The 96,412-nt window shown below is 39.3% G+C and carries 80 protein-coding genes (1 of these 80 cut by a window edge); 57 read left to right on the top strand and 23 right to left on the bottom strand.

The window, feature by feature from the left end:
- Positions 1 to 190 precede the first annotated feature (190 nt).
- From LRP83_RS02460 to LRP83_RS02450, 3 genes are read right to left on the bottom strand one after another with little or no spacing between them, the layout of a single operon-like run.
- Positions 191 to 1,201, bottom strand: coding sequence for an NAD-dependent epimerase (locus LRP83_RS02460; RefSeq protein WP_230495079.1), 1,011 nt, complete (start codon positions 1,199 to 1,201; stop codon positions 191 to 193).
- Positions 1,198 to 2,817 carry a hypothetical protein gene (locus tag LRP83_RS02455; RefSeq protein ID WP_230495078.1) on the bottom strand — a complete coding sequence of 540 codons (1,620 nt, stop codon included), beginning with the start codon at positions 2,815 to 2,817 and terminating at the stop codon, positions 1,198 to 1,200. Before LRP83_RS02455 ends, LRP83_RS02460 begins: the two co-directional genes overlap by 4 nt.
- Positions 2,817 to 3,881, bottom strand: a complete 1,065-nt coding sequence (locus LRP83_RS02450) for a glycosyltransferase (protein WP_230495077.1) — start codon at positions 3,879 to 3,881, stop codon at positions 2,817 to 2,819. The genes LRP83_RS02455 and LRP83_RS02450 overlap by 1 nt, the downstream gene beginning before the upstream one ends.
- A gap of 362 nt (positions 3,882 to 4,243) precedes the next feature.
- Here LRP83_RS02450 and galU point away from each other — a divergent pair, with 362 nt between their 5' ends.
- Together galU and LRP83_RS02440 are read left to right on the top strand one after the other, a co-directional pair.
- Entirely contained in the window at positions 4,244 to 5,131 is an 888-nt protein-coding gene (gene galU / locus LRP83_RS02445) for a UTP--glucose-1-phosphate uridylyltransferase GalU (RefSeq protein WP_230495076.1), read from the top strand.
- A 17-nt stretch (positions 5,132 to 5,148) separates the two neighbouring features.
- Complete coding sequence (locus LRP83_RS02440) at positions 5,149 to 6,453, top strand: UDP-glucose dehydrogenase family protein (protein ID WP_230495075.1); 1,305 nt, start codon at positions 5,149 to 5,151, stop codon at positions 6,451 to 6,453.
- A gap of 38 nt (positions 6,454 to 6,491) precedes the next feature.
- Here the strand turns inward: LRP83_RS02440 and LRP83_RS02435 are convergent, their stop codons facing one another.
- Together LRP83_RS02435 and LRP83_RS02430 are read right to left on the bottom strand one after the other, a co-directional pair.
- Positions 6,492 to 7,730 carry a GGDEF domain-containing protein gene (locus LRP83_RS02435; RefSeq protein WP_230495074.1) on the bottom strand — a complete coding sequence of 413 codons (1,239 nt, stop codon included), beginning with the start codon at positions 7,728 to 7,730 and terminating at the stop codon, positions 6,492 to 6,494.
- Between the two features lie 2 nt (positions 7,731 to 7,732).
- The gene (locus LRP83_RS02430) at positions 7,733 to 8,527 is read right to left on the bottom strand and encodes a formate/nitrite transporter family protein (protein ID WP_230495073.1); all 795 of its coding nucleotides are present in this window, start codon (positions 8,525 to 8,527) and stop codon (positions 7,733 to 7,735) included.
- A 135-nt stretch (positions 8,528 to 8,662) separates the two neighbouring features.
- Here LRP83_RS02430 and LRP83_RS02425 point away from each other — a divergent pair, with 135 nt between their 5' ends.
- The 3 genes from LRP83_RS02425 to LRP83_RS02415 are packed head-to-tail and all read left to right on the top strand — an operon-like array spanning position 8,663 to position 11,810.
- A complete protein-coding gene (locus LRP83_RS02425; protein ID WP_230495072.1) occupies positions 8,663 to 9,220 on the top strand; it encodes a DUF4358 domain-containing protein in 558 nt (185 codons plus the stop codon).
- Between the two features lie 54 nt (positions 9,221 to 9,274).
- Positions 9,275 to 10,687, top strand: a complete 1,413-nt coding sequence (locus LRP83_RS02420) for an MBOAT family O-acyltransferase (RefSeq protein WP_230495071.1) — start codon at positions 9,275 to 9,277, stop codon at positions 10,685 to 10,687.
- Between the two features lie 10 nt (positions 10,688 to 10,697).
- A complete protein-coding gene (locus LRP83_RS02415) occupies positions 10,698 to 11,810 on the top strand; it encodes a DHHW family protein (RefSeq protein ID WP_230495070.1) in 1,113 nt (370 codons plus the stop codon).
- A 51-nt stretch (positions 11,811 to 11,861) separates the two neighbouring features.
- Here LRP83_RS02415 and LRP83_RS02410 read toward each other — a convergent pair whose 3' ends face one another.
- The gene (locus LRP83_RS02410; RefSeq protein WP_230495069.1) at positions 11,862 to 12,230 is read right to left on the bottom strand and encodes a VOC family protein; all 369 of its coding nucleotides are present in this window, start codon (positions 12,228 to 12,230) and stop codon (positions 11,862 to 11,864) included.
- Positions 12,231 to 12,421: 191 nt separating this feature from the next.
- On the opposite strand from LRP83_RS02410, the gene LRP83_RS02405 reads away from it, so the two are divergent.
- The 11 genes from LRP83_RS02405 to LRP83_RS02355 all read left to right on the top strand — a co-directional run bounded on the left by LRP83_RS02405 (position 12,422) and on the right by LRP83_RS02355 (position 23,744).
- Positions 12,422 to 13,627: an MFS transporter gene (locus tag LRP83_RS02405; protein ID WP_230495068.1), complete on the top strand. Its 1,206-nt coding sequence runs from the start codon at positions 12,422 to 12,424 to the stop codon at positions 13,625 to 13,627.
- A 992-nt stretch (positions 13,628 to 14,619) separates the two neighbouring features.
- Positions 14,620 to 15,540, top strand: coding sequence for an AAA family ATPase (locus LRP83_RS02400; protein WP_230495091.1), 921 nt, complete (start codon positions 14,620 to 14,622; stop codon positions 15,538 to 15,540).
- A complete protein-coding gene (locus tag LRP83_RS02395) occupies positions 15,537 to 16,742 on the top strand; it encodes a DUF58 domain-containing protein (protein WP_230495067.1) in 1,206 nt (401 codons plus the stop codon). The genes LRP83_RS02400 and LRP83_RS02395 overlap by 4 nt, the downstream gene beginning before the upstream one ends.
- Positions 16,732 to 18,000 (top strand): DUF4129 domain-containing protein, encoded by a 1,269-nt coding sequence (locus LRP83_RS02390; protein WP_230495066.1) that lies wholly within the window; start codon positions 16,732 to 16,734, stop codon positions 17,998 to 18,000. The genes LRP83_RS02395 and LRP83_RS02390 overlap by 11 nt, the downstream gene beginning before the upstream one ends.
- 73 nt (positions 18,001 to 18,073) lie before the next feature.
- Positions 18,074 to 18,712: a pyridoxamine 5'-phosphate oxidase family protein gene (locus tag LRP83_RS02385; RefSeq protein ID WP_230495065.1), complete on the top strand. Its 639-nt coding sequence runs from the start codon at positions 18,074 to 18,076 to the stop codon at positions 18,710 to 18,712.
- Between the two features lie 366 nt (positions 18,713 to 19,078).
- Positions 19,079 to 19,399 (top strand): histidine phosphatase family protein, encoded by a 321-nt coding sequence (locus LRP83_RS02380; protein WP_290369479.1) that lies wholly within the window; start codon positions 19,079 to 19,081, stop codon positions 19,397 to 19,399.
- A gap of 155 nt (positions 19,400 to 19,554) precedes the next feature.
- A complete protein-coding gene (locus LRP83_RS02375) occupies positions 19,555 to 20,136 on the top strand; it encodes an AAA family ATPase (protein WP_230495063.1) in 582 nt (193 codons plus the stop codon).
- Positions 20,063 to 21,448 carry an HD domain-containing protein gene (locus LRP83_RS02370; RefSeq protein WP_230495062.1) on the top strand — a complete coding sequence of 462 codons (1,386 nt, stop codon included), beginning with the start codon at positions 20,063 to 20,065 and terminating at the stop codon, positions 21,446 to 21,448. The genes LRP83_RS02375 and LRP83_RS02370 overlap by 74 nt, the downstream gene beginning before the upstream one ends.
- Positions 21,449 to 21,460: 12 nt before the next feature.
- Positions 21,461 to 22,057 (top strand): nucleotidyltransferase family protein, encoded by a 597-nt coding sequence (locus LRP83_RS02365; protein ID WP_230495061.1) that lies wholly within the window; start codon positions 21,461 to 21,463, stop codon positions 22,055 to 22,057.
- Positions 22,054 to 22,704 carry an HAD family hydrolase gene (locus LRP83_RS02360; RefSeq protein ID WP_230495060.1) on the top strand — a complete coding sequence of 217 codons (651 nt, stop codon included), beginning with the start codon at positions 22,054 to 22,056 and terminating at the stop codon, positions 22,702 to 22,704. Before LRP83_RS02365 ends, LRP83_RS02360 begins: the two co-directional genes overlap by 4 nt.
- A gap of 26 nt (positions 22,705 to 22,730) precedes the next feature.
- Positions 22,731 to 23,744, top strand: a complete 1,014-nt coding sequence (locus LRP83_RS02355; protein ID WP_230495059.1) for a S66 family peptidase — start codon at positions 22,731 to 22,733, stop codon at positions 23,742 to 23,744.
- Positions 23,745 to 23,805: 61 nt separating this feature from the next.
- Here the strand turns inward: LRP83_RS02355 and LRP83_RS02350 are convergent, their stop codons facing one another.
- From LRP83_RS02350 to LRP83_RS02340, 3 genes are all read right to left on the bottom strand, one after another.
- On the bottom strand, positions 23,806 to 24,699 hold the full coding sequence (locus tag LRP83_RS02350; protein ID WP_230495058.1) for an AraC family transcriptional regulator: 894 nt from the start codon (positions 24,697 to 24,699) through the stop codon (positions 23,806 to 23,808).
- 387 nt (positions 24,700 to 25,086) lie between these two features.
- Positions 25,087 to 26,745 carry a glutamine--tRNA ligase/YqeY domain fusion protein gene (locus tag LRP83_RS02345; protein WP_230495057.1) on the bottom strand — a complete coding sequence of 553 codons (1,659 nt, stop codon included), beginning with the start codon at positions 26,743 to 26,745 and terminating at the stop codon, positions 25,087 to 25,089.
- Between the two features lie 194 nt (positions 26,746 to 26,939).
- Positions 26,940 to 28,727 carry a TIGR04190 family B12-binding domain/radical SAM domain protein gene (locus LRP83_RS02340; protein WP_230495056.1) on the bottom strand — a complete coding sequence of 596 codons (1,788 nt, stop codon included), beginning with the start codon at positions 28,725 to 28,727 and terminating at the stop codon, positions 26,940 to 26,942.
- A gap of 514 nt (positions 28,728 to 29,241) precedes the next feature.
- On the opposite strand from LRP83_RS02340, the gene LRP83_RS02335 reads away from it, so the two are divergent.
- The 20 genes from LRP83_RS02335 to LRP83_RS02245 all read left to right on the top strand — a co-directional run bounded on the left by LRP83_RS02335 (position 29,242) and on the right by LRP83_RS02245 (position 63,682).
- Positions 29,242 to 31,107 (top strand): GAF domain-containing sensor histidine kinase, encoded by a 1,866-nt coding sequence (locus LRP83_RS02335; RefSeq protein ID WP_230495055.1) that lies wholly within the window; start codon positions 29,242 to 29,244, stop codon positions 31,105 to 31,107.
- Complete coding sequence (locus tag LRP83_RS02330) at positions 31,082 to 31,741, top strand: response regulator (RefSeq protein WP_230495054.1); 660 nt, start codon at positions 31,082 to 31,084, stop codon at positions 31,739 to 31,741. Before LRP83_RS02335 ends, LRP83_RS02330 begins: the two co-directional genes overlap by 26 nt.
- A gap of 209 nt (positions 31,742 to 31,950) precedes the next feature.
- On the top strand, positions 31,951 to 34,419 hold the full coding sequence (locus tag LRP83_RS02325) for a S8 family serine peptidase (RefSeq protein ID WP_230495053.1): 2,469 nt from the start codon (positions 31,951 to 31,953) through the stop codon (positions 34,417 to 34,419).
- Between the two features lie 207 nt (positions 34,420 to 34,626).
- Positions 34,627 to 37,089 carry a S8 family serine peptidase gene (locus LRP83_RS02320; RefSeq protein ID WP_230495052.1) on the top strand — a complete coding sequence of 821 codons (2,463 nt, stop codon included), beginning with the start codon at positions 34,627 to 34,629 and terminating at the stop codon, positions 37,087 to 37,089.
- Positions 37,090 to 37,408: 319 nt separating this feature from the next.
- Complete coding sequence (locus LRP83_RS02315; protein WP_230495051.1) at positions 37,409 to 39,067, top strand: glycoside hydrolase family 13 protein; 1,659 nt, start codon at positions 37,409 to 37,411, stop codon at positions 39,065 to 39,067.
- 129 nt (positions 39,068 to 39,196) lie between these two features.
- Positions 39,197 to 40,294, top strand: a complete 1,098-nt coding sequence (locus LRP83_RS02310) for a PRK06851 family protein (protein ID WP_230495050.1) — start codon at positions 39,197 to 39,199, stop codon at positions 40,292 to 40,294.
- Between the two features lie 391 nt (positions 40,295 to 40,685).
- Positions 40,686 to 43,058 (top strand): DUF8725 domain-containing protein, encoded by a 2,373-nt coding sequence (locus tag LRP83_RS02305; protein ID WP_230495049.1) that lies wholly within the window; start codon positions 40,686 to 40,688, stop codon positions 43,056 to 43,058.
- Positions 43,055 to 43,990: an ABC transporter ATP-binding protein gene (locus tag LRP83_RS02300; RefSeq protein WP_230495048.1), complete on the top strand. Its 936-nt coding sequence runs from the start codon at positions 43,055 to 43,057 to the stop codon at positions 43,988 to 43,990. Before LRP83_RS02305 ends, LRP83_RS02300 begins: the two co-directional genes overlap by 4 nt.
- On the top strand, positions 43,987 to 44,829 hold the full coding sequence (locus LRP83_RS02295) for an ABC transporter permease (protein ID WP_230495047.1): 843 nt from the start codon (positions 43,987 to 43,989) through the stop codon (positions 44,827 to 44,829). Before LRP83_RS02300 ends, LRP83_RS02295 begins: the two co-directional genes overlap by 4 nt.
- 13 nt (positions 44,830 to 44,842) lie before the next feature.
- On the top strand, positions 44,843 to 46,432 hold the full coding sequence (locus tag LRP83_RS02290; protein ID WP_230495046.1) for a DUF8809 domain-containing protein: 1,590 nt from the start codon (positions 44,843 to 44,845) through the stop codon (positions 46,430 to 46,432).
- 5 nt (positions 46,433 to 46,437) lie between these two features.
- On the top strand, positions 46,438 to 47,448 hold the full coding sequence (locus LRP83_RS02285; RefSeq protein WP_230495045.1) for an AAA family ATPase: 1,011 nt from the start codon (positions 46,438 to 46,440) through the stop codon (positions 47,446 to 47,448).
- Positions 47,445 to 48,311: a DUF58 domain-containing protein gene (locus tag LRP83_RS02280; RefSeq protein WP_230495044.1), complete on the top strand. Its 867-nt coding sequence runs from the start codon at positions 47,445 to 47,447 to the stop codon at positions 48,309 to 48,311. Before LRP83_RS02285 ends, LRP83_RS02280 begins: the two co-directional genes overlap by 4 nt.
- 145 nt (positions 48,312 to 48,456) lie before the next feature.
- Positions 48,457 to 50,220, top strand: coding sequence for a vWA domain-containing protein (locus LRP83_RS02275; RefSeq protein WP_230495043.1), 1,764 nt, complete (start codon positions 48,457 to 48,459; stop codon positions 50,218 to 50,220).
- Complete coding sequence (locus LRP83_RS02270; RefSeq protein WP_230495042.1) at positions 50,204 to 52,969, top strand: VWA domain-containing protein; 2,766 nt, start codon at positions 50,204 to 50,206, stop codon at positions 52,967 to 52,969. The genes LRP83_RS02275 and LRP83_RS02270 overlap by 17 nt, the downstream gene beginning before the upstream one ends.
- Before the next feature lie 385 nt (positions 52,970 to 53,354).
- Positions 53,355 to 59,288 carry a S8 family serine peptidase gene (locus LRP83_RS02265; protein WP_230495041.1) on the top strand — a complete coding sequence of 1,978 codons (5,934 nt, stop codon included), beginning with the start codon at positions 53,355 to 53,357 and terminating at the stop codon, positions 59,286 to 59,288.
- 148 nt (positions 59,289 to 59,436) lie between these two features.
- Positions 59,437 to 60,240, top strand: coding sequence for an ABC transporter permease (locus tag LRP83_RS02260; RefSeq protein WP_230495040.1), 804 nt, complete (start codon positions 59,437 to 59,439; stop codon positions 60,238 to 60,240).
- A gap of 2 nt (positions 60,241 to 60,242) precedes the next feature.
- On the top strand, positions 60,243 to 61,052 hold the full coding sequence (locus tag LRP83_RS02255; protein ID WP_230495039.1) for an ABC transporter permease: 810 nt from the start codon (positions 60,243 to 60,245) through the stop codon (positions 61,050 to 61,052).
- A gap of 13 nt (positions 61,053 to 61,065) precedes the next feature.
- Positions 61,066 to 62,067, top strand: a complete 1,002-nt coding sequence (locus tag LRP83_RS02250) for an ABC transporter ATP-binding protein (protein ID WP_230495038.1) — start codon at positions 61,066 to 61,068, stop codon at positions 62,065 to 62,067.
- A 162-nt stretch (positions 62,068 to 62,229) separates the two neighbouring features.
- The gene (locus tag LRP83_RS23180; RefSeq protein WP_290369478.1) at positions 62,230 to 62,361 is read left to right on the top strand and encodes a hypothetical protein; all 132 of its coding nucleotides are present in this window, start codon (positions 62,230 to 62,232) and stop codon (positions 62,359 to 62,361) included.
- Between the two features lie 847 nt (positions 62,362 to 63,208).
- A complete protein-coding gene (locus LRP83_RS02245; RefSeq protein WP_230495037.1) occupies positions 63,209 to 63,682 on the top strand; it encodes a hypothetical protein in 474 nt (157 codons plus the stop codon).
- 68 nt (positions 63,683 to 63,750) lie between these two features.
- On the opposite strand, the gene LRP83_RS23175 is transcribed toward LRP83_RS02245, so the two are convergent.
- Positions 63,751 to 63,885, bottom strand: coding sequence for a hypothetical protein (locus LRP83_RS23175; RefSeq protein WP_290369477.1), 135 nt, complete (start codon positions 63,883 to 63,885; stop codon positions 63,751 to 63,753).
- Between the two features lie 134 nt (positions 63,886 to 64,019).
- Here LRP83_RS23175 and LRP83_RS02240 point away from each other — a divergent pair, with 134 nt between their 5' ends.
- Positions 64,020 to 64,517: a GNAT family N-acetyltransferase gene (locus LRP83_RS02240; protein WP_230495036.1), complete on the top strand. Its 498-nt coding sequence runs from the start codon at positions 64,020 to 64,022 to the stop codon at positions 64,515 to 64,517.
- A 27-nt stretch (positions 64,518 to 64,544) separates the two neighbouring features.
- Here LRP83_RS02240 and buk read toward each other — a convergent pair whose 3' ends face one another.
- Both buk and LRP83_RS02230 read right to left on the bottom strand, forming a co-directional pair.
- Positions 64,545 to 65,609: a butyrate kinase gene (buk, locus tag LRP83_RS02235; protein ID WP_230495035.1), complete on the bottom strand. Its 1,065-nt coding sequence runs from the start codon at positions 65,607 to 65,609 to the stop codon at positions 64,545 to 64,547.
- A gap of 21 nt (positions 65,610 to 65,630) precedes the next feature.
- Positions 65,631 to 66,569, bottom strand: a complete 939-nt coding sequence (locus LRP83_RS02230; protein WP_230495034.1) for a phosphate acyltransferase — start codon at positions 66,567 to 66,569, stop codon at positions 65,631 to 65,633.
- Between the two features lie 201 nt (positions 66,570 to 66,770).
- Here LRP83_RS02230 and LRP83_RS02225 point away from each other — a divergent pair, with 201 nt between their 5' ends.
- Together LRP83_RS02225 and LRP83_RS02220 are read left to right on the top strand one after the other, a co-directional pair.
- Positions 66,771 to 67,634, top strand: a complete 864-nt coding sequence (locus tag LRP83_RS02225) for an HAD family hydrolase (protein WP_230495033.1) — start codon at positions 66,771 to 66,773, stop codon at positions 67,632 to 67,634.
- Between the two features lie 3 nt (positions 67,635 to 67,637).
- Positions 67,638 to 68,702, top strand: a complete 1,065-nt coding sequence (locus LRP83_RS02220; RefSeq protein ID WP_230495032.1) for a PQQ-dependent sugar dehydrogenase — start codon at positions 67,638 to 67,640, stop codon at positions 68,700 to 68,702.
- Positions 68,703 to 68,980: 278 nt separating this feature from the next.
- Here the strand turns inward: LRP83_RS02220 and LRP83_RS02215 are convergent, their stop codons facing one another.
- The 7 genes from LRP83_RS02215 to LRP83_RS02185 all read right to left on the bottom strand — a co-directional run bounded on the left by LRP83_RS02215 (position 68,981) and on the right by LRP83_RS02185 (position 75,657).
- Positions 68,981 to 69,883 (bottom strand): FixH family protein, encoded by a 903-nt coding sequence (locus tag LRP83_RS02215; protein WP_230495031.1) that lies wholly within the window; start codon positions 69,881 to 69,883, stop codon positions 68,981 to 68,983.
- Entirely contained in the window at positions 69,880 to 70,557 is a 678-nt protein-coding gene (locus LRP83_RS02210) for an ABC transporter ATP-binding protein (protein ID WP_230495030.1), read from the bottom strand. Before LRP83_RS02210 ends, LRP83_RS02215 begins: the two co-directional genes overlap by 4 nt.
- The gene (locus tag LRP83_RS02205) at positions 70,557 to 71,354 is read right to left on the bottom strand and encodes an ABC transporter permease (protein WP_230495029.1); all 798 of its coding nucleotides are present in this window, start codon (positions 71,352 to 71,354) and stop codon (positions 70,557 to 70,559) included. The genes LRP83_RS02210 and LRP83_RS02205 overlap by 1 nt, the downstream gene beginning before the upstream one ends.
- On the bottom strand, positions 71,318 to 72,658 hold the full coding sequence (gene nosD, locus LRP83_RS02200; protein WP_230495028.1) for a nitrous oxide reductase family maturation protein NosD: 1,341 nt from the start codon (positions 72,656 to 72,658) through the stop codon (positions 71,318 to 71,320). Before nosD ends, LRP83_RS02205 begins: the two co-directional genes overlap by 37 nt.
- Positions 72,655 to 73,215, bottom strand: coding sequence for a hypothetical protein (locus LRP83_RS02195; protein WP_230495027.1), 561 nt, complete (start codon positions 73,213 to 73,215; stop codon positions 72,655 to 72,657). The genes nosD and LRP83_RS02195 overlap by 4 nt, the downstream gene beginning before the upstream one ends.
- 104 nt (positions 73,216 to 73,319) lie before the next feature.
- Positions 73,320 to 75,191 carry a Sec-dependent nitrous-oxide reductase gene (gene nosZ / locus LRP83_RS02190; protein ID WP_230495026.1) on the bottom strand — a complete coding sequence of 624 codons (1,872 nt, stop codon included), beginning with the start codon at positions 75,189 to 75,191 and terminating at the stop codon, positions 73,320 to 73,322.
- A 16-nt stretch (positions 75,192 to 75,207) separates the two neighbouring features.
- Positions 75,208 to 75,657, bottom strand: coding sequence for a c-type cytochrome (locus LRP83_RS02185; protein WP_230495025.1), 450 nt, complete (start codon positions 75,655 to 75,657; stop codon positions 75,208 to 75,210).
- A gap of 225 nt (positions 75,658 to 75,882) precedes the next feature.
- Here LRP83_RS02185 and LRP83_RS02180 point away from each other — a divergent pair, with 225 nt between their 5' ends.
- Both LRP83_RS02180 and LRP83_RS02175 read left to right on the top strand, forming a co-directional pair.
- Complete coding sequence (locus LRP83_RS02180; RefSeq protein WP_230495024.1) at positions 75,883 to 76,647, top strand: Crp/Fnr family transcriptional regulator; 765 nt, start codon at positions 75,883 to 75,885, stop codon at positions 76,645 to 76,647.
- Between the two features lie 390 nt (positions 76,648 to 77,037).
- Positions 77,038 to 78,006: an NERD domain-containing protein gene (locus LRP83_RS02175; RefSeq protein ID WP_230495023.1), complete on the top strand. Its 969-nt coding sequence runs from the start codon at positions 77,038 to 77,040 to the stop codon at positions 78,004 to 78,006.
- A gap of 447 nt (positions 78,007 to 78,453) precedes the next feature.
- On the opposite strand, the gene bshB2 is transcribed toward LRP83_RS02175, so the two are convergent.
- Positions 78,454 to 79,119 carry a bacillithiol biosynthesis deacetylase BshB2 gene (gene bshB2, locus LRP83_RS02170; RefSeq protein WP_230495022.1) on the bottom strand — a complete coding sequence of 222 codons (666 nt, stop codon included), beginning with the start codon at positions 79,117 to 79,119 and terminating at the stop codon, positions 78,454 to 78,456.
- Between the two features lie 13 nt (positions 79,120 to 79,132).
- The gene (locus tag LRP83_RS02165) at positions 79,133 to 79,480 is read right to left on the bottom strand and encodes a YojF family protein (protein WP_230495021.1); all 348 of its coding nucleotides are present in this window, start codon (positions 79,478 to 79,480) and stop codon (positions 79,133 to 79,135) included.
- A gap of 475 nt (positions 79,481 to 79,955) precedes the next feature.
- Here LRP83_RS02165 and fdhD point away from each other — a divergent pair, with 475 nt between their 5' ends.
- From fdhD to LRP83_RS02095, 14 genes are all read left to right on the top strand, one after another.
- Positions 79,956 to 80,717, top strand: coding sequence for a formate dehydrogenase accessory sulfurtransferase FdhD (gene fdhD, locus LRP83_RS02160; RefSeq protein WP_230495020.1), 762 nt, complete (start codon positions 79,956 to 79,958; stop codon positions 80,715 to 80,717).
- Between the two features lie 60 nt (positions 80,718 to 80,777).
- The gene (gene fdnG, locus LRP83_RS02155) at positions 80,778 to 83,756 is read left to right on the top strand and encodes a formate dehydrogenase-N subunit alpha (RefSeq protein WP_230495090.1); all 2,979 of its coding nucleotides are present in this window, start codon (positions 80,778 to 80,780) and stop codon (positions 83,754 to 83,756) included.
- A gap of 2 nt (positions 83,757 to 83,758) precedes the next feature.
- Complete coding sequence (locus LRP83_RS02150) at positions 83,759 to 84,595, top strand: 4Fe-4S dicluster domain-containing protein (RefSeq protein WP_230495019.1); 837 nt, start codon at positions 83,759 to 83,761, stop codon at positions 84,593 to 84,595.
- Complete coding sequence (locus LRP83_RS02145) at positions 84,588 to 85,295, top strand: formate dehydrogenase subunit gamma (protein WP_230495018.1); 708 nt, start codon at positions 84,588 to 84,590, stop codon at positions 85,293 to 85,295. The genes LRP83_RS02150 and LRP83_RS02145 overlap by 8 nt, the downstream gene beginning before the upstream one ends.
- A 106-nt stretch (positions 85,296 to 85,401) precedes the next feature.
- Entirely contained in the window at positions 85,402 to 86,205 is an 804-nt protein-coding gene (locus LRP83_RS02140; RefSeq protein ID WP_230495017.1) for a formate dehydrogenase accessory protein FdhE, read from the top strand.
- Between the two features lie 36 nt (positions 86,206 to 86,241).
- Positions 86,242 to 86,835, top strand: a complete 594-nt coding sequence (mobA, locus tag LRP83_RS02135; RefSeq protein ID WP_230495016.1) for a molybdenum cofactor guanylyltransferase — start codon at positions 86,242 to 86,244, stop codon at positions 86,833 to 86,835.
- Positions 86,836 to 86,874: 39 nt separating this feature from the next.
- The gene (locus LRP83_RS02130; RefSeq protein ID WP_230495015.1) at positions 86,875 to 88,110 is read left to right on the top strand and encodes a molybdopterin molybdotransferase MoeA; all 1,236 of its coding nucleotides are present in this window, start codon (positions 86,875 to 86,877) and stop codon (positions 88,108 to 88,110) included.
- Positions 88,111 to 88,115: 5 nt separating this feature from the next.
- A complete protein-coding gene (locus tag LRP83_RS02125; RefSeq protein WP_230495014.1) occupies positions 88,116 to 90,056 on the top strand; it encodes a molybdopterin biosynthesis protein in 1,941 nt (646 codons plus the stop codon).
- Entirely contained in the window at positions 90,057 to 90,524 is a 468-nt protein-coding gene (locus tag LRP83_RS02120) for a molybdenum cofactor biosynthesis protein MoaE (protein WP_230495013.1), read from the top strand.
- Positions 90,517 to 90,750: a molybdopterin converting factor subunit 1 gene (gene moaD, locus LRP83_RS02115; RefSeq protein WP_230495012.1), complete on the top strand. Its 234-nt coding sequence runs from the start codon at positions 90,517 to 90,519 to the stop codon at positions 90,748 to 90,750. Before LRP83_RS02120 ends, moaD begins: the two co-directional genes overlap by 8 nt.
- A gap of 20 nt (positions 90,751 to 90,770) precedes the next feature.
- Entirely contained in the window at positions 90,771 to 91,790 is a 1,020-nt protein-coding gene (locus tag LRP83_RS02110; protein WP_230495011.1) for a thiazole biosynthesis adenylyltransferase ThiF, read from the top strand.
- Positions 91,791 to 92,057: 267 nt separating this feature from the next.
- On the top strand, positions 92,058 to 92,330 hold the full coding sequence (locus tag LRP83_RS02105; protein ID WP_230495010.1) for a YwdI family protein: 273 nt from the start codon (positions 92,058 to 92,060) through the stop codon (positions 92,328 to 92,330).
- 16 nt (positions 92,331 to 92,346) lie between these two features.
- Positions 92,347 to 92,718, top strand: a complete 372-nt coding sequence (locus LRP83_RS02100) for a DUF423 domain-containing protein (protein ID WP_230495009.1) — start codon at positions 92,347 to 92,349, stop codon at positions 92,716 to 92,718.
- Between the two features lie 111 nt (positions 92,719 to 92,829).
- Positions 92,830 to 93,402 carry a hypothetical protein gene (locus LRP83_RS02095; protein WP_230495008.1) on the top strand — a complete coding sequence of 191 codons (573 nt, stop codon included), beginning with the start codon at positions 92,830 to 92,832 and terminating at the stop codon, positions 93,400 to 93,402.
- A 25-nt stretch (positions 93,403 to 93,427) separates the two neighbouring features.
- On the opposite strand, the gene gerQ is transcribed toward LRP83_RS02095, so the two are convergent.
- Both gerQ and hemQ read right to left on the bottom strand, forming a co-directional pair.
- Positions 93,428 to 93,919 carry a spore coat protein GerQ gene (gerQ, locus tag LRP83_RS02090; RefSeq protein WP_230495007.1) on the bottom strand — a complete coding sequence of 164 codons (492 nt, stop codon included), beginning with the start codon at positions 93,917 to 93,919 and terminating at the stop codon, positions 93,428 to 93,430.
- A gap of 185 nt (positions 93,920 to 94,104) precedes the next feature.
- A complete protein-coding gene (hemQ, locus tag LRP83_RS02085; RefSeq protein ID WP_230495006.1) occupies positions 94,105 to 94,848 on the bottom strand; it encodes a hydrogen peroxide-dependent heme synthase in 744 nt (247 codons plus the stop codon).
- Between the two features lie 240 nt (positions 94,849 to 95,088).
- Here hemQ and pta point away from each other — a divergent pair, with 240 nt between their 5' ends.
- Positions 95,089 to 96,060, top strand: a complete 972-nt coding sequence (gene pta / locus LRP83_RS02080) for a phosphate acetyltransferase (RefSeq protein WP_230495005.1) — start codon at positions 95,089 to 95,091, stop codon at positions 96,058 to 96,060.
- 222 nt (positions 96,061 to 96,282) lie between these two features.
- On the top strand, positions 96,283 to 96,412 hold the beginning of the coding sequence (gene lipL / locus LRP83_RS02075) for an octanoyl-[GcvH]:protein N-octanoyltransferase (RefSeq protein WP_230495004.1). It continues 713 nt past the right edge of the window; only the first 130 of its 843 coding nucleotides appear in the window; the start codon lies at positions 96,283 to 96,285; its stop codon lies beyond the right edge, outside the window.

Below are 96,412 nucleotides of genomic sequence, written 5' to 3'. Positions count from 1 at the left end.
ATCACCGACTTTTCAGCACAAATCACCGACTTTCCAGAAATATCACCGGCTTTCCAGAAATATCACCAACTTTTCAAACTCAAAAAAAGGATGCTAAATCCTAAGCGATTTATCATCCTTTTTAAATTGTTACTTCGATTTTTGCACTTAAAAAGAGAACCTTTAGCGCTATACGTCAGCGTCTCTTTCGCTATAATTTATTCGAGTAAAGTTTGTACCACCTTACAAACTCAGCTAACCCTTCTTCAATGGAGGTTGTCGGATAGAATCCTACATCTTTATTTAAATCAGTAATATCTGCATAGGTTTCTTTTACGTCTCCTGCTTGCATCGGTAAAAATTCCATTTTGGCTTTTTTACCAATCAGCTTCTCCAATACGTTAATAAAGTCCATTAACTTAACGGGATTATTATTTCCAATATTATAGACTTTGTAGGGAGCGTAGCTAGAACTTGGGTCTGGGTTTACCCGGTCCCATTCGCTATTGTATTTTGGTGGTTGATCTAGTAGTCTAACAATTCCTTCGACAATATCATCAATATAGGTGAAATCTCTTCGCATATCGCCGTTGTTAAACACCTTTATCGTGTTTTCTTCGATTATATCCTTCGTAAAGGAGTAATAGGCCATATCAGGTCGACCCCAAGGGCCATACACGGTAAAGAAACGAAGGCCAGTAGTTGGAATTTGAAATAAATGACTATACGTGTGGGCCATTAATTCATTGGCTTTTTTAGAAGCTGCATATAAGCTTACGGGATGATCGACAGAGTGCTTAGTAGAGAAAGGAATTAGAATATTTGCTCCGTAAACAGAACTAGAAGAGGCATAAATCAAGTGCCCAACAGAATAGTGTCTACATGCTTCCAAAATATTAACAAATCCAACTAGGTTTGAGGTTACATAGGAATGTGGGTTAGAAAGGCTATAACGGACACCCGCTTGAGCGGCTAAATTGATGACGATAGGAATCGACTTGTCTTCGAATAGTTGATAGAGCCTGTCCCTATCGGATAAATCAAGTTGATAAAATTCAAAATGAGCGTTTCCTTCTAGGAGTTTTAGACGATCCTTTTTTAGCTGAACATCATAATAGCCATTCATATTATCGATACCGATTACATGAAAACCTTCAGCTAATAAACGCCTCGTTAGATGGAAACCGATAAAACCTGCTGTCCCCGTCACTAAAATATTCATTTTTTCTCTTTCTTCCCTTTGTTCCCGCCATGCCCATCTTTACCTTTAGAACCTTTATGGCTGCCATGCCCATCTTTACCCTTAGAACCTTTATGGCTACCATGCCCCTCTTTACCTTTAGTACCTTTATGGCTATCATGTCCCTCTTTACCTTTTGATTCTTTGTGATGATGATTTCCTTCTTTATGATCGCCCTTTCTGCCCTTACCCTCTTCCTTATGATGATGTTTACCGTGCCCTTCTTCTTTGCGATGTTTGTCTTTTTTATGCCCTTCCTCTTTATGGTGATGTTTATCTTTTTTTCCTCTATCTTTGGATTCCTCATTATAATGTTTCTCTTTCTTCCCTTTATCTTTTTGTTTTTCTTTTTTGCCATTCTTGTTGTTATTTTGCTCTTCATGAACGTAGTCGTAATGTTCAATTCCAATCATTTCCTCGACTGGAGCCACTTCATCATCCTGGAGCGGAATCGGATGCTTTGTCCATGCTGCATGCAATTTTGGCGCTAGTTGTTGTGTTTGCTCTAGGAAGGCATCTAAAAATCCTCTTATGTGAAGGTCCTTGAAAAGCTCTAATGGTCTGACTTGGTTACGTATAAAGGAGTACACATGGTCAACCATCTTAAAGCCATTTCTCGTAATAATAATATGACGTAATGGAGCGTCAATTTGCTTAAACCCTGATTTTTTCATGGTTGTTAAAATATTTAGTAGTTCTTTGGTAATATCGATTGAAAGGGTGGCTTGTTTTTTTAGAAACGCATTCAAATCTGGCCCTGCTAAATACTCCATTAAGATATAGTTTGGTCCTGTATCAAAGACTTTAGGGATAAAGGATAAGTTTTGACCCTTTGTCAGAACCTCTTTCTCTTGAGAAGCATGCAGTGTATTTCCGTATATCTTTACACATTTATCTTCTGAAGCTCGATAAACGGCACCTTGATGTCCTGCCCCGATAAGAGTTTGTGTAATAGCACTGTCCACTTTTACACTAGATCCTACCCCACCTGAGCTGACAACCATCTTTTTATAGTCCAAATTATTTTTTTGAAAATAAGAATCCCATTCCCTAAAGGTTTCTGGTTCTAATCTTTTTACTTCGGCTAAGAAGGAATCCTTTAATAGGATCATTTTTAAATCTCTTAATAATTTTAAAGGAACGGGATGCACCCGTTTGAAGGCATTTACATGGTCAATGACTTTAAGTTCCTCATTCTCAAGGACAAAAATATGACGGAGTGGAGCATCAACCATTGTAAAGTTGGCTTTTTTCATTTCCGCTAATATAGTAAGTATCTTCAAAGTAATTGATTCAGGAATATAAACACAATTTCTAAGGTACTCCTTTAAAGTAGGGGCGTTGAAATAATCCATGACGATATAGTTTGTACCAGTTTCATAGACTTTTGGAAAAAAAGCTAGATGACTCCCAGCCCTCAGTGCTTCGTGCTCCATACTTGCTTGCAACGGGTTTGTATAAATTTTCACACATTTATCTTCTGATAGTTTGAATACTGCACCTTGAGCACCATTACCAATCAATGGATAGTTAGTGGGATTATGAATCTCTATCCCTGATGGTCCTTTGGTAACAATAATCGATTTGATATCTTCCATTAATATCCTCCTAACAGTTCATCATAATAGCTAGCTTGTTTTAGAAGCTGTTGATTAAGATCAAAGGCTTGTTCAATTTTGGCACGAGCATTAGCGGAATAGTATGGCCATAAAGCTTTGTTTTCTAGCATCCATTCTAATGCGCCAGCAAGGGCATCTACATTATTTTCTTGTACGAGTACGCCTTCTTTATCGTTCATAATCAATTCAGGGATACCTGCATGATTGGTAGACACAACGGGAATACCTGTAGCCATTGCTTCCTTTAGTACATTTGGAATTCCTTCTACATCACCATTTGACGCTACTAAGCTAGCTGCAACAAATAAATCGGCATTTGCCATTTGTTCTCGAACTTGACTCTTATGCAGATGATTTAATAGGCGAAATGAATCTCCTAATTCTAGTTGTACAGCTAATGAACGTAGTTGTTCCTCCATCTCCCCACCCCCAATAATGGTTAGAGTAGCATTTGGGAATTTATCTTTGATTTTTTGAAAGGCCTGCATGAGAATGTGATGGCCCTTTTTTTCTACTAATCTACCCATAGATAAAATATTTTGAGAAGAACTCTCTATATTGGGAGCTCGATAATGGAATTGATCCAGGTCAACGCCACCGTATAGTACTCTAATTTTTTCTGGTGGACAGCCCAAAGCAATTAATCGATCAGCTAGATAGTTACAAACGGGGAAGAAACGCTCACCTCGTTCAAAGAGCATTTTCATATTCTCTAAATACCCAACTGGCTGATTGGCCATTGTAGCATCTCTACCTCGGATACTTGTTACTAATGGAAGCTTTGTTTCATCCTTAAAAGGAAGTAATAAGACCCCTAATTGACCATGGTGAGCATGTAATAGTGAGATTTTATTTCTTTTTACATATTCCTTTGGGGAAAAAATTTCATCAAGATAATAGACCTTATCATTTAATAGAGACATATCTAACATAAACTTTGATTGCCTGACTAAATGAATATAGTCATAACCTGGTACATTACGAATTTGTGAAATATATTGAGTTGGATCAACTCGTAAATTTAAATGCAATGCTTTACGCAAATAAACCTTCTCCTTTCAGTTAATAAAAGAAAATTTTGTAACCTTTATCAATAAAATATGAAGTGATTTGGGGATAAGCTTGGACTAATCGGCATCGAAAAATTTTTTTTGCGTGGTTAGGTTGGTAGCCTGTACCCTTTGAAAGGAATTGAATCAAATATAAAGGTGTTCAATGTTAGTAAATCGCCGTAGAAGAGATCTTCCACACCATTCAGCAATCTTCCTCAATCAGGTTTAAATTCCTATCATTAGGTCTATGAACCATTACAATATTTATCTTTCAATTACTAGGTACCTATCGTGACCGGAGCAATCTGCTATGCATATAAAAAGAATAAGGAAATCAAGAAGGGAGGAAGGGTATGAAAATCCGTAAGGCTATTATTCCTGCTGCTGGTCTCGGTACGAGGTTTTTACCAGCTACTAAAGCACAGCCAAAGGAAATGCTGCCAATTGTTGATAAACCTACGATTCAATATATTGTCGAAGAAGCAGTTGCTTCCGGCATCGAGGAAATTATCATTATTATTGGTAGAGGAAAAAGGTCCATAGAAGACCACTTCGATAAATCATATGAGCTCGAAGATACTCTATTTAAAAAAAATAAGCTTGACCTTTTAGAAGAGGTACAGAAAATCTCCAATTTGGTCAATATCGTTTATGTCCGCCAAAAAGAGGCGAAGGGTTTAGGACATGCTATTCTTTGCGCAAAAAGTGTGGTCGGGGACGAGCCGTTTGCTGTTTTATTAGGGGATGACATCGTCATGTCAGACACACCATGTATGAAACAAATTATTGATGTATTCGAGTATTATAATAGTTCTGTTGTAGCAGTCCAGCATGTTCCTGATTATGAAGTCAGTAGATATGGGATTATTAAGCCAAAAGGAACTTTAAATGAAGCAAACCTTTTTCATATTGATTCATTAGTGGAAAAGCCTAAGAAGGAAGATGCCCCATCTAACTATGCGATTATGGGGCGATATGTATTAACACCGCAAATATTTGAGATTTTAGCAAGAATTCCGTATGGTGCTGGCGACGAGCTACAATTGACAGATGCCATTAATGAACTAAATAAGCAACAGGCGGTTTTAGCCTTTAACTTCAATGGAAGACGCTACGATATTGGCGATAAAATTGGTTTTGTTAAGGCAACCATTGACTTTGCCCTCGAGAGGGACGATATAAGTGAAGAGGTTTATGAATATTTACAGAATAAATCCGAAAGAAAACATCCAGATGAGTAAGCGAGTGATAGAATAATATGAAAATAGCTGTTTTGGGTACAGGCTATGTCGGACTATCAACGGGTGTCTGTTTGTCAGAAATCGGGCATCACGTTTATTGTATCGATATAAATGAACAAAAGATAAATAATCTCCGTAACGGAATTTCCCCTATCTATGAACCAGGTCTTGAGAGTTTACTAGCTTCAAATATGACGGCTCAGAGGCTCCAATTCACAACATCCCTTGAAGAAGGATTAAATGATGCAGAAATCATTATTATTGCGGTAGGAACACCACAAGGTGATGATGGGGCTGCAGATTTATCTTATCTAGAACAAGCGGCAAAAGATATTTCCAAGTATGTGGCGGCTAGTTCTATTATCGTTATAAAAAGTACAGTACCAGTTGGAACAAATGAATATATCCAAACCATCATTGAGGCTGAATGTGGGTTCCCAGTTCAAATGGTTTCAAACCCTGAATTTTTAAGACAAGGGTCAGCTGTACAGGATACAATGAAGCCCGATCGTATCATCCTTGGCTCAAATGATAAAACAGCAGCTGAAAAAATTAGAGAAATGTATTTACCACTCAATGCGCCAATCATCTTAGCAGACATTAGAAGTGCGGAAATGATTAAGTACGCTTCTAATGCCTTTTTAGCAACAAAGATTAGCTACATTAATGAGATCGCCAACCTTTGTGAGGTCGTTGGCGCAAATGTGGAGGATGTGGCCAACGGGGTCGGGAAAGATAAACGAATAGGAGAAGCCTTCTTACAAGCTGGAATTGGATATGGTGGATCATGCTTTCCAAAGGATGTGAAAGCATTACTCCACACAGCCAGCTTGTATCAAGTGGATTTCTCCATGTTAAAAGAAACCATTGCTATTAATGATAATCAACAAAAACTCCTCGTTAAAAAAGCAGTAAAACGATTTGGCGATTTACAAGGGAAGAAAATTGCCATGCTGGGCCTCTCTTTTAAACCGGAAACGGACGATATGAGGGAAGCTCCTTCCATTAAAATTGCTCACTCTTTAACACAAATGGGAGCCGAAGTAGTGGCTTATGATCCGGTCGCGATCAATAACGCAAAGCAAGTATTGGGCGATATCATAACGTATGCGAGTTCGGTTTATGATGCCATTTCACAAGCGGATGCTTTAATGATTGTCACGGAGTGGAAGGAATTCACCCAATTGGATTTTGCAAGCTTGGTTAAAAAGATGAACCATCCGATTATTTTTGACGGTAGAAATTGTTTGGAAGAAGAGCAGTTAAAAGCCTGCGGAAACGTAGAATATTACTCTATTGGAAGACCTGTAATAATTATTTAAGGTGGATACCTGAGCACTTCAGGTATCCTTTTGTACGTTTAAGTTTGAAGTTGGCCATTTTTTACAGATAATCGATTTCTTCCAAGATTCTTTGATTGAAGCAATAGATGATCCGCAAATACATAGCCCTTCTCCATGGAAACATGGTCATTAATCTTGAAGTAATAGAGCCCATAGGAAGCGGTATAGGAGAGGTTGATTATTTTGGAATGAAATTCAACATTTACACTAGTGTTTTCAATCCCTCGGTGAATCCCTTCTACAAACGCCAAGCTTTGTTCATAGTTTCTTTTTCTTAGAAAAATGGTGAATTCTTCACCACCACTTCTAAATAAGAAATCCTCTTCATCTAGATAGCTCTTTAAAGTTTCCGCAAAGTGCTGGATGACGCGATCCCCGACTGCATGATTATAATTGTCATTAATCCTTTTAAATTTATCAATGTCAGCGACAACAATGGCGATACACTCCCCACTTTGATTTAATTCCACAATTTTTTTATCCATATAGGCACGATTGGAAAGGCCCGTTAAAAAATCTGTGTATGCCATTTGCTCAAATTGATCACGTTCAAGCTTGTTTTGAATATTTTGTGCCTTAGAAACAAGAGAAACACTTACGAGATAATTAAGGATAAATAAACAAATTAACGGTTCCCATTTTTCTTCTAGGAGGAATAGCAATAATAGCCCATTTGTTAAGGTTAATGTCGCGATATCTATGGGACTTCTGGTCTTCGAAATAAACTTGATAGCCTCTCTCAAGTTTTTTAAATCACCAGAGATAAGAAAGGACATCCCGAGAAAGGAAGTAGTTAAAAGGGAAGAAATTGCAACGAGAAATAACATGACAATCCAGAAACCAAAGGGATAGCCATGAAATCTAGAATAAAAATAGGTGAACAAATAGAAAGCAATTGAGTTACCAAGAACATGTGATCCTATATTATAAAAAGTATCTAGAAATTCATTGGGGTCAGCTGTTTTCGTCCATTTTTTCGTAAAATAAACAGTAAAACGGTAGAAAACTTCAAAGATAAACAAACCTAGTGGTCCGGTGAAAATTCCGATGGAAATACTGTAACTAATAACATATTCAAAACTTGTATTTCCCCTTTTATTCACGATACGTAGGTGGTAATACAGGCTAGAAAAAAGCCAATACACGAGTAATGCTTTTAAATAAATATCATAATTAACAGTGATTCTTGCTGTATGTATGGCTAAGGCTAAGGCGGCAAGAAATAAAGAAAAATCATATAATCTGGCCTTTTTCATATTCAGTTCTGACTTTCGTATTCGTCTAAATATGGTTTATTAACGTAATAGTACATATAACCCATAAATACTCCCCCACCAATTAGGTTCCCAATCGTAACCGGGATAAGATTATGTATGATGCCACCAAGGGAGATGGTACCTGGATGATCAATGACAATCGCAATTGCGAAGGTACACATGTTTGCAATACTGTGCTCGTAACCAGATATAAAAAAGCAAAAGACAAACAGCATCATTGTAAATAATTTAGGGCCATCCCCTTTTAAAGACATAGGGATAAAAAAGGCAAGACAGACTAGCCAATTACAGAGAATAGCTCTGAAAAATAATTGCATTGTCGGAAGATGTACTTTCTTTTCGACGACACTAAGCAAAAAGCCACTTGTAGTAGAATCATTAAATAGCCCAGTAGTTAAAATTAAGAAAGCAAAGATGACGGCACCTAATATATTTCCGGTATAACTAAAGGTCCAAAGCTTGAATACCTCTGCCCAACGGATTTTTTTTCGTAGGGCGGTATAGGTGAAATAAAATGTATTACCAGTAAACAAATCTCCCCCACCATAGGCAATCAAAATGATGGCAGCTCCAAAGGTTAAGGCTGCCATTGGATATGTAAAAGGCGAATGCTCTAAATAAAAAAAGTTTCCTGTCTTAAAGGCAACGATAACACCAAATCCAATAAACATACTGGCTAACATCGATCTCAAAATGTAGCGAAGCTGACTTTGGCGATAAATTTTTAACTTTTTTAAGGCTAGTTTTTCGACCTCAGCTAATGTACTTACTTCCATGAATTTTATCACCACCACCACGATTATTCTGTCCATAATTTTCTTGAGGTATGTAAGGCGAAAATTACTATTGTAACAAAACTAATAAATCATCCGTCTACTCCTCATGTAAAACAAAAAATGAGGAGGATACACATGAAGAAGTTAATGAGTTTATTAGGATTCGTCTTAGTTCTTGGCATGATTGCGGGTTGTTCAAACCAAGGAAGTGGAAAAAATGAAGTACAGCCGACGATTACTTTAGAGGAAATGTCTCTAAAGATAAAAGAACAAATAGCAGCAGACATGAAAGAGCAAGGTGCTGGGGAAGATGTTTTAGTTGATGGGAAATTACAAAGTTATATTGAAGTAGATTTATTGGATGACAAGGATCCATCTACATCCATTTACTTGGAGAAAATGCAACTGAACAAAGAAGAAGTGGAAGATGGCCTTGTATTAGCTGCGATGATGAATGTTAACTCCGATGAGATTATTCTTTTAAAAGCAAAGGACGAAAAACATGTGAAGTCGCTTAAAGAAGCTCTAGAACGTGAAAAAGAAGCGCAAATCAAAACGTGGGAAATCTATTTACCAGACCAATTTGAAAAGGTAAAAAATAATGTAATTAAAACAAATGGAAACTACCTATTATACGTGACTTCTGGTAACCCGGAAAAGATTGAAGCGATATTTGATAGTTATTTCAAATAATAGAGTAATGGGCACAAATATGTGCCTTTTTCTAATTAAAATGGAAGTGGATTTATGGTTTTTAGTAGTTTATTATTTTTATTTTCCTTTCTACCGCTAACGCTTATTGTTTATTTTATCAGTCCGAGGATTTTGAAAACGACTGTTCTACTTCTAGTCAGTTTAGTTTTTTATGCATGGGGAGAACCGGTTTACATTGGATTAATGATATTTTCTGCGGTTATCGATTATTTCCACGGATTATTTATTCATAAATATCGAATGAGCAAGCCTTTGAAGGCGAAACTATTTCTTGTTTCCTCCCTACTAATCAATATAGGCTTATTGTCCTTTTTTAAATACGCTGATTTTCTAATAGAAAATATAAATTTATTGATTGGAACAGAATGGATGCCTCTCGAATTACCACTTCCGATTGGTATTTCCTTTTATACATTTCAAACAATGTCGTATTCCATCGATGTTTACCGTGGTCGACTATTACCACAAAAAAATCCAATCTCTTTTGCTATGTATGTATCATTCTTTCCACAGCTAGTAGCCGGACCGATTGTTCGTTATGAGAATATGGCGGAGGAGCTAAACAATAAAAGAAGGTTCAATGTAGCTCAATTTGCAGATGGTGTGAAAATTTTCATCATAGGATTAGGTAAAAAAGTTCTTCTTGCTAATAATATTGGTTTGCTTTGGAGCCAAATTCAAAGTCAGGATCTAAATGAACTAACAGTAATGACTGCATGGCTAGGAATCATTGCATTTGCTTTTCAGCTATATTTTGATTTTAGTGGCTATTCAGATATGGCCGTTGGATTAGGTAGAATGTTTGGATTTAATTTTCCTAGGAATTTCTACTATCCTTATATTTCTAAAAGCGTAACAGAGTTTTGGCGAAGATGGCATATAACGTTAGGTTCATGGTTTCGGGACTATGTATATTTCCCTATGGGTGGCAGTAAAAAAGGAAAATTTATCACCTATAGGAACCTGTTCATGGTTTGGGGACTTACCGGCTTATGGCATGGTGCGAGCTGGAACTTTGTTTTATGGGGACTATATTTTGGATTGATTATTGCGATTGAAAAAGCCGGGTGGCTGAAAATAATAAGGAAGCTACATCCCATTTTTCAGCATGGTTATCTCATTTTATGCATATTAATCGGTTGGGTTTTATTTGTATTTGAGGATTATAGCGTAGGTCTTGGTTATTTAAAAATTATGTTTGGATTTTCAAATAATAGTCTGTGGGACGCAGCGTTTCTTTATCATTTTTATACAAACTTTATCCTCCTTTTACTTGTAGTGGTTGGTTCGACACCAGTAATGGAAAAGATTCCGCATTCGGTCAAAGATAAGCAGAAAATAGCCATAAAGTTGGTACTGCCATTATGTTATCTGATCATTCTCTGCTTATCCACGGCCTATTTAGTAGATGAATCCTATAATCCATTTCTATATTTTCGTTTTTAGTGAGGTCAATATGAATAAATTACTTATTGCAATATTTCTAAGTTTTATAGGTGGTATTGGCTTATGGAATGTAATGGCAGAGGATGTAAGCTTTTCAAAACAAGAAAACCGTATACTCTCTCCCTTACCGACCTTTACAGCTAGTAATTTTTTTAGTGGAGATTATACAAAGGAATTTGAAGAATATATTAGTGACCAATTTGTTTGGAAAAAATTTTGGACAGGTATGAAGGCTCATACAGAGAGAGTAGCATTAAAACAAGAGAATAACGGGATTTATTTTGGAAAGAATGGATATTTATTAGAAGAGTTTGAGAAGCCGGAGGAACAGTTTCAAAGTAATCTAAATAGCATTCATTCCTTTACCAATAAAGCAGAGGATATAACGTCCTATCTATTACTAGCACCAACTTCTGTAGAAATATATAAAGAAAAACTACCTTTGTATGCTGCATCTTATAGTGAAAAAGAAGTCATAGACCTTGCTAAAAAACAGCTTTCTGGAACTCTTTCATTTATTGATGTATATAACACTCTTTTGAGCAAGAAAAATGAACAGATTTACTTTAGAACCGACCATCACTGGACCATGAGAGGCGCATTTTATGCGTATGAGGTAGCGGCAAAAGCAATGGGACTAACCCCTTTTGGGCTGGATGATTTCTCAATCGATATGGTTTCGAAAGATTTCTATGGAACCTATTACTCAAAAGCTAATTTACAAGACATCAAACCAGACCAAATAGAAGTCTTTCAACCAAAATTTGATGTGACTTATACTGTGCAATATGAGAATGGTGAAAGGTCAAATACATTATATAATTGGGATTATCTTAGTGAAAAGGACCAATATGCCTTGTTCTTAAGTGGTAATCACAGTCTCGTCAAAATTCAATCTACTATTCAAAATGGCCGGAAGCTTGCTGTTATAAAAGACTCCTATGCCCATGCATTTATTCCTTTTTTAGCGAACCATTATGAAGAAATCCATGTGCTAGATTTGCGTTATTACCATATGAATATTCACGAATATCTCAAGAATAATGAAATTCACGAAGCATTATTTTTATATAATGTCGCTAATTTTTCAAAAGATACAAATCTAATATGGCTGCAGCATTAAAAGATTCAAAAGGAGGATACCCCATCATCGAGGTATCCTCCTTAGTTAATCTTAAACTTCGACTTCACTCATTAATGCATGAATATTTCCTTCTGTGTCGTTAAAGAAACTCATCCACGTTTCGGTATTGCCTATTTTCGCAATGAAATGTGGCTCATCGATAAAGGTAACTCCTTTTTCTAGCAATTCTTCATAAGCTTGCTTAATATCTACCACTTGAAAGTAGAGGACAGAGCTTCGGTCTGGAAATTGCTCGTTTTCATTAATGCTAAGTAATAGACGTACTCCGTTACAGTCAAAAAAAGCTAAGCTTCCAGTATTAAATAAAAGTGGAAGATTTAATATTTCCTTATAAAATTGAACCCCTCTATCAAAATCCTTTACAGGTACAGCAATTTGACCAATTTTTTGAATTTCCAATCTGATCTCTCCTCATTGTTTGATACTTCTAAATTCGATATTGCTTAGCAACAATCCTTTTTAATATTCAAAAATTGAGTACCTCTTGATGACTACTGTAAAGACACCTGTTAAAATGAGATAGTATGTAAATAAAGGAATTTTAGGACAAACTACTTGTTAATAAATTTCCACTAAAGTTGGAGGAGCTTATGGCTAGAAAAAAGGAGATTTCGAATCGAAGACTTTTAGGTATTGCTGGATTAGGCTGGATGTTTGATGCGATGGACGTAGGGATATTGTCCTTCATTATTGCCGCTTTAAAAACAGATTGGGACCTTACTGTCGAACAAATGGGTTGGATTGGTAGTGTGAATAGTATTGGGATGGCTGTAGGGGCATTATTATTTGGGATTCTAGCGGATCGAATTGGAAGAAAAAATGTATTTATTATCACTCTTCTATTATTTTCTATTGGCAGCGCGGTCTCAGCGCTTGCGACTACCCTTACCTTCTTTTTAGTATTACGGTTTTTAATTGGGATGGGCTTAGGGGGCGAGCTTCCAGTTGCTTCAACGCTCGTTTCTGAGAGTGTACCTGCTGATAGGAGAGGAAAAGTTGTCGTCTTACTCGAGAGCTTTTGGGCAGGAGGCTGGTTAGTAGCTGCCCTCATTTCTTACTTTATTATTCCAAAATTCGGCTGGCAAACTGCCTTACTTATCAGTGCACTTCCAGCGTTTTATGCGTTGTACTTAAGAATGAACTTGCCAGATTCACCACAGTTTACTTCGTTAAAACCAAAGGATAGGCTCTCGGCCCTAGAAAGCATGAAAAGACTTTGGACGGGTGAGAATGCTCGAAAAACCACTATGTTGTGGATTTTATGGTTTTGCGTAGTATTTTCCTACTATGGCATGTTTTTATGGTTACCTAGTGTAATGGTGATGAAAGGATTTAGTTTAATCAAAAGCTTTCAATATGTACTTATTATGACCTTGGCACAATTGCCTGGATATTTTACAGCGGCTTGGTTGATTGAAAGACGAGGGAGAAAATTCGTTCTAATAACGTACCTTGTAGGTACTGCCCTATCCGCTTATTTCTTTGGTAATGCGGATGGTTTAGGATTATTAATCACTTCTGGAATTTTCCTCTCCTTCTTTAACTTAGGAGCATGGGGAGCATTGTATGCTTATACACCTGAGCAGTATCCAACCAATATCCGTGGGACAGGAGCAGGGATGGCAGCTTCCTTTGGTCGAATTGGCGGAATCCTAGGACCGCTATTAGTCGGTTACTTAGTTGCTAGAGATCAAGATATATCGATTATTTTTACGATATTTTGTGTGGCAATTTTAGTGGGAGCGGCTGCTGTTTTATTTATGGGGCAGGAGACTAAGAATAAGGAATTGGTATAGTTGGATTGACACTTTAGTTAAGTAATGAGGCCTATTGGCATGGTGATTTTTGGCTCATTTACGCTGTGATGACATGAAAAAGGCAGGTGAAAGCATACTTTAACGGGTTCTCTTTTGGAGTGCAAAATCTAAAATAGCAGTACAAATAGCGTAGTGAAATGCATGGTGATTAGCAATATTATCACCATGCTTTTTTGTAATTAAATATTATCCGTGATAATTCAAACTTGTAATAATTGGAATTAAACTATTAGTTTAAAATGGGGGTTCAGATAAAAAACCTGAACGAATAAATAGACGGAAAAATTCCGCTTATTTAGTCAAAAGCATTGAAAATAGCTAAAATAGACGGAGATATTCCGCTTATTGACTCAAAAAACATGAAATTCAGGGATTTTTCTTGGCATAAGCGGAAAAACTTCGCTTATTTAGCCCGAAACGTGCTCCATTCTGAATATAACCGGAAAAACTCCGCTTATTTTGCTTAAGCTAGTCACTTCATTAAGAACAAGGATTCTTCTCCTAGATGCATCTACTTTATGTTCAAAAAATCTGCCATTCCTATCAAATTTAACGAAGTATTAACAACCGTTTTAGTATATAACTAACAGCATGAGAATGTTCATTCTTACTCAGCTATTCATCATGCTAATTTCAATGTTAATTCTCAAACTAAAATGTCATAAACGTTTTATACCAATAAAAATTTGCATGCTAAATCCTTTGTGATTTAACATGCTATTTGAGCTGTTTTTCCACGTTTTGCACTCCAAAAGGGAACCAGTGAAAGCTTACTTTCACCTGTCCTTTTCTTGCCTTTTGTACAAAATTCACTTTCATATAGTAAGGTATTCCTATATTTCAATTAATTTTTTGAAAAATTTGAATCTAATCTTAATGTAATTCCGTATATTTCCATTATAGATATTTACAGGGGGCATACATCGTTGAATAAAAATGTAATTTCCGATTCCGTAACCCAATTAACCCACATCATAACAAATGTTAACAAAGTCATCGTCGGTAAAGAACGAGAAATCAAGTTACTGCTTGTTGCTTTATTAAGTGAAGGGCATGTCCTGCTAGAGGATGTTCCTGGTACAGGAAAGACAGTGTTAGCAAAGGCTCTGGCAGCATCGCTAGGCTGTCAGTTTTCGAGGGTCCAATTTACACCGGATGTACTTCCTTCAGATGTGACCGGGGTGTCCATTTTTAATCAAAAAATCAATGATTTTGAGTTTCGCAAGGGACCCATTATGACGAATGTGCTCCTGGCGGATGAAATTAACCGGGCAACACCAAGAACACAATCTAGCTTGCTTGAAGCAATGGCGGAGAAACAAATAACCGCCGACGGTAAAACCAATAGACTCGATCGGCCATTTTTTGTCATTGCAACACAGAATCCAATTGAATCGCAAGGTACTTTTCCACTTCCAGACGCGCAAATGGACCGTTTTTTAATGAAGATTTCGATGGGCTATCCAGACTTTGATGAAGAGCTGCAAATCATAAGACGATTTCGTGTGGAAGAGCCGCTCGAACAGCTTTATTCTGTTATAACACAAGAGGAAATCGTCGAAATTCAACAGAGAGTGAGAGAAATAGAGACTCATGAAGTCGTAGAAAAATATTTATTACATATTGTCCGCCAGACGAGGGAACATGAGGATATTGAGGTGGGAATAAGCCCACGTGGCAGTATCGCCTTAATGAGGGCTGCGCAAGCAATGGCGCTATTAGATGGTAGGACATACTGTATCCCTGATGACATTAGGGATATCGCTGTGGAGGTACTAGCCCATCGAGTGAAGCTCACTATGGAAGCGTACTTGCAAACAACACCGGAACGAATCATTAAAGATATTATGGAAAATGCTCCAGTTCCTTTGGAAAACGGGATCGGTACATGATGTTAATTCGGTGGACTAAGCCCCAATTAACTGCAAGGAATATCATGTTAGGTTTATTCCTGATGGCAATGGTAACAAAGGAGCCATTATTATTTGCCTTAAGCGGCGGAACTCTGAGCCTATTATTAGTAAGCTTATGGTGGTGTAAACACGCTCTAAAGGGAATCAAGGTGGACGTTAATTTTACGAAACATCGTCTTTTTCCAGGGGATTGTTCCACTGTTAAAGTAACCGTTGCAAGCAAGAAAAGCTTTCTTTCTTCAGCTATTAAACTAACACTAAACACTTCGCGAGACATCGAAATAGAGGGATTCTCTCTAGTTGAAAATCGGACATCGGATAGTTTTTGGACAAAAAACTTGTCGGTGAAAGCAGGAAAGACAATACAGTATGAATACAAGATCCATTCATATAAACGGGGAGTCTTTTATATTTATGAATTATATATCGAAATCAAGGACCCGACAGGCTTAGGAAAAATTATCGCGACGAAACGGGTGAAATCGGAAATGATCATCTATCCGTCCATGATTGATTCTTTGCCGCCCAACATCAATTTAAGAGGCTTAGAGGGGAGTCATCAGGTAAGGCGATTAATCCATGATGATTCCTCGTTCTTTATCGGTTCTAGAGGATACAAAAATGGTGACCCCCTAAATCGGGTAGATTGGAAGGCAACGGCTCGTGTAGGAAAGCTTCATACGAAGCAATTTGCCTACACTTCTCAAAAGCAGCTTATATTAATTGGCAATTTACGAACTCAAGAGAAATGGGCGCTTGGCCATGACAAGGAAGTAATTGAACGAATCATCAGCGTTACGGCTGGGTTAATGAAATGGTGCTCAAGTCAGGGCTATAGTTATGAGTGGATGTTTAATATTCGCAATCCATATACGAAGCAGCTGTACATCCACAAAAGCGAATCTGATCGAAAAAGCTTTGTTCATAACCTGGAACAATTGGCGAGATTAAAATCATATACGATGATCAATTTTCAAGACGTTTTTGCCCATCTTCGAGACCATGCGTATGAAAATCTAGTCTTTATTGTGATTACTAACTTTGTTTCACAAGATATGAAGAACGAATGGAAAAGACAACTTGAATTAGGAAATCAGATATGGATTGTGGATCCTTCTAATGAACAAATTCGGCTCACTCCTTATCTAGCGGAAAAGGGGGCGGTCGTTCTTGAAGCTTAAAGCTTTACTATTATTCGTCCAGCGATTCGTCTTAGTTGAACTAGAAGCGTTTTCTTTTATGATGGTCATCCATGTTTTTTATAAGTGGTTCTTCTACTCGGAATTACAGTTTATCGATGTTTTTTGGCTGCAGTTACTATTTGTTTTGATGGCTTCCCCGCTGTATTATTTTTCAAATCAAAAGCGGATAGCTATATGGATAGCAGCCGTTGCTACAGTTTCGCTTGTGATCGGCTACCAGTTTGGTATGGACGCTCCGTGGCTACCTATTCTTCTATCAATCTGGCGTTCGATTTCGCTTTCAAAGGAAACAGAGTATCTAGCAGCAACGTATATTCGCATGATTAACATCATCTTATTTTTGATTCTTTATTTTGTCATAGCCAATTTGTATCACCTTCCAATGTGGTGGGCGATTCCGTTATTAACTGGGGGAAGTATTTGTTTTACCGTTATTGGGTTAGCTTGTGCTAATCTCCTTGAGCAATGGAGTTGGAACCCAAATCAAGGGGAATTGAAGCGGATAGGCAGTCATCAGTTTATTTTTGTCACCGGCATGATAATCATAATTGTTTGTATAGTGGCATTAAGGGATAAGTTCATTTTCCTATTTACTCAAATCATATCACTTAGTATAAAAGCCATCGTTTTTTTACTCACACCTTTAATTATTCTATTATCGAAAGTGATTAGTTCTTTCTATGAGCTTTTACAGGGTGGTGAAGGAGAGGGAAAAAAAGGCATGGGCCAAATGTCAGAAATGATATTAAAGACTGAGGTGAAGGATTCAGTTTCAGACCATAATTGGATATGGAGTTTAGTAACAGTCGTTTTCATTATTGGTCTGTTAATGATATTAGTTAAATTCATTAAGCAGATGAGGCGTCATGGTACGCTTAATAATGAAGAGGATGAATGGACGGAGATCACCGAACAATCAGATCTTAGTAAAAGGAACAATCTATTTTCCTTTTTTAAAAATTTGAATCCATTTGGAAAAAGGCATAACCTAGATCAAATTAGGCTCTCTTATATCGATTTCTTAAAACAGTACGCGGAGCTAGCTAAGAGTTACCCAACTAATTCGACGACAAGAGATCTGATGAAAAAGGCATCGGAAGGTTTAGCGGTGAACGAGGAAGAGCTTAAGCATCTGACTAAGATCTATGAGGACCACCGCTATGGGGGGAAATCAGTAGACTCTAATACCGTTCAGAGAATGAAAGCTGCAGTTGAGAATTGGATAAGAAGAGGGTAATAATGACCACAAGGGTTTAAGTGGTTCGAAGATTTGGAATCTCTTCTAGCTAAATAGAAAGGAATGAGTATGGATGCAAATGCAAAAACCATTTCATAGTTTAATAGAAACTGAGGAAGAACTGCGAGTCCTTATTGGCACTCCTAGCGAAATCGTAAAAAGGAAGACGATCAATCATCTCGACCATCATTGTAAAAATTTTATCTCAAAATCACCTTTTTTAGTCATCTCTACTTCCGACAAATCTGGTTCCTGTGATGTATCACCACGTGGTGACAAGCCAGGTTTCGTCCTTATTTTAAACGAAAACTATTTAATCATCCCGGAAAGACCAGGAAATAAACGCATGGATACGATGTTTAATATTCTATCGAATCCACATATAGGGCTACAATTTTTGATACCTGGATTAGGGGAAACACTAAGAGTGAATGGTAGAGCCTTTTTAGTAAAAGACCCAGAAATACTTGAGCAAATGATGGCAAAAGGAAAAACACCACTGATTGGAATTGGTGTGGAAGTAGAAGAATGCTTCATGCATTGTGCCAAAGCCCTCATTCGGTCAGGATTATGGGAACCGAGCACATGGTCAGGAAAAGATACGTTACCTTCTGCAGCCAAAATCCTCTATGAACACGCTAAGCTTCCCGGCAGCAGTCCTGAAACCGTTGAAACGGGGCTAAAAGAAAGCTATGCTAAACGACTTTATTGAGGAAATAAGAGAACAATGGTAGAGCATTTAACGGGTTCTCTTTTGGAGTGCAAAATCTAAATACCGTAGTAAAGAGCATGGTGATTAGCCATTTAATCAACATGCTTATTTGCTTCTGAGTAGTATCCGTGATATTTCAAGGGCGTAATAATTGGAATTACACTAACAGTTTAAGATGGGAGATCAGATAAACACTCAATCTGAAAAATAGACGGATATATTCCGCTTAATTAGCATATAGCACTGAAAATAGCATAAATAGACGGATATATTCCGACTATTACCTCGAAAAACACGAAATTTGGGGATTATGTTTGACATAAGCGGAAAAACTCCGTTTATTTTACTTTCGCTGGTTACTTAATTATGGACAAGGCTTCTTTCTCCCGGGTGCATCTGGATTTCCCAGACAAAAATTATCCCAATCAAGAAGATTTGCTTTCATTAAATAAACGAGTAATGGCTGGCATTGATAAAATCTATAAAATCTATCCAGACAAAAAGGTGTTGCTAGTCGCACACGGAGCCGTGATCAATTCAATATTGTCCACATTATCGGATGGAGAAATTGGCTCAGGGAAGACAAGATTGCTGAATGCCTGCATAAGTAATATTCACTTCCATGAGGAAAAATGGGAGGTTAAGGGCTATAACCAGGTAGACCATTTGTCTTGTAATGGAGTGTAGAAGCATTCGTGGTATCAGCCCCAAGGTGAATCGAGGCTGATAAGAATTTTGCCCGTATAACTAATATTTTCGTGCAATTTCAACTACATTTTAGGAGGATATTCCCCCCTCCTTACAGAAAAAGGTACTTTAACAAATTTTTAGCGGTGATCCTAATGAAAAAAATCCATATTATTGGCTCGGTTGGTAGCGGCAAAACAACTTTAGCCAGAACACTATCTTCAAAGCTAGACATCCCATACTACGAATTAGATAACGTCGTTTGGCAACGAACTGAAACTGGTGATAGTAGAAGAAGTGATCAGGAACGTGACCATTACTTAAATCAAATTACTCAATCAGATTCCTGGATTATTGAAGGAGTTCACCATAAATGGGTGCTTCCGAGCTTCCATGCGGCTGACTTAATAATTTTTTTAGATACCCCCTTTGTTAAAAGAAAAACCCGCATCATAAAGAGATTTATTTTTCAAAAATTAAAACTCGAAAAGGCTAACTATCGCCCGACATTTACTATTTTCAAAAAGATGTTCACTTGGAATGCTCATTTCGAACAAGTCAGCAAACCAGAAATACTTCATCTATTGCAGCCTTTCACAAACAAATTAATAGTGTTAAAAGACAATAGCGAAGCTGCAATCGATCGAATAGGAGGTGATAGTCGTGATAAACCACTTAAAGGAGACTTTACTCAAAAAAACAATCTTCTTATCAACAACCGAAGTCAATCAACTTAAGAAAGCGATAGACTTTTCAATCGCAGCCCACGAAGGACAAAAAAGAAAGTCAGGAGAACCTTACGTCACTCACCCACTCACCGTTTGCGAAATATTAGCAGATAATAAGGCTGATATTGTCACGCTCATTTCCGGATTGCTTCATGATGTGGTGGAAGACACAGAGATTACACTTCAACAGATCAGCGACAATTTTGGAGAAGAGGTTGCTTTTATTGTAGATGGCTTAACGAAAATGAAGAAGAACCCTTCCATTCACAAAGAGGAATACGAGGCAATTAACTTTGAAAAACTCCTCGTTGCTTCGGAAAAAGATATACGGGTTGCTATTGTGAAAATTGCCGACCGCCTACATAATATGCGGACATTAGCAGTTAAAAAGGTAGAAAAAAGAATCCCATACTCCAACGAAACATTAATCTTCTTTGCACCATTATGCGAAAGGTTGGGGCTATTTAAAATTCAGCAAGAAATCGAAGAAATGGGCTTTCACTATCTTCATCCCAAAACATACGGCAGTGTAAAAAAGAGAATCGAAAACTACCTCCCGATTTTCCAGGCAGCGTTCAATCAATTTAAGAACATGCTTGAAAAGGAAAGTTTGATTCCATGTAAGGTTTATTGGCAGCAACAACCGGTCTATAAAGTGTATTCTTCATTGCAAGAGGGCCATCCATTTTCAGATATTTTCTCAATAAAGGTTATAACGACCGGAAGAATGGATTGCTATTCGATGTTGGGTGTGGTTCATCAGCTGTTTCCAGTCAAAGAGAATGGATTTGAAGACTATATTGCCATTGAAAAAAATGTCTTCTCCAAGTATTTGAAAACAATGGTTGAAATAGAGGGAATTGAGGTAAACATTCATATTCAATCAGTAGAACTGGAGGCCCTTTCAATAGAAGGCATTTTTCATGATATTAGAGTGAGTAGCTTAAAGGGGATTAGCAGCAAGATTCTTGGGGATTCGATTCAAGCAGCGAAAACCTTAACCGATAATCCAATTGAATTTTATGACCTTATCTCTTATGAACTTTTTCAAAAAGAAATAACCGTCTACACGCCAAAGATGGATGTCATAAGCCTACCAGAAGGGTCAACCGCTGTTGATTTTGCCTTCGCATTAAATCCTGAAATGGCTAAAAAAATGTCTCACATTAAAGTGAATGGGATTCAGGAACCGATTCATATTGAATTAAAGGATCTAGATATCGTGGAAATGATCTCGGGGGATGAGCTAACAGTAAACACGATTTGGCTAAACTATGCGATTACCGCCAAAGCATTAAAGGAAATTAATGAACTACTTTAGAAAGGAGCCTGTATGTTAATTAAAACGGAAAAAGATATCATCTCACTCATCCAGAGTGATGAGTGGATGATGGGAATTATAAAAACCGCAGAATCCTTAAACTTACCTGATTGGTGGGTGTGCGCTGGCTTTGTCCGTACAAAAATCTGGGATGTATTGCATGGTTTTGACGAAAGAACTAGTTTGCCAGATGTTGATGTGGTTTATTTCGACCCATCTAATACGAGTGAAACAGTTGAAAAGGAGCTAGAGGGGAAATTAAGAAACCAGCATCCTGATATCCCATGGTCTGTGAAAAATCAAGCAAGGATGCATCTTATCAATAACCTGCCTCCCTATACTTCCTCAATCGATGCCATTTCGAAATTTCCCGAAACTGTCACTGCTTTAGGAGTGAAGCTAAATAGAATGAATCAGGTAATTCTGACGTCACCAAGTGGAATTGATGATGTGATCAATTTAATAGTCAATCCAACGCCATATTTTTTTGAAACGGAAGAACGCATGCAAGTCTATCAAGAGCGGGTAAAGAAGAAGAATTGGGAATCGGTTTGGGATAAAGTTCGAGTAAATCATATTACGAGTGAAAACATAAGGATGTGTTTGTGATTAAAGCAATTATATTTGATTTCGATGGAACCTTGGCTAATACACTGCCAATTTGTTTTTATGCATTTAAAAAAGTATTTAAAGAATTTGATGATAGAGACTATTCTTCAGACGAAATAAAGGCCATGTTTGGGCCATCTGAGACAGGGATAATTAGAGAAAATCTTAGCCATATCAACAAAGAGCAAGCCATTGAGCTATATTACAAAGCGTATACGGAGCATCATCACGAATTAGTAAAACCAAATGTTGAAATGGATGAATTACTAGAGTATTTAAAAAGTAGAGGGATTAAGTTAGGAATTGTAACGGGTAAGGGAACGAGAAGTTTAGACATCTCACTACAAGCATTACAAATGGGTGGCTTATTTGATGTAATTATTACCGGTGATGATGTAATAGATCCCAAACCTCACCCGGAAGGTGTTATAAAGGCTTTAAGTCTTTTAGGAATTGAAAAGGAAGATGCCATGTTCCTCGGTGATAGCGATGCAGACATTCAAGCTGGAAAACAAGCGAATGTATATACGGTAGGAGTTCAATGGCTACCAGACTTTCATTCATCGGAATTTAGTGTAGAACCGGATTCAATTTTTACAAGTGTAAGAGAGTTCATTGAGTCTTTAAAAATCGGTGTTAAGATTTAAGACTTAGATAGAGATAGGGGAGTATTATGATAAAATACCCAAGTTTTGCTCAAGGTGCAACAATTGGCATAACCGCCCCTTCCTCGGGTGTAAATATCGAATTACATGACATGTTCAAACAAGCATGTAAGCGTATGGAGGAAAAGGGATTTAAGATCCATTGTGGAGAAACAGTTTGGACGCAAAATAAAGCTAAATCTGCCCCAGCTAAAAAGCGGGCTGAAGAGTTTAATGAAATGATGAGAAGCAAAAACGTCGATCTTATCATCCCGCCATGGGGTGGTGAACTCTTAATTGAAATGCTAGAATTTGTTGATTTTAGCAATATGAAAGAAAAATGGATATTAGGCTATTCAGATATAAGTGGGTTATTATTAGCTACGACCTTAATGACCGGAATGGCTACTGCTCACGGGACTAATTTAGTAGATTTACGAGGCGACTATTCCGATGAGACGACGGCCATGTGGGAATCTGTTTTAACAACAAAATCAGGGGGCTCTATTATTCAGAATTCCTCGGTAAAATATCAAAAAAAGTGGAACCACAGCGACCCATCGCCAATGGTATTTCATTTAACAGAGGAAACCATCTGGAGAACGATTTCAAATACTAGTGTAAAGCTACATGGTAGATTACTTGGTGGATGTATCGATATTATTAGACACTTGATTGGAACACCATTTGGTGATGTGGAAGGCTTTAGAACAAAACACCTCCATGATGAGCCGATTTTATGGTATTTAGAGAACTGTGAAATGTCCACAGCTGATTTAAAAAGATCTTTAACTCAAATGAAATTTGCTGGTTGGTTTGAAAACTGTTCAGGCATCATGTTTGGTCGCAGCCCAGCCAATCACCCAGTTGAGGACTACACGATTGAGGACGTTTATCAAGATCTTTCAGATGAACTTCAAATACCAATTGTCTATGACATCGATTGCGGTCACATACCACCGCAAATTACATTTATTAATGGGGCTTTTGCAGAAGTGGAAGTGGTGAAGGGTAAAGGTGTTGTAAAGCAATACTTTACTTAAGTGCATAGGACGATTCTGCTTCTACGAAATGAAGCAAAAGAATCGTCCGATGTTTTATTTTTTATCCCAAAACAGTTTGTTTATTCACTGGAATATAGATGTCCATTTCTTTGTTCTCTGAGCCATGGCATCGTTCATCATACAGTTCGAATTCTACTGTTCCCGCATGTTCATAGCCTGATTGTGGGAACCAATTTGTAAAAATGTTATTCCAAGTTGACTGAATAGTTGAACTGAACGACTTTTCATCGGACTTAGGTGTCGTGAATACCACATATTCCATTTCTGGAAAACTCATATAGACCATTCCTTCATGTGCTTGAGTTCCCTCTTTTACTTCCATTCCAATGACATAAACGAATTCACCTGTTTCAGGATCAAAATTAGTACATATACCGAGTTCCTGATTTTTATTTATAGGATCTGGAATAGTACAACCTAAATTTTTTTGCATGTACTGTTGCCAAAATTGAGGAATATCCATATTATTTTGCCCGTCTTTATTTTTTGTTCTAAGTTCGTAGCCAATAATGTGAAAAGCAGGTTTAGTAACTAATGTTGGTTCCATACAAATACCTCCAATATAGTGATTTATAAATAGGCAGGCTTTCCCGATCAATGGTCCAGTTAATCTTTTGGCTTCACGATATTGCTTTGGTGTCACTCCATAGAAATTTTTGAATGCCCGATTAAATGATTCTTGGTATTGAAACCCAACATCGAATGCAATATCAATTACTTTTTCATCTGTATAAAATAAACGTACTGCTGCTGATGTAAGCCGCCTTTTTCTCACGTAATTCATCACAGAATCTCCAACCATTGTCTGAAAAACACGATGATAATGAAAAGGAGAAAAGCAAGCAATCTCTGCTAATTGCAATAGAGTAACTTGTTGATGCAAATTCTCTTCAATATAATCAACTGTTCGTTGAATACAGACCTCATAATCCACTCTTGTTCACCTGCCCTACCATCAATATAACAAAAAACGTACATCTGTTCTTAACATCTTTTGCTAAATATATTTTAAATCTTTTTCTAAAAAAAGAGGTATCATAATCCTTTAACCACTTTCAAAACTGGAACTTAGTGATTTTTACCCTCTACTCTTACCCACCCAACTGCCCTTCCCTAAAAAATAGGGGAGAATATCCCTTTCCAACTCTCGATTTTTGACTCGTTCGTTTGAAGCGATAGCTTCAAACGCCTTTCAGCAAGAGCTGAAAGGTGCACAAAAGGCATGAAATAAGGGGAGAAAGCTCGCTTTCTCCCCTTATTTCATGCCTTTTGTGCAAAACGAGGCAAAAATCACTATTCTTGTGCAGGTGTTTTTAAACGCCTACAACTTAAACGAACTCTTCAAAGAAACAATTCGGTTAAAAACAATCTTTTCAGCAGACGTTAACTTAGGATCCACATTAAAATAACCATGACGGAAAAACTGAAACTTATCTTGAGGTTGAACCTCTTTCATATTCGTTTCTACGAACCCATTTAATACCTCTAAAGAATGAGGATTAACCTTTTCGAGAAAGCTTTTATCCTCCTCATCCTCATTCGTCTCATCTAGAATTAAAGGCTCAAATAAACGGAACTCTGCTGGAACCGCTTGTGTAGCCTCTACCCAGTGAATCGTTCCCTTAACCTTACGACCAGTAAATCCTGTTCCACTCTTCGTTTCAGGATCATACGTACAGTGAATTTCAATCACTTTACCATCTGCATCCTTAATCACTTCTTCACACTTAATAAAGTAAGCATGCTTTAGACGAACTTCATTCCCAGGGAATAATCGGTGATATTTAGCTGGCGGATTTTCCATGAAATCATCACGCTCGATGTAAATTTCACGAGAGAATGCAATTTGGCGAATCCCCATTTCTGGAACTTCAGGATTAATTTCGGCATCAAGCATCTCCACTTGACCTTCAGGATAGTTGGTAATAACGACTTTTAACGGATCAATGACACCCATTGTACGAGGAGCTTTTAGCTTTAAATCCTCACGCATGAAATGCTCCAGCATTTGCGTGTCGACGGTTCCAGCTGTTTTCGATACTCCTAGCTCACGAACAAATGATTTAATCGCATCTGCAGTGTAACCTTTACGTCTTAATCCAGAAATAGTAGGCATTCGTGGATCATCCCAACCATCAACAAAGCCTTCTTCCACTAACTGCTTCAGCTTTCGCTTACTTGTAACCGTATTTGTTAAGGCAAGGCGTCCAAATTCGATTTGTTGTGGTTGGCTCTTCATTTCACAATGCTCCACTACCCAATTGTAAAACGGACGTTGGTCTTCAAATTCAATCGTACAGATGGAATGAGTAACGTCTTCCATAGCATCCTCAAGTGGATGGGCAAAGGCATACATCGGATAAATGCACCATTTGTCTCCCGTATTATGGTGTGTTGTATGGGAGATGCGGTAAATAACTGGGTCACGTAGGTTGATATTTGGTGAAGACATATCAATTTTTGCACGTAAGACCTTCTCACCATTTTCATAGTCACCATTACGCATTTTTTCAAAAAGCTCTAGATTTTCTTCAATGGAACGGTTACGATACGGGCTTTCCTTTCCTGGCTCCGTTAACGTTCCGCGATATTCACGAATTTCATCGGCGCTTAAATCATCTACATAAGCTAAGCCTTTGTTAATAAGTAGAACTGCACGACTGTACATTTCTTCAAAGTAGTCAGAAGCAAAAAATAGACCGTCCCAATCATAACCAAGCCATTTCACATCTTCTTTAATGGCTTCAACAAACTCGGTGTCTTCCTTTAGAGGGTTTGTGTCATCAAAACGAAGATTCGTTGTTCCTTTAAATTCATCTGCTAAATCGAAGTTAATAACAATGGATTTAGCGTGTCCAATATGTAAGTATCCGTTCGGCTCAGGCGGAAAACGAGTAATAACTTTATCGCGTTTTCCTGTATTTAAATCATCAATTACAATATTTCTTATAAAATTTGCTGGGTTCGGATTATGTTCCAACTTTCTCAACCTCTTTCTTAAAGCTTTCGTCAAACCTTCGATTACAATATTCAATAACTGTATATATAACATAATTTAAGACAATTTTCCATTGACTATCCTAGATATACGAAAATTAAAGAGACCGAACTGGCATGTTCAGTCTCTTTTTTGTAAAAATACCCACATCTGAAATATAGGAGAAAGGATAACGATTAGGCATCAAGATTTATTTGTTTTCGTGCGGAAGGATAAAGCTGTTTCTTCACTTTTGTTGCATACTCTTCCGCAAGCAGCTCTAGCCCTACCATAGCTAAGGATAGAAAATCAGCATAATGCTTCTGCACTTCCCATTTAAGCTCATTTTTGCCACAAATACTATACTCGTTTAAAGCATCAAATTCACTTTTTAATTTGTCCAAGTCGGCTTTTTGGAGCTCTGGTGAATCCCCTAAAAGCTCATCAATTCGAGTAATGTAGGCTTGTGACCTTGCTATTTTCGATTCGATGTCCTGGTGGGCTTTTTTATCAATCAGCTGATATTGAAGTTTAAAATCATTTAGTAGTTTAGCAGATTCATAGGTTGCATCGACGATATCATCTCTTGTCATCGAGGTCGTTTCATAGCTAAGCATATGCTTCCACGAAGGTTGGGTGATGGCCTTTCGATGGTCCTCGAGCGTATGACAAAGCTTGATATACCCATATTTTTCAGGATTTTCAAAGGCGGCACTTGCTGGATCTAAGAATGGTGCAAGTGGCGCGACAAAATATGCTAACCGTGAATCGAGCTGACAGCTGTTATGAATCTCTTCAACAAATTTGATATTATCCAAGGCACTTTGCTTCGTTTGATCAGGAATTCCGATCATGAAAAATAAATCGATTTTGGCTACTCCATGTTTTAGGGCAAACTGAAGTGTTTCGATGACCTTTGGATTGGTACAATTGAATTTACCGTTGTGGCGTCTAATTTTTTCGTCATGCGTTTCCAATGTTAATTCAAGGCTATATTTCGGAACTGCCTCATTAATTTTTTTGAAAAATTCTTCATCTGCATATTGGAAAAGTTCAAAAACGAGTTCATTTTTTAGTGGGATTGCTTTTAATCGTTCAAAGAATTCATCCACATATTTTTTTCCGCCTTGGCGTATATCATGAAGGATGAAAATCGGTGCCCGGCTAAAGCGAGAGATAAACACAATATCCTCAATAAGTTTTGCAGGAGAACGTAGCGCAAGGCTCGTGCGACCACAGTTTTGCTGATACGCTTCCTTCGAGCCACCACAGATTAAACATTTCTGAGTACAACCTCTCGCTGTTAATATCGCAGTATTGGGGTATTGCATCCACTCTTTGTATGGAAGTGGGTCTAAGAAGTTTTTATATTTAAAGACAGATCGAATCGTATAACGATAGCCAGGGATATCAAACTCATCTAGATGACTGGGGGCATAGGTCATCGGATTTACCTTTACGACATTTCCACTTTTCCACGTTAAGTTAGGAATACCTTCGAAATAGTTGGAGTTGGCCTCAATCTCATTCATTAACATTAGCATTAATTTTTCGGTTGAATCACCGCGGACAACAAAATCGATAAAGGAATAGTCCATTAGCTCTTCATGGTAATAGGTGGCTGATAGTCCGCCAAAGATCATCGGTGTTTGTGGATGGAGCCTTTTCACGATTTTAGCCAGTTCGATACTTCCATGAGCATGTGGAAGCCAGTGTAAATCGATTCCAAATGCCTTTGTTTTAATTTTGCGAAGCTTTGCTTCAACATCAAAGTTCTCATCAAGCAGCATCCGGTTGGCAATATTAATGATTTTCACCTTTAAGCCGTAACGTTCGAGATAATCGGCAATACTCGTTAACCCAATTGGATACATTTCAAACACAGGAGAGGAAGGGACAACATCACTAATGGGTCCTGCTAAAATAGAACTTTTACGAAAGTCATAGACGCTTGGGGCATGTAAGAGAACTAAATCGTATTTCATAAAAACCACCCTTTATTGAAATATTTTTATCTATTAAGTAAATGGTAGAAAGGTATGCTCTAACGATTTTTATGTTAGTAGAAGGATGCTGATTTCAGTTAGTTAGTGGCTGGAATAATGGACTGAATATCCTATATTGTGATTGATTTCACAAATTGATTTGCAATTTTGTAAAAAGAATCTTTTTTATAAAATTATCGTACCATATAATGGTATTCTGAAATGTGTCGAATCACGTAAAACTGGCTAAGTATTATAAAGGTGAATATAGTACTAAAGTAGTAACCAATATATTCCTTTTGCTGAATTGGCAAGGGGGCAATTTTTAGGGATAATAAAACAAACAAATCAACTTGATTTGTCCCAGTATCGGTCAGTGAAAAACCATTGGACCGGTCTGGGTTATTTGTCCTATTTTTAAATGTTAGCCAACTATATGATGGGCTTTTTTGTTTTAATCAGCTAAAATTAATTGACTGAATTTTTAGAAATAGATAAACTTAGGGGTGATTCGATGCCTAATACAGAAAAGCTGCAAAAGAAGGAGAAAATGGCTCGTCTATCTATTCTCTCCATTTCAGCAATCGGCTGGACGGCGATTTTTTACTACGGGTTCTTACATTTAGAACAACCAAAGCATATATCAATTTTTATATTATTAGTTCTGTTCCTAGCAGTTGTTGAATATTTCCCTATGCCTGTATGGCGAGGGTTTACAACGATCTCCTTCCCAATTGTCTATGCCATCTATGTAATGCAAGGGATTGAAGTGGCTGTTTCCGTGTATGCCATTATCGTATTTATTAGTTTTCTTTTAAAAAGAAGACCTCTGAGAATTGTTTTTTTTAATCCAGCACAGCTAGTGATCAGTTTACTAGTTGCTAATTGGTTCTCGAATACGTTTTTCCCTTTATTTATTACGGATGAAACATCTAGAATTGTGGCTGGCATTCTTCACTTTTCCTTCATGATTTTCCCGTTCTATCTTTTAAATAACCTAATTGTTGATATCATCCTTGTGCTTCGACCGCAGCCTTATACGTTGGCTAGCTGGAAGCAAAAAACCTTTCAAGAGTTAAATAGTTTAGTCATTTCCTTTATTTATTTAGTTTTGTTTAATGTTTTAGGAAACCAAAATCGTGGCGAAATCGATGTCATTTCCTTCTTCTTTTTCTTCTCTCCCTTGGTTGGATTGGCCCTTTTGAGCTCTAGTATTGTCCGTCTTAGGAAGGAAAAGATTCGTTTAAAAGCTCTTTTTAAAATGTCTTCTGAATTAAATAAAATTATGCCTTCAAAAGAATGGCTTTATTTTTTACAGAATAGCTTAAATGAATTTATTGATGTGGATGCGAGTATTCTATGGATTTGCGAGGATGGAGAGTGGAAAAGGAAATTCTCGATGGGTTTAACAACAAGGCAGAATCCACTTTCGGGGACAACCATCAGTACGTTTGAAAAAATGAAGCAAATTACGATTTATCATAATACGAAAAAGGATTCTGGTCCTTGTGGTGATTGCTTTGATAAAGATATTTTGTCGTGTTTATATGCCCCCCTTCTAATGGAAGATGAGATTGTAGGCATGTTTGTATTTGGAAGAAGTCGGACGCGAAGCTTTAATGAGGAGGATGTTCAATCAGGTGCGACTTTAGCAAACCAGTTAGCCATTGTGATTAAAACAAAAATGTTATTTGCTGAGCAGGAGAAGCGTCTTATTCTAGAGGAACGAAATCGCATTGCCCGCGATATCCATGATGGTGTCGCCCAATCATTGGCAGGCGCTGTGATGAAGCTAGAAACGGCTGAGCGCAAATTTTTAAAAATGCCAGATGAGGCTTTAAAACTTATTCAAGAAAGTAATGTAAAGCTGAGAATTAGCCTAAAGGAAGTCCGCCAATCCATTTACGCCTTACGTCCTTATCCGACGGAGAGGGTTGGGCTTATGTCGGCCATGAATTCCCGTTTGTCTTTGCTACAAAAGGAACATCCTATAAAAGTTCATTTAGAAACTAGGGGATCAGAATATCCACTTAGTCCAATGGTAGAGAAAATTATTTTTGATATTTTTCAAGAAAGTATTCAAAATGCAATAAAGCATGCGAATGCAAGTGCTATTGATATTTTATTAAGCTATCAAAGTGAACATATATTATTAAAGGTGAAGGATAATGGATTAGGTTTTTCACTATTTCAAGCCATGATCCAAGCACGAAACCATCCCCATTTCGGAATCTTACAAATGAATGAATCTGCAGAGAGAATACAAGCAACTTTACAGATTGATAGTAAGGAAGGTGAAGGAACAGAAATTAATTTAACCGTTCCTCGAATGGGAATTGAAGGAGGTAGCGAATATGATCAAGCTTATGCTAGTCGATGACCATGCTGTGCTGCGTGATGGTTTGAAAAATATTATTGGGTTAGAAGAGGATATGGAAGTAGTGGCTGAAGCAGTCTCTGGAGTAGACGCTCTAGATAAAGTGATCGGCGAAGGTTGTCTACCTGATGTTATCTTAATGGATATTAATATTCCTGATAAAAACGGGATTGAGGTAACAGGGCTCATTAAGAAGAGTTACCCCCATATAAAGATTCTCATGCTGACGATGCATGATCACGATGAGTACTTTATGTCCGCGATTCGCGAAGGTGCGGACGGATATTTATTAAAGGATGCTCCTTCCCAACATGTGGTCGATGCGATTAGGTCTGTTGTAAAGGGGCAATCTGTCATTCATCCGGCGATGACAAAGAAATTTTTGAGTTTCCAAGAGTCGGATAAGGCTCCAGAGCCAATGAAGGAGAGCAAGGATACCTTATTGACCGAGAGAGAACGGGAAGTGCTGCTCTGTCTCGTGCAAGGGATGAATAATAAGGAAATTGCACAAAGTCTTTTTATTAGTGATAAAACGGTAAAAATTCATGTGAGTAAAATTTTTAAAAAGCTAGATGTGAAAAGTCGTTCACAGGTGGTCATTTATGCGGTGCAAAATCAGTTAGTGCCGTTGCCATAGAGATTAGAGGCCTCCTTTTTAGGGGGTTTTATTTTTTTAGAGGGGGGTTAATCTTAAAAAATAGCAAATTTATATAAAAACTCTACCTATACTACTAAAGTTATATTCTAAAATAGTACATTTGCTTAAGTAAGATATAGCCTCTGTAGAATTGGCCCTCCTTCTAATTAGTGCAATAATGAAAAGAAAGGAATAGGGAGGAATTTTCTATGAAAATACGGGCCATATTGCTGTCAATTTTTTTGACTCTTGGATCAGTTCTTAGTTGTATTGTTCCATATCATTCAGTTAACGCCACGACAACAGTTGCAGTTATTGATACAGAATTAGTGAAGAGATTTACTGATTTAGTCACACCACAACAGGTAATTGTAACGTTTAAAAAAGAATCTTCAGATCGGTTAAATTTGTTAGAGACAGTAGGACTAAAGAAAGGGGTCGTTTTTAACGAATTACCGATTGCTGGAGTATTAGCGACTAAAGCTCAAGTAGAGGAGCTTGCAAAGAACGAAAATGTTTTATCTATTTATTACAATAAGCCTTTAAAGTATGAAAACAAAGAAGCGACAGAATTAACAGGAGTTGACCGACTTCGTACAGAAGACACTTTCCGTCAAGCAAATGGTGGTTTACCAGTATCAGGAGCAGGTGTTGGTGTCGTTATTAATGACAGTGGTGTCGATGGCACACATAAAGACCATGAATTTGGCTCTCACCTTGTACAAAATGTTTTGGGTGCGACAAATTTAAATGCTCAAAGTGAACTATTACCGATTTCTTACATTGAAAATGTTCCAAATACGGATACGAGCTCTGGGCATGGGACACATGTCACGGGAATTGTTGGTGGTACCGGAGCAATGTCAGGTGGGGAATATGAGGGGGTTGCACCAGGAGCTAATTTAATTGGCTATGGGTCGGGAGCAGCTGTAGCGATGTTAGATACATTAGGTGGGTTTGAGTATGCATTAACACATCAAGCCCAATACAATATTCGCGTTATTACAAACTCTTGGGGTGATACTAGTGATTCTAGTACCGACTTTGACCCGTTTAATCCTATCAATGTAGCCACAAAGGCTCTTTATGACCGTGGAATCGTGACTGTGTTCTCTGCCGGAAATTCAGGTCCAACCGATTCAACGATTTCGGGTAATTATAAAAAGGCACCTTGGGTGATTACCGTTGCGGCTGGAACAAAACAAGGAAAGCTAGCTGATTTTTCTTCAAGAGGTGTAAAAGATAAGGGTGGTACGGTTACAGTTGATGGAGTGGAGTGGAATTGGGTGGATAAACCTACCGTTACGTCACCTGGTGAAGCCATTGTTTCAACGAGAGTTATTGCCCCTGTTGCTGCTTTAGGCGCACCAGATGATGTCGCAAATATCCCACCTGCTTATATCCCTTATTATACAACAATGAGCGGGACGTCGATGGCGGCTCCACATGTAGCTGGGGTTGTTGCCTTATTGCTAGATGCGAATCCAGGTTTATCACCGCTTGAAGTGAAGCAGATTTTACAAGATACTGCCACCAATATGCCAGGCTATGAGGATTGGGAAGTAGGGGCTGGTTATGTGAACGCATATGCGGCAGTCGATGCAGCCTTTAATCAAAGAGACTATGGCAATACATTAAATACCAATCAAACTTTTCAAGCAGCTGCGAAAATGGTTGAAAACAAGCAGTCCTTCACAATTAATTACAACCCTCTCATAACAAGTTCGAACCAAACTACCTTTACAGTTGGTGATGGACAAACAGAACTTGTTGCAAAATTCAATGCTGTGGGTATTTTAGGAACAACAGGAAATACTTTGAATTTATCCTTAATTGGTCCAGATGGAATTCGCTATTCATCCGGGATCTCGGCTCTTTTCCCCTTATATATGGATAGAGCTGTTCAAGTCGTTAATCCAAAGGCAGGCACATGGACATTAGTTGTTGAAGGGCTTCAAAAAGCAATTGCACTCCCTGAAACAGTTAGTGGCGAGATAGTTTTAAAACAATCAAGTGGGTACACTGGTTTAAATGATATTTCTGGCCACCCGGCTGAATCAGCCATCAAGCTTGCCGTTTCTGAGAGATTAGTAGATAGTAAAAGCACTAAAAATTTTGAACCAGATAAACCGTTGAAACGCGTCGAATTGGCACGCTTTCTTGTTATGGGAGCTGGGGTTCGTCAATATTTACCTTTAGATGGCTTAAAGTCCTTTACTGATGTAAGGGCAGATGACGTACCATTTGTAGAAGCAGTTATAGCCAAAGGTTCTGCCTTAAAGGATGTAGGGCAAACAACGAGCGGTGTGATCCTTCCTGTTACGAGTGGTACCTTCTCACCAGAGGGAAAGGTGGATCGTTTGCAATTAGCTTACTCGCTCATTCAAGCACTGGGATTAGAGAAGGAAGCGAAAAGTCGAACATCTGAAAAGTTGACGGTTCAGTATGGTGATTCACGTATTGCGATTCAAGATTCTGCCCTCATTCCAGCTGCCTTAAGAGGATATGTACAGTTAGCATTAGACATGAATATCTTAAATGCGTATTTTTCAGTAGAACAAGGGCTTTACGATTTAGTTCCGACGGTAAAGGCCAAATTTGACCCAGCTAGAACTGTTACACGTGCAGATTACGCAGTTACGATTACAAGGTACTACGCGAATTACCAAGCCGAATAATCCATTTAAAACTGATTGCATTTTATTGTGCAATCAGTTTTTTTCTATAAAGAATGAATAAGTACTACTCCTCTAAGCCTTTTGGAGGAGGTGAAAGATAGTACTACATAACACTTATTTATAACCTTTGTGGAATAGGAACGGACCCATAAATTTCAGATAATAGTAATAAGAACTTTAGTTTATTTTCAAAGGAGGAAGGTTCATTTGAAAAGAATAATGGCTATATTTTTTAGTACTTTGTTACTGTTAACACCGTTGTTTGCTGGTATGTCAATGGTAAAAGCCCAGTCACAAACGGCTACAGTGGATGCTGAGCTGTTGGTAGCCTTAGAAAAAACGTTAGTGCCACAGCAGGTCATTGTCACATTTGATGGGAATAAAGCACCAACTAGCAGTCAGTTAGAGTTGCTAAAGTCGATAGGTATTAAAACAGGTGTAACGATGAAAACATTACCAATCGCTGGAGTATTAGCGACAAAGGAGCAAGTGAAAGCTTTAGCAAGCTCACCGGGTATTAAGTCAGTCTATTTAAATAAAAAACTAGAATACTATAACTATGATGCTACTGCCCTAACAGGTGTGGATAAGGCTAGAACAGATTCTGTGTTCCAGAAGGCAAATGGTGGATTTCCACTGTCAGGTAAAGGTGTAGGTGTAGTCGTGAACGATAGTGGAGTAGACGGTACCCATAAGGATATTGAATTTGGAAAGAATCTTGTCCAAAATGTTATGGCCTCCACTAATTTAAACGCCTTAGAACCTAGTTTATTGCCCGTTACCTATTTGGAGAATGTTGTAAATACAGATACAAATTCTGGCCATGGGACACATGTTGCTGGGACAGTTGGTGGCACTGGGGCAATGTCGGGTGGAAAGTATGAAGGTGTGGCTCCCGGTGCAGATCTAATTGGATATGGTTCTGGAGCGGCATTGTTCGTTTTAGATGGAATTGGTGGATTTGACTATGCAATTGCCAACCAAGCACGTTATAACATTCGTGTAATTACAAACTCTTGGGGTTCATCAGGGGATTTTGATCCAAATAACCCGATTAATGTCGCTAGTAAAGAAGCTTATGACCGTGGAATTACGGTTTTATTCGCTGCAGGTAATGAAGGCCCCGGTGAAAATACTCATAATCCTTATGCAAAGGCCCCTTGGGTGATTTCGATTGGAGCAGGAGAAAAGGATGGATCATTAGCAGACTTTTCCTCTCGTGGAACAAAGGGTGTAGGTGGGACATTTGAAATGGATGGCAAGGTCTGGAATTGGGAGGATCGACCAACGGTTGTTGCACCAGGAGTGGATATTATATCTACTCGTGTGTTGGGGCCAGTTTCAAGCTTAGCAATTCAAGCAGATGCTGAATTAATTGAACCGGCTTATCTACCCTTTTATACGTCCATGAGTGGAACTTCGATGGCAACGCCACATGCTGCTGGAATTGTTGCTCTATTACTAGAGGCGAAGCCTGAACTTTCGCCAGATGAAATCAAGCAAGTTTTACAAGATACGGCTACCAATATGCCAGGCTATGAAACGTGGGAGGTTGGAACAGGATATATTAACGCTTATGCAGCTATAGAATCGGTAATGTTTGGTACAAAGTACGGTTCCACTGTCAATGCCAATCAAACATTTCATAGCAATGCCGATTCAACGGTTGACCGAATTCCGTTTCAGGTAGTGTATAATCCGGTCACACTTTCTAGTAATCAATATTCATTTGAGGTAAGTAGCGGGCTTTCCCAGCTAACTGCCAGAGTGGATGGAGCTGGATTACTGGGCCAAACTGGAAATCCAATTAATCTTGTCTTGATTGCCCCAGATGGTACCGAGTACAGTTCAGGTGTTAGCTTACTTTTCCCCCTTTATTATGATCGTACCGTTTCCGTTAATTCTCCAACTGCAGGAGTGTGGAAGGCTGAAATAAGGGGCTTAAAAGGTAATGAGTTAAATCCAGTTGGTTTGGCTTTTCCTGAAACAGTGAACGGTACCCTTTCTTTTTCAAGGGTAAGCGGTTTTTCAGGTTTGAATGATATTGCGGGACATCCAGCTGCAGAGGCAATTAAAATGGCCGTAAATGAAAGATTAGTAGACGGTTATAGCGATGGTACCTTTAAACCTGGTCAAAATTTACTGCGCAAGGAGTTAGCTAAGTATTTAGTAATGGGGACAGGGGTTCGTCAGGCAAAGAGTGCTACTACATTAAGTGGTGTGAACGGGGCTGATGTTCCATTCGTTCAAGCTGTTTTAGCAAAGGGGGCGTCAATTCGCAACCATTCGCAAACGGATAATGGCGTCATGTTGCTTAAATCGGATGGAACGTTCGGCTCTGATAGTGTAGTCACTCGTGCGGAGCTTGCTTATTCACTTGTGCAGGCACTAGGATTACAATCCCAAGCCCAAGCATTTTCCGGAAATGTAACCGTTCAATACAAGGATAGCCGAATTTTGGTTAAGGATGCACCGAGCATACCGGCTCATTTAAAAGGCTATGTTCAGGTAGCTTTAGATTTAAACATTTTGAATGCAACATTTAGTGTGAAACAAGGGCCATATGATTTACAGCCAACAGTGGAAGCCGCTTTTTCACCGGCGAAAAATGTGACTCGTGGGGACTTTGCTGTAGCGGTTTCTCGATATTATCAAGCTTGGTTTCAATAATAGTATAATGGCTGACTCAGATTACTTTGGGTCAGCTTTTTTGATTCGTAAAATAAAAGTTCCCTTTTTGGTTAGAAAAAGGTAGTAGGCGATTAAAATAGATTATTAGGCGATTAAAGGCTAAAAATAGGCGATTAAATTCGAGTTTCAGGCGATTAAACTGTGAAAACTGGCGATTAAATGCATTTCCTAACCCTTTTCCAGAATGAAAATAATTGAAAAATAAACATTGAAAGGGTAAACTACTAACATATACGCATGTGCAATCGCTTGCGCAAGCCATACTAAATAAAAATATACGAATAATGAGGGAAAATAGATGAAAAAGATATGGTGGAAGGAAGCGGTGGGCTATCAAATCTATCCACGCAGCTTTCAGGATTCGAATGGTGATGGAATTGGTGACTTACAGGGGATTATTCAGCGTTTAGATTATATAAAAGAGCTAGGAATTGATGTAATTTGGATTTGTCCGATGTACAAATCGCCAAATGATGATAATGGCTATGATATTTCAGATTACCAAGATATTATGGCGGAATTTGGAACGATGGCCGATTTTGATCAGCTGTTAAAAGAAGTTCATGCACGTGGGATGAAGCTGATTATTGACCTTGTTCCGAACCATACAAGCGACGAGCATCAGTGGTTTGTGGAATCACGTTCTTCGAAGGATTCTCCGAAACGTGATTGGTATATTTGGCGCGATGGGAAGGACGGAGCGGAACCGAACAATTGGGAAAGTATTTTTGGTGGCTCAGCCTGGGAATACGATGAAAAAACTGACCAGTACTATATGCATCTTTTCTCTGTGAAACAACCGGATCTAAACTGGGAAAATCCAGAGGTTCGCCAGGCCATTTATGAAATGATGAGATGGTGGTTGGATAAAGGGATTGATGGGTTCCGGATTGATGCAATTAGTCATATTAAAAAACGTCCAGGTTTACCTGATATGCCTAATCCGAAAAATGAGAAATACGTTTCATCGTTTGAGATGCACATGAATCAGGAAGGCATTCATGAATTTTTGCAGGAATTTAACGACGAGACATACGCGAAATATGATGTGATGACCGTTGGCGAAGCGAATGGAGTTAAAACCGAGGATGCTCACCTTTGGGTTGGCGAAGACGAGGGTAAAATGAATATGGTCTTCCAATTTGAGCATTTGGATTTATGGGATGCGGAAAAGAAAAAAGAGCTAGATGTTTTGGGTTTAAAAGAGACGTTAACACGTTGGCAAAAGGGTCTTGAAAACAATGGCTGGAATGCGTTATTTATTGAAAATCATGACAAGTCAAGAGTGGTTTCGACTTGGGGAAATGATGAGGAATACTGGTATCAAAGTGCAACTTCGATGGCAGCAATGTACTTCTTAATGCAAGGTACACCGTTTATTTATCAAGGTCAGGAGATTGGTATGACGAATGTTCAGTTCCCTTCGATTGATGATTACGATGATGTTGCTGTTAAAAATATGTATCGTTTAAAAAGAGAAGCTGGTGTACCACATGAAGAGATTATGGAAATTATTTGGGCGTCCGCTCGTGATAATAGCCGAACTCCAATGCAATGGTCAACGGATGCGAATGCTGGTTTTACAACCGGTACCCCTTGGATGAAGGTCAATCCGAACTACGTACAAATTAATGTTGGCAAGCAAGAGAACGATGCAGAATCTGTCCTTTCTTTTTATAAAAAAATGATTCGTCTTAAGAAAGAAAATCAGGTGTTTACGTACGGGATTTATGATCTGGTTGATGAGGATCATCCCCAGGTCTACGCTTATACGCGGAGTGGGGATGACGGTAAGGTGCTGGTTATGTCCAACTTAACGAAGTCGGTTGCGGAGTTTGTGGTGGATGAGGGTCAGTTTGCGGAGCTTCTGTTAAATAATTATCCTGTTGATGAGGGCGCTGGGGCTGGTGTGATGACGCTGCGTCCATATGAAACTCGAGTTTATCGTATGACATAAAGAAAGTGCTAGCAGTATTGTTCTGCTAGCATTTTTTTGAGGAAATATTAGGCAATCACCTATTTTTAGCCCATTGCATAATATAGTTGGTGAGAATCAAGACTGATGTCACCAAAGGAGTGTTTGAACGTGGCCGGTAAAATTAGAAACTATTATGCAGGTGGGAATACTGCTCGAGGATTCCATAATCTATACCAATCTAATTTAGAAGGGTTAGATAGATTGTTTATTTTAAAAGGTGGACCTGGGACAGGGAAATCGTCCATGATGAAAAAAATCGGTGAAGAGTGGTTGCGCAAAGGCTATGATATTGAGCTTTTACATTGTTCATCGGACAATAATTCGATTGATGGTGTGATTATTCGCGAGCTTGGGGTAGGGGTTGTCGACGGGACAGCTCCACATGTGATTGAGCCAACGGCACCAGGGGCAGTGGAGGAGTATATTAACTTAGGCGAAGCGTGGAATTCTGATAAATTGGTAGGGAAAAAAGGAAATATCGTAAAGCTAACGGGGAAAATAACGGATTCGTTCCAAACCGCTTATTCTACCTTCGCTGAAGCTTTAAGGGTTCATGATGAGTGGGAAAAAATCTATATTAATAGTATGGATTTTGAAAAGGCAAATCAGTTGACTAGCTCGTTGATTGATAAGTTTTTTGGAAAAATAAAGCTAAATAAAAAAGCGGATGTAAGGCATCGTTTCTTAGGGGCAGCCACTCCACAGGGGGCAGTGGATTTTGTTCCGAATTTAACGGAGGATTTATCCAAACGGTATTTCATTAAAGGGCGAGCGGGCTCAGGGAAATCAACGATGCTGAAGAAAATAGCTGCTGCTGCTGAGGATAAGGGCTTTGATGTGGAGGTTTATCATTGTGGCTTTGATCCAAATAGTTTGGATATGGTCATCGTAAGAGAGTTAGGCTTTGCGATTTTTGATAGCACGGCACCACATGAGTACTTTCCAAACAGCGACAGAGACGAAATTATCGATATGTATGAGGAATTAATTGCACCAGGAACAGATGAAATTTTTGCGGAAGATATTGCTGATATTGCTGGTCGTTATAAAGGAAAAATGCAGGAGGCCATTTCGTATTTAGCGAATGCCAAATCGCTTCATGATGAGTTAGAAGAAATCTATATCGGGGCAATGGATTTTGAGGTTGTGAACGGGATTCAGGAGAAAATTTCTGCGGAGATTGAGCGGCATGCGGAGAAAGAATAGTGTTGGTTGAAAGCAGGGTATTGGAACCCTGCTTTTTCTTGTTTTGTAGGTGGTAAGTGGTTTTTTATTTTACAAAAAAAGGTAATTAATGGTTTAGTTTGTGACGGAATTGTGAAATAGTCGGAATTATTGCAAAAGCGGTCGGAATAACTGTAAAAACAGTCGGGAAAAATCCTCGGAAAGTCGGAATTATTGATAATTTAGTCGGAATAAAGAGGGTAGCATGCTTTTTTAAAATTTGTGTAGGGGTGTAGGCTTCTGTATTCGTCTATTTATATAGATGCAAATAGGCGGAAAGTATTGAATTTTCCTAAAATAAGGGAAAAACAAAACTTTTTCGATTTTCTAACGTCTATAATAAATAGAGAGAGTCTATCTAGGGGGGATAAAGTTGTACAAGTATATAAAAGTAGTTGTCACGCTCATCATTTTTCTATTAATATTCGGAAACCTCACACTGCCAGCAAAAGCAAAGAGTGTGAATATTAATGTTTCCATTGATGCGGGCTTTGATGGGAAGGTAAAGAGAGGTAGAGGCTTTCCTGCATCTATTAAACTAGAAAATAACGGTGAAGCTTTTAGTGGGGACTTATTAATTCAATATACCCCTTCTTATAATACGGGTGGTGCCATGTCCCTACATGTGGAATTGCCTGAAGGAAGCTCGAAAACGTATCAAGTATCAGTGCCAGGTTTAATTGAAGAGGGTCAATCGTCGTTTCAAGTGATGCAAACGATTCATCTATATGAGGGTAGCTGGAAAAAAGGAAATGAAGTGACCTTCAAAGGTGAAAAGGCGTTTAAACCTAGATACATAGATTATAGTGATCAAGTCATTGGTGTTCTCAGTGAGAATTATGACCGCGTAAAGGAATGGAGAACACTTCCTGCAATTGAGTTGCTGCCATTAAAAAAGGAACAGCTACCAAAGCAAGGCTTGGGGCTTGATATGGTCGATTATTTAGTCGTGGATGAATATGCTGTTTCACAATTAGATGAAACACAGCAAGTTGCGATTAAAGACTGGGTTAGATCAGGTGGAGTTCTTGTAGCAGGAGCAGCACCAGATGCAAGTGGGTCCTATGGACTTTTATATCCGATACTACCAATGAAAATGGAAGTTGAAAGTGTAGGAGAGACTAGTTTTCTATTAACGGCTACAAATGATCAAATCGCTTTTAAACAAATCAATCTTTTTACAGGAGCAGTTGAAGCAGGTGCCGAAATTCTTCAAAAAAGCGGCAACCTTCCAGCCACGATCAAAAAGGATTTTGGCAGAGGAACCATCTTGCAAACTAGCTTTTCTCTTGGTGACCAGCCGTTATCAACCTGGGAAGGATATAGTTCATGGTTTGAGATATTCATTGATGAAGCAGATAAAAGTAGCTTCAGCAGCAATCGTAATGGCCAGGATTTGTATGATCAGCTTTATTGGGAGTTTGCGGAAACGAATGAATATTTCCCAGCTGCTAATTATTCCGTGTCTCAGATTATCATCATTGTGCTTATTTACTTGATTGTCCTTGTTCCGATTCTCTATTTTGTTTTACGCAAATTGGATAAACGCGAACATTCATGGTGGGTAATTCCCACTCTTGCTGTGGTGATGTCTAGTATTGTATTTGGTCTTGGTGCAAAGGACCGAATTGCAGAGCCATTGATGAATCAAATGGGATTTTTTAAGGTACAAGACCAACAGTTGAATGGTTATCAAGCGAATACACTTTTATCTAATCGGAGCGGGGAGTATAAGCTTTCTGTACCGAAAGACCAGTATCGAGCAGCACCGCACTTGAACAACAATTCACCCAATATGGATGCTTCCTTGGTCGCGGTCACAGAGGAAAAACGCAAGGAAAATGAAATCACGTTCCGAGAAGTCGGATACTGGTCCTCTAAAACGATTTACGGAAAGGCCCAAAAGGAAAGTGAAGGCGACTTTACGGTTAAGCTTTCTTTAAAAAATAACCAGTTAACGGGGACGATTCAAAATGGATTTCCCTATGACTTTATAGAGCTGTTTATTTGGTCAGGGTCTCAAAAAATAAATATCGGTCCGTTAAAAGCAGGAGAAACGCTCCAGGTGAATCAGAAAATAAAGCAAAGCTTTTTTACAGCACCAGCGATGCTATCGAATTCAGGTATGTATCAACAAAATAATCTTGAAAAAATGAAAATGGAGAGACTTCAGTACGCTTCGTTTGTATTTTTAAATGGCGATTTTGATAATCAACCCCTTGTCGGAGGTATTACAAAAGATGCTATTGTCGATGTGAATATGGTAGGAAAGAATGAAAAGCAAAACAATCTCAACCTGATTCTGTCATCGTTTGTTGCTGAGAGCGATTTTATGGGGAAGTTTAATTTAAAACCTGAAATGCTCAATACTAGAGTGGAAGTTGTAAATGGAGTTATTCATGAGAAGGGAATTAATGGAACCCCGAATGAGATGATGATGGAAGACGGGGAGTATGATTATATTATTCAGCTACCTGATCAAATAAGAGGAAAAAACATCCTAATAGATAGTTTAAGTCTGCAAATGAATGGACAAATGCTTCAATACTCCATCTTCAATCAAGTAACAAGAAAGTACGTGCCAATTAAAGAAAATCAAAACACGGTATCCTTTAAAAAGGAGGATCAGGTGGAACAATTTTTCTCAAGAAGCGGCGAGATTCTTATTAAGGTTCATAAAAATTCAAAAGGTGATCCCTATGTATATCTACCTCAGGTCACTGTGAAAGGGGAAGTGACACCGTGATTGAAATAATGGAACTAACAAAACGATATGGAAAATTTACAGCACTCGACTCGCTTAGCCTCCAAATTGAAAAAGGAACGGTATTTGGATTTGTTGGTCAAAACGGAGCGGGGAAATCTACCACCTTTTCGATTCTGGCGACGCTTTTAGCGCCAACTTCTGGGACTGCTTATATTAATGGCTATAATGTTCAGAAGGATACAAAGATGGTAAGAAGGCAAATTGGTTACATGCCCGATTTCTTTGGAGTATATGATCAGTTAAAAGCGGATGAATACTTGCATTTTTATGGAGCAAGTTATGGAATTCCATTAGTTGAAAGGCAAAAACTAATCCCACAGCTGTTAGATTTGGTGAATTTAACTCATAAGCGTGATTCCTATGTCGATTTATTATCAAGAGGAATGAAGCAGCGCTTATGTTTAGCAAGAAGCTTGATTCATGATCCTGAAGTGTTGATCTTAGATGAACCAGCATCTGGACTAGACCCACGAGCACGAGTAGAAATGAGAGAAATTTTGAAAGAGCTAAAAAGCATGGGGAAAACTATCCTAATTTCATCTCATATCCTTCCAGAGCTAGCAGAAATGTGTGATACTCTTGGAATTATTGATGGCGGAAAGCTTGTGGCGGAAGGCTCCGTTTCGGATATCCAGGCGAAGCTACAAGGAGAAAAGATGATCATTGTTAAAATGATGGAGGGTCTTGAACAGGCGATTGCGTTTTTTGAGGACGATCCTTATGTTTCAAAATTAATTCATCGGGAAGAAGAAAACTCGCTTCAATTCATTTATCGAGGTTCATCGGAAGAACAAACAGTTTTATTAAAAAAGGCCATCTTGCATCAGCTACCGATTATTAGCTTTTCGGAAGTAGAGACTAATTTAGAGGATGTATTTATGGAAATTACTAGGGGGGTGGAGTTAGCGTGAAGAACTTCGTCGTTAATCCCGTGTTAAATAAAGAATTTAAGCTTCGGTTTCGGACGTTTAAAAGCTTTCTGGGCATACTGTTTTATTTACTTGCATTGGCTATCTTGATTATTGGATTTGTCTTTATTGAATCAATGACCAATAGCCAAGGATACTTTAAGCCAGACCAGAGCCGAGAGATGTTTATGATTCTCTCTGTGCTTCAGTTAGCTCTCATTTTGTTTATTACGCCAGGCTTAACCGCAGGTGTTATCAGTAGTGAGCGTGAACGACAGACATTAAATATCATGCTGACTACTACTCAAAGCTCAACTAGTATTATCGTAAGTAAGCTCCTCTCTTCGATATCATTCTTGTTGCTCTTGATTATCGCAAGCTTGCCTTTATATAGCATTGTGTTTTTATTTGGAGGAATCTCTCCAGGTCAATTACTCACAATGATTGGCTTTTACACGTTTACCATCATTACGTTTGGAAGTATTGGGGTACTGTTTTCAACATTGATTCGAAAAACGATTGTATCGATGGTAACGACCTATGGCGTGACGCTATTTTTAGCGGGGGGTACAGCGTTTTTAACGTTAATTTTGATGCAGCTGGATAGAGGATTTTATAATCCTGCAGGAGGCAATAATCCATTTCCTTATTTTACAGCGATGCTCAATCCACCGATTGTTTTGTTAGGAACGTTTCAACCAGAAATAATAAAAGAAATACAGCGAGGAACTGGGATTGAATTCCCGCTTTGGATTTCATTCTTGATTTCGTACACGGTTATTTTTCTAGGGGCCTTATTGCTTAGTATTAAAATGCTTCGTCCAAATATGAAAAAAGGCTAAAGGATGGGATTAGGTGGAAAATCAAAAACAATTTGAAAAGTTACTGATACCAATCCGACGTCAGCTATTGTTAAAACTGATCCTAAAGGAATTTCAGCTCCTGCTTTTACTAGCAGGAGCTTGTGTCTTCCTATTGGTTGCAGTTGCTAGTGTGGTTGTTGTTCCATTTATCAACTCCTTTTTCCTGGCAATGTTCGCCCTATTGTTGATGTTTTTTTTCATAAGAGTTTGGTTGAAACGACCTGGATTGCAGGCGGCGGCGTTTGTCTATAATTCGTTTGTTTCGGAGGATCGGGTGCTGACAGCCTACTCCTTTCTAAATCGTGAAGGTGAGCTGGAGCAATTGCAGTTAGCTGATGCGGTTTCTTGGATGAAAAAGGTGGAGAACCAGGTTCAAAAGCGCAAAAAGTATGCTTGGTTTCCTAAATGGCTGACTGGTGGGCTGATGTTTTTTTTAGCAGCGGTGGTTATCTATTACACGGTTCCCGATTCATTTGAACTGGCTGTTAAGAAGGAAAAGGAAATCAAGCTTGTGAAGGAAGCGGAGAAAAAGCTGGAGGAAAAGATTGAAAAGGAAAAGAATCCAGAGGTGAAAAAGGCTTTAAAGGAAGTTGAAAAGAAGCTGAGTCAGGCAAAAACGGCTGAAGAGGCTTTGAAGGAATTAGAAAAGCAATCGAAAAAACTAGAGCTACAAGCGCTGAAAGAAAAAGAAAAACAGAAGGCGTTGGAGGATTGGCAGCAGGATTTAAATCGGAGTGGTTTGTCGGAATTAGCCAATTTACTAGAGAAAAAGAATCTGGAGGCTTTTGAAAAAGAGTTGAAGGAATTAAATAAGCAATGGAATGAGTTAAGTAAAGAGCAGCAGAAGGCATTAAGTCAGCTCTCTCAAAGTGATAAGCAGCTATCTGAAGAAGAATTAGAAAAGCTTTTAAAACAAATTGAGTTGGCTATGCAGTCGCCGGAGCTGCTGAAACAGTTAGCGGAGGCACAGGCTGCTCTTCAAAATTCAGGGATGAGCTTACAAAATCAAATGGTTTCCAATGGAATGCCTCCTTCTCAGATGGCTTTTGCACCTCCAGGTTCACAGCCAAGTGGAGGGCAGAAGCCGGGGACAACTACTGGTAATGGGCAATCGCCTAATTCCAATGGGCAGCCGCCTTCTTCAAGTGGTCAACGGAATGGTGGGAATGGTAATGGTAACGGTAGTGGATCTGGGAGTGGTTCTGTCTCAGGTTCTGGATCCGGATTCGGTTCGGGTTCCGGTTCAGGTAGCGGGGGTTCTGGAACAGGCACCGGTACTGGAAGTGGCATGGGTGGTGGAGCTGGACTCGGTCAGGGATCAAGGGAGATGCTGACCATTCCAGAACGTTTGCAAGGTGGTTCCAATGTGGAAACAGATAATGGGAATATTGGTGAAGGTGCCTCGGGACAGCAGTCTGAAGGCTCTGGTCCTATTTTAAAAGGTACTATTCGACCTTATAGGGAAGTGTTCCAATCGTATGAGCAAGCGTACCGCCAAAGTACGGAGCGCGTAGACTTGCCGGCGGATTTAGGAGATATCGTCAAAAATTATTTTTCTACAATTGATCCAAACAAGGAGTGAAACTGATGTCTTCTATAAAAGAAAAAGAGCAGCAATTTGCTGTGGCGGCAGATACCTTTTCAAGAGTGAGGAATGAGATTAAATCGTTTATCGTTGGGCAAGAAGAGGTCATTGATCAAGTGTTATGGAGTATTTTTTCAGGAGGGCATGTGCTGCTTGAGGGGTTGCCGGGTCTCGGAAAAACGATGCTAATCAAGACGATTGCTGAGTGCCTAGATTTGCAATTTTCGAGAATCCAGTTTACTCCAGATTTAATGCCTTCTGATATTACCGGAACCATGCTTCTTCAACCAGATGAAGACGGACGTCAAAAATTTGCGTTTCATAAAGGACCGCTTTTTGCCAATATCGTCTTAGCAGATGAAATTAACCGTGCAACACCGAAAACGCAAAGTGCCTTGCTGGAAGCGATGGGGGAGAAAACGGTCACCATCATGGGTGAAACGAAGCAAATGGAAAAACCATTTTTTGTACTCGCAACGCAAAACCCGATTGATATGGAAGGGACATATCCGCTTCCTGAAGCACAATTAGACCGTTTTGTTTGTAAAGTTCAAGTTCGCTATCCGTCGAAGGAAGAATTAAAGGAAATTGCGATTCGTACGACTGGGGTACATTCGGCTGTTTTAGAAAAGGTTGTGGGGATTGAAGAAGTTTTAGAACTGCAGAAACTGGCAAAAGAAATTTTAGTTTCAGAGGAGATTTTGAACTTTGCTGTTGAGTTAATTTCAGCAACACATCCGGATTCGGAGGATGCACCAGAAATGGTGAAGCAATATGTTCAGTTCGGTAGTGGCCCACGTGGATTGCAAAGCTTGATTCAAATGGCGAAAGCACGGGCAATGTGTGTCGGCAGATATCATGTATCCGTGGGCGATATCAAGCAGCTTGCCTTACCTGTGTTAAGACATCGACTGTTGTTAAATTTTGAAGGGGAAGCCAATGGGATTTCCGTTGATGAGATTGTAACAGAAGTCATTAATCATATTAGTGGCCAAGGAGCTAAAGTGAAATGAGTAGTTACCATGCCCTGCTTGGTCGGCTTCAAAAAATGCGGTTGCTGGTTAAAACAAGGAAAAGAGGCATTCATAAGGGGTCTAGGCAATCGAGCCATTTTGGTTCCTCGTTAGAGTTTTCCGATTTCCGAGTGTACCAACCTGGTGATGACGTAAGGCAAATCGATTGGAATGTTTTTGGTCGCACTCAAAAGCATTATATTAAGAGATTTCTAGATGAGCAGGAGCTTTCTATTGCAATTTATCTTGATTCAACCTCTTCTATGCGGCAAATTCAGAGTAAGTGGGAGTTTGCGAAGGGGTTGGCTGCCCTTTTGAGCTATGTTGTGTTAGCTAGTGAGGATCGGTTAGTTTTTTCACCGGTTGCTTCGAAGTCTTTGATGGCAATTCGGAGGAAGGGTGCGGTGTCTAGTCGAAGGACATATTTAGAGATTTTGGGGTTAGATGAAGGGGAGCAAACTGGGGAATTTATCGCTAATCTGCACAATACTGTTTCAAAGAATCAGCAGTTATCGATTTTGATATCGGATGGGTTGGAGCCGCTTGATCGAGTGGAGGCTCTTTTGAAGAAATTGAGTTCATTGAAACAGGAAATCTGGTTTCTTCAAGTGTTAAGCAGTGAGGAGATTTCCCCTTCATATTTGGGCGATTTGAAGCTGATTGATAGCGAATCAGATGCTGTTGTGAATGTGAGTTTGAATCCGGGGATTGTTTCCGATTATGAGAAACGGCTGATGGAGCATAATAGAGAGTTAGAAAAAATTTGTCGGCGGTATGGGGGGCATTTTATTAGTGTCTCCGACCAAGATTCTATGCAGTCGATATTGTTTCATGAACTTCCTAGTAGAGGTTTGATACGGTAGGCTTTTTAGTGGTCTATTGGACAAAACATGGTTGGTGAGTGGTCGAAATGTCCAATAGGAGTGCTCTATCGGACAAAACGTGGTCAGGAGGCAGCCGAAGTGTCCAATAAAAAGATTTCCGTTCCATCCATAAAGAGGTGAAGGTATGCAATTTTTATTTCCATGGTTTTTTCTCTTGAGCTTTTTGATCGCTGCCGTCATTCTTTTTTATTTTTTTCGAAAACAGTATGAGGAAAGGAAAATTTCCTCCAATCTGCTTTGGGAACAGGTTTTAAATGAATGGCAAGCGTCACCATGGTTGAAAAAGCTTCAGCAAAATCTATTATTCTGGTTACAAATACTTGCTTTGCTCTTACTGATGTTTGCCCTCGTAAGGCCGTTTTGGTTGCAAAAGGATTTGCAAGGGGAGCATCTGATTTTTATTATTGATCCATCAGCTACGATGTCAGCACAATATGAGGATACTACTCGCTTTGACTATGCGAAGGAACAATTGCTAGATTTAGCAGGGAAGTTGAGTGGCCAAGAGGTTACGTTAATAAAAGCTGGCGAGAAGCCAGAGATCCTGATTAGCAAGGAAACGGATAAAGGGGCTATTAAGAAGAGCATCAATGAGCTCCAATTATCCTATGAACATGGCATGATGGAAAAAGCAGTGAATCTAGCTGTTTCCCTGTCGACTGGTAAAGATACTAGCATTCATATTTTTTCAGATTCGGTGACGAAGGATGTGCTGGCAGGTGTTGAGCAACCGATCGAGGTCCATAATATTGGTAAAGAATTAGCCAATGTAGCACTGCTATCCTTTGGGGTAGCACCGATTGGAGAACAAGTTTCTGGTGTGGCTGTTTTGGAAAATCAATCTTCAAAGGATACTGAACTCACATTTCAGATTCATAGTGCACAGGAATTACTTTTTAAGGAAAAGGTGACGGTAAAGGGTCAGGAACAATATGTTCTCCCAATTCCTTCCCTCCCTGAAAAGCCTTACTATGAAGCGGCGATAACGAAGGACGATGGCTATCAGGTAGATAATAAATTAACCTCTATCTATACCGAAACGAATCCCCCGATTTATACGATCGGCAATGTGAATCCCTTTGCTGTAAAAGGCTTTCAGACGTTAGGGGTTGAGGTATTACAAACAGATGCTAAAAATGTCCAAAAGAACATGAATGGGATTTTTATAACGGAAACTAGCTCATTAAAAAATCAACCTGCACAGCCCTTAATATTGTTTAATTCTAGCAAGGAAAAGATTAAGTTGACTGAACCGCTACAAGCTGAAAACGATCCATTGCTACAATATGTTGATTATAAAAAAATCTATATCGCCGAAGCTATCAAGGAATTAGAGGGTGACTGGGAAACCATTTTAAAAAGTGGATCCGTACCGCTCATTCAAAAAGGGAGTCGAGATGGGAAGTCGCTGATTGTGGTGAATTTTGATTTAACCGATTCCGATTGGCCACTGCAGCCTGGTTTTCCGATTTTTCTCTATAATAGCTATCAATGGCTTTCGCAACAAACCGATTTCCTTGGCTATTTTGGACCTGGGGAAGAAAAATGGATGAATGTTAGCGAAGGTTCCTCCAAATGGTCGATTTATGACGGAGACGACGAAAATCTGTACACACTTGATTTGGTGAAGGGGAGCTTTAAGGCACCCAATCTTCCTGGTACTTATCAGGCTGTTGCTGATGATAAAATTAACTATTTTTCCGTTTTAATGGATGAGCGTGAAAAATATCCAGCGGTCGAGACCTCTTTTAAAATGAATGAGTTGAAGGGTCAAGTAAAAGGTGAAACGAAGAGTCGAAATGACGTGATGTGGTTTTGGTTAGCGCTTATTGCCTTACTTTTAATAACGATAGAATGGGAGGTTTACCGCCGTGGGTTTAGAGGTTAAATTCCCGTTACTATTACTACTATTGATACCGGTATTGTATCTTGTATTTTTATACGTAAGGAAAAATAAAAAAAGAGAATTTTGGTTGGTTGCCGGATTACGAACGGCCATCTTCACTTTGTTAATCTTGGCATTAGCTATACCGCAAATTCTATTACCTGTAAAAGGGGAAAAAGTCATCTTTCTAATGGACCGCTCTGATAGTGTCAGAAATGGTGATAATGTTGCTCTTGATTGGATCGAAAAAAGTGTTAAAGGGAAGGACAAAGAAGATGCTTTTTCGATTGTGACAATGGGGAAGGATGCCTTTTTAGAGCAAGCTCTTGGCAAGCAAAAGCTATCTGTTACGGAGTTTAACACGAAAGTGGATGGTAGCGAAACGGATATTGAATCGGGAATTCAGTTCGCGGCCTCCATCCTTCCGAAGGATTCAGGGGGAAGAATCATCCTCCTATCAGACGGAAACGAGACAATCGGTAATAGTAAGGAAGGAGCTAAGCTTCTAAAAAATAGAAAGATAGAGTTAGATTCGGTCTTAATGGAGCGGGCCATCCAAGAGGATATGTCAATTACAGATCTAGAGGTCCCTCCTTCCATGTATAAAGGGGAGGAAGCACAGATTTCGCTCACCATTGATAGCAACTCTAGTAAAAGTGCTAAGGTACGAATTTCCGTTAATAATCAAGATGTTTTAACGGAAAATGTTGCTGTGAAGGAAGGAAAAAATGTTTATCGTTTTTCCTATAAAGTCGAAGAAACCGGAATGACTGTCTTTAAAGGCGAAATCGCAACGGATCATGATACCTTTATCGAGAATAATTCGATGTACTCGGTTTCCGATGTGAAGGGAACACCAAAGGTACTTGTCGTTCAAGGTAAGGAAAGTGGTCAAATCGATGCCATTTTGGAAGGCACTGGCCTTTTAGTGGATGTGATTGTTCCGGAAAAACTCCCGACTGTTCTTTCCGGGTATTTACAGTACCAGTCGATTATTTTTAATAATGTTCCTGGAACCGTCATTACCGAGAATCAAATGAATTTAATCGAGAGAGCGGTAAAGGAGTTCGGTACTGGGTTTGTGATGGCTGGTGGTGACGAGAGCTTTGGGCTTGGTGGTTATTTTAAAACGCCAATTGAACGGCTTCTGCCAGTCGATATGGATATTAAGGGAAAAAAGGAAATGCCATCGCTTGGGCTCATGATTGTTTTGGACCGTTCTGGGAGTATGATGGGTGGTAAATTGGAATTAGCGAAAGAAGCGGCAGCTAGGTCTGTCGAGCTTTTACGTGAAGAAGATACATTAGGTTTTATTGCTTTTGATGATCGTCCATGGGTGATTGTCGAGACAGGTCCTCTTAAGGATAAGAAGAAGACGGTAGAGGAGATTCTCTCGATTACGCCAGGTGGTGGGACGGAAATCTACTCCTCACTTGAAATGGCGTATCAGGAACTAGAGGACCTGAAGCTACAACGGAAGCATATTATTTTGCTAACCGATGGACAGTCCGCCACAAGTTCAAGCTATGAGGACTTGATTGCTGCTGGAAAAGAAAAAAATATTACGTTATCTACGGTTTCCATTGGTTCTGATGCGGACCGAGGACTTCTTGAAGATTTAGCTCTTTGGGGGTCAGGTAGATTTTACGATGTCATTGATGCTTCTGTTATTCCAAGTATTTTGTCTAGGGAAACGGTGATGGCTACACGAACGTATATTGAAGATAATCCATTTTTTCCAGTGATGGTTGAGAACCCTGATTGGTCGTTTCTGGCTGAAGGTGGCGTACCTCAAATGAATGCTTATATTGCGACCACTCCTAAGTCACGGGCAGCTGTTCCTTTTATGAGTGAAAAGGAAGATCCAGTGTTGGCGGAGTGGCAATATGGGATGGGACATACGATTGCTTTTACCTCGGACTTCTCAGGTAAATGGTCGGGAGATTGGGCAAGATGGGAGAAGTGGCCAGCGTTTGTAAGTCACCTTGTCACGAGAACGCTCCCGCAGTATGAGACCGAGCCTTATCGGGTTTCTTTGGATAAAAATGAAGGTAATACGATTGTTTCGCTTGAGGCAGCGAATGGTGGTGGACACACCTTGCCACTCGAAACAGCTGTTGTTTCTGAAAATGGTGAACAGATCGCCACGAACACAAAGCTTGTCGCGCCAGGCAAATATGAATTATCGATACCAGATAGTAGTGGCATGTATTTTTTAAACGTGAAACAAACCGATCAAACTGGAAATGTTCATGTGTACCAGACTGGTTTCACGGTCCCTTATTCGGAGGAATATTTATTAAAAAGGGCCAATAAGGACTTGTTGAAGGAGCTAGTAGGTTTGACTGGGGGAAAAGAGCTGTCAGTGGAGAAGGATTCTTTTCGACCTACGGCTTCTAAAAATTACTTGAAGCAGCCGATTAGCCAGTGGTTAATTTTGTTAGCGTTTTTGTTGTTTTTTGTGGAGATCACGATACGAAGGTTTGGAATGGGACGTCTTTTTGGTTGGCTTATACGTAAGCAAGTGGAGCCTACTGGAGGCACGAGTAGGGTGGAAAGGTTACCTGTAAGGGAAAAAGCTGTTGTGAAGACTGAGACCGTTGGTGAGGCGAATGCTGCAGGTTCAGTTAACACTCCAGTTGAAAGCAAAACGAAAGTGAAGCGACCAAAGCCGGTGGAGAAGACACTAACCGCAGAGGAGAAAGAAGAGAGAATGCGGAGGTTGTTGGAGGCTAGGAAGAGGAAGAATTAAAATTTTGTTTATTTTCAGCTATAAATGGTGATTGATAATTAAAACTACAGAAAACCCCTACTGCCACCGCTAAAATTTAGTGGGTGGCAGTTTTTTATTTTGGTAGAGGCATTGCCAACAAAGAATTATCAAATCAGTGATTTTACGATTTCAGTGGATTATAAAGTTACCATAAAGTAAAACAAAACTACCTCCAATTTCATTTCCTTGATATTACAGAAAATACAGAATTTTTGCAATTGTATGTTGTCTATTTAAACGAGAGTGGTATATTTATTAATGAAGAATGTATAGAGAGATAAGGGGTGAAGGAGGATTGATGGAAATAATTGTATAAAATTTGTGTTTTTTAAATAAAAATCCAATTAAATGAAAGGAGAACCACATGTTAAGCAAAAAGGGTAGATTTATAGGTTTGTTTCTATCATTTTTATTAGTATTTTCGACTATTTCACCAGCATATGCTGCACAATCGAATCCGGATGATGAATCTTTGGATAGATTCCAGCAAGCTAAACAGGAGTTTTATGACCAGAAATATCAGGATCATAAACGTTCTCTTCAGAATTCAAATCAAGAAGATGAAGATGTTCAGGTTATGATTAAGCTTGAAGGCAAATCGATTGTAGAAGAATTAAATAAAGCTGGAAAATCAATAAATAAACAATCTAGTACAGCTTTACATAATAGTGAAAAAGAGATTATTTCGGCACAGGCCACTTTCATAAAAAATGTTTCAAATAAAAGAATTCCCTTTAGTGTGAAACACCAATTTACTTATCTAGTAAATGGTTTAAGTGGGCAAGTCAAGGTTGGAGATATTGAAAAGATTAAGAGTATGCCAGGTGTTCTGGATATTCGTCCTGTCAATGTATACCAACCGGAGGAGTTCACTAGTTATGAACCCGACATGTATTCAAGTGCTCCATTAATCGGTGCGGATTATGTATGGGAAGCTAATAAATATACGGGTAAGGATGTTATTGTTGCGATTGTTGATACAGGCGTAAACTATTACCACCCTGCTTTTGGTGGTACGGGTATCGAAACGATCAAACTTGGGGATAAAACGGATCGCTCCCCATTAACGGGTAATGGAGTAGGTTACAGTTCCCGTGTGATCGGTGGATATAACTGGGCAGATGGAAATAATGACATCGTCGATCGTACAACTAGTCAACATGGTGTGCACGTAGCTGGTACAGTTGCGGGAAATGATGCTAATGCCCAGATTAATGGAAAAAATTTGCCGTTTAAAGGTATTGCCTTTGAAGCTTCCGTTTTAGCTGAAAAGGTATTTTCGAATGACCCAGCACGTACGGGTGCGATGGCTGATGACATTATCGCAGGTATGGAGCATGCCGTTAAAAATGGTGCCGGGGTCATTAATATGAGTTTGGGATCGGCAAATGGTGCTGTGGTAGCCGATGATCCCGAGGTTGTTGCAGTAGAGACAGCGTCAAATAGTGGGGTTGTTGTAGCCATTTCGGCAGGTAATTCAGGTTTTTCAACCGATGCATGGGGGGTAAATCCTCTTGAACAGGACCGTGATTACTCGATGGTGGGTACACCAAGTGTGTCGCCTTCATCCATCAGTGTTGCTTCATCTGAAAACTCAGCTACTTTTTTTGAGGCATTTACATTATCGGAAGAATTAAGTGGATCAAGTGATATTCCTATGTCAGTAGCAAGTGCAGCCCCACATCCTACTACACTAACAGGGGAGTCCTCGATTGTATATGCGAATCTAGGTAAAACGACTGATTTTACACCAACGAATGTGAAAGGGAAGATTGCGCTAATACAACGTGGAGACATATCGTTTAGTGAAAAAGTAGCCAATGCAGCAAAGGTAGGAGCGAAGGCAGTTATTGTCTTTAATAGAGAAGGAGATAATAGCTTCGTTAATATGGATGTTAAGGTATCAGGTAAAGCTGCAACCATTCCAGCCGTATTTATTCGTTACAATGATGGAAATGCGGTTAAAGAAGCTTTAACTAAAAATCCAGCTCTACAATTAAACTTCAATGGTAGGTTATCAGAAGTTCAATTGTCCAAAGATACGATGTCTGATTTCTCTTCTTGGGGACCAGAGCCAGGACTACTTTTTAAGCCAACGCTTACAGCACCGGGAGGAAATATTTTCTCTAGTGTAGGTGGTAATCAATATGCGGTAAATAGTGGAACATCAATGGCATCTCCTCATGTTGCTGGAGCATCAGCGGTCATCATCCAGTCATTGAAAGAACGGAATATCGCTTACCAACCAGGGGATATACGTACACTATTATCGAATACAGCTAAAGTATTGATCAATCCTGAGACGAATACTCCTTATTCCGTTCGTCACCAAGGGGCAGGAAGAATTCAATTAAATCATGCAGTAAAAACGAATGTTTCGGTTCAATATCATGGAGAACCTGGTGTAGCATTAAAAGATTTTAATTCTAATAGCGTCGGTTTTAGTCTAATAGCGAAGAATCTTGGTAGTGAAGATGTAACCTATACACTATCGGGAGATGCTTATAAGGATTTGATTGTTGATGGAGTGAATCAATTAACCCTAGCTCCAATCGAAGATGCAACCGTAAATTTTGCTTCACCAAATGTAACGGTACCTGCAGGGTCTCAAAAAGAGATCATAGTCACGCTCTCGTTACCAGATAGTTTAGATAAGAACCAATTTGTTGATGGTTGGATCACCTTTACAGCAGATGAGGCAACGGGCCAACCTAATTTAGTTGTACCTTATTTTGGTTTTTATGGAGATTGGGGCTCTGTAGATGTAATTGACCGTCACTGGGCAGACCCTGAAAGTGTCTATGAAAATACGGGTCTACATTTTGCGCAAGGAAACGTTCTTTATAGTATGGGACTAGATGCTAATAAGGTCTATCATGAAGAATATGTCGCCTTCTCTCCTTTTAGTGGATCTAAACAGTTATTAGTACCGATTTTTACGTTCCTTCGAAATGCTGAAACCTTCGAGATGAATATTCTTGATGCTAATAAGAAGAAGCTTATCGATTTTTCTAAAGCAAATTACGTTCGTAAAAATATATTTGACGGAACTTTCGGAAGTTTATTTGAAGACTTTGGAATTTGGGATGGTGCCATCAATGGAAAGGTAGTACCTGATGGACAATACTACATCCAAGCGATTGCTAAACCTTTTGGAACAACCAAAAGTCAAGAATACATCTTCCCTGTAAAAGTTGATACAAAATTACCAAATGTACAAGTAACAGAAAATGAAACAGATTTAGGAACAGAAATCGTCGTTACAGGTACCGATGAATCTGGCATTGAAGCTTTTGCGTATGAGCTTTGGGAAGATGGAAAGGGATACGTAACGAAACAACCTGTCATTTTAGATGCAGTGAAGACGGATGATGGTTTTACAACGAAAGCACCGTTACCAACATTGAAGGCTAATCAGTTCGCCTTTATTTACGTGCTTGACCATGCTGGAAACCAAATTAAAGTCTCAACAGGACAATCACCATTAGTTATAACTAGATTTTATGCAACACCTGATGGTACTGAATTTTCATGGATGCTTTCAGATGAAGTGGCTGACGTGGAAGTATTAATAGATTTTAAAAATCCTTATCGAGTGAAAGATTTGTTCCCGAATTGGCGAAATGAAATTTTTGTTCCGCTACTTGAAGGAAGACATGATATCACCTTTAATGCATTAAATGAGCAAGGTGAAATATTAAGTACGTTCACTACTTTCTCTAATGGTAAAACAGTAGTCACCAAATCAACTTATCGAGTGACAAGTATGCCAGACGAGGTAGAAACGATCGTTCCAATTGAAATTTCCGTCGTTTCGGATTTAGTCGTAAAAGTAGAAGTCTATGTTAGTGGTAAACTTTTAGACACGATTGAAACTTCCGGTCGAGGGGAATATATCTACAACTACGTTGCACCAGAAGGGACAACAAAGCTTGAGTTAAAAGGATATAATGCTGATGGGAACCTAACTGGACTTCGGACAACGTCCGTCATCCATACAAAATCACAGATTCTCTTTAATCTGGAGAAGTTTGAAGCAGAAAATAACCTGACTAGCATGCCGATTGGATTAGCACATAGTAATGCAGTAAAGTCTGCTAGCTTAACTATCACTGGTTCAGGTGTGAATGAGGTTTATCAGATTGATTTGAGTGGTTCAACTGGGAATCTATTTACCTATGATCTGGATTTAACTCCATTTTCTCATGGTGATTATACACTTAGACTCACAGGTTTTGATGGAACTCAGAAGAAGCTAGCTGAGGTTACATCCAGCTTGCGCGTTATTAAAACAGGTGTTCTTAGCTATGTTGAAGGGTTAGGCCAAGTAAGAACTAATCAAAACTCCATCACGGTAAATTGGAATGTTGATCAAGCGGATTCCATTCAGAATATGAAAGTGTTCGAGAATGGTACTCTCGTAACGGAGGGAGACCAGTTAAACACTTACACTTCTGATTTAAGCGCATTGGCTCATAATGGTACCTCGAAGGTAACAATTGAAGCCTATTCTGAGACAGAAGAAGTGATTGGTAAGCTAGATTTTGTCATTACAAAAGATTTACAAGCGCCGGAAGTAACGATTACTTCACCGGTTCCATATACGATATATAAAGGTAATGTAGGAAATTTTTCGGCAACGTCATTTGATTTAGATCTAGCGCAGGTTACCATCTTGGCCGAAGGAATGGAGCAACCAGTAGTAGCAACACTAACCAATAGTGCACCTGGAAAGATTACGATTCAGGGCACCGTTCCAATCACTCAAGAGGGTATGCAAAATCTAGAGATCAGATATACAGATCAAGCTGGGAATGAGAGCTTTATCAATCGTAAAGTATTTGCTGACTTTAATGCCCCTGAGATTACCCTCACTAATATTAACTTGACAAGTATTAGTGATACGAACAACATTCAAGTTTACGAAGGAAAAGTTACTACAAATCTAGACAAATATACAATCTCAGGATTAGTTTCTGAAGGTCATTCAAGCTTCGATCTCTATATGAATGACAATCAAATTTTAGGAGCTTTACCACATAAACAATGGACTAAAGCTGGGGATGAGCGGAGCTTTACACGTACAGTAGACTTAGTGAACGGGGAGAATGTTTTTACGATCTATGTCATAGATGGGGTAAATAATTACTCACAGGTTACTCTTTATATTACGAAAGAAGCTAAGGTAACTGACCCATATGTTCCACCTGTGACACCACCGACTACTCCGCCATCAACTGGTGAAGACGTTGGGTTGGGAACAATATCTACGGTGGATAATAAAGATGGAAGTAAATCTTTAACGGTTGATATTTTAAAAGAAGGAATTAGTAAACAATTAGCAGACCCTAAATTGGGCAGTGTTACACTAGATCTATCAGACTTAAAACTAGATACGTATAAAGATTTATCGGTAACTTTTGCACAAAATTTGGTGGATGATTTAACAAAGGCTGGAAAAGGATTAGTCTTTACGAATGAGGCGTTTTCTTTAACGGTTCCTGTTGAATCCTTTGCTGATTTTATTAATGAGAATGGATTTGCCTTAAAACTTTCTGTAAGTGATAAAGGGTCAGATGAAAAGGTCCGAACCCAAACAGAGAGCAAAATGGTTTCTAAAGTTATTACAGTACAAAATAGCACAGGGAAACTAACAAAGGCGATTACCTTATCGATTAATCCTGATACGAAACAGGTTGAGGATGCTAGGAAAGTAGGTATCTACCAACAGCAGGAAAATGGTACATGGGCTTATGTAGGTTCCTCTTCAAAAAATAGTAAGGGTGAATCTATACTAGCTACAACTAAAATCGGCTCTTTTGCCCTTGTTGAGTATCATGCAACATTCACTGATGTAACAAAGAATTGGGCGAAAGATGAAATTGAAGTGATAGCTTCTCATTATCTAATTAAAGGTAAGGCAGCTGGGAAGTTTGCTCCTACCGATACAATTACACGAGCCCAATTTGCTGTAATCTTAGACCGAATCGTTGGCTCTGAGAAGGCCTGGAGTGAATATGCAAAGCTGAGTGGTGCAAATAAGCCGCTGACACGAGAAGAAATGGTCACCATGATTGTTGAGGCACTTGATGTAGATTTATCTACAGTCGAAGGTGAGCTTACTTTCAACGATCAGGAAAAGATAAGTAAAGATGCCAAAGCAGCTGTTCTGTTTGCTGTTCAAAATGGAATCATAAAGGGTGCCGTTGGAAATCTATTTGCTCCAGAACAAACGGCTAGTCGTGCCCAAACGGCTGTAGTAATCTATCGTTTAATGGTGTACTTAGATAGACTATAGTTAGCCAGAAGTAAAAAAATAACCACAAAAAAGGTCAGTTATCAATTCATTTTGATGACTGACCTTCTCTTTTTCTATTAAAAGGAAACCGAAATATGCTAAAATATACAATAGTCAAAAAAATCACTAAATTAGTAGAAGGTGAATTATGTTTAGAATGAAACTTTATTGGACCTTTACGAAAAAGGCATTTTTACGGTCAGCTGTTTATCGCTTTGATGTCCTTTCGCGTATGGGCTCTAATCTCATTTTTTTATTAATGTGGGGCTCGATTTGGACGGCACTATATGCAGGGAAAGAAAGTGCGGATGGCGTCACTTTTCAGGCGATGCTCACATATATAGTCGTCAGTCAGTTTTTATCAGGAATTAATGGAGCCGGGACGCCATTATGGGACATGCAGGAGAAGGTCAGAACGGGCGATATTGCTCTAGAATTAATGAGGCCGTTTGATGTACCCCTCCGCTATTTATTTGCGGATTTTGGTAGCGTCGCGTTTTACTTTATGTTCGCCTTATTACCGGTGTACATCCTAGTATTTTTATTTATTGATTTAACGCTACCGATGTCCTGGGAAACTTGGGTCTTGTTTTTAATTACAGCGTTTATCGGCTTTTTAATTCGCTATTGTATTGAAATGTCGTTTAGCTTCCTGTCCTTCTTTTTAGTCGAAACAGGCGGAATCGTCGATATTTTTTACTTTGCGATGTCTTTGCTCTCGGGATCGGTTATCCCGTTATGGTTTTTCCCAGATTGGCTTGAAAAATTAGCCATCTATATGCCGTTTCAAGGAATCTACTATATTCCAACCTCGATTTTTATTGGAAAAATAACAGGCGTGGAGATTGCCTTTTCGATTGCTACACAGATTTTCTGGCTGTTGGTTTGTTACGGAATTTTACGATTCGTGTGGCATAAAGCATCACAAAAAGTAGTTGTACAGGGGGGATAGCTTTGAGGTCAGCAATGAGTTACTTACCATTATATTTTAAACTAGTAGGGGCAGGCGTGCGGGCCCAGCTTCAATACCGCTTTGCTTTTTTTATGAGGATCATTGGTCTAATTACCGCTTATGCTGGGATGGCTGCCACGATGTGGGTTATGCTTTACCGCTTCGATGCGTTAGGTGGGTGGACTTTTTATGAAATGTTATTTTTATTAGCCCTTGCTGTCGTTTCATGGGGTTGTTGTATTACGGTATTTTTCCATTTTAAAAGCTTGGATACATACATAGTTAATGGTACATTTGACCGTTTTCTCGTTCGTCCGATTCATCCGTTTTTCCATTTCATGTCGATGAAGTTCGATATCGGGGCAGTGGGGCAATTTATTTTTTCTATTGTTGTGTTCCTTTGGGTGAGTATGGCGATTGATATTGATTGGAGTGTTTGGAAGGTATTATTCTTATTATCAACAATTATTGGTGGCGTGCTCATTCAAGGTGGAATGCTCGTTATCATATCTGCTCTGGCGTTTTGGACAACGAAATCAGAGCAGTTCTATTGGGTCGCCATGTATCCGGCTCGTAATCTAACAAACTATCCATTAGTGATTTATCCAAAACTCGTCCAAATGATTACGGCCTTTATTGTTCCATTTGGTTTTGTGAACTATTTTCCATCGACCGTTATTTTAGGAAAAGAAACACCTTATTTCCCTGACTTCGTTGGGTTTCTATCCCCGTTAGTCGGAGTGGTTTTCTTTTTATTGGCCTATTGGTTATGGATGTCAGGATTAAGCAGATATAAAAGTACAGGATCATAAGAGGGTGTCAATTATGCCAATTATTGAAGTGAATAATATAAACAAGGATTTTATGGTAGCCAAACGAGAAACAGGATTTTTAGGAAGCGTCCGAAGCCTGTTTAAACGCGAATTTATTAAAAAAGAAGCCGTTAAGGACATTAGTTTTTCGATTGAAAAAGGGGAAATGGTGGGCTATATTGGGCCGAACGGTGCAGGGAAGTCGACGACGATTAAAATGCTGACAGGCATATTGGTGCCCTCAAGCGGAACCATCAAAGTAAATGGTATCGTTCCTTATGAGCAGCGACAAAAAAATGCTTCCAATATTGGTGTTGTTTTTGGCCAGCGGACGCAGCTTTGGTGGGATTTGCCGACGATTGAATCGTTTGAGCTGTTAAAGGAAATTTACCAGGTGAGCGATGCTCGGTATAAACAAAACATGGAAATTTACCAAGAAATATTAGGGTTGGATGAGTTTTTGAATACACCCGTTCGTCAGCTTTCCTTAGGGCAACGGATGAGAGCGGATATTGCGGCGTCCTTGCTGCATGACCCACCAATTTTATTTTTAGATGAACCGACAATTGGACTTGATGTGGTCGCGAAAGAGAAAATGCGCACCTTCATTCAAGAAATTAATCGTGAGCGTAAGGTGACTGTCATTTTGACAACGCATGATATGGAAGATATCGAAAAGCTATGTAACCGAATGGTTCTGATTGACCATGGGCAAAAGGTATATGATGGCGATATTAGTGCAGTTAAGGAACGCTTTGGTAAGATACGGACATTAGTTGTTGATGTTGAGAATGGGGAGGCTACGTTCGATATTGTAGGTGCGGAAGTGGTAAAGCGAGAAGCAAATCGCGTGTGGCTCCAGTTTAATCGTGATGAAATCTCAGCTTCAGAGTTGATCGGCCGTATAACTCAAACCCATAGTATTAAAGATTTAACCGTCGAAGAGCCAGCGATTGAATCGATTATTAGTCGGATTTATCAGGAAGGGTTCGAGGAGAAGTTAGTTTCTGTTTAATAAAAGGTAGCAAGTAGATTTTTAGGATAATTAGAGTCCAATTCGTTTAGGAATTGGGCTTTTTTTGTTTTGAGTAAGATTAAAAAAAGCTTAAATCGCTATGGAAAAGAATGATGAATAGCGAATCATCACACAATAAGTTCATAAAAGGAGGAGATTAGTTTGGATAAAAGATACAACACCGCTGGAGAAACAAGTCAGGAATTAAAGAAGGCATTAGAGAAAAGTAAACCGAGTCAAAATCCGAATATGAGTGAAGCGGAAGCGAAAATGAAGTTCCAAGGTAAAAAATAAGATAAAAAGTCGGCCTTCTGTTTAAATTTAACGGGTTCTCTTTTGGAGTGCAAAAAGTGAAAAAACAACTCAAATGGCATGTTAAATCACATATGATTTAGCATGCTATTTTTAATGGTATAAAAACGTTTATGAAATTTTAATTTGAGAATTAATCCTGTAATTAGTCTACCAAATAGCAAAGTGAGAATGAACATTCTCGTGCTGTTAGTTTATATGCTAATACGGGTTGTTAATACTTCGTTAAATTTGATAGGAATGGCATATTTTCAAACATAAAAATAGATGCACCCGGAGAAAGAAGCCTTGTCCTTAATTAAGTAACCAGCAAAAGATAAGCGGAGATTTTCCGGTTATAATCAGAATGGAGCACGTTTCGGGCTAAATAAGCGAAGTTTTTCCGCTTATGCCAAGCAAAATCCCCCATTTTCATGTTTTTCGAGTCAATAGGCGGAATATCTCCGTCTATTTTAGCCATTTTCAGTGCTATTTCGTAATTAAGCGGAATTTTTCCGTCTATTTAACAGATTTGGTGTTTATCTGATCTCCCATCTTAAACTGTTAGTGTAATTCCAATTATTACGACTTTGAAATATCACGGATACTACTCAGAAGCAAATAAGCATGTTGATTAAATGGCTTTTTACCAGGACATTTATACTAGTATTTATGATTTTGCACTCCAAAAGAGAACCCGTTAAATTTAACCAGGAACCGACTTTTTTAACCAAGATGAATGGCTTTAGTTTCTGTTTGATAGGCAAATACACATTTTGTGGGTACAAGTTGATAGGCATATGGCTTACGAATATGATGGGGTGAGATGAGAGAAAAAGGAGTGCCTTTTATGTATACAAGTGCAAATTATCAATATTATAATGATCCATACAGTCAACATGCTTATTATTATCCAACTCCATTCCCTGAGGAGAATTATTATCATACCACCCCTGATGAAAGACAATTTGGTGGTTTCCAGCCTCCATTTGGTGGTTTCCAGCCTCCATTTGGCCAACCACCTTTTGGACCACCACCCTTTGGACCACCCGGCCAAGGTCAAGGTCAAGAGGCAGGAGCACCAACGACACCACCGCCATCCTTTGTCCCTCAACAACAAGTAGAAGCATTTGCAGTTGATCCAGGAAGTATTAGAAGATGTTTATTCAGATTCACGTATGTATGGCTGAGAGGTTTTAATCAATTTTGGTTCTATCCAACATTTGTTGGACGCAACTCTGTCTCAGGGTTTCGTTGGACTGGGTTTAATTGGGTGTTTTTCGGAATAAGCTTACGACAAATTCAATCATTTACTTGCGTTTAATAAGATTAAGTTAGAAGAAAGATAAGAAAAAAGTCGGCATTCCTGTTTTCAGGAACCGACTTTTTTTCTTAATCCTGATCTGTTTTATCGTTTTGATCCTTATTATGTTTATTGCCTTTGCTATTATCTCCGCTAACATGTCCCTGGGCATGGGATTGTGGTGAATTTTGATTTTTACTGCCTTTGTTTGGACTTTTTGTCACCGTGGTTCGACCCCCTTTTTTTAATATCGATAACACATCCTATTTTGCCTATTTTTCACTAATTTATGTAAAAACGGCGGTTAGTTTGGTAATATAGAAGATATCAGATAATTTAGGAAAAGAAGGGGAAGCCAATGAGATTAATTAAAGCAACATTAGAAAATAAGGCATTATTAAAAAACTTATATTCCTTTTACCTTCATGACCTTTCCGCTTATAGTAGCTCGTTAAAGCCCAATTCGGAAGGCGAATTTGAATTCGATTCTTTTGAAAAAATTTGGGAGCGCGATGGCATTACCCCTTACTTATTAAAACAAAATCAAGAAGTTATTGGCTTTTGCTTACTTTTAGAGCCTCCTTTTACTAAAAAAGTAGACTATTGTATCAATGATTTGTTTATTTATAATCAGTTCCGAGGTCGAGGGTATGCTGAAGAGGCAATCAAAACAATTTTTCAAGAAAAGCAAGGCAGCTATTATGTTTGTCAGTTGAAGAATAATAAGCGGGCTGTTGGTTTTTGGAAAAAGTTTTACGAGCAACATCATATTGCCTATGAGGAGTCAATTGAATTGGAGGATGGCGAAGAGGTACTTTATCAAACCTTTAGCAGCAAAAATATGATAGTACGTTAAAAGGGATGAGCTACTCATCCCTTTTGGTTAGTACTTTTTTACTTCTTCCTGGCCACTTAACACTCTTAAAGCACCTTCTACTAAAGCGCCAAGCTCTTCTTCTCCAGGTACAACAAATACTTCCCCTAAAAATCCAATCTTACTTTTAATTTTTGAAACGATAGTCTCAGAGTGACAGATGCCGCCTGTTAATATGATTCCATCCACTTTTCCTTCGAGTACGGTGGCCATGGCGCCAATTTCTTTTCCAATTTGGTGGATCATTGCTTTAAGGAGGAGTGCTGCTTCACGATCTAATGATGCCGCCCGTTCTTCCACCTCAATCATATTTTTAGTACCTAAATAGGAGTAAATTCCGCCTTCTGTGGTGATTTTTTTTAGAAGCTGCTTTTCATTGTATTTGCCTGAAAAACATAGTTGGACTAATTGCTTGGCAGGTAATCCTCCACATCGCTCTGGAGAAAAAGGACCTTCATTATCTGCATTGTTGACATCGATCATTTTGCCTTTTTGATGGGCTACCACGGATATTCCGCCACCCAAATGGGCTACGATAAAGTTCAGTTCTTCTAAAGGTTTATCGAGTGAGGCTGCAACTTTTCTAGAAACGGCTTTAATGTTTAAGGCGTGTGCATGACTTTTCCGTTCGATATCCTTTAGCCCAGTCACCCTTGCTTCATTTACTAATTCATCCACTGCAACAGGATCAACGATGAAAGAAGGTAAGTTATACATCGTTGCAAGCTCATATGCGATGATTGATCCTAGGTTGGAGGCGTGTTCACCATGTTTTCCACTTGCGGCATCCTTGACCATTTTTTCGCAAATGAGATACGTTCCACTGGGCATTGGTTTTAATAGTCCACCTCGGCCAACAATCGCATCTACTTTTTCAAGTGCAAAGCCTTTGTCATGTAGGGCATATAATAATGTTTTAAGTCTGAACGGCATTTGCGCGTAAACGCTTTTATATTTTAATAAAGCCTCATCCTCATGTTCAATGGTTTCATTAAAAAGTACTTCCTTACCTCGATACACAGCCCATTTCGTAGAGGTTGAACCAGGATTGATGGCGAGTATGATTTTACACATAGACGTCAGTCCTTTCAGTGACTAAGAAACTTTATGCGAAGAAATCTCTAAAGCAGTTGAATGAGCTGCAATCGCTCCAAGGGCAATCGAAGCTAGCTTTGCTTTTGCACAATCGGATCTAGAATTCAGAACAAGTGGCACCTTCGCCCCCAAGACAATCCCAGCCATCACACCATTAGCAAAATAAGTAATGGATTTTCCAAAAATATTACCTGCTTCAATATTGGGGACAACCAATAAATCGGCATCACCATTAATTTCACTAGTTAATCCTTTATGGAATAGTGATTCTTTACTAATGGCTAAGTCAAGTGGTAACGGACCTTCTATTACACATCCTTTAGGAATTTCAGATTGAATGAGCTGAACAATTTCTTGAGCTTCCATCGTAACCGGCATTTTTTCACTTGTTCGTTCATTGGCAGCTAATAAGGCAATCTTTGAATTTCGAATTCCAATTTGAGTTAAAAAATCTACCGAGTTGATGATAATCTCCATTTTTTGCAGAGAATTAGGGGCTATGTTGAGACCACCATCTGTCATAAAAATAAGCTTTTCGTTGCCAGGTATTTCGAAAGCCGATAAATGACTAAGAATTCTTCCTGTTTTTAGCTGAAAGTCCTTATACAACACAGACTTTAGAAAGGGAGTGCTATTAATGGCCCCTTTCATAATCATCTTTGCATAACCTTTATGGGCTGATTTTGCGGCTAAATAAGCAGCTTCTGCTTCCGTTTCAGCTGCCATTATTTTAAAGGGCATAAAATCGAAATGGATTTTTTCAGCTATCTCCGCTATTTGATTAATTTTTCCAATCAGAATCGGTTCAATGATTCCGTGTTCTACAGCTTCTTTAACCGCTTTTAGAACCTCGATATCGTTTGCAGCCGCCACACTTAGTGTGATTGGTGGCTTTGTTTTCGCTGAGTGGATGACCTCATTAAAATTTTGAAATCTCATCGTTTCCCCTCCGTCATGAAAACCCTTTCATTTCTATTATATTTCAAGCAATAGGTCAGATTAGGTAATAAATGTCACAGATTTTTGAATTTTTTGAAAAAAAAACCACTAGTTATGTTGCGTATATCGGGAACCTAGTTGGGCGAAAATTGGTTAGTATCATGGTAGTATAGGGATAAGTCAATAATGGAAGGTGACAGCATGATTAAATGTATTGCAACAGATATGGATGGGACATTGGTAACGGGTGCTCATATCATCACGAAGGAAAATAAGGAAGCGATTTTAGCAGCCCAAGCAAGAGGGATTGAAGTCGTTGTTGCGACAGGACGTTCCTATGAGGAAGCTAGATTTGTATTGGAAGAAGAAGGACTAAAGGTTCCAATGATTCTTGTCAATGGAGCGGAAATTCGCACAAAAGAAGGAACGTTAATTGGCGAAAATCCAATTGAGAAATCAGAAGCGATTGAAATTGCGCGTAGCTTAAATGAACTAGATATTTATTTTGAGGTTTACACGACGAAAGGTACATATACGAATGATCGTGAAAAAGGGTTAGCGCTTATCGTGGATATCTTTTTAAGTATTAACCCTGGGGCTGATCGAGATTTTATCCAGGAAGAGTCAAAAGAGCGATTTGCAGAAGGTAATATTCATGTCGTAGAGGATTATGATCAAATTTTTAGAAGTGAGAACCATAAAATTCTGAAGTTTCTCGTCTTTTCTTTTGATGATGAAAAAATAGAGGCAGCTAGCAAGGTTTTAAAGCATTTTCCAAGTATTGTGGTATCCTCGTCAGCTAAAGGAAATATTGAAATTACGCATAAGCTGGCCCAAAAAGGGGTTGCTTTGGAGCAATTTGTGAAGGAACGAGGAATATCGCTCGAAGATACGATGGCGGTTGGCGATAATTTTAACGATGTCTCGATGCTTTCGCGCGTTGGACGCTCAGTAGCGATGGGAAATGCAGCAGATGAAATTAAAGCAATGTGTGATTTTGTGACAGCAACAAATGAAGAGAGTGGTGTAGGAAAAGCGATAATGGAGGCATTGAAGGAGCGTTGATACATGATCAGGTTTAGGTTGTTAGCATTACTCTTACTACTGGCGGCATGCTCAAATAGTGGCGAGACCTTAGAAGTGAAGGAGCAAGATGTTGCTGTTGTTCAAGGAGTTCCAACCGTTTTAGCGGACAATCTTGAAGTTCCTTGGTCGATTCAAAAGGCTGGAGACGTCTTTTATATTAGTGAGCGGCCAGGTTCGATTGTGAAAGTGGAAGACGGTGAGCAAGTACGCCAGAGGGTCAATCTTGGCAGACCGTTATCAGAGGAATCGGAGGCGGGCTTGTTAGGCTTTGTTCTTCATCCTCAATTTTCAGCGAATCAGCAAGCCTTTGCTTACTATACTTATGATGTACAGGGCAGTCCTTTTAATCGTGTTGTCGTTTTGGAACTTAAGGATAATGTTTGGAATGAAATCAAGGTGTTATTGGATGGTATTCCGAGTGGACCTGTTCATCATGGTGGCCGTATTAAGGTTGGTCCAGATGAAAAGCTATATTTTAGTGCTGGCGATGCAGCGGTGGCTGAGAATGCTCAAAGCCTGAATCTTTTAAATGGGAAAATTTTGCGAATGAATTTGGACGGTTCTATTCCCAATGATAATCCGTTTCCGAATTCGTATATTTATAGCTACGGTCATCGCAATCCACAAGGTTTGGCTTGGGATGAGGCGGGTACCTTTTATGAAAGTGAGCATGGTCAATCCGCACATGATGAGTTAAACGAAATAGTTGCTGGTGCGAATTACGGTTGGCCAGTCATTCAAGGGACTCAGCGAAGACAAGGAATGGTTTCGCCAATTTTTCAAACGGGTGAAGTGACATGGGCTCCATCGGGGATTGCTTATCACAATGGCAAGCTGTATGTGGCGACATTACGCGGTGAGGCGCTACAAGAGGTTGATTTAGAGACAATGCGAAGTCGCGCGGTTGTGACAGGTTTAGGGCGAATTCGTGATGTGATGGTTAATGGTGAGTTTTTGTATTTTGTTAGCAATAATACAGATGGGCGTGGAAATCCCGATGCTGATGATGATAAATTGTATCAGGTTCGGTTGAGTGAGATAGAGTAAGGCTTGGGCGTGGTGCCCAAGCCTATTCATCATGCGAATGAAGGACAAACCTCATGTGAAACAGCAGTGAAACTGTCCTTCATAGTGCTGATCTTTCCCAAAAAGAGGTAATTTAGATTTTTTCCGACTAGAGAAGGGATAATTCCGACTTTTTCGGCTATGATTCCGACTAGATTCACCATTATTCCGGCCCAATTCGAATTAATTCCGACTTTTTCACATCTATGTCACAAAGTGTTCGCATAAACGAAAAAACTCTGCCCCGTAAGAGACAGAGTTTAAAATATTTCAACTTTCAGTGAGTTCACTTGAGATACTAACAATTCCTCATATTCCTTTTGCGCTAAGAAGGAGATTTCTTGGTCATTCACGTTTGGATTCTCTTCTTTCACCTTTGCAACTAAGTCACCTTGCACCTTTTGGGAAAGAACAATGAGTTGATATTGCTTTTCTTCAGTCAACCAAAATCTCTGTACGCCATACTCTTTGATCATTTTTTGAGCTATTTCATGCTGACTGTATTGCGCGCGAACGGTTTCGAGTGCTTTTTCAACTTCATCTGAGGTTGCTTCATGTCCTTTTTCTTGACCTAGAAGTGCCATCGCACGAAGGCGAATGATTTGCGTTAGCAGCTGGTTTTGATTGTCGTTTAATTTTTCTTGGTTATCCCAATAGGCATTGGCTTCTTCTAGTTCTTTGCCACTCAATCTCTTTTCATCCTCAGAACGACTAATGGCAATATGAAGTTTATTAATAAAACGATAGAATTCGATATCCTCTGTCGTAATTAGCTCTCCGTTGATGGTTGCGACGCCCGCGGATTTCTCAACTTTGTATTGATTGACTTTTTCAAAGGTTTTGCCGTCACGGTCAATTGTGTATACGACTTCCCAATCACCAGCCATGGATAGCTTTACATTGGCTGAATAAAGACCTGCTTCCACTTCTTCAAATGTTGCATCAACTGTACCGTGGTCCATATTTACCATTGAAATTTGCGCGGTAATTTCTAACCCTTCAACGGCTTTGCTATCTTCAGTAACCTTAATTTCAAATGGCATTTCTTTATCCTTTGAGAACGTAAGGGGTTTGGTTACTTCTATTTCGATATTTTCATTGCTACTGCAGCCCGTTAACAAGGCGAAAACGGCAATGATACTTATAATCAGCCAGTTTTTCATAGATCCATCTCTCCAAGCTTTTGTATTTTTAAAAATTGCTCTACTGTGTATTTCTTGATTTTTCCATTGTCTAAGAATGCAACATGGGTACATACTTGCCTAATTTCATCGAGATGGTGGGAGGATAGTAGAATCGTTTTATCCGTTAAAGCTTTTAATACTTCTAAAATTTCCTTCCGACCAATTGGGTCAATTCCACTTGTTGGTTCGTCTAAAATTAAGATTTGGCTATCTTGATAAAGAGTGATGGCTAATCCTAATCGCTGCAGCATTCCTTTTGAATACCCTTTGATTGGGAACTGGCGGTCTTCCCATAGTCTGACTGATTTTAACAAGGCTTCGATTTTTCCTTCATCGACCTTTTGTTTAGAGGTCTGAGCGAAAAAGACGATATTTTCATAGCCTGTTAGCGCAGGGTAGAGGGTGAATTTTTCAGGAAGGTAGGCGATACCACTTTTCCAAATGTCTCGCCCAGCCTTTTGCTCGATACCGTTAATCGTAATTTTGCCATTTTTTACAGGAAGTAAACCTAATAAACTATTTAATAGGGTGGACTTACCAGCACCATTTCGACCGACAAGGGCACAAACCTCATTGGCGCCGATTTCTAATTGGACATCGTCGAGAACGATTTTTTTTCCAAAGGATTGTGTAAGATCTTCAACCTTAATCATTATTCGACGCCCTCCTTACGGTGAAAAACTAATGATAATACGTAGGAAAAGATGATCCAGAAGACGAGATTGCCTAATAGAAAAATTGACGGCTTCGTCCAAAGAAAGGTTTGCATTAGTTTAGACATATGTCCAACAGATAAGACACCGAGCCCGCCCTCTAAAAACATCCGTCCAGCTTGGAATGGATTTAAAAAGTAGAATACTGAGAATAACTTCACATTTTCATAGGTGACTTTTTCTAAAAAGGAAAGCAAGATAAAGTCGTGTAAAAAGAAGAAGTAGAACCAGACAAAAATCGTAAGCCCGACAATTTGCATTCTTGAGCGACTGATGCTACCGATCAATGTTCCTAGCTGCAAAAAGACAATGATGATGGTGATGATGGCGGTTAAAAAATATAGATAGCTTTTAAAATCTAAAATTAGCATAAATTTTAATGGGACTAAATAGATGAAGAACCAAGCTACAACAGGAATAAGTAAGACAATCCAAATACTTAGGCTCTTCTGCCATAAGAAACTAGCAAACGTTTCTCGTTTAGTCAGTAGCATGATGAGTGTTTTTTGTTCTTTTTCCTGAAAAATCGAGAACGCCCCAAGGAACAGACAGAGAACAGGAATGAAATAAACGAGAGTATCAAATAAATGTAAAAGCAAAAAGTAGAAGCCTTGATCCACGGATAGGACAGAGGATTTAAACATCATTAACACTGATAGGACGACGATGATGCTTAAAGCCAACCAAAGTCCTTTACCTCTTATATTTTCTTTCCATTCCTTCCCAATGTAATACATAGTCTTTGTCTCCCTTTATATAAGATAATGATAACCAGTAACCCAAAGGCTCCATATAAACCGAATCGATTATGATTCTCATTGGAGGCTACAAGAGGATGTAAATCTTCGAACATCACCTTATCTTCATTTAGAAATTCATTCATTTTTTCATAGATGTTGATGGCTGGACTTTTTAGAAAAAAGCTAGTAAGCTCTTGGTCTTCAATTAATTGATGAAGAGAAGAACGATAGGTAACAGGTAAATCTCCTAATCCATCTTGATTGAGGTCGGCTAACGGGAACGCACTGCCCCAATCATTTCCGCGTCCATCCTCACTCCATGCATTTTGTCCTTGCCCTCCTAAGGAGACCGCAGGAATGGTATTTTCGGTAATTTGATTGCCAGTGAAAATTTGTTGATTAGAACTAGCCCAAAGCTCAATGCCAATTTGATTTTGGATAATTCGATTGTTTTTTATCTTATTTCCAGTCGATTGATCAATATATAAACCTCTTTGATTTAAATAAAAGGTATTATTTTCAACGGTAATATCATTAGCTGATAATAAAAATAATCCAAAGGAGCGATGGCCGTAATTAAATAGGAAATCATTATCCTCTAGCACAATGGATTTTGAGTTCATAATAGCCGCACCGCCTGTGTTCATCGTAAACGTGTTGCCGATAAAACGATTGTCGTCTGAGTACATATAGTGGAGTGCGTATCTTGTTTTTGTAATGTTATTTTTGGTGGCGGTATTGCCGTTTCCATATTCGAAAAACATGCCGTCGCGTGTTCCCTCAATTGTGTTATGTTCCAATAGATTGTTATTAGCGAAATAAATGTGAAAGCCGTTACCTTGGCTGGCGATTTCACCTTTACCTAAACCTTTAATATCAACGTTGCGAATTTTATTTTCATGGGCCTGACTTAAATAAATTCCATGAAATGAATCCCGAATGACGATGTCCTCGATGGTATTGCCGTTCGAATGGACTTTAATGGCTGCGAATTCTTCAGGAGAATTACGATTCATACTAGCATGCGTGACTTTTAGATGACTAAGCTTCACATTAGGTGCTTTGATCGAAATAACATTGCCATTTCCATCGCCTTTAATGACGGTTTGATCTGTTCCTATGATTTCCACCGTTTTATCAATGACAATATTTCCTTCATACGTTTTGCCCTCTAGCTTTAAAACGTCCCCTGGCTGTAGTGCGTCTAATTGTGCCTGAAGATTCCCCTCAGCAAAGCCTGCTGAAGGAAAAATTCCAAGATATAAGGGAACGCTTAAAAGGAAGAGCCATAAGTTTCTCATCGTTTTCGATCCTTCCATAAAGGAATTAGTAGTAGAATAAAAGCCGCAATAACCAGGTACGTTCCTGTTTGCAACATACTGTGCGTGACAAAGTTTGCTAGAGTATTTTCCCCTAAAATCGGTGGAATAAAAGGGTCCACTTTAATCGGTGCCATCGGGTCTAATTTTGTTCCAAAGTTTTTTAGCCAACGATGTAGGTCCCAAACTCCAACTGAGCCACCGATAACGAATAGTCCAATCAATCCGTAGAGAACGGATTTTTTTCTTAAAATAGCTGTTAAGACAGTGAGGGCGGCTAATCCGCCGATTAGATAGTTCAAGTAGTTTAGTTCTGGAAAGTTTTCTTCACTGAATTCGGACATGCCGATGTAATGGTTTAAGCCGTTCACAATATCAATTTCGCCTTCTAAATGATCAGGGTAAACGATAATATTTAAGCCTTCTGGATATTGTGGAGCGATAAAATTCATTTTCCACCATGGGAAAAATAATGATGAAATGATTAATCCTGCTGCTAGTAAGATTAGAATACTTGAGGTAAGCGATAATTTTTTCAAAGTAAACCACACCTTTCCTAAACAGTGGAGGGCTGTTTGCCGCGCTGTTTAATTTATAAAAGGAAGGAGGGTATCATGTTGATTGATACCCCCTTCTCTATTAATTACTTTTTCGGTTTAACTAGGAAGTAACCTGTCATTTCTTGGTGTAGGGCCGAACAGAAATTTGTACAGTATAGCGGGAAGGTTCCAGCTTTATCAGCGACAAATTCTACTGTATTCACTTGTCCCGGTTGAACCTCGATATTCAAGTCATACCCATTGATGGCAAAGCCGTGAGTAATATCTTGGTCAAAGTCAATGTTCGTTAAGTGAATTGTTACATGGTCACCTTCATTGACTTCAATGGTATCTGGGCGTTTTGCTTTTGAATCAAAGATGAATTTTGAACGCATGGCGATACCATAGACATCGACTTTGTTGCCGTTACGAACGATTTTTGTTTTGTCTTGCTCATAGGTTGCATTTGGATTCTTTTCATCTTTCGGATAAACGGTAATCGTTTTGATCTTATCTGCTTTAATCATTTGTGCATAGTGTGGTTCTGGGTTAACCGGAGCAGATTGGATGACTTCCATTTTTCCGCTAATATCAATTAACTGCATGGATTCTGGATGTGAAGGACCAACGGATAAATAGCTATCCTTCGCAATTTTGTTTAGGGCCACTAGGTATTTACCATCTGGAGCAACAGTATCACCTTCAGCTGCTACAGAGTGACCTGGTGAATATTGAACAGGTACACGGTCTAATGTTTCGCCAGTGTTAGGATCCCATTTCACGATTTCAGAAGTGATGAACATCGTTGTATAAGCCATACCTTTATCATCAAATTGAGTATGAAGTGGTCCAAGAGCATTTTCAGGGTTTACTTCTCTTTCAACGATTGAATCATAATTGATGATTGGAATACCGTTACGTTCGCCTGAGAAATCCTGTGCTTCAATAGCTGCAAAAGCTTTTTCAAAAGAGAAGACAGTCATCGCTGGTGCTAATTTTCCAGAAGCAATGAAGCGTGTTCCGTCTGGTGTTACGTCCACACCATGTGGTGATTTCGCAACGGGCACTAGGTAAATGCCACCTTTATGTTTTTCAGGGAATATCATTTTTTGACCTGTTACATCATCATATTGTCCGTCAGCAACCATTTTCTCAAGCTCTTTCCAGTTAAAAAGAACGATGAAGTCACGGTCTGCTTGTGATGCGTTAATTTCTAGATTTGTTGTTGCTTCCTCTGTGTTATAGGTTGTCATAACCGCCCAATCTGCTGACATCTTTTTACCAGCGTCAGAAAGGTCATAGGACCAAGGTGGAAGAGCTACTTGATACGCAATGTTTAGTTTTTCTTTGTTTTGGTCAAAGGTTACCGCAGACATTACGCCACGGTATTTAGTGCTGTAGTCATCTAGATCTGCATATTCGCTGCCAATCGGGACAGCAAATCGGGTTGGTAAGAACATATACTCCGTGTTTTGGGTAACGAAAGCAGCACAGTGAGGACCACTAGTATTCGGTACATTGATGATGTCACGAACCGTAAACGTTTCCAAATTCATGGCTGCAGCACGACTATTTCCTACGTCAGTCGCAAACATGTATTTTCCATCATAGTCACCATCAGTTTCAGAGAAAGCCGGGTGGTGAAGGTCTCCCCATGTATAGCCGCCCATCATTTCCTTCGAGTGAGTGTCAAATCCATATCCAGTAGCTGAATCAGGTGAGAAGACAGGAACGGTACGAATATGGCGCATGGATGGTACACCGTAAATGAACATTTGTCCAGAGTGACCACCTGATGCGAATAAATAGTAATCATCTTTTTCGCCAAAAGGTACATAAACCTTTTCAGCATTACTTTTGTTTGCTGTGTCCTTTGCCGCCTCGCCTGTTGGTCCAGGTGAGAAATCAGCGAAGAATACGGTCGCTGCCATAAGGCCAGTTACTAGACCGGCAGCAGCGGGAATCCATTTTTTCATTCTTTAAGCACTCCTTTTATTGGTTTTGTGACGCTTGTTTTAATAGATCAACAATCTGCGTAACCTCATCGTCTGAAAGTGGGTTACCACCGATGACTCCTGACATTACCGCTGATGTTGGTTCTTTTAAAAATTGGTCAATTGGTTTGCCATGTTTGCCTTCAACATTGATGTAGGCTTGTGTAAGGTCTGGACCTGTTGCTCCACCTGTAAGATTTAATCCTTCGACAGAGTGACAGCCTAGGCAGCCTTTAGTAGAAAGTAAGCTGTCTTCTGCAACAACAGCTTCTGTATCTGTGTTTGTATCTTCTTGAGCATTGCCTTTTTCAGTAGTTGTATCGGTGTTAGCTGTCTCAGGCGATGCAACGTTTGATTCTTCTCCACCACCAACTACTTGAAACGCAAGGTAGCCGATTCCTAAACCTAACAAGGCACTGATGACAAAATGAATGATTGCCTTTTGCACTTTTTTTTACCTCCTCGATTGGTTTGCCAATTACATCTTTATCCTAATATCTGGGGATGGCTTGAAGTGTGAGATTTGTCACGCGTTTTCAGGGCGTTTGTGAAGATTATGTGTGTCTTCTGTGAAAAAATTGTGAAGTTGGAATTTTTCATGCGGATATGTATTTTTTGTGAACAATATCACTACAGGGATAGTAGTTGTTCGTTAAAATGATTTCAAAAGGAAATGTCAAGGAGAGGTGAGCGCATGTATCAGCAGGAATTAATTAATCCGCATTTATCGATTATTGCATTTTCAGAGATAGAGCCATTAATCCGAAAGGTAGAGATTTTTAAACATCTGCCTAGTACCGTTCTTTCAGGAGTAGCAAGAAGAATACAAATGATTAAATATAAAAAAGGACAACGAATCATTTTAGAAGAAACGGAGGCCGAGGGCGTCTTCTTTGTTTTTTCAGGCTCTGTCAAGCTAACAAAACAAGACGAACAAGGCAACGAAATGATCGTTTGCATCAAGAAAAAAGGGGAAATCTTTGCTGAGGCTTGTCTATTTAATCAAGTGAGCACGATGTACCCTGCGACTGCGGTGATGCTGGCAGAAGGAGAACTTGCTTTTTTAAATAAGAGGGACCTAGAAGAAGAATTATTACGACAGCCAGAGCTCGCGATTCAAATGATTCGATACATGAGCGAAGGACTGCAGGAGCTAACTTCTACGTTAAGAGATATTGCGTTATTGGATGTGTACACGAAAACCGTGAAGTCATTAGAACGCCTAGGGTTGAAATTTAAGAGCGAGGGCTTTGTACGTTACAATATTGAAATTCCTCTAAATGTGCAGGAGTTTGCAACCGTAGTCGGCGTTTCACGAGAGAGCGTAAGCCGGGTGTTTTCGAAGCTGAAGAAGGATGGATTTATTGATTTACGAGAGCGGAAGATTGTTATTTTAGATTGGTGTTTGTTTTGCTCGTTGATCAAGCCGGGGTATTGAATTTTGAAGGGCGACCTAGGGGGAGAGTGGGTCGGCCTTTTTTTGTTTTGGGAATTAGAATGGGGATGCGGGCGATTGGGTTTGTTAATAAATATAAAAAGTGTGTCAGGGATGTGAAAAAGACGGAATTACTCGTAATTTGGTCGGAATTATTAAGAAAAGGGTCGGAAAAAACACTTTGAAAGTCGGAATTCGTAATCAAAAAGTCGGAATTATTTCAAATGGGAAACAAAAAACTAAAAATGAGGTAATTTAGCTTGGTTTTTTTCGTATAAAGTGCCGGATGAAGATATCTGCATAAAAGATTTCTTAGAATTGTAACATTTTTTGATAGGAAACTATCTACTATTCTGGAATATAACTATTAAACATAAAAAAGAGGTGATAGTTTTGTTTTTAAATGACCGAACAGGTCCGATAAAAATTGATCAGGTAATCGCGTTATTAAGGAGAATTGTTAAATTTCACGCTAAAAGGCCCCTAATCGAGCAGGAGCTTAATCGGCGGAAGGCAGGTTTATGGGGCGAAAGGGAAGTGGACAAGAAATTAAAAAGAATCGACCAGGATAAATACTTGATTATCCGTGATCTTCGCCTTCCAAATGGCGACGGCACGTTTTTTCAAATTGATGCTCTCATTCTATCTACAAGTTTCATCCTCATAATTGAATCCAAAAATATCACTGGCTCCCTCTATTTTGATCTAGTCAATCATCAATTCTACCGATTAAACGCTGATGGTAATAAAGAAAGTTTTGCTGACCCTGTTTCACAAGCTAGGCTGCATATGCAGCAATTAAGGCAATGGTTACTCAAGCATAAATTTCCAACTATCTTTATCGACTACTTAGTGGCAATAACCAATCCGAATGCAGTGTTTCATATTATTCAGAATGGGCATCCTGTTGCTAAAAAGATCTGTGCAAACGCAGGATTGACTTGGGAGATTGATAACCTAGAAGAACAATATAAAAAAGAACTCATGACTGACAAAGAATTACGTAAGATAGCAAAAGCCCTTTTGAAAGCTCATACCCCTCTTCAACCTTCAGAAGTTCTCCAACAATATGGTATATCCATATCGGAGCTGTTAACAGGTGTCCACTGTCCAGAATGCGAATTTCTCCCACTAACCTATCAGAGAGGAAAATGGTATTGTCCTAAGTGTAAGAAAAGCTTTAAAGATGCCCATTTTGGTGCGGTTACTGACCATTTTCTTTTAATTAGCCCGAAGATTACCAATGTCGAGTTTCGGAAGTGGGTTCATCTTGAAAATCCTGATATGGCAACAAAAAAGCTTCGGGAATTAGAGTTACCATCTTCAGGTTCAACAAAGGATAGAGCCTATCATAAAATTTGACTAAGTAAGTATTCTGATAGAGTTTTAGGAGGTTGACCCTATTTGCGGGCCAGCCTATTTTTTTAATATTACCTCTTTTGGGGTGTTAGTTTAATTGGAAAAAGGAATTGGCTTTTAATAGTAGATTTGCAGATAAACGACGTGGAGGTTCTGGGCGAAAATGTAAATAATGTGTCAGAAAAGTGAAAAAGTCGGAATAACTCATGATTCGGTCGGAATTATTAAGAAAACAGTCGGAATAAACTGGCTAATAGTCGGAATTCACCTTCAAAAAGTCGGAATTAATTTTACATACAGTTAAAAATGAAGAAAGCAGACACTTTATATTGAAAAACCAAGCGTTTTTACCGAAAAATGGTAATTGGCGAACGATTTAAGTAGCAATACTCAGCCCCACAGCCAAAAAATCCAAAAACCCGGCGTGTTTTTCGCCGGGCTACAATCTTTCTAGAACTTATAAGTCCAAAACCGCTCGTTTTGGATCCAATTTACAATTTGTTCGTCACCGCTTTCTAGTTTTGCTTCTAATTCGCTTGCCATTTGCTCGGTTTGGGAGCGGTGGGCACGCAATGCGGCCATTTTTTTTGTTAAAACATCAGTGATTCGGTTCACGACGTCGGGTTTTCCGATAACGTCCTCATGTCCTTTTGAAAAAGCAACACAGTGGAGCTTTGGCCTCTCGTCCTCTGCAATACGTGAAACGGCTTCTACAACCGCACGCCCAGTAGCCTCGTGATCAGGATGCACTGAATACCCTGGATAAAATGTAATCACCAATGAAGGATTAAGCTCTTCAAGCAACGAGGTCATCATCCCAACTAGCTTTTCCTCTTCCTCAAATTCAACGGTTTTATCACGAAGACCCATCATCCGCAAATCAGTAATTCCAAGGGCAGCTGCTGCATCCTGAAGTTCTTTTTTACGAACAATTGGTAGTGTTTCACGATTGGCGAAAATCGGGTTTCCCATATTTCGGCCCATTTCTCCAAGGGTGAGGCAGGCATATGTAACCGGAGTGCCCATACCTATATAGGTAGCGATTGTCCCTGAAACGCCAAAGGCCTCATCATCTGGATGTGGGAAAACAACGAGAACATGTCTTTCTTTTTCCATTAGCGAACTCCTCCTATTCAAATGGGGTACGGCTTATCTCAAGAGCCACGGCGAGCTTTCCTTTAAAATCATGGCCGGCTAAAAGAAGTCGTCCTCTTTCATCGACTGTATAATGGGTAATTCCCTCTGCATATATCCATCCTATTGGGAGTTTAATACCGACACGATAAGGTCCGGGACCGGTAATTTTTCCATGCTCAAAGCTAACATGAGCATTTCGAATAAACGCTCCTGAGGAGAAAAAGTTTTCATCATTGTGGGTAGCGTAAGCACCGTTTGTTGTTTCTAAATGCACGTAAACTTGTTCGTTTGAAAATTGGTTGAGTGCTTGTTGAGCAAGCTCTATATTGACTATTTCCACAGTTTTTCCTCCTTCATCAAACTATGTATTTCTCCATTTTACAAAAAAAGTTAAAGAAAAGCCAAATTGAAGGCTCCTTCAAGCTAAAACCATCAAATTCACAAAAATGTTAAGCCTTTGTGAACAATAGTCAATGGATCCGTTTGTTGTGACTTAAATTACTGCCGAAGAATCATCAAAATTAGTATGATTTGAACTAATTGTACTAGGATAATGCTATTTTAGCTAAAAATAGGGCTGAAACCTGCATTAGTAATATTGCCACAGTGATAATGTTATCCATTCACAAAACATTCATGTTTATGACACATAATTGAAAAGCATTCGTCACAATCAGACCCTCTTTTACTCGTTAATTCATTATACATTTATAATGTAAAACCTTATTTAACATATTCACCAGAAAAATAGTAAATATACTATTTTCGAGATTACTAGTAATAATGGTTAGCGCCAAGGAGAGGGGGCGAAGTGCATGTATCAAAAGGGCTGTCCTGAAGAGTATCCAATAACGCTTACGCTGAACGGATATGAGATTGCCGTTTTCCAGTTAACGAAGGCAGATTTAGAGGATTGGGTGTATGGATATTTATTTTCTGAAGGTATGATCCAATCGGCTGATGACATTGCCACTATTCGAATAGATGAAGACCTAGGTTCCATACAGGTTACCCTTACTGAGGAGTTTGATTTTGAAAAGCTCCAATCGAAGAAAAAGCATTACACAGCTGGTTGTGGGCGAGGGGTTACTTTTTTTTCAATGACGGATGTGAAGACGTTCGATAAGGTGACGACAAAAAAGCAGCCGTATCTATTAAGCTACTTATTAAAAAAGAGAAGTGAGTTTGCGAATCAGTCACCGATGTATTTGGAAACTGGCGGAATGCATGGTGCTTGTATCATAGATGAAAATGGAAAAATCACTGTTCGTGAAGACGTAGGTCGACATAATGCGGTCGATAAGATTATCGGCCATGCTTTGAGAAAGCGATTACACCGTGAGGATCTTGTGTTGATGACAACGGGGAGAATTTCATACGAGATGATCTCGAAAGCGGCAAAGTTTGGTTTTGCTGTTGTAGCTTCAAGAACAGCAGCAACGAGGCAAGCTCTACAGCTAGCAAAATATTTAAACATCGAAGTGATTGGCTATTTAAGAGGGAAGATGGTTATTCCTTATACTTCGTTTGGCCGCGTCATCAATGATGTTCAAAAGGAATCAACTATGGGGGGCTAATCCTATTCCTAATAGGATTTTTAATATGTACTATTCATCTTTAGTGGAGGAGGAGAACAAATGGATTTTACTAGAAGGCAGTTTTTAAAATTATCTGGCGCTACTGCGGCAACATTAGCTGTCATCGAGCTTGGATTCGATGACAAAAAAGCTAAAGCTAGTGCGAAAGACTTTAAAATTTCACAATTAAAACCAACACCAACCATTTGTCCTTATTGTGGGGTAGGCTGCGGGATTCTCGTTTATTCAGATGGTAAGGATGTTGTATACACAGAGGGAGATCCTGATAATCCGATAAATGAAGGAACTTTATGTAGTAAAGGGACGACTGTCCGCCAAGTATACACTTCTGATAAGCGGGTTGAAACTCCGTTGTATCGAGCTCCAGGAAGTGCTAAGTGGGAAGTAGTAGATTGGGATTGGGCCATGAACCGAATCTCTGAAAAAATGAAGGACACTCGTGATCGTACTTTCATCCAAAAGGAAAACGGTATCACGGTTAATAAGGTTGAATCAATTGCGTGTATGGGTGGAGCAGCACTAGATAATGAGGAGGTTTACTTATTAAGTAAGCTAATGCGTGCAGGTCTAGGCTTAACCTATATTGAACATCAGGCTCGAATATGACACAGTTCAACGGTTGCCGGTCTGGCACCTACACTTGGTCGTGGAGCAATGACAAATCACTGGATTGATTTACAGCATACCGATTGTGCGTTAATTATGGGTGGTAACCCAGCTGAAAATCATCCGATTAGCTTTAGATGGTTAACAAAAGCAAAAGAAAAAGGCGGTAAGATTATTAGCGTTGACCCGAGATTTACTCGGACCTCAAGTCAAGCAGATCTTTATGCACCACTTCGTTCCGGCTCTGATATTGCCTTTGTTGGTGGAATGATTAACTATATCCTTGAAAACAAACTTTATCACGAAGAATATGTAAAAAATTATACAAATGCAGCGCTAATTGTAAACGATACGTATAGCTTCGACGATGGAATTTTCGGTGGCTATGATGAAAAGACAAGAAGCTATGATAAAACACTATGGGGCTTTAAAAAAGATGAAAATGATAAATATGTAAGAGATAACACATTACAAGATCCAAATTGTGTTTTCCAGCTGATGAAAAAACATTTCTCTAGATATGACATTGATACGGTTGTAGAAGTAACAGGTACGCCTAAGGATGCTTATGTAAAAGTAATTGAAATGTTTGCGGAAACAGGAAAACCTGGTAAAGCAGGTACGATCATGTATGCAATGGGGACAACTCAGCATACTGTAGGTTCTCAAAACGTACGTGCATTCGGAATTCTTCAGCTACTTTTAGGTAATATCGGGTTACAGGGTGGCGGAATTAACGCCATGCGTGGCGAATCAAACGTTCAAGGCTCAACTGACTTTGGCTTACTTTATAATAACGTAACAGGTTATATGGAAACGCCAACCTCGACGCCTGAAGAAGCGACGTATAAAGGCTTTTTAGAAAAAGTAACACCAAAAGCAGGTTACTGGACGAATAAACCTAAATTCTACACAAGTATGTTGAAGGCGTATTATGGCAATTCCGCAACGGCTACCAATGAATTTGGCTATCAATATATGCCGAAGTTGACACCGAAGAAAGATTATTCCCATATGAGAGTATTTGATTCGATGTACAAAGGGGAAATTGAAGGCTTATTCATGTTTGGTACAAATCCAGTGGTCGGTGGACCGAATGCTGGTAAAGAAAAAGAAGCGTTGAGTAAGTTAAAATGGATGGTCGCAATTGATCTTTGGGAAACAGAATCCTCTGCTTTCTGGCAAAAAGAAGCAGGTGCGAATCCAGCTGAAATTGATACAGAAGTATTTTTCCTACCAGCTTGCTCTTCCTTTGAAAAAGAAGGGTCCGTATCGAATAGTGGTCGTTGGATGCAATATCGCTGGCAGGCCATTGCACCAAAAGGAAAATCAAAAGGCGATTTAGAAATCATTCATATGTTAGCTCTTCGTCAAAAAGAGTTATACAAAAATAGTAGTCATCCAGCGGCAGCGGCTGTGAAAGCTCTTGACTGGAATTATGGTCACGGTGAACATCCTGATATTGACCTAGTGTGCCGAGAAATAAATGGCTATGACACGAAAACGAAAACACAGATTGCTGGTTTCAAAGATTTATTAGATGACGGCTCTACTTGTAGTGGTAACTGGATTTATTGCGGCTTCTATCCAGAAGAAGGCAAAAACCATTCCAAACGCCGTGATAATAAAGATACAGGTATGGGGAACTACTTGAACTGGTCCTTTGCTTGGCCAGCAAACCGACGCATTCTTGGCAATCGCGCTTCCGCTACTCCAGATGGTAAGCCGTGGTCAAAGGATCGCGTAGGAATTCAGTGGGATGCTGCCCAAAATTTATGGGTTGGAAACGATGTGCCTGACTTTACGAAGGACCGGGCACCGAAAGATGAAGGTGGCTTAAGTGCTTTCTTTATGCTTCCTACAGGTCTTGGCGGATTGTTTGGTGTGATGAATGAAGGTCCATTCCCAGAACACTATGAACCATATGAAAGTCCAGTAACCAATGCCTTCTCTAGTGTGCAGCTGAACCCAGCTACGAAGTTTGGTGTTGAGGAGTTTATGACACAAGGTAGTGCAAAGGATTATCCGATTATCGCCACTACGTACCGTGTCTCTGAGCATTGGCAGGCTGGAGCGATGACTCGTAATCTACCATGGTTATCAGAGCTAGTTGCATATATGTTTGTGGAAATAAGCGAGGAGCTTGCGAAGGAAAAAGGCATTAAAAATAAAGATAAAGTCGTGATAACATCAGCACGTGGAAATATAGAAGCGTATGCGATGATCACAAAACGCTTTAAGCCTTTCAAAATTCAAGGAAAAGTGGTTCACCAAGTCGGAATGCCTTGGCACTTTGGATATAAGGGGATTGCAACAGGTGGTAGCGCAAACCACTTAACACCGCATATTGGGGACGCCAATACGAACATCCCTGAATATAAAGCATTTCTTTGCGATGTTAGGAGGGCTTAAGGATGGCAAAAGAATATATCAAATATGTGGATGTTACAAAATGTGATGGCTGTCGGGCATGTATGGTAGCGTGTAAAAACTGGAACGACCTTCCCGCAGAACCAGAAGAGTTCCAAGGGAGCTTGCAGTCTCATGCAAAGGTGACTGCAAATACGTGGAATGTCTTGAATTTTATCGAACATGAAAACAGCAAGGGTGACCTAGAATATTTATTCCGTCATTCTTCTTGCTTCCATTGTACAGATGCTGCTTGTGAAAAGGTTTGTCCTGAAGATGCGATTAGCTATACAGATTTTGGTTCAGTAGTCATTAACAATGACAAATGTGTCGGCTGCGGGTATTGTGTTCAAAACTGTCCGTTTGACGTGATATCTCTAGCCACCTATAAAGATAAAAATGGCAAGGAATACCGAAAAGCACAAAAATGTACGATGTGTACCGATCGTCTGGAGGAAGGTATGCAACCAGCTTGTGTTGTTACTTGTCATCCAGGTGCGATGCAATTTGGTAATAAGGAAGACATGCTTACATTAGCTGAAAAGCGTTTAAGTGAAATTAAAGAAAAATTTCCGAATGCCAATATTTATAATCCTGCTGGAGTTGGTGGAACACATACCATTTATGTGTTGGCCGAAAAGCCGAGTGTTTATGGGTTACCTGAAAAGCCAAAGGTTCCAACCTCAGCAGTAATTTGGAAAGATTATGCACAACCGATTGGTAAGCTGATGCTTGGAGCGACAACAATGGCCGTAATGGCTGGTTTCGTTTCCAATAAGCTCTTCAATAAGGGTGGTCACGATCATGGGCAGGATGAAGAAGGAGGCGATAGTGATGAGTAAGCAACAGAAACCAAAAAAGTATGTAAAGCGTTTTTCAAAGGCGTTTATTTGGGCTCATGCCATTAATGCTCTCTCCTTCTTTGCTCTATATATTACAGCCCTACCGATGTACACGGAGTTCTTTGATTGGTTATACCCCGTATTTGGTGGTCCAGCGGGTGCTAGACTTTTACATCGTATCTTTGCGGTAACATTTGTACTACCAACGTTAATCTATATAATCTTTGATCCAAAAGGGTTCTTATTCTGGCTGAAGGAATTAGTGACTTGGAAAAAACGTGATGTTGATTTCTTTAAAGAGTTTCCTAAGGAATTCTTTGGGATGAAAGCAAAAATGCCAAAACAAGGCTTCTTTAATGCAGGAGAAAAAATTAACTCATGGATTCAAATTTTCACAGCAGTATTAATTATTTTCTCAGGGTTTACAATGTGGTTTCCAGAATACTTCCCTGATACTGTCGTTCAATGGGGATATCTCCTTCATAATATCGGCTTTGGGCTTGCTATCGCAGTGGTAGTAGGACATATTTACCTGAGTGTACTTCATCCTGGTTCGACTCCAGCCTTCCGCGGTGTGATTAAAGGGGATGTCGATGCTGAATTTGCGAAGGGACATTACCGTGATTGGTATGACGAGCTAGTAGCAAAAGGTGAGATTGATGAAGATGGAGATAAAAAGTCAGCAGACAAAACGGCTTAACGATGATTTAGTGCCTTTCCTAAGTTAATGAAAGTCAAAAATATATTGGATGGCTGTCTGTATGTATGAGTTCAGACAGCCATTCCTATAAAGAGGAGTTTTATTGATGAAAACATCAGTCGTATCGAACGAGTATCAGAAGCTACAGGAAGAAATCATGAAACTTCAAGAACAGTGGAAACAGAACCTGAATCCAGATTCCATCGATTTTCGTTTGGATTCAGAAGCTATGAAAACAGGGGTGCCTTTAGTTGCCTTAACGAATTTTGACGTAAAATTTCCACTATTCGTACAGTGGGTAGATGAGCTAAAACAGCTATTAATGAGTCAAAATGCTGACCTTGAAAGTCAATTGAATAGGGTTATTGAATTAATAGATGAAGAAACGGCTAAGGTATGGATGGAGGAAGCCTTTTCTTTTAATCACCTCTATTTTAAGAAATTTGCTGAAGAGAATGTACTAGACGAATGGATTCCACCATTTCTAGCCGAGACGCTGTTTCGTCCTTATTTACAATTACTCTCTGAAAAAACGCAAAGCAAAATTAGCCAGGCAGTAGCAGGCTGTGGCTGTCCAGTATGCGGTGAACCTGTCCGTCTTGGTCAACTAGAAGGGAAGGGTCAGAAGATCCTTTACTGTCCACGTTGCCATGCAAATTGGCCGGAAAAGAAATTGTCATGCTCACATTGTGGAAATGAAGATTACGAGAAAATGAAGTATTTAACCGTCGAAGGGAAACCGACAGAGCAAATTCATGTTTGCGATGAATGTAAAGGGTATACTAAGATTATTGATACAAGACAGTTTATAACAAAGCCTTCCCCTGAAATGTTAGATTTAAAGACAATTCATCTCGATTATATTGCACAAGAGAATGGCTACATGGTAATGGGTGAAATAAAGAAATAGAACTTTTTTTGAAAAAGAATGAAGAAGGTGTCATGAATGATCGTAGGAGCTATTATTTTATCAGGTGGGCAGTCAAGTCGAATGGGCACGAATAAAGCCCTCCTCCCAATCTCTGAAAAGCCGAACATTGAAAGAATCAAGGATGAATTGGTTAAGAATTTTGATGAAATGATTCTAGTAACCAATCATCCTGAGGTGTACGATTTTTTAAAGATGAAAATGGTTAGTGATCATTACCCTGGAAAAGGGCCGCTAGCAGGGATTCATGCAGGTTTATTGGCATCAAGTTATGAAGTAAATCTCGTAGTTGCCTGTGATATGCCATTTGTTTCAGCAGGATTAGGGACCATTCTTGTCGAAAACTTAAGAGAGTATGATGCCGTTGTACCGATAATCGGTGGAACGAAGCATCCACTTTTTGCCGTTTATCGAAAAAAAGTCGCCGAAGAGATTAAAAGCTGCTTAGAAAATAATAGCCTCCGTATGATTCATTTGCTAGATAATCTAAATGTTCTTTATATGACAGAAGAAGATTTACAAACCTTTACAAAAGAAAGTCTTGAACAAATCTTCTTCAATATGAATCATCCGGAAGAGTATGAGTTTGCAAAAAAATGGGCTAAGAGCTAGCGCAAGTCTCTTTACTTTTGGGGAAAGGATGTTTAGCGGATGGAATTTTTTAAGGTAAAGACGGTTGAGGAAACTTACCAATTAATTAAACAGCAGATAAAGCCGATTTTACCGATTGTTAAAAAATCGCTTTATGAAGCGCTTCATTTCGTTTTAGCTGAAGATATTTATATAAAAGAAAACGTTCCGAATTTCCGCAGGTCAGCTGTGGATGGATATGCGGTAAAAGCAAGTGATACCTTTGGTACTTCCGAAAGTATGCCAGGTTTTTTAACGGTTACAGGTGAGGTGAAGATGGGAAAAACACCTCCATGTGATCTTTCCTTTGGAGAAGCGATGTACGTTCCAACAGGTGGAATGGTGCCGGAAGCTAGTGATTCCATTGTCATGGTGGAACATTGTGAGGACTTAAACGGCTTGCTAAATGTGTTTAAGCAGATTGCTCCAGGTGAAAATGTCATTTCAATTGGTGAGGACTTGGTTGAGGGTGAGATTTTATTAACAAAGGGCACGAGATTGCGACCGCAGGAGCTTGGTGCTTTGGCGTCTCAAGGGATTATCGAGGTTTCTGTTTATCGAAAACCAGTTGTTGGGTATATCTCGACTGGAGATGAAATTGTTCCGATTGAAACAGTCAAGCCTGCCTTAGGTGAAATTCGCGATATGAATGGGATGACGATTGGCGCAATGGTGATGGAATGGGGCTATGAGTTCATCCATGATGGAATTGTGCAGGACGATGAGCAGGAGCTTGCGAAACGCTCAAAAGCCCTGTTAGAAAAAGTCGATTGTTTAATTCTTTCTGGCGGGAGTTCGGTTGGAACGAAGGATTATTCGGTGAATGTGATTGAATCTTTAGGAAAACCAGGCGTTTTTGTCCATGGAATTTCGATTAAACCAGGCAAACCAACAATCTTAGCGGTTGCCGATGGAAAGCCGATTATTGGTTTACCAGGACATCCTGCTTCTGCGATGGTTATTTTTCAATTATTTGCTCGCCCGATTTTAAACGAAATTCAAGGGTATAGTCAGGAAGAAAAACAATTAGCCAAAGCACGGATCACGAAAAATATTCCTTCTGCACCGGGTCGTACCGATTATATTCGGGTAAGACTTTTTCAAGAACTTGGTGAATGGTATGCAGAGCCGATATTTGGGAAATCCAGCCTCATCTCTACCTTTGTCAAAAGTGAAGGCTTAGTAGAGGTGCCTGCGCCAAATGAGGGCGTGCAAAAGGGAGATCAAGTGTTAGTTCGATTATTTAATAAGGGGTGATAAAAATGGGAAGAACCACATATAAGCGCAAGATTTACTTACAGGATAAACCGCGGCAAGAAGCTCTTAGTGAAATTCTTACCCATTATGCTCCTGTGCGAAAAGTGGAGTGGGTGGACAGTACGTCCGCTTTAGGTCGAATTACAGCGGAACCGATTTTTGCCAAAGTTTCCATGCCTCATTATCATGCTTCAGCGATGGATGGAATTGCTGTAATAGCGGAAAAGACCTTTCACGCTCATGAAAAAAATCCGATTCAGCTAAAACGAAATGAAAATTTTATTTATGTGGACACGGGACATGCGGTTCCAGGTCCTTATAATGCCGTCATTATGATTGAAAATATAGAAGAAATTGATGAAGATACGCTCGAAATTATTGAGCCTGCGTCCCCTTGGCAGCATATCCGCCCGATTGGCGAGGATATCGTTCAAGAGGAAATGCTGTTCCCGCCGGGGCATACAATTCGTCCGGTTGATATCGGTGCGTTATTGGCTTCAAAGACGTTACAAGTTCCTGTTTGGAAAAAGCCTGTCGTGACGATTATCCCAACTGGGAATGAACTGGTTCAGCCACACGAGCAGCTGGCTCCTGGTCGATTGATTGAATTTAATGGTAGTGTGTTTGCGAATTACGTCCTTGATTGGGGTGGGGAACCAAACCTTACAGGAATCGTTGTGGATGAGCCAGAGAAAATTCGCGAAGCGCTTTTAAAAGCAACAGAAGAATCGGATATTGTTGTGATTAATGCGGGATCCTCAGCAGGATCGAAGGATTATACCGTCCATATTATCGAGGAGCTTGGTGATGTTTTCACACATGGGGTTGCCACACGACCTGGAAAGCCTGTTATTTTAGGGAAAATCAATGGAACGATTGTCATTGGAGTTCCAGGTTATCCAGTCTCTGCCTATTTAGCGTTAGAGTGGTTTGTTCGACCACTCATTTGCGAGTATTCTCATACCCCTGTTCCGAAACGGCCAACCTTACAGGTGAAGCTTGGTCGACGGATTGTGTCAACGATGGGGGCAGAGGATTTTATCCGCATGAATATTGGCTTTGTTGAGGGTACATACGTTGCGAATCCGCTAACGAGAGCGGCTGGTGTAACGATGTCGCTCGTTCGTGCCGATGGGTTACTCGTCATTCCTCCGGAAATTAGTGGTTTAGAGCAAGGTGACGTAGTGGAAGTCGAATTAATGAGACCTCTAGAAGAAATTAGTCAAGCCATCGTGTTTAACGGAAGTCATGATTTAACGATTGATTTACTTTCTGTCCAATTAAAGAAAAGAAATCTTTATCGTAAAATTATATCGTCTCATGTCGGTAGTATGGCTGGCTTAATGGCCATTAAAAAAGGGGAAGCCCATGTAGCAGGTGTCCATTTACTAGATCCGGAAACGGGTGAGTACAATACTACTTATGTGAAACGATTTTTAGCGGGTCAGGACATCGTTCTTTATCCCTTTTTAAAAAGAAAGCAAGGTTGGTTTCTACCAAAAGGAAATCCATTAAACATCGAATCTGTTCAAGATATTGCTGAGAAAAAGTGTGATTTTGTCAATCGTCAAAAAGGCGCAGGGACACGAGTTCTGTTTGATAAATTATTAAGAGAATCAAATGTAAATACTAGTGAAATTGTTGGGTATCAGCGCGAAATGTTCTCTCATTTAAGTGTGGCAGCTGAAGTTAAATCAAACAATAATGCAGTAGGTCTAGGGATTTTTCCGGCTGCAAAGGCAATGGAATTAGAGTTCGTACCTATAGCTGATGAAGACTATGATTTAGTGATGACCAAAGCCTTTTTTGAGAGTGAGCAAGGGAAGAACTTAATTGAAGTGATTCAATCCGCCTCCTTTAAGGCAGATGTTGAAAAAATAGGCGGCTACGCAGTTGTCGAAAATCCAACACCGTTAGTGATTACTAGTAAACCCGAGGTGGAATAGATGAAATTTTTTGAAATAGCAAAGGATCCGATTAATACTCAATCGGTTATCGATAAAGTGATTCAACGTGAAGCGGGTGCGATTACGACGTTTATTGGCACCGTCAGAGAACTGACCCATGGAAAAAAGACGCTATATTTGGTGTATGAAGCCTATGAGCCGATGGCGGTTAAAAAACTAGCACAAATTGGCACGGAAATAGAAGAACGTTGGCCAGGCTCGAAGGTTGCCATCACTCACCGCGTTGGGAAGCTAGATATTACCGATATTGCCGTCGTTATTGCCGTTTCGACACCACACCGTGCAGATGCCTATGAGGCAAACCGCTATGCGATTGAACGAATCAAGGAAATTGTTCCAATTTGGAAAAAAGAGCATTGGGAAGATGGTCAAGAATGGATTGGAAATCAGCTAGAGACTGTTGCCTATCCAAGTGGAAAACCAGAGGAGGGGGATTTGGGTGAATAAAGTTTTATTTTTTGCTCATTTACGTGATAGTGCTGGAGTAGAGTCAGTTGAATTTGCGGCTTCTGGAAAAACGGTTGCCGATTTAAAGGAATTAATCAGCGAGCAATTTGGTCTGCAAAATTTTGATACGGTCATGACGGCTATTAATGAAGAGTTTGCTACAGACGATGAGGTAATTCAAGAAGGCGACACGATTGCTTTTATTCCACCGGTAAGTGGTGGCTGATTGCGGGGAGGTTCTAAAACATGCATGATCGACATTCAAGACAAGAACTTTTTCAGCCAATCGGTAAAGAAGGACAAAGGAAAATACGTTCCAAGCATGTACTGTTAATTGGCGCTGGTGCACTTGGGTCGGCGAATGCGGAGGTACTCACTCGGGCAGGCATAGGTAGATTGACCATTATTGATCGCGATTATGTCGAAGCTAGCAATCTTCAACGTCAGCAATTATATACGGAAGAGGATGTTTTGGAAAAACTGCCGAAAGCAGCTGCAGCCTATAAAAGATTACATGCGATTGATTCTTCTGTTGAGATTCGGCCAATTATCGGTGATGCAAATATTGAAATGCTGCAGGATTTGGTAGGCGATGTGGATTTAATCATTGATGCTACCGATAATTTTGAAACGCGAATGATGATCAATGATATTTCGCAAAAATACCAGCTCCCATGGATTTATGGTGCATGTGTCGGTAGCTTTGGGATGAGCTTTACCATTTTACCAGGGAAAACGCCATGCTTAAATTGTTTACTACAAGCGATTCCGATGCAAGGGATGACCTGTGATACAAATGGAATTATCGGCCCAAACGTGCAAATGGTGATTGCCCATCAAACAGCAGAAGCGCTGAAAATATTGGTCGAGGATTGGGACGCGGTAAGAACATCGTTTGTCAGCTTTGACGTCTGGAGAAATCAATATTCGACGATGAAGATGGGGAAAGCCAAAAGGGCAACATGTCTTTCCTGTGGAGAGAATCCTACGTACCCGTATTTAGATGTAGAAAATCATACGAAGACAACTGTTCTTTGTGGTCGAGATACGGTTCAAGTTCGGCCTCCAAAGGTTCAAAATTTGGTATTGAGTGAATTAGCTGAGAAACTAAAACATCTTGGCTATGAAGTAAAAGGAAATCCCTATCTCGTTTCAGTAGAGTGGGAGGAAAACCGTCTCGTTATTTTTAATGACGGTCGAGCATTAATACATGGGACAAAGGATTTAACACAGGCAAAGGCGATTTATCAGCGGATATTAGGGTAGGAGAGTAGGCGAGGCAACCATTAGGGTTGTCTCGTTTTGTTTTTTGCGCAATCCAGCTCCAGCGCCTAGCCCCCTCGAGGGGAAAATAGAACCTTTTTTTCTTGAACAAGGTGCTTCCGCTCTTTATATTTCGACATGTTTCACGTGAAACATTGATATTAGGACAGTTTTCTACAGACATGATTTTACAGCTTGGTTTTGAATGTTGGAGAATTGGCTATGGTTGTGGTTAAATAATAGGAGAGTAAAGATGAGGGAATGAGGATTATGTCGATTTCTGTGGAACAGCTACTGAAGAAAATGGAAAGCGAATTACATAAAGCGAAGCAGGCTGAAGGGACAGCGAAATTACGAGAAAACGTTCATTCAATAAAAATACTTTGTGAGCTTATTTTGGACGATACAGAGTCGGGATCGGTTCGAGGTTTGCCAGAGGTTGTAGCTTTACAACCACAAATTCAAACCATTACACCTGCATCGCTTACCGTTAAAAAGCTTGAAGAAGAGGAAGCGAATGGAGAATCGTTATTTGATTTTTAAAAAGGGGGATTAAGGGATGAAAATATTTCTTATTTTAGGAGCGATAAATGCCTTTTTAGCTGTTGCGTTAGGGGCTTTTGGGGCACATGGATTAGAAGGAAAGCTCGAGCCGAAGTATTTAGAAACGTGGAAAACTGGGGTTACGTACCAGATGTTCCATGCTACAGGATTATTGATTATTGCAGTGCTTCTTGGGAAATTACCTGCTAACTCGCTATTATCATGGTCAGGTTGGTTAATGTTTATTGGAATAATCTTATTTTCGGGCAGCTTGTATGTTTTGAGTGTAACGAAGATTAGTATTTTGGGAGCAGTAACACCTTTAGGAGGAGTAGCTTTTTTAGCTGCTTGGATCCTTTTAATAATAGTTGCAGTTAAATATTTATAAAACACAAGTCTGGCACTAATTCGCCAGACTTTTTCTTTGTATAAATTTAGGATATGCAAATCATAATGAGGTTAAAATAAAGTATTAAGTTAATTAAAGGAATGATTACATTTGTCAAAGGGTTTAGTAAAGGAATTTGATAAAACGGTAAAATTAAATGAGGAGGCTCATCATGCATTAATTAGTTATTGGAAAGATAATGAGATCTATCTTTCCTTCGAATTTTGGTTGATGGTTACCTTTCTTGTTGTACCTTTAATCATTTTGTTCTTTAAAATAGATAAGAGTAAATTGTTCTTTCTCGGTTTTTATGGGTATAGTTTTCACATGTTATTTGCCTATACCGACGCATATGGGAGAAATATGGGGTACTGGAACTACCCATTCCCGATATTCCCAATCCTCCCTGGACTAGCATTAGATACTAGTTTGATTCCTATAATTTTTATTCTAGTATACCAATATACGTTAAATCACAAAAAAAACTACTACGTTTATACAATTATCGTTGCAGCTATTATTTCATTTGGCTTTAAACCTATGCTTGTTGGAATGGGTATGTTTAGAATGTTTAAGGAAATAAATTATTTACACCTTTTTATTTCTTACACTATCGTGATCATTTTGGCAAAAGTGATTGTGGATGTCTTTTTATGGGTGGAAAAGAGATACAAAAAGGACTAAATCATAGCGATTTAGTCCTTCTTAGTTATCGTGGTGGGAAGTTGCTTAAGCTAGGGCCACCTGCCGCAAATGGATATTCATATTCAATTTCTTCATCAAACGTCACATAATCTAAGTATAGCATTGGTAATAGGACACGTTGACCAGTTTGTGGATCGCTCAAAATTAAATGGTCTCTTCCTGCAGCTTCGATTATCCCTTTAAAAATTTTCGCATTCCACTGAGAGTTATTTTCAAACGTAGCATAAACCGTTACTAACTTTCCTTTGTTTAAGCGAAGAATATTTTCAATGTAAGATTCTTCAATCGGTAGCATACCTGGAACCTGCGCCCCCGTTTGTGGTGATGCTGTTGGTGTTTGACCTGTTCCTGGAGGCATCATTCCACCCTGTAGTGGCATCATTCCACCAGTCTGTGGCGGTGGAAAATTAAATTGTGGTTGTTGCATGTAGGAAGGTTGTTGACCTCCTTGTCCTCCTTGGTATGGCTGATAACCTGGGTATTGGTTTGGATACATAGCATTCCCTCCTGAGCATTGATAGCATTGCTTTTTCCCATAATTCATATACATTTGGGCATTTTCCCCCCAATTTGTAATAGCTTGTAATAAACCCACTAACAGATATTTATGAAGGAAATGAGGAAGTTATGACAAAAAAAAACTCATAGTCAATTGTTGACTATGAGACCGGTAAATAAGTTTTAAATATGAAGAAATTTGGCTACAGCATCTTCATGTAAGATATGTCCGACAAAGAATGCTCCGAATTCACCGTAACGAGCACTTACTTCATCAAAACGCATTTCGTATACAAGCTTTTTAAACTGAAGAACATCTTCAGAGAATAACGTTACGCCCCACTCGTAATCATCGAAGCCAACTGAACCAGTGATGATTTGCTTCACCTTACCAGCATAGCCGCGACCAATCATACCATGGCTGCGCATCAATTTTTTGCGCTCATCCATCGGAAGCATGTACCAGTTATCTTCACCTTGACGCTTTTTATCCATTGGATAGAAACAAACGTATTTTGCTTTTGGTAGAATCGGATAAAGTCTAGCCAGAACTTCTGGGCTTTGGTACGGGTCCTGTCCTTGAGGTAAATAATTGCTCAACTCGACTACAGAAACATATGAATGAACGGGAATCGTGTATTCAGCTAATTTGGTTTTATTAAATTCTGTTTCAATGGCATTTAATTCTTCCATTGTAGGACGTAAAATCATCATCATAAAGTCGGCTTTTTGACCAACAATGTTATAAAGTGCATGACTGCCTTCTTTGCGGGTTTGTGTACTATTCCATTTTTCTACGAGGTTTAAAAACTCGTGAATGGCACTTTGGCGCTCATCACTAGAAAGCATTTTCCACGTCGTCCAATCGACAGTACGGAAATCGTGAAGGCAATACCAGCCATCAAGGGTTTGTGCTGCTTCAGACATTACAATCACTCCTAAAAAATTCTATGTACATCATCACTATATCATAGTTTCACCACAAGACACGATTGTAAACACACGAATTGAGAAAATCAATTTTGGGTTAGAATAATAAAAGTGAGCTGATTTTGGGTTTAATTTTTACAAAAAAGTGAACATTTCATGTGAAAGAGGTCTCTTTCATTGAAATTTCCATTCGGAAGAGTATGCTTATTAGGTGAAAAGTCTTGAGGAGGTTATACAATGAGTGATTTATTTACAGGTTTAAAAACAAAGGTGACAGGAAAGGAATTGAAAATTGTCTTTCCTGAAGGGACAGATGAGCGTATTTTGAAGGCGTCTAGCCGATTAGCGGCTGAAAATATTTTGACTCCAATTTTAATAGGTAATGAACAAGAAATAAAGGGTAAGGCTAGTGAACTTGGCATATCCTTAGATTCTGTCGAGATCTATGATCCGGCGAACTTCGGCCAATTCGATGATTTAGTTACGTCCTTTGTAGAGAGACGAAAAGGAAAAGCATCGGAGGAGGACGCACGTAAGATTTTGCTAGATGAAAACTACTTTGGCACCATGCTCGTACATACCAATCAAGCTCATGGCTTGGTGAGTGGGGCTGCTCATTCAACAGCAGATACCGTTCGACCAGCCTTGCAAATTATTAAAACAAAAGATGGCGTACGCAAAACATCTGGTGTGTTTATTATGGTTCGCGAAGATGAAAAGTACGTATTCGCTGATTGCGCGATTAATATTTCTCCGGATAGTCAGGATTTAGCTGAAATTGCAATTGAAAGTGCAAAAACAGCTGACATGTTTGATATTGAGCCAAGAGTGGCGATGTTAAGCTTTTCAACGAAGGGTTCAGCGAAATCTCCTGAGACAGATAAGGTTTCTGAGGCAGTGGAAGAGGCAAAACGTCGTAACCCTATGTTAGTTTTAGATGGTGAGTTTCAGTTCGATGCCGCTTTTGTACCTTCTGTGGCGAAGGCTAAGGCACCAGATTCGATTATTAAAGGCGATGCCAATGTGTTTATTTTCCCTAGTTTAGAAGCGGGTAATATTGGTTATAAAATTGCGCAGCGCTTAGGCGGATTCGAAGCTGTTGGCCCGATTCTACAAGGCTTAAATAAGCCGGTGAACGATTTATCACGTGGATGTAATGAAGAGGATGTATATAAATTGGCGTTGATTACGGCGGCGCAGAGTTTATAGGGTTATTTAGAATTAAGACCTACTCGAATTGAGGTTCGGGGAAGGTCTTATTTCTTTTTTACGCTATTTTTGCTGCTCATTGCGCCGATTTTCATAGGTTTTGCGCATTTTTCACAAAATTGTCATACATAAGTAACTTTATTCCAATTCGAAAGACTAAGTAAACACCACTTTTTTTTGATATACTAAGATATATTCATTTAAATTGAGGAGAATTCAACGATGACGACTGAAAACCCTCTTTTACACCAACTCCATTGGCGAATCATCGACCAGTCGAGTGTAGGTCCACATTTCCATGCCCTGCAATCATTTGGTACAGACGATACTTTATGTGAAGCGGTTGGAAATG

The sequence above is a fragment of the Pseudoneobacillus rhizosphaerae genome (assembly GCF_917563885.1).
Lineage (GTDB): Bacteria > Bacillota > Bacilli > Bacillales > Cytobacillaceae > Pseudoneobacillus > Pseudoneobacillus rhizosphaerae.
This window is presented reverse-complemented; position numbering and strand designations above follow the sequence as displayed.

Coding starts and splice junctions, on each gene's coding strand:
- LRP83_RS02315 (WP_230495051.1), top strand. CDS start 37,409: ATGAAAAAGATATGGTGGAAGGAAGCGGTGGGCTATCAAATCTATCCA.
- bshB2 (WP_230495022.1), bottom strand. CDS start 79,119: ATGGAAAAAGAAAGACATGTTCTCGTTGTTTTCCCACATCCAGATGAT.
- LRP83_RS02275 (WP_230495043.1), top strand. CDS start 48,457: ATGCAATTTTTATTTCCATGGTTTTTTCTCTTGAGCTTTTTGATCGCT.
- LRP83_RS02180 (WP_230495024.1), top strand. CDS start 75,883: ATGTCAAGGAGAGGTGAGCGCATGTATCAGCAGGAATTAATTAATCCG.
- LRP83_RS02285 (WP_230495045.1), top strand. CDS start 46,438: ATGTCTTCTATAAAAGAAAAAGAGCAGCAATTTGCTGTGGCGGCAGAT.
- LRP83_RS02335 (WP_230495055.1), top strand. CDS start 29,242: ATGCCTAATACAGAAAAGCTGCAAAAGAAGGAGAAAATGGCTCGTCTA.
- LRP83_RS02330 (WP_230495054.1), top strand. CDS start 31,082: ATGATCAAGCTTATGCTAGTCGATGACCATGCTGTGCTGCGTGATGGT.
- buk (WP_230495035.1), bottom strand. CDS start 65,609: ATGTGTAAAATCATACTCGCCATCAATCCTGGTTCAACCTCTACGAAA.
- LRP83_RS02440 (WP_230495075.1), top strand. CDS start 5,149: ATGAAAATAGCTGTTTTGGGTACAGGCTATGTCGGACTATCAACGGGT.
- LRP83_RS02430 (WP_230495073.1), bottom strand. CDS start 8,527: ATGGAAGTAAGTACATTAGCTGAGGTCGAAAAACTAGCCTTAAAAAAG.
- LRP83_RS02105 (WP_230495010.1), top strand. CDS start 92,058: ATGTCGATTTCTGTGGAACAGCTACTGAAGAAAATGGAAAGCGAATTA.
- galU (WP_230495076.1), top strand. CDS start 4,244: ATGAAAATCCGTAAGGCTATTATTCCTGCTGCTGGTCTCGGTACGAGG.
- LRP83_RS02455 (WP_230495078.1), bottom strand. CDS start 2,817: ATGGAAGATATCAAATCGATTATTGTTACCAAAGGACCATCAGGGATA.
- LRP83_RS02385 (WP_230495065.1), top strand. CDS start 18,074: ATGCAAATGCAAAAACCATTTCATAGTTTAATAGAAACTGAGGAAGAA.
- LRP83_RS02145 (WP_230495018.1), top strand. CDS start 84,588: ATGAGTAAGCAACAGAAACCAAAAAAGTATGTAAAGCGTTTTTCAAAG.
- LRP83_RS02280 (WP_230495044.1), top strand. CDS start 47,445: ATGAGTAGTTACCATGCCCTGCTTGGTCGGCTTCAAAAAATGCGGTTG.
- pta (WP_230495005.1), top strand. CDS start 95,089: ATGAGTGATTTATTTACAGGTTTAAAAACAAAGGTGACAGGAAAGGAA.
- LRP83_RS02325 (WP_230495053.1), top strand. CDS start 31,951: ATGAAAATACGGGCCATATTGCTGTCAATTTTTTTGACTCTTGGATCA.
- LRP83_RS02250 (WP_230495038.1), top strand. CDS start 61,066: ATGCCAATTATTGAAGTGAATAATATAAACAAGGATTTTATGGTAGCC.
- LRP83_RS02230 (WP_230495034.1), bottom strand. CDS start 66,569: ATGAGATTTCAAAATTTTAATGAGGTCATCCACTCAGCGAAAACAAAG.
- LRP83_RS02220 (WP_230495032.1), top strand. CDS start 67,638: ATGATCAGGTTTAGGTTGTTAGCATTACTCTTACTACTGGCGGCATGC.
- LRP83_RS02420 (WP_230495071.1), top strand. CDS start 9,275: ATGGTTTTTAGTAGTTTATTATTTTTATTTTCCTTTCTACCGCTAACG.
- mobA (WP_230495016.1), top strand. CDS start 86,242: ATGATCGTAGGAGCTATTATTTTATCAGGTGGGCAGTCAAGTCGAATG.
- LRP83_RS02375 (WP_230495063.1), top strand. CDS start 19,555: ATGAAAAAAATCCATATTATTGGCTCGGTTGGTAGCGGCAAAACAACT.
- LRP83_RS02380 (WP_290369479.1), top strand. CDS start 19,079: ATGGACAAGGCTTCTTTCTCCCGGGTGCATCTGGATTTCCCAGACAAA.
- fdhD (WP_230495020.1), top strand. CDS start 79,956: ATGTATCAAAAGGGCTGTCCTGAAGAGTATCCAATAACGCTTACGCTG.
- LRP83_RS02120 (WP_230495013.1), top strand. CDS start 90,057: ATGAAATTTTTTGAAATAGCAAAGGATCCGATTAATACTCAATCGGTT.
- LRP83_RS02130 (WP_230495015.1), top strand. CDS start 86,875: ATGGAATTTTTTAAGGTAAAGACGGTTGAGGAAACTTACCAATTAATT.
- LRP83_RS02395 (WP_230495067.1), top strand. CDS start 15,537: ATGATGTTAATTCGGTGGACTAAGCCCCAATTAACTGCAAGGAATATC.
- LRP83_RS02150 (WP_230495019.1), top strand. CDS start 83,759: ATGGCAAAAGAATATATCAAATATGTGGATGTTACAAAATGTGATGGC.
- LRP83_RS02415 (WP_230495070.1), top strand. CDS start 10,698: ATGAATAAATTACTTATTGCAATATTTCTAAGTTTTATAGGTGGTATT.
- LRP83_RS02245 (WP_230495037.1), top strand. CDS start 63,209: ATGTATACAAGTGCAAATTATCAATATTATAATGATCCATACAGTCAA.
- LRP83_RS02435 (WP_230495074.1), bottom strand. CDS start 7,730: ATGAAAAAGGCCAGATTATATGATTTTTCTTTATTTCTTGCCGCCTTA.
- LRP83_RS02260 (WP_230495040.1), top strand. CDS start 59,437: ATGTTTAGAATGAAACTTTATTGGACCTTTACGAAAAAGGCATTTTTA.
- LRP83_RS02225 (WP_230495033.1), top strand. CDS start 66,771: ATGATTAAATGTATTGCAACAGATATGGATGGGACATTGGTAACGGGT.
- LRP83_RS02425 (WP_230495072.1), top strand. CDS start 8,663: ATGAAGAAGTTAATGAGTTTATTAGGATTCGTCTTAGTTCTTGGCATG.
- LRP83_RS02340 (WP_230495056.1), bottom strand. CDS start 28,727: ATGAAATACGATTTAGTTCTCTTACATGCCCCAAGCGTCTATGACTTT.
- LRP83_RS02140 (WP_230495017.1), top strand. CDS start 85,402: ATGAAAACATCAGTCGTATCGAACGAGTATCAGAAGCTACAGGAAGAA.
- hemQ (WP_230495006.1), bottom strand. CDS start 94,848: ATGTCTGAAGCAGCACAAACCCTTGATGGCTGGTATTGCCTTCACGAT.
- LRP83_RS02125 (WP_230495014.1), top strand. CDS start 88,116: ATGGGAAGAACCACATATAAGCGCAAGATTTACTTACAGGATAAACCG.
- LRP83_RS02110 (WP_230495011.1), top strand. CDS start 90,771: ATGCATGATCGACATTCAAGACAAGAACTTTTTCAGCCAATCGGTAAA.
- LRP83_RS02100 (WP_230495009.1), top strand. CDS start 92,347: ATGAAAATATTTCTTATTTTAGGAGCGATAAATGCCTTTTTAGCTGTT.
- LRP83_RS02210 (WP_230495030.1), bottom strand. CDS start 70,557: ATGATTAAGGTTGAAGATCTTACACAATCCTTTGGAAAAAAAATCGTT.
- LRP83_RS02240 (WP_230495036.1), top strand. CDS start 64,020: ATGAGATTAATTAAAGCAACATTAGAAAATAAGGCATTATTAAAAAAC.
- LRP83_RS02215 (WP_230495031.1), bottom strand. CDS start 69,883: ATGAAAAACTGGCTGATTATAAGTATCATTGCCGTTTTCGCCTTGTTA.
- LRP83_RS02265 (WP_230495041.1), top strand. CDS start 53,355: ATGTTAAGCAAAAAGGGTAGATTTATAGGTTTGTTTCTATCATTTTTA.
- LRP83_RS02405 (WP_230495068.1), top strand. CDS start 12,422: ATGGCTAGAAAAAAGGAGATTTCGAATCGAAGACTTTTAGGTATTGCT.
- LRP83_RS02355 (WP_230495059.1), top strand. CDS start 22,731: ATGATAAAATACCCAAGTTTTGCTCAAGGTGCAACAATTGGCATAACC.
- nosZ (WP_230495026.1), bottom strand. CDS start 75,191: ATGAAAAAATGGATTCCCGCTGCTGCCGGTCTAGTAACTGGCCTTATG.
- LRP83_RS02365 (WP_230495061.1), top strand. CDS start 21,461: ATGTTAATTAAAACGGAAAAAGATATCATCTCACTCATCCAGAGTGAT.
- gerQ (WP_230495007.1), bottom strand. CDS start 93,919: ATGTATCCAAACCAATACCCAGGTTATCAGCCATACCAAGGAGGACAA.
- LRP83_RS02460 (WP_230495079.1), bottom strand. CDS start 1,201: ATGAATATTTTAGTGACGGGGACAGCAGGTTTTATCGGTTTCCATCTA.
- nosD (WP_230495028.1), bottom strand. CDS start 72,658: ATGAGAAACTTATGGCTCTTCCTTTTAAGCGTTCCCTTATATCTTGGA.
- LRP83_RS02205 (WP_230495029.1), bottom strand. CDS start 71,354: ATGTATTACATTGGGAAGGAATGGAAAGAAAATATAAGAGGTAAAGGA.